At 72.7% G+C, this 113697-nt stretch carries 108 protein-coding genes and 1 riboswitch (2 of these 109 cut by a window edge); of the genes, 43 read left to right on the forward strand and 65 right to left on the reverse strand.

All coding sequences use genetic code 11. The features are described 5' to 3' along the window. From AB0N84_RS05935 to AB0N84_RS06020, 18 genes are all read right to left on the reverse strand, one after another. A protein-coding gene (locus AB0N84_RS05935; protein ID WP_069711157.1) for a DivIVA domain-containing protein crosses the window boundary here: on the reverse strand, positions 1–605 show its 5' portion. Its footprint begins 115 nt before the window's first position; 605 of the gene's 720 nt are visible here — the first part of the coding sequence; it begins with the start codon at positions 603–605; its stop codon lies off the left edge, out of view. A gap of 183 nt (positions 606–788) precedes the next feature. Then, complete coding sequence (locus tag AB0N84_RS05940; RefSeq protein WP_220456212.1) at positions 789–1085, reverse strand: YggT family protein; 297 nt, start codon at positions 1083–1085, stop codon at positions 789–791. A 74-nt stretch (positions 1086–1159) separates the two neighbouring features. Further along, positions 1160–1738, reverse strand: a complete 579-nt coding sequence (sepF, locus tag AB0N84_RS05945; protein WP_363544344.1) for a cell division protein SepF — start codon at positions 1736–1738, stop codon at positions 1160–1162. A 42-nt stretch (positions 1739–1780) separates the two neighbouring features. Further along, on the reverse strand, positions 1781–2500 hold the full coding sequence (locus AB0N84_RS05950) for a YggS family pyridoxal phosphate-dependent enzyme (protein WP_363544346.1): 720 nt from the start codon (positions 2498–2500) through the stop codon (positions 1781–1783). A 7-nt stretch (positions 2501–2507) separates the two neighbouring features. Further along, positions 2508–3674, reverse strand: coding sequence for a cell division protein FtsZ (gene ftsZ, locus AB0N84_RS05955; protein ID WP_069711161.1), 1167 nt, complete (start codon positions 3672–3674; stop codon positions 2508–2510). Between the two features lie 183 nt (positions 3675–3857). After that, positions 3858–5180: an FtsQ-type POTRA domain-containing protein gene (locus tag AB0N84_RS05960; RefSeq protein WP_363544348.1), complete on the reverse strand. Its 1323-nt coding sequence runs from the start codon at positions 5178–5180 to the stop codon at positions 3858–3860. After that, the gene (gene murC / locus AB0N84_RS05965) at positions 5177–6595 is read right to left on the reverse strand and encodes a UDP-N-acetylmuramate--L-alanine ligase (RefSeq protein ID WP_363544350.1); all 1419 of its coding nucleotides are present in this window, start codon (positions 6593–6595) and stop codon (positions 5177–5179) included. The genes AB0N84_RS05960 and murC overlap by 4 nt, the downstream gene beginning before the upstream one ends. Then, positions 6592–7788, reverse strand: coding sequence for a UDP-N-acetylglucosamine--N-acetylmuramyl-(pentapeptide) pyrophosphoryl-undecaprenol N-acetylglucosamine transferase (locus AB0N84_RS05970; protein ID WP_363544352.1), 1197 nt, complete (start codon positions 7786–7788; stop codon positions 6592–6594). The genes murC and AB0N84_RS05970 overlap by 4 nt, the downstream gene beginning before the upstream one ends. Then, positions 7785–9059 (reverse strand): putative lipid II flippase FtsW, encoded by a 1275-nt coding sequence (gene ftsW, locus AB0N84_RS05975; RefSeq protein WP_182046509.1) that lies wholly within the window; start codon positions 9057–9059, stop codon positions 7785–7787. Before ftsW ends, AB0N84_RS05970 begins: the two co-directional genes overlap by 4 nt. After that, on the reverse strand, positions 9028–10557 hold the full coding sequence (gene murD / locus AB0N84_RS05980; protein ID WP_363544355.1) for a UDP-N-acetylmuramoyl-L-alanine--D-glutamate ligase: 1530 nt from the start codon (positions 10555–10557) through the stop codon (positions 9028–9030). Before murD ends, ftsW begins: the two co-directional genes overlap by 32 nt. Then, entirely contained in the window at positions 10547–11650 is a 1104-nt protein-coding gene (mraY, locus tag AB0N84_RS05985) for a phospho-N-acetylmuramoyl-pentapeptide-transferase (RefSeq protein ID WP_182046507.1), read from the reverse strand. Before mraY ends, murD begins: the two co-directional genes overlap by 11 nt. Further along, the gene (gene murF, locus AB0N84_RS05990) at positions 11647–13143 is read right to left on the reverse strand and encodes a UDP-N-acetylmuramoyl-tripeptide--D-alanyl-D-alanine ligase (RefSeq protein ID WP_363544357.1); all 1497 of its coding nucleotides are present in this window, start codon (positions 13141–13143) and stop codon (positions 11647–11649) included. The genes mraY and murF overlap by 4 nt, the downstream gene beginning before the upstream one ends. Further along, a complete protein-coding gene (locus AB0N84_RS05995; RefSeq protein WP_363544359.1) occupies positions 13140–14765 on the reverse strand; it encodes a UDP-N-acetylmuramoyl-L-alanyl-D-glutamate--2,6-diaminopimelate ligase in 1626 nt (541 codons plus the stop codon). The genes murF and AB0N84_RS05995 overlap by 4 nt, the downstream gene beginning before the upstream one ends. A gap of 14 nt (positions 14766–14779) precedes the next feature. Continuing rightward, complete coding sequence (locus AB0N84_RS06000) at positions 14780–16549, reverse strand: penicillin-binding protein 2 (protein WP_363544361.1); 1770 nt, start codon at positions 16547–16549, stop codon at positions 14780–14782. Between the two features lie 49 nt (positions 16550–16598). Beyond that, on the reverse strand, positions 16599–17273 hold the full coding sequence (locus AB0N84_RS06005; RefSeq protein ID WP_363544363.1) for a hypothetical protein: 675 nt from the start codon (positions 17271–17273) through the stop codon (positions 16599–16601). A gap of 1 nt (position 17274) precedes the next feature. Beyond that, positions 17275–18231: a 16S rRNA (cytosine(1402)-N(4))-methyltransferase RsmH gene (gene rsmH / locus AB0N84_RS06010; protein ID WP_289458671.1), complete on the reverse strand. Its 957-nt coding sequence runs from the start codon at positions 18229–18231 to the stop codon at positions 17275–17277. 107 nt (positions 18232–18338) lie between these two features. Next, the gene (mraZ, locus tag AB0N84_RS06015; protein ID WP_069711170.1) at positions 18339–18770 is read right to left on the reverse strand and encodes a division/cell wall cluster transcriptional repressor MraZ; all 432 of its coding nucleotides are present in this window, start codon (positions 18768–18770) and stop codon (positions 18339–18341) included. Positions 18771–19171: 401 nt separating this feature from the next. After that, on the reverse strand, positions 19172–19573 hold the full coding sequence (locus tag AB0N84_RS06020) for a DUF3040 domain-containing protein (protein WP_069711171.1): 402 nt from the start codon (positions 19571–19573) through the stop codon (positions 19172–19174). 162 nt (positions 19574–19735) lie between these two features. Here AB0N84_RS06020 and AB0N84_RS06025 point away from each other — a divergent pair, with 162 nt between their 5' ends. Next, entirely contained in the window at positions 19736–20833 is a 1098-nt protein-coding gene (locus tag AB0N84_RS06025) for a polyprenyl synthetase family protein (protein WP_363544366.1), read from the forward strand. A 69-nt stretch (positions 20834–20902) separates the two neighbouring features. On the opposite strand, the gene AB0N84_RS06030 is transcribed toward AB0N84_RS06025, so the two are convergent. Then, positions 20903–21259 (reverse strand): Rv2175c family DNA-binding protein, encoded by a 357-nt coding sequence (locus tag AB0N84_RS06030; protein ID WP_069711173.1) that lies wholly within the window; start codon positions 21257–21259, stop codon positions 20903–20905. A gap of 171 nt (positions 21260–21430) precedes the next feature. On the opposite strand from AB0N84_RS06030, the gene AB0N84_RS06035 reads away from it, so the two are divergent. Both AB0N84_RS06035 and pknB read left to right on the forward strand, forming a co-directional pair. Continuing rightward, entirely contained in the window at positions 21431–22702 is a 1272-nt protein-coding gene (locus tag AB0N84_RS06035) for a LysM peptidoglycan-binding domain-containing protein (RefSeq protein ID WP_363544369.1), read from the forward strand. Positions 22703–22847: 145 nt separating this feature from the next. Beyond that, the gene (gene pknB / locus AB0N84_RS06040; RefSeq protein ID WP_363544373.1) at positions 22848–24917 is read left to right on the forward strand and encodes a Stk1 family PASTA domain-containing Ser/Thr kinase; all 2070 of its coding nucleotides are present in this window, start codon (positions 22848–22850) and stop codon (positions 24915–24917) included. Positions 24918–25027: 110 nt separating this feature from the next. On the opposite strand, the gene AB0N84_RS06045 is transcribed toward pknB, so the two are convergent. The 3 genes from AB0N84_RS06045 to AB0N84_RS06055 all read right to left on the reverse strand — a co-directional run bounded on the left by AB0N84_RS06045 (position 25028) and on the right by AB0N84_RS06055 (position 28286). After that, positions 25028–26413, reverse strand: a complete 1386-nt coding sequence (locus AB0N84_RS06045; protein WP_363544375.1) for a class II 3-deoxy-7-phosphoheptulonate synthase — start codon at positions 26411–26413, stop codon at positions 25028–25030. A 126-nt stretch (positions 26414–26539) separates the two neighbouring features. Then, positions 26540–27292, reverse strand: a complete 753-nt coding sequence (locus tag AB0N84_RS06050) for a lysophospholipid acyltransferase family protein (protein WP_289458677.1) — start codon at positions 27290–27292, stop codon at positions 26540–26542. 40 nt (positions 27293–27332) lie between these two features. Next, positions 27333–28286 (reverse strand): ROK family glucokinase, encoded by a 954-nt coding sequence (locus AB0N84_RS06055; RefSeq protein WP_182047844.1) that lies wholly within the window; start codon positions 28284–28286, stop codon positions 27333–27335. A gap of 174 nt (positions 28287–28460) precedes the next feature. Between AB0N84_RS06055 and AB0N84_RS06060 the strand changes: the two genes are divergently transcribed. After that, positions 28461–30308 carry a long-chain fatty acid--CoA ligase gene (locus tag AB0N84_RS06060; protein WP_363544378.1) on the forward strand — a complete coding sequence of 616 codons (1848 nt, stop codon included), beginning with the start codon at positions 28461–28463 and terminating at the stop codon, positions 30306–30308. 113 nt (positions 30309–30421) lie between these two features. Here AB0N84_RS06060 and AB0N84_RS06065 read toward each other — a convergent pair whose 3' ends face one another. The 4 genes from AB0N84_RS06065 to AB0N84_RS06080 form a co-directional block, all read right to left on the reverse strand. Beyond that, positions 30422–30550 carry a hypothetical protein gene (locus AB0N84_RS06065; protein WP_259346265.1) on the reverse strand — a complete coding sequence of 43 codons (129 nt, stop codon included), beginning with the start codon at positions 30548–30550 and terminating at the stop codon, positions 30422–30424. 137 nt (positions 30551–30687) lie between these two features. Further along, positions 30688–32223 carry a hypothetical protein gene (locus AB0N84_RS06070; RefSeq protein WP_363544380.1) on the reverse strand — a complete coding sequence of 512 codons (1536 nt, stop codon included), beginning with the start codon at positions 32221–32223 and terminating at the stop codon, positions 30688–30690. A 168-nt stretch (positions 32224–32391) separates the two neighbouring features. Continuing rightward, positions 32392–32895 carry a peptide deformylase gene (locus AB0N84_RS06075; protein WP_363544382.1) on the reverse strand — a complete coding sequence of 168 codons (504 nt, stop codon included), beginning with the start codon at positions 32893–32895 and terminating at the stop codon, positions 32392–32394. A 1-nt stretch (position 32896) separates the two neighbouring features. Beyond that, positions 32897–36307: a pyruvate carboxylase gene (locus AB0N84_RS06080; RefSeq protein ID WP_363544384.1), complete on the reverse strand. Its 3411-nt coding sequence runs from the start codon at positions 36305–36307 to the stop codon at positions 32897–32899. Between the two features lie 60 nt (positions 36308–36367). On the opposite strand from AB0N84_RS06080, the gene AB0N84_RS06085 reads away from it, so the two are divergent. Continuing rightward, complete coding sequence (locus tag AB0N84_RS06085) at positions 36368–37186, forward strand: ParA family protein (protein WP_069711180.1); 819 nt, start codon at positions 36368–36370, stop codon at positions 37184–37186. Between the two features lie 242 nt (positions 37187–37428). On the opposite strand, the gene AB0N84_RS06090 is transcribed toward AB0N84_RS06085, so the two are convergent. From AB0N84_RS06090 to AB0N84_RS06120, 7 genes are all read right to left on the reverse strand, one after another. Beyond that, positions 37429–37989 carry a MerR family transcriptional regulator gene (locus AB0N84_RS06090; protein WP_066658032.1) on the reverse strand — a complete coding sequence of 187 codons (561 nt, stop codon included), beginning with the start codon at positions 37987–37989 and terminating at the stop codon, positions 37429–37431. A gap of 199 nt (positions 37990–38188) precedes the next feature. Then, the gene (locus tag AB0N84_RS06095; RefSeq protein WP_363544387.1) at positions 38189–38893 is read right to left on the reverse strand and encodes a MerR family transcriptional regulator; all 705 of its coding nucleotides are present in this window, start codon (positions 38891–38893) and stop codon (positions 38189–38191) included. Continuing rightward, a complete protein-coding gene (locus AB0N84_RS06100) occupies positions 38893–39372 on the reverse strand; it encodes an FHA domain-containing protein (RefSeq protein ID WP_182047916.1) in 480 nt (159 codons plus the stop codon). Before AB0N84_RS06100 ends, AB0N84_RS06095 begins: the two co-directional genes overlap by 1 nt. 193 nt (positions 39373–39565) lie before the next feature. Then, positions 39566–41188 (reverse strand): glycosyl hydrolase family 18, encoded by a 1623-nt coding sequence (locus tag AB0N84_RS06105; RefSeq protein ID WP_363544389.1) that lies wholly within the window; start codon positions 41186–41188, stop codon positions 39566–39568. Next, positions 41188–43635, reverse strand: coding sequence for a glycosyltransferase family 2 protein (locus AB0N84_RS06110; RefSeq protein WP_363544391.1), 2448 nt, complete (start codon positions 43633–43635; stop codon positions 41188–41190). The genes AB0N84_RS06105 and AB0N84_RS06110 overlap by 1 nt, the downstream gene beginning before the upstream one ends. Before the next feature lie 414 nt (positions 43636–44049). Beyond that, on the reverse strand, positions 44050–45030 hold the full coding sequence (locus AB0N84_RS06115; RefSeq protein WP_363544393.1) for an iron chelate uptake ABC transporter family permease subunit: 981 nt from the start codon (positions 45028–45030) through the stop codon (positions 44050–44052). Beyond that, positions 45027–46079: an iron chelate uptake ABC transporter family permease subunit gene (locus tag AB0N84_RS06120; RefSeq protein ID WP_363544395.1), complete on the reverse strand. Its 1053-nt coding sequence runs from the start codon at positions 46077–46079 to the stop codon at positions 45027–45029. Before AB0N84_RS06120 ends, AB0N84_RS06115 begins: the two co-directional genes overlap by 4 nt. A 189-nt stretch (positions 46080–46268) precedes the next feature. On the opposite strand from AB0N84_RS06120, the gene AB0N84_RS06125 reads away from it, so the two are divergent. Further along, a complete protein-coding gene (locus AB0N84_RS06125; protein WP_363544397.1) occupies positions 46269–47777 on the forward strand; it encodes a trypsin-like peptidase domain-containing protein in 1509 nt (502 codons plus the stop codon). Positions 47778–47823: 46 nt separating this feature from the next. Here AB0N84_RS06125 and AB0N84_RS06130 read toward each other — a convergent pair whose 3' ends face one another. Both AB0N84_RS06130 and AB0N84_RS06135 read right to left on the reverse strand, forming a co-directional pair. After that, a complete protein-coding gene (locus AB0N84_RS06130; RefSeq protein WP_363544399.1) occupies positions 47824–48981 on the reverse strand; it encodes a hypothetical protein in 1158 nt (385 codons plus the stop codon). Between the two features lie 107 nt (positions 48982–49088). Beyond that, positions 49089–49349: a hypothetical protein gene (locus AB0N84_RS06135; protein WP_289458687.1), complete on the reverse strand. Its 261-nt coding sequence runs from the start codon at positions 49347–49349 to the stop codon at positions 49089–49091. A 44-nt stretch (positions 49350–49393) separates the two neighbouring features. Between AB0N84_RS06135 and AB0N84_RS06140 the strand changes: the two genes are divergently transcribed. After that, entirely contained in the window at positions 49394–49756 is a 363-nt protein-coding gene (locus tag AB0N84_RS06140) for an RNA-binding S4 domain-containing protein (protein WP_069711189.1), read from the forward strand. Positions 49757–49779: 23 nt separating this feature from the next. Here AB0N84_RS06140 and AB0N84_RS06145 read toward each other — a convergent pair whose 3' ends face one another. The 3 genes from AB0N84_RS06145 to AB0N84_RS06155 all read right to left on the reverse strand — a co-directional run bounded on the left by AB0N84_RS06145 (position 49780) and on the right by AB0N84_RS06155 (position 52797). Beyond that, the gene (locus AB0N84_RS06145) at positions 49780–50727 is read right to left on the reverse strand and encodes a DnaJ domain-containing protein (RefSeq protein ID WP_363544401.1); all 948 of its coding nucleotides are present in this window, start codon (positions 50725–50727) and stop codon (positions 49780–49782) included. A 209-nt stretch (positions 50728–50936) separates the two neighbouring features. Continuing rightward, positions 50937–51689 carry an aminoglycoside phosphotransferase family protein gene (locus AB0N84_RS06150; RefSeq protein WP_182046305.1) on the reverse strand — a complete coding sequence of 251 codons (753 nt, stop codon included), beginning with the start codon at positions 51687–51689 and terminating at the stop codon, positions 50937–50939. Positions 51690–51858: 169 nt separating this feature from the next. Continuing rightward, positions 51859–52797, reverse strand: coding sequence for an NUDIX domain-containing protein (locus AB0N84_RS06155; protein WP_363544403.1), 939 nt, complete (start codon positions 52795–52797; stop codon positions 51859–51861). Between the two features lie 91 nt (positions 52798–52888). Beyond that, positions 52889–52984, forward strand: a riboswitch (TPP riboswitch). Here AB0N84_RS06155 and thiM point away from each other — a divergent pair. The 3 genes from thiM to thiD all read left to right on the forward strand — a co-directional run bounded on the left by thiM (position 52973) and on the right by thiD (position 55991). Beyond that, on the forward strand, positions 52973–53830 hold the full coding sequence (thiM, locus tag AB0N84_RS06160; RefSeq protein WP_363544405.1) for a hydroxyethylthiazole kinase: 858 nt from the start codon (positions 52973–52975) through the stop codon (positions 53828–53830). It overlaps the preceding riboswitch by 12 nt. Beyond that, positions 53827–54495 carry a thiamine phosphate synthase gene (gene thiE / locus AB0N84_RS06165; protein ID WP_363544407.1) on the forward strand — a complete coding sequence of 223 codons (669 nt, stop codon included), beginning with the start codon at positions 53827–53829 and terminating at the stop codon, positions 54493–54495. The genes thiM and thiE overlap by 4 nt, the downstream gene beginning before the upstream one ends. Positions 54496–54512: 17 nt before the next feature. Further along, positions 54513–55991 (forward strand): bifunctional hydroxymethylpyrimidine kinase/phosphomethylpyrimidine kinase, encoded by a 1479-nt coding sequence (thiD, locus tag AB0N84_RS06170; RefSeq protein ID WP_363544409.1) that lies wholly within the window; start codon positions 54513–54515, stop codon positions 55989–55991. Positions 55992–56068: 77 nt separating this feature from the next. On the opposite strand, the gene AB0N84_RS06175 is transcribed toward thiD, so the two are convergent. The 4 genes from AB0N84_RS06175 to AB0N84_RS06190 form a co-directional block, all read right to left on the reverse strand. Then, on the reverse strand, positions 56069–56578 hold the full coding sequence (locus tag AB0N84_RS06175; RefSeq protein ID WP_363544411.1) for a YfcE family phosphodiesterase: 510 nt from the start codon (positions 56576–56578) through the stop codon (positions 56069–56071). After that, complete coding sequence (locus tag AB0N84_RS06180) at positions 56575–57063, reverse strand: MarR family winged helix-turn-helix transcriptional regulator (RefSeq protein ID WP_363544413.1); 489 nt, start codon at positions 57061–57063, stop codon at positions 56575–56577. The genes AB0N84_RS06175 and AB0N84_RS06180 overlap by 4 nt, the downstream gene beginning before the upstream one ends. An 88-nt stretch (positions 57064–57151) precedes the next feature. Continuing rightward, positions 57152–57613 (reverse strand): VOC family protein, encoded by a 462-nt coding sequence (locus tag AB0N84_RS06185; protein ID WP_363544415.1) that lies wholly within the window; start codon positions 57611–57613, stop codon positions 57152–57154. A 55-nt stretch (positions 57614–57668) separates the two neighbouring features. Continuing rightward, a complete protein-coding gene (locus tag AB0N84_RS06190) occupies positions 57669–57980 on the reverse strand; it encodes a GNAT family N-acetyltransferase (protein ID WP_353062841.1) in 312 nt (103 codons plus the stop codon). 41 nt (positions 57981–58021) lie between these two features. Here AB0N84_RS06190 and AB0N84_RS06195 point away from each other — a divergent pair, with 41 nt between their 5' ends. Then, on the forward strand, positions 58022–58669 hold the full coding sequence (locus tag AB0N84_RS06195; RefSeq protein WP_182046313.1) for an NAD(P)-binding domain-containing protein: 648 nt from the start codon (positions 58022–58024) through the stop codon (positions 58667–58669). Positions 58670–58832: 163 nt separating this feature from the next. After that, positions 58833–59972 (forward strand): hypothetical protein, encoded by a 1140-nt coding sequence (locus tag AB0N84_RS06200; RefSeq protein WP_363544418.1) that lies wholly within the window; start codon positions 58833–58835, stop codon positions 59970–59972. A 40-nt stretch (positions 59973–60012) separates the two neighbouring features. On the opposite strand, the gene AB0N84_RS06205 is transcribed toward AB0N84_RS06200, so the two are convergent. Next, a complete protein-coding gene (locus tag AB0N84_RS06205) occupies positions 60013–60870 on the reverse strand; it encodes a LysR substrate-binding domain-containing protein (protein WP_069711201.1) in 858 nt (285 codons plus the stop codon). Between the two features lie 148 nt (positions 60871–61018). Between AB0N84_RS06205 and AB0N84_RS06210 the strand changes: the two genes are divergently transcribed. Further along, on the forward strand, positions 61019–62344 hold the full coding sequence (locus AB0N84_RS06210; RefSeq protein WP_182046315.1) for an MFS transporter: 1326 nt from the start codon (positions 61019–61021) through the stop codon (positions 62342–62344). Between the two features lie 287 nt (positions 62345–62631). On the opposite strand, the gene AB0N84_RS06215 is transcribed toward AB0N84_RS06210, so the two are convergent. Then, positions 62632–63285, reverse strand: coding sequence for an NAD(P)H-binding protein (locus tag AB0N84_RS06215; RefSeq protein WP_363544421.1), 654 nt, complete (start codon positions 63283–63285; stop codon positions 62632–62634). A gap of 91 nt (positions 63286–63376) precedes the next feature. Here AB0N84_RS06215 and AB0N84_RS06220 point away from each other — a divergent pair, with 91 nt between their 5' ends. From AB0N84_RS06220 to AB0N84_RS06255, 8 genes are all read left to right on the forward strand, one after another. Then, positions 63377–63739: a helix-turn-helix domain-containing protein gene (locus tag AB0N84_RS06220; protein ID WP_289458696.1), complete on the forward strand. Its 363-nt coding sequence runs from the start codon at positions 63377–63379 to the stop codon at positions 63737–63739. Between the two features lie 125 nt (positions 63740–63864). Further along, a complete protein-coding gene (locus tag AB0N84_RS06225) occupies positions 63865–64893 on the forward strand; it encodes an NADPH:quinone reductase (protein WP_363544423.1) in 1029 nt (342 codons plus the stop codon). 96 nt (positions 64894–64989) lie between these two features. Further along, complete coding sequence (locus AB0N84_RS06230; RefSeq protein ID WP_182046319.1) at positions 64990–66162, forward strand: ROK family transcriptional regulator; 1173 nt, start codon at positions 64990–64992, stop codon at positions 66160–66162. Positions 66163–66317: 155 nt separating this feature from the next. Next, positions 66318–67433, forward strand: a complete 1116-nt coding sequence (locus AB0N84_RS06235; protein WP_182046320.1) for a sugar ABC transporter substrate-binding protein — start codon at positions 66318–66320, stop codon at positions 67431–67433. 160 nt (positions 67434–67593) lie between these two features. Next, positions 67594–68358, forward strand: coding sequence for an ATP-binding cassette domain-containing protein (locus AB0N84_RS06240; protein ID WP_182046384.1), 765 nt, complete (start codon positions 67594–67596; stop codon positions 68356–68358). Continuing rightward, complete coding sequence (locus tag AB0N84_RS06245; RefSeq protein ID WP_182046321.1) at positions 68355–69623, forward strand: sugar ABC transporter permease; 1269 nt, start codon at positions 68355–68357, stop codon at positions 69621–69623. Before AB0N84_RS06240 ends, AB0N84_RS06245 begins: the two co-directional genes overlap by 4 nt. Before the next feature lie 93 nt (positions 69624–69716). Then, entirely contained in the window at positions 69717–70589 is an 873-nt protein-coding gene (locus tag AB0N84_RS06250; RefSeq protein ID WP_363544426.1) for a patatin-like phospholipase family protein, read from the forward strand. A gap of 87 nt (positions 70590–70676) precedes the next feature. Then, complete coding sequence (locus AB0N84_RS06255; RefSeq protein ID WP_363544428.1) at positions 70677–72776, forward strand: prolyl oligopeptidase family serine peptidase; 2100 nt, start codon at positions 70677–70679, stop codon at positions 72774–72776. A 98-nt stretch (positions 72777–72874) separates the two neighbouring features. Here the strand turns inward: AB0N84_RS06255 and AB0N84_RS06260 are convergent, their stop codons facing one another. Then, positions 72875–74068 (reverse strand): acyl-CoA dehydrogenase family protein, encoded by a 1194-nt coding sequence (locus AB0N84_RS06260; RefSeq protein WP_069711208.1) that lies wholly within the window; start codon positions 74066–74068, stop codon positions 72875–72877. A 63-nt stretch (positions 74069–74131) separates the two neighbouring features. On the opposite strand from AB0N84_RS06260, the gene AB0N84_RS06265 reads away from it, so the two are divergent. Beyond that, positions 74132–74752, forward strand: a complete 621-nt coding sequence (locus AB0N84_RS06265) for a QsdR family transcriptional regulator (RefSeq protein ID WP_363544431.1) — start codon at positions 74132–74134, stop codon at positions 74750–74752. A gap of 47 nt (positions 74753–74799) precedes the next feature. On the opposite strand, the gene AB0N84_RS06270 is transcribed toward AB0N84_RS06265, so the two are convergent. From AB0N84_RS06270 to AB0N84_RS06285, 4 genes are all read right to left on the reverse strand, one after another. Further along, positions 74800–75237 carry a VOC family protein gene (locus tag AB0N84_RS06270; RefSeq protein WP_069711209.1) on the reverse strand — a complete coding sequence of 146 codons (438 nt, stop codon included), beginning with the start codon at positions 75235–75237 and terminating at the stop codon, positions 74800–74802. A gap of 64 nt (positions 75238–75301) precedes the next feature. Beyond that, positions 75302–75781: a VOC family protein gene (locus tag AB0N84_RS06275; protein WP_363544433.1), complete on the reverse strand. Its 480-nt coding sequence runs from the start codon at positions 75779–75781 to the stop codon at positions 75302–75304. After that, positions 75778–75933, reverse strand: a complete 156-nt coding sequence (locus AB0N84_RS06280; RefSeq protein WP_182046326.1) for a hypothetical protein — start codon at positions 75931–75933, stop codon at positions 75778–75780. Before AB0N84_RS06280 ends, AB0N84_RS06275 begins: the two co-directional genes overlap by 4 nt. A 202-nt stretch (positions 75934–76135) precedes the next feature. Next, positions 76136–79594: a bifunctional proline dehydrogenase/L-glutamate gamma-semialdehyde dehydrogenase gene (locus tag AB0N84_RS06285; protein WP_363544435.1), complete on the reverse strand. Its 3459-nt coding sequence runs from the start codon at positions 79592–79594 to the stop codon at positions 76136–76138. An 81-nt stretch (positions 79595–79675) separates the two neighbouring features. Here AB0N84_RS06285 and AB0N84_RS06290 point away from each other — a divergent pair, with 81 nt between their 5' ends. From AB0N84_RS06290 to AB0N84_RS06305, 4 genes are all read left to right on the forward strand, one after another. Further along, a complete protein-coding gene (locus AB0N84_RS06290) occupies positions 79676–80596 on the forward strand; it encodes a LysR family transcriptional regulator (protein WP_363544437.1) in 921 nt (306 codons plus the stop codon). 125 nt (positions 80597–80721) lie between these two features. After that, positions 80722–82488: a hypothetical protein gene (locus tag AB0N84_RS06295; RefSeq protein WP_363544439.1), complete on the forward strand. Its 1767-nt coding sequence runs from the start codon at positions 80722–80724 to the stop codon at positions 82486–82488. A gap of 243 nt (positions 82489–82731) precedes the next feature. Beyond that, on the forward strand, positions 82732–84273 hold the full coding sequence (locus AB0N84_RS06300) for a putative Ig domain-containing protein (RefSeq protein WP_363544441.1): 1542 nt from the start codon (positions 82732–82734) through the stop codon (positions 84271–84273). A gap of 175 nt (positions 84274–84448) precedes the next feature. After that, a complete protein-coding gene (locus AB0N84_RS06305) occupies positions 84449–85081 on the forward strand; it encodes an NAD(P)H-dependent oxidoreductase (protein ID WP_363544443.1) in 633 nt (210 codons plus the stop codon). A 24-nt stretch (positions 85082–85105) separates the two neighbouring features. On the opposite strand, the gene AB0N84_RS06310 is transcribed toward AB0N84_RS06305, so the two are convergent. Then, positions 85106–86149, reverse strand: coding sequence for an MBL fold metallo-hydrolase (locus AB0N84_RS06310; RefSeq protein WP_363544445.1), 1044 nt, complete (start codon positions 86147–86149; stop codon positions 85106–85108). Between the two features lie 91 nt (positions 86150–86240). Here AB0N84_RS06310 and AB0N84_RS06315 point away from each other — a divergent pair, with 91 nt between their 5' ends. Together AB0N84_RS06315 and AB0N84_RS06320 are read left to right on the forward strand one after the other, a co-directional pair. Beyond that, on the forward strand, positions 86241–87284 hold the full coding sequence (locus AB0N84_RS06315) for an ATP-dependent DNA ligase (protein ID WP_363544447.1): 1044 nt from the start codon (positions 86241–86243) through the stop codon (positions 87282–87284). A 28-nt stretch (positions 87285–87312) separates the two neighbouring features. Next, complete coding sequence (locus AB0N84_RS06320; RefSeq protein WP_289458714.1) at positions 87313–87528, forward strand: hypothetical protein; 216 nt, start codon at positions 87313–87315, stop codon at positions 87526–87528. A gap of 22 nt (positions 87529–87550) precedes the next feature. On the opposite strand, the gene ligD is transcribed toward AB0N84_RS06320, so the two are convergent. Continuing rightward, a complete protein-coding gene (ligD, locus tag AB0N84_RS06325) occupies positions 87551–88570 on the reverse strand; it encodes a non-homologous end-joining DNA ligase (protein ID WP_363544450.1) in 1020 nt (339 codons plus the stop codon). Positions 88571–88617: 47 nt separating this feature from the next. Between ligD and AB0N84_RS06330 the strand changes: the two genes are divergently transcribed. The 3 genes from AB0N84_RS06330 to AB0N84_RS06340 are packed head-to-tail and all read left to right on the forward strand — an operon-like array spanning position 88618 to position 91301. Then, entirely contained in the window at positions 88618–89454 is an 837-nt protein-coding gene (locus tag AB0N84_RS06330; RefSeq protein WP_363544452.1) for a DUF429 domain-containing protein, read from the forward strand. A gap of 9 nt (positions 89455–89463) precedes the next feature. Then, positions 89464–90666, forward strand: coding sequence for a glycosyltransferase (locus AB0N84_RS06335; protein WP_363544454.1), 1203 nt, complete (start codon positions 89464–89466; stop codon positions 90664–90666). Further along, positions 90666–91301, forward strand: coding sequence for a hypothetical protein (locus AB0N84_RS06340; RefSeq protein ID WP_289458718.1), 636 nt, complete (start codon positions 90666–90668; stop codon positions 91299–91301). The genes AB0N84_RS06335 and AB0N84_RS06340 overlap by 1 nt, the downstream gene beginning before the upstream one ends. Before the next feature lie 205 nt (positions 91302–91506). Here the strand turns inward: AB0N84_RS06340 and AB0N84_RS06345 are convergent, their stop codons facing one another. Beyond that, positions 91507–91935 carry a hypothetical protein gene (locus AB0N84_RS06345; RefSeq protein WP_363544455.1) on the reverse strand — a complete coding sequence of 143 codons (429 nt, stop codon included), beginning with the start codon at positions 91933–91935 and terminating at the stop codon, positions 91507–91509. 123 nt (positions 91936–92058) lie between these two features. Between AB0N84_RS06345 and AB0N84_RS06350 the strand changes: the two genes are divergently transcribed. Both AB0N84_RS06350 and AB0N84_RS06355 read left to right on the forward strand, forming a co-directional pair. Continuing rightward, a complete protein-coding gene (locus AB0N84_RS06350) occupies positions 92059–93528 on the forward strand; it encodes an APC family permease (RefSeq protein WP_363544457.1) in 1470 nt (489 codons plus the stop codon). Between the two features lie 236 nt (positions 93529–93764). Further along, positions 93765–94379 (forward strand): hypothetical protein, encoded by a 615-nt coding sequence (locus AB0N84_RS06355; RefSeq protein WP_363544459.1) that lies wholly within the window; start codon positions 93765–93767, stop codon positions 94377–94379. Here AB0N84_RS06355 and AB0N84_RS06360 read toward each other — a convergent pair. The 3 genes from AB0N84_RS06360 to AB0N84_RS06370 form a co-directional block, all read right to left on the reverse strand. Continuing rightward, entirely contained in the window at positions 94339–94815 is a 477-nt protein-coding gene (locus AB0N84_RS06360) for a hypothetical protein (RefSeq protein WP_363544461.1), read from the reverse strand. The genes AB0N84_RS06355 and AB0N84_RS06360 overlap by 41 nt on opposite strands. A 97-nt stretch (positions 94816–94912) precedes the next feature. Beyond that, entirely contained in the window at positions 94913–95380 is a 468-nt protein-coding gene (locus AB0N84_RS06365; RefSeq protein WP_220456205.1) for a DUF6264 family protein, read from the reverse strand. Further along, on the reverse strand, positions 95380–95769 hold the full coding sequence (locus AB0N84_RS06370; RefSeq protein ID WP_182046342.1) for a hypothetical protein: 390 nt from the start codon (positions 95767–95769) through the stop codon (positions 95380–95382). Before AB0N84_RS06370 ends, AB0N84_RS06365 begins: the two co-directional genes overlap by 1 nt. 117 nt (positions 95770–95886) lie before the next feature. Here AB0N84_RS06370 and AB0N84_RS06375 point away from each other — a divergent pair, with 117 nt between their 5' ends. Next, complete coding sequence (locus AB0N84_RS06375) at positions 95887–96219, forward strand: hypothetical protein (RefSeq protein ID WP_182046343.1); 333 nt, start codon at positions 95887–95889, stop codon at positions 96217–96219. A 37-nt stretch (positions 96220–96256) separates the two neighbouring features. On the opposite strand, the gene AB0N84_RS06380 is transcribed toward AB0N84_RS06375, so the two are convergent. Further along, positions 96257–96748, reverse strand: a complete 492-nt coding sequence (locus AB0N84_RS06380) for a DUF427 domain-containing protein (RefSeq protein ID WP_182046344.1) — start codon at positions 96746–96748, stop codon at positions 96257–96259. 46 nt (positions 96749–96794) lie between these two features. On the opposite strand from AB0N84_RS06380, the gene AB0N84_RS06385 reads away from it, so the two are divergent. From AB0N84_RS06385 to AB0N84_RS06395, 3 genes are all read left to right on the forward strand, one after another. Continuing rightward, positions 96795–98225 (forward strand): amino acid permease, encoded by a 1431-nt coding sequence (locus AB0N84_RS06385; protein ID WP_182046345.1) that lies wholly within the window; start codon positions 96795–96797, stop codon positions 98223–98225. A 99-nt stretch (positions 98226–98324) separates the two neighbouring features. Then, positions 98325–98651, forward strand: coding sequence for a hypothetical protein (locus AB0N84_RS06390; RefSeq protein WP_182046346.1), 327 nt, complete (start codon positions 98325–98327; stop codon positions 98649–98651). A 49-nt stretch (positions 98652–98700) separates the two neighbouring features. Further along, a complete protein-coding gene (locus tag AB0N84_RS06395; RefSeq protein ID WP_363544465.1) occupies positions 98701–98961 on the forward strand; it encodes a hypothetical protein in 261 nt (86 codons plus the stop codon). A 36-nt stretch (positions 98962–98997) separates the two neighbouring features. Here the strand turns inward: AB0N84_RS06395 and AB0N84_RS06400 are convergent, their stop codons facing one another. The 3 genes from AB0N84_RS06400 to AB0N84_RS06410 all read right to left on the reverse strand — a co-directional run bounded on the left by AB0N84_RS06400 (position 98998) and on the right by AB0N84_RS06410 (position 100669). Continuing rightward, positions 98998–99549, reverse strand: coding sequence for a hypothetical protein (locus tag AB0N84_RS06400; protein WP_363544467.1), 552 nt, complete (start codon positions 99547–99549; stop codon positions 98998–99000). A gap of 308 nt (positions 99550–99857) precedes the next feature. Beyond that, positions 99858–100163, reverse strand: coding sequence for a hypothetical protein (locus tag AB0N84_RS06405; RefSeq protein ID WP_289458728.1), 306 nt, complete (start codon positions 100161–100163; stop codon positions 99858–99860). Positions 100164–100219: 56 nt separating this feature from the next. Continuing rightward, on the reverse strand, positions 100220–100669 hold the full coding sequence (locus AB0N84_RS06410) for a BLUF domain-containing protein (RefSeq protein WP_363544469.1): 450 nt from the start codon (positions 100667–100669) through the stop codon (positions 100220–100222). A gap of 85 nt (positions 100670–100754) precedes the next feature. On the opposite strand from AB0N84_RS06410, the gene AB0N84_RS06415 reads away from it, so the two are divergent. The 3 genes from AB0N84_RS06415 (at position 100755) to AB0N84_RS06425 (ending at position 104790) form a co-directional block, all read left to right on the forward strand. Next, the gene (locus AB0N84_RS06415) at positions 100755–104057 is read left to right on the forward strand and encodes a DEAD/DEAH box helicase (RefSeq protein ID WP_363544471.1); all 3303 of its coding nucleotides are present in this window, start codon (positions 100755–100757) and stop codon (positions 104055–104057) included. A 74-nt stretch (positions 104058–104131) separates the two neighbouring features. After that, the gene (locus AB0N84_RS06420; RefSeq protein WP_289458730.1) at positions 104132–104374 is read left to right on the forward strand and encodes a hypothetical protein; all 243 of its coding nucleotides are present in this window, start codon (positions 104132–104134) and stop codon (positions 104372–104374) included. After that, the gene (locus tag AB0N84_RS06425; RefSeq protein ID WP_289458731.1) at positions 104371–104790 is read left to right on the forward strand and encodes a type II toxin-antitoxin system VapC family toxin; all 420 of its coding nucleotides are present in this window, start codon (positions 104371–104373) and stop codon (positions 104788–104790) included. The genes AB0N84_RS06420 and AB0N84_RS06425 overlap by 4 nt, the downstream gene beginning before the upstream one ends. Before the next feature lie 20 nt (positions 104791–104810). Here the strand turns inward: AB0N84_RS06425 and AB0N84_RS06430 are convergent, their stop codons facing one another. Then, positions 104811–105590, reverse strand: a complete 780-nt coding sequence (locus AB0N84_RS06430) for an aldo/keto reductase (protein ID WP_363544474.1) — start codon at positions 105588–105590, stop codon at positions 104811–104813. 171 nt (positions 105591–105761) lie between these two features. Here AB0N84_RS06430 and AB0N84_RS06435 point away from each other — a divergent pair, with 171 nt between their 5' ends. Then, positions 105762–106595, forward strand: coding sequence for an HNH endonuclease family protein (locus tag AB0N84_RS06435; protein ID WP_363544476.1), 834 nt, complete (start codon positions 105762–105764; stop codon positions 106593–106595). A 92-nt stretch (positions 106596–106687) separates the two neighbouring features. Continuing rightward, complete coding sequence (locus AB0N84_RS06440) at positions 106688–107479, forward strand: SDR family oxidoreductase (RefSeq protein WP_363544478.1); 792 nt, start codon at positions 106688–106690, stop codon at positions 107477–107479. A gap of 64 nt (positions 107480–107543) precedes the next feature. Here AB0N84_RS06440 and AB0N84_RS06445 read toward each other — a convergent pair whose 3' ends face one another. From AB0N84_RS06445 to AB0N84_RS06460, 4 genes are read right to left on the reverse strand one after another with little or no spacing between them, the layout of a single operon-like run. After that, the gene (locus tag AB0N84_RS06445) at positions 107544–108578 is read right to left on the reverse strand and encodes an aminoglycoside phosphotransferase family protein (RefSeq protein WP_363544480.1); all 1035 of its coding nucleotides are present in this window, start codon (positions 108576–108578) and stop codon (positions 107544–107546) included. Continuing rightward, the gene (locus tag AB0N84_RS06450) at positions 108575–109486 is read right to left on the reverse strand and encodes a carbohydrate ABC transporter permease (RefSeq protein WP_363544482.1); all 912 of its coding nucleotides are present in this window, start codon (positions 109484–109486) and stop codon (positions 108575–108577) included. Before AB0N84_RS06450 ends, AB0N84_RS06445 begins: the two co-directional genes overlap by 4 nt. Continuing rightward, positions 109486–110445 (reverse strand): sugar ABC transporter permease, encoded by a 960-nt coding sequence (locus tag AB0N84_RS06455; protein ID WP_363544484.1) that lies wholly within the window; start codon positions 110443–110445, stop codon positions 109486–109488. The genes AB0N84_RS06450 and AB0N84_RS06455 overlap by 1 nt, the downstream gene beginning before the upstream one ends. Continuing rightward, positions 110442–111791, reverse strand: a complete 1350-nt coding sequence (locus AB0N84_RS06460; RefSeq protein WP_363544486.1) for a sugar ABC transporter substrate-binding protein — start codon at positions 111789–111791, stop codon at positions 110442–110444. Before AB0N84_RS06460 ends, AB0N84_RS06455 begins: the two co-directional genes overlap by 4 nt. Positions 111792–111925: 134 nt before the next feature. Between AB0N84_RS06460 and AB0N84_RS06465 the strand changes: the two genes are divergently transcribed. Then, positions 111926–112348: an SseB family protein gene (locus AB0N84_RS06465; protein WP_363544488.1), complete on the forward strand. Its 423-nt coding sequence runs from the start codon at positions 111926–111928 to the stop codon at positions 112346–112348. 27 nt (positions 112349–112375) lie between these two features. Here the strand turns inward: AB0N84_RS06465 and AB0N84_RS06470 are convergent, their stop codons facing one another. Beyond that, positions 112376–113697: the final stretch of a TM0106 family RecB-like putative nuclease gene (locus AB0N84_RS06470; RefSeq protein WP_363544490.1), read on the reverse strand. It continues 2164 nt past the right edge of the window; only the last 1322 of its 3486 coding nucleotides appear in the window; the start codon falls outside the window, past its right edge; it ends in the stop codon at positions 112376–112378.

Raw genomic sequence — 113697 nt, forward strand, 5'->3', positions numbered from 1 at the left:
TAGTCGCGCTCGAACGTGCGGAGCTCGTCGATCTTGCCCTCGAGCTGGCGCTGCTCCTGCTCGAGCACCGCGACACGCTGACGGTTCGTGTTCTCGGTGTCGGCGATGATCTGGCGCTGCTTGGCCTCGGCCTCGTTCACGAGACGGGCGGCCTGCGCGGTGCCCTCGGCGATCAGCGCGTCGCGCTTCTCGATGCCCTCGCGGACGTGCTCCTCGTGGAGACGACGGGCGAGCGTGAGGAGGTTCGTGGTGCCCTCGGTGTCCTCGTCGGCGGGGACCGTCGACGGGGCGGGAGCGGCGGCGGCGACCGGCGCGGGCTCCGGAGCGGCGGCGACGGGGGCCGGCTCGGGCTCGGGCGTCGGAGCGGGCTGCTCGTCGTGCTCCGCGGTGGTCTGCGCGTCGGCGGGCTGCTCGACCGCGGCCGGCTTCGGCGCCGACTCGGCGGCCTGCAGGCGCTGCCGGAGCTCGTCGTTCTCGGCCGTCAGGCGACGGAGCTCGACGACGACCTCGTCCAGGAAGTCGTCGACCTCGTCCTGGTCGTAGCCTTCCCGGAACTTCGTCGGCTGGAACCGCTTGTTGACTACGTCTTCCGGCGTCAAAGCCATTGCCGTCACCTCGATAGAACTGCTGAACGTGTGGAACCACTTGCGTCGCGACCGAACCTACCAGTCACGTCGAGCGGTGCGGACGTCCGCCGGGGCGGACATCGATCCCGACCACCGTACACCGGAGCCGGATCGGAACCGTGACCTTCGCCTGGGCGTGGCGCGTGTCGCGGCGGAACGCGGTCAGAAACCGCGGGCGAGGCCCCCGACGATCACCCGGAGGATGATCACCACGAGCATGACGATGGTCCACCCGAAGTCGAGCGCCACCGGCCCGAGCCGCAGCGGCGGGAGGAGCCGCCGGACGAACCGGATCGGCGGGTCGGTCAGGGTGTAGACCACGTCGGCGACGACCAGCAGGGCGCCACGGGGACGCCACGACCGGCTGTAGGCCTGCACGATGTCGAACGCGAACCGACCCCACATCACGAAGAAGTAGAGGAGGAGGGCGAAGGAGAGGATCCCGAAGACCAGTGACACGATGGGGCTCGCTCGGCTCGGGTGCGTCCGTCGTCAGGACGGCCGCACGGGGCGGGCTGAACCGCGGGGACGGCTCAGGACTGGGCGAAGAAGGACGCCTCGATGTCGGACTCTACCTCAGCCGGCTCACCACTCACCGCGACGTGGGCGGGCGAGAGCAGGAAGACCTTGTTCGTGACGCGCTCGATCTTCCCGAACAGCCCGAGCGACAGGCCCGATGCGAAGTCGATCATGCGACGCGCGTCCGACTCGGTCATCTGCGAGAGGTTGATGATGACGGGGATGCCGTCGCGGAAGCTCTCGGCGATGGACTGGGCGTCCTTGTACTCGCGCGGGTGGACGGTGAGGATCTCGTTCATTTCCTGGACCGGGGTCGCCTTCTGTGCGGTCGTGTGCGAGCGGCGGAGCGGGGTGACCTGGGCGCCGCGCTGGTGGGTGTGCGTCTTGGGCTCGGCGGGTGCCGCAGCGGGTGCGGCGGCGGCCGGTGCCTCCGGTGCCGGGGTCGCGGCCGCCGTGGCGACGGGAGCCGGGGCGGCGGCGGGCTGGCGCGTCTGCGCCGGAGCCGCCTGCTGCTGCTGCTGCTGCTCGTCCTCGTACAGTTCCTCGTCGGCGAGGCCGAGGTAGACCATCGTCTTCTTGAGCGGGTTGGCCATGGTTCCTCCGGAGTTCGTGCTCGTGGATGCCCTGGGACGAGGCTAGGGCGCGACCGGCCGGTTTCCCGTGATTGCCGTGCCGATGCGGAGGTGTGTCGCGCCCTCGGCGATCGCCTCCGCGAAGTCACCGCTCATGCCGGCCGAGACGTCGGTGGCGTCGGGCGCGAGGGACACGACACGCTCGGAGGTCGCGCGGAGCCGAGCGAAGGCACGTCGGGGCTCCTCGTCGAGCGGTGCGACGGCCATCACCCCGCGCAGGCGGACCGTACCGGTCGCCAGGACCCGTTCGGCCATCGCCTCGACGTCCTCCGGCTGGACACCGCCGCGGCCGGGGTCGTCGGTGAGGTTGACCTGGACGAAGCCGTCGATCACGCGCGGGTCCGGCTCGGCGTCCGTCGGCGCGAAGGCGTCGACGACCGAGTCGCGGTCCAGCGACTGGACGACGTCGGCGTACCGCCGCGCCTGGCGTGCCTTCTTCGACTGCAGCTGTCCGACGAAGTGCCAGGTGAGGTCGAGGTCGGCCAGCTCCGCGGCCTTCGCCTGGGCCTCCTGGTGCCGGTTCTCCCCCACGTCGGTGACGCCGAGCGCGGCGAGCTCGCGGACGAGGGAGGCCGGGTGGTACTTGGTGACGACGACGAGCGTCAGCTCGTCGGCCGGGCGCCCCGCTGCGCGGGCCGCGTCGGTGATCGCGGACCGGACGGATGCGAGACGCGCCTCCAGTCCGTCACGGTCGACGGTCTGGAGGCGCGTCTCGGCAGCCACGGGAGGCTTACTTCAGGAAGTCGGGGACGTCGAGCTCGTCGTCGTCGTCGAACGCCGGGTCGGCGGCACGACGCACGGGCGCCTCGTGCTCCTGCGACGACCAGGACGGTGCGCTCGTCGCGGTGTCCTCGATCGCGCCGGTGCCGGCCGCGCCGGACGACGCACCCGCGCCGCCCTCGGGATCGACCCAGCTCGAGCGGTGCTGCTTCTGCTGCTGCGAGCTCGGCTCGCCGCCGTCGAAGCCCGCGGCGATGACGGTCACGCGGACCTCGTCGCCGAGGGTGTCGTCGATCACGGCACCGAAGATGATGTTGGCCTCGGGGTGGACGGCCTCCTGCACCAGGCGCGCGGCATCGTTGATCTCGAAGATGCCGAGGTTCGAGCCGCCCTGGATCGACAGGAGCACGCCGTGGGCACCGTCGATCGAGGCCTCGAGCAGCGGGGACGCCACGGCGAGCTCGGCGGCCTTGATGGCACGGTCGGCGCCCCGCGAGGAGCCGATGCCCATGAGCGCCGAACCGGCGCCCTGCATGACCGACTTGACGTCGGCGAAGTCGAGGTTGATGAGACCGGGCGTGGTGATGAGGTCGGTGATGCCCTGGACACCGGCGAGCAGGACCTGGTCGGCGGTCGCGAAGGCCTCGACCATGGAGATGCCGCGGTCGCTGATCTCGAGCAGGCGGTCGTTCGGCACGACGATGAGCGTGTCGACCTCGTCCTTGAGCGACGCGACGCCGTTCTCGGCCTGCGACTGACGACGCTTGCCCTCGAAGCTGAAGGGCTTCGTGACGACACCGATCGTGAGCGCGCCGATCGACTTCGCGATGCGCGCGACCACGGGCGCACCACCCGTCCCGGTGCCGCCGCCCTCGCCGGCCGTGACGAAGACCATGTCGGCACCCGCGAGGGCCTCCTCGATCTCCTCGGCGTGGTCCTCGGCGGCACGGCGGCCGACCTCGGGGTCCGCGCCGGCGCCGAGACCGCGGGTGATCTCGCGGCCGACGTCGAGCTTGACGTCGGCGTCGCTGAGCAGCAGTGCCTGTGCGTCGGTGTTGATCGCGATGAACTCGACGCCGCGGAGGCCGAGCTCGATCATGCGGTTCACGGCGTTCACGCCGCCGCCGCCGACACCGACGACCTTGATGACGGCGAGGTAGTTGTGGTTCGTGGTCACGTCAGTCGGGCCTCCGGTTGAACCCTCAACCTCTACTTGAAGTTCAGGGGCAATGCTGGTAGATGTGGTGCTCCCCCGACGCTACGGGTGTGCTCCGCAGGCTGTCGCCCCGCCACGCCGCGTGTCGCCGATCGCGGTCGTCGATTCCTGCTCACGCGGCGTCCGCCCGGCAGCGACGGTGCGTCAGTCCTTCGCGCGGACGATGCCGTTGTCCGGCGCCGACACGTCGAACTCGACCTTCGTGTCGGGGTTCCGCGCGGTGTGGTCCTTGACGAGTGCCGCGAGCAGTGCCGCCTTCGCGTCCGACGAGTCCGGGCTCCCCCACACGACGGTCGACCCGTCGCCGAGGGTCAGCGTGACGTCGTCCGCCGTGCTCGCGCGGACGTCCGTCACCTGGTTGCGGACGGTCGACGGCAGCGACAGGACGACCTCGGTCATCGTGCGGAAGACCGGGGACCCGAGCTCGGCGCGGGCGACGTCGGCGACCGGCACGCCCTCCGGGCGCTTCGGCGACGACTGCACGACGATGCCGGCCGGGTCGACGAGGTCGAAGGACTTCCCCGACGGCACGGCGACGACCGGCGTGCGCTCGGTGACGGTCACCACCAGGGTGTGCGGCGGGACCTCCTCGGTCACGTAGCTCTCGATGAGGGGGAAGCCGGCGATGTCCCGCTTGACCTCGTCGAAGTCGAGCCGGGCGAGCGGCGTGCCGACCTGGTCGGAGAGCGCCTGCCGGAGGGCGGTCGCGTCGACGCGGTCGGTACCGCGGACCTCGATCGTCCGCAGGGCCATGAGCGGCGAGGTGACGGCGACGAGGATCGAGGCACCGAAGACGACGACGACCGCCGCGACCGTGATCCACGCGGCACGACGGTGCCGGGCCCTGCGGGTGAACCGCCGGACCTCGGCGCGCTCGAGCAGCCGACGGCGGCGCTTCGCCACGCGGGCCTCGCGGGCGGTCTCGGCGGCGCGGACGCCCGCACCGATCGGGGTCGCGTGCGCGCCCGTGGCCGCAGCGCCGGAGTCGTCGGCAGCGTGGTCGGCGGCCGACGGCACGGCCACGTCGATGACGTCGGTGACGGTGGCGAGGCGTCCGGGCCCGCCGTCGTCGGTGCCGTCGTGGGTGCCGTGCACGGCAGCCGGGTGCGTCCCCGGGCGGGCGGTGTCGTGGTCGTCGTCGGCCTGGTACTCCCGCAGCCGTTCGGCGACCGAGGAGAAGCCGGCGCCGAGCCGACGGCCGGCAGCGCTGGCGATCGCGCCGGCGCGGTCCCGGTGACCGGGCGCGCCGGACGCAGCCGTGGCGGTGGGGTCGACCCGCTCGTCGCCCCGCTCGTCGACGGGGGCCGACGTACCGGGGTCCCGGTGGACCTCCCGGACGTCGGTCGCGGGCGGACGCGACGGGCGCCGTGGGACCAGCGGGCCACGACGCTGCCGTGGCGTCGACGCGCGCTCGGCGGGGGCGGCCGGTTCCTCCGGACGCCCGTCGAAGCCCTCGGGACGCTTCACTGCGTGTGCGTCCCGTCGTGCAGGGCACCGAGGACCTGCGGGATGATGCGGTAGACGTCCCCGCAGCTGAGCGTCATGACGATGTCGCCCTCGCGCGCGACGTCGGCCGCGCGTGCGGCCGCCTCGTCCCAGTCGGGCAGGAAGTCGACGCGGGACTGGTCCACGAACCGCTCCTGCACGAGGGCACCGGTCACGCCGGGCTCCGGGTCCTCCCGGGCGCCGTAGACGTCGAGGACCACGGTGTGGTCGGCGAGCTCCTCGTAGACCTTCGCGAAGTCCCCCGCCATCAGGCGGGTCCGCGAGTACAGGTGCGGCTGGTGGATCGCGATGATGCGGCCGTCGCCGACGACGTTCCGGGCGGCGCGGAGTGCGGCCGCGACCTCGGTCGGGTGGTGCGCGTAGTCGTCGTACACGGAGACACCGCGCTCGACGCCGTGCAGCTCGAAGCGCCGCTCGGTGCCGCCGAACGCCTCGATGCCGCGGATCGCGTCGGCCGGGGCGACCCCGAGACCGGTGAGCACCGCGAAGGCGCCGACGGCGTTCACGGCGTTGTGCCGTCCGGGCACGCGCAGGGTCATGTGGTGCGACTCGCCCCCGGCGCGCAGGTCGACCTCGACGCTCGCCGCCTCGACGATGCGCTCGATGCGGACGTCCGCGTCGGCGGCCTCGCCGAACGTGACGATCTCGGGTGCGCCCTCGCGTGCCCGGACGCCCGCCGTCACGCGCTTCGCGCCGGCGTCGTCGCTCGAGACGACGATGCGCTCGCGTGCCCGGCCGGCGAACTCGACGAACGCGTCGATGAAGGCGTCCTCGCTGCCGTAGTGGTCGAGGTGGTCCGCGTCGACGTTCGTGACGAGGGCCACGGCGACGTCGTAGAGCAGGAAGGAGCCGTCGGACTCGTCGGCCTCGACGACGAACAGGTCGCTCGTGCCCGGGGCCGAGCTCGTGCCGAGCGACTGGATGACGCCGCCGTTGACGAAGCTCGGGTCGAGTCCGAGCTCGACCATGGCGGTGACGATCATGCCGGTGGACGTGGTCTTGCCGTGCGCGCCGGCGACCGCGACGAGGCGGTGGTCGGCGATGAGGGCGGCGAGGGCCTGGGACCGGTGCAGGACCGGCAGGCCGCGGCGCTGCGCCTCGAGGAGCTCGGGATTGTCCGGCCAGAGGGCGCTGGTGACGACCACGGTGTCCGCGTCGCCGAGGTTCGCCGCGTCGTGCCCGACGTGCACCTCGGCGCCGAGGTCGCGCATCGTGCCGGTCGTCGCGGTCTCGCGGGAGTCGCTGCCGGTGACGCGGTGCCCGGCGGCGAGGAACATCCGGGCGATGCCGCTCATGCCGGAGCCGCCGATGCCGACGAAGTGGACCGTGCCGAGGTCGTCGGGGATCGGCTGGGTCAGGTCCGGCTTGATGGTCATCGTTCCTCCGTGGTGCTGGTGCCGGCGCTCGGGCTGGGGCTCGGGCTCGTGCTCGGGCTCGGGCTCGTCGCGTCCGTGGCGGTGCGCGTCTCCCCGCTGCCGCGTCGGGCCCGTGGGGTGGCCTCGACCGCCGCGCCCTGGACGAGCGCCGTCATCCGGTCGGCCCCGTCGCGGTGTCCCACGCTCCCCGCACGCACCGCCATGTCCGCGATGCGGGCCCGGTCGCGCAGGATGCCGAGCAGCTGGAACGAGACCCAGTCCTCGGTGAACGCGGCGTCGTCCACCAGCACCGCTCCCCCGGCGCCGACGACGTCCGCCGCGTTGTGCCGCTGCTCGCCGTTGCCGACCGGGTAGGGCACGAGCACGCTCGGCAGACCGACGGCGGTCAGCTCGCAGACCATGCCGGCACCGGAGCGCGAGACCACGAAGTCCGACGCGGCGTAGGCCAGGTCCATCCGGTCGCAGTACGGCAGCACGTGGTACCCGTCGAGGTCGCTGGGGCCGATGTCCGACTTGCCGCCGACGACGTGCAGCACCTGCCACCCGGCGTCGACGATCGCCGTCGCGGACCGGTTCACCGTCGCGTTGATGCTCCGCGCACCGGAGGAGCCGCCGGTGACGAGCAGGACGGGTCGGTCCGGGTCGAGGCCGAACTCGGCCAGCCCCTCGGCGCGCGCGGCACGGCGGTCGAGCGTCTCGATCTCCCGGCGCAGGGGCATGCCGACCACGCGGCCGTGGCGCAGGCGGGTGTTCGAGAACGTCAGCCCGACGTGCCGGGTGAGGAACGCGGCGAGCCGGTTCGCCAGCCCGGGCTTGGCGTTCTGCTCGTGCACGACGATCGGCGTACCCGTGCGCTTCGCCGCGATGTAGGCCGGCGCGGCCGCGTAGCCGCCGACCCCGAGGACCACCTCGACGTCGTGCTCGCGGATGAACCGCTCGGTGCGCCGGACCGCCGCCGCGAACCGTCCGGGAAAGCGCAGCGCGCGGGCGTCGAGCCGACGCGGGAACGGCAGGCGCGGGATCGTCAGCAGCTCGTAGCCGCGCATGGGCACGAGCCGCGACTCGAGCCCCTCGGCCGTACCGAGCACGAGCACCCGGGCCTCCGGGTCGCGCTCGGTCAGCCGGTCGGCGACGGCGAGCAGCGGGTTGACGTGTCCGGCGGTGCCGCCGCCGGCGAAGAGGTACGTGCTCACCGGAACCTTCCGTTCTGGGGTGCGAGGTCGTGCCGCGGCCCGCCGACCGCGTTCCGTCCGGGCAGGTCGCGGGCGAAGGACAGCACGACACCGATGGCCACGAGGGTCATGATGAGCGCCGAACCTCCGGCGGAGATGAGCGGGAGCGGGACGCCGAGGACGGGCAGGAGCCCGAGCACCACCGCGATGTTGACGAGCGCCTGCCCGATGATCCAGGCGAGGATCGCGCCGGTCACGGTGCGGACGAAGGGGTCGTTCGACTGGCGGATCACCTTGATCATGCTGACCGCCAGGACCACGAAGAGCGCGAGGACGACGACGGCCCCGATGAGCCCGAGCTCCTCGCCGATGATGGCGAAGATGTAGTCGTTGTCGGCCTCGGGCAGCCACGACCACTTGGCCTTGGAGTTGCCGAGCCCGACGCCGAAGACCCCGCCGGACGCCAGCGCCCACATGCCGTGGACCGGCTGCCAGCAGAGGTCCTGGTACTGGTTGGAGTCGGTGCACCCGGACAGCCACGCGCTGATGCGGACCTGCCGGGAGGACGAGGCCATCGTCACGAAGGGCAGGACCACCCCGACCGCGACGACGATCGCGAGCAGGTGGCGTGCGCGGGCGCCGCCGATGTAGAGCGCGCCGAGCACCAGGATGAGCATGATCATCGCGGTGCCCTGGTCGCCACCGAGGAGCACCATGCCGAGCGGCAGCACCGTGGCGATGCCGACCGGGACGAAGATCTCCTTCCAGTCCCGGAGCTTGTCGCGCTTGGCGTACATGATCGCGCCGATGCCGAGCGCGAGCGCGAGCTTGATCGCCTCGGACGGCTGCGCGGTGAACGACCCGAAGCCGACCCAGTTCCGGTTGCCCTGCACCTCGATGCCGAGCGGCGTGTAGACGAGCAGCTGCAGGAAGAGCGCGGCGCCGAGGATCCGCATCGCCCACTTCCGCCACACCCGCGCCGGCACGCGACTGGCGACGAGCATGAGCGGGACGCCGAGCACGGCGTACAGCCCCTGTCGCGACGCCGCCCCGAAGAAGTCGTGCGTCGCCGCGTACTGCTCGACGCTCGACGAGGACAGCACCATCACGACGCCGAAGACGACGAGGAACAGCGTCACGCCGAGGATCGTGTAGAACGTGCTCGACTCGGCGACGAAGACGTTCTTGACCGCGACGACGGCGCCGTGCGTCCGGCGTGGTCCGTCGGCACGGGGGGAACCGGCCGCCGTGCGGGTGCCGCTACGGCCGCTCGGGAGATCCGTGGTCGCCATCGGCTGTGCCTCCCAGGTGCTCGTGGACCGCCGCCGCGAATCGACGCCCCCGGTCGGCGTAGGAACCGAACTGGTCGAACGACGCAGCAGCCGGGGCGAGGAGGACCGTGTCGCCAGGTCGCGCGACCGAAGCGGCATGCCGGACCGCCTCGGGCATGACGTGTTCAGTGTCCGTCGCCTCGACCTGCAGGACCGGCACCCCGGGCGCGTGTCGCGCGAATGCCTCGAGCACGGGCGCGCGGTCGGTCCCGATCACGATCGCCGCCCGGGCGTCCGGACCGAAGCGCTCGACGAGCCCGTCGATGTCGACGCCCTTGAACTGGCCACCGACGATCCAGACGACGGTCTCGAAGGACGCCAGCGACGCCGTCGCCGCGTGCGGGTTCGTGGCCTTCGAGTCGTCGACCCAGGTGATGCCGTCCGCCGTCGCGACGTGCTCGGTGCGGTGGTGGTCGGCGCGGAACCCCTGCACGGCGCTGCGGATGTGCGCCGGTGCGACGGACGCGGCACGCGCGAGGGCGGCGGCGGCCAGGACGTTCATGGTCATGTGCGGGCTCGCGAGACCGGCCTGCTCGAGGTCGGCCAGGGTCGCGAGCTCGAGCGCGCTGTTGCGGCGGTCCTCGGTGAAGGCGCGGTCGCAGAGCACGTCGTCGACGATCCCCACGTCACCCGGCGCGGGGACCCCGGGGGTGAAGCCGACGGCACGGCAGCCCTCGACGACGTCGGCCTGCTCCACCATGCGGCGGGTGGCGTCGTCGGCGGTGTTGTAGACGCACGCCATGACGGAGCGCTCGTAGACCTTCGCCTTCGTGGCCCGGTAGGCCTCGGCGGAGCCGTGCCACTCGAGGTGGTCGTCGGCGATGTTCAGGCAGGCGCTCGCGAGCGGCACGACGGCGCCGTCGCCCGTGGTGGGCATGTAGTGCAGCTGGTGGCTGGAGAGCTCGACGACCAGGACGTCGAAGCCCTCCGGGTCGCGGACCACGTCGAGCACCGGCACGCCGATGTTCCCGCACGCGACCGCACGGAGTCCGGACGCCGCGAACATCGCGGTGGTCAGCTGCGTGGTCGTGGTCTTGCCGTTCGTGCCGGTGATCGTCACCCAGGGCGCCGCGATCGGGCCGCGCACGACCTTGTCGCGGACGCGCCACGCGAGCTCGATGTCGCCCCAGACCACGCTGTTCGCCGTGGCCCACTGCACGCTCGCGTTGTTCGGCGGCAAGCCGGGCGAGACGACCACGAGGTCCGGCGCCTGCGCGACGAGCGACTCGGGCACGGTGTCGAGCGACGTGCGCTCGAACCGGGCACCGATGACGTCGAGCAGCTCGACGGTGTCGTCGGGTCCGTCCGGGGCGTGGACGGTGACCTCGCTGCCGAGCTCGACCAGGGTGTCCGCCACCGAGAAGCCGGTGGCGCCCAGTCCGAGCACGGCGACCCGGAGCCCCTTCCACCCCTCGGCGTACCAGCTGTCGAGGCCGTCGAGGCGGGGGTCAGCCGACACGGGCGATCCATTCCAGGTAGAAGAGTCCGACACCGGCGGCGACGCAGAGTCCCGCGATGATCCAGAACCGGACGACGACGGTCACCTCGGCCCACCCCTTCAGCTCGAAGTGGTGGTGCAGCGGGCTCATCCGGAAGATGCGCTTGCCGTGGGTGATCTTGAAGTAGGCCCGCTGCAGGATGACCGAGCCGGTGACGATGAAGAACAGTCCACCGATGAGGATCAGCAGCAGCTCGGTGCGGCTCAGGATCGCGAGACCGGCCAGGGCGCCGCCGAGGCCGAGCGACCCCGTGTCGCCGAGGAAGATCTGCGCGGGCGAGGTGTTGTACCAGAGGAAGCCGATGAGGCCACCGCAGACCGCGGCCGCGACGACGGCCAGGTCGAGCGGGTCGGTCGTGCTGTAGCAGGCGTGCGCGGTGCTCTCGTCGAGCCGCACGCCGCCGCAGATCTGGTTGGACTGCCAGAACCCGATGATCACGTACGAGCCGATCGCGAGGATGCTCGACCCGGTCGCGAGACCGTCGAGGCCGTCCGCCACGTTCACGCCGTTCGACGTCGACACCGTGAGCAGCACGATCCACGCCAGGTACAGGACCGTGCCGATGACGGTCCCGAGCACCATGAAGTCGAGCCACGGGACGTCGCGGATCGCGGAGATCATCGTGGACGCCGGGGGCTTGCCGTTCCCGGTCGGCACGACGAGCGCGATCGTGGCGAAGATGACGCCGACGATGACCTGGCCGAGGACCTTGGCCCACCCGCCGAGCCCGAGGCTCCGCTGGCGTCGCACCTTCAGGAAGTCGTCGATGAAGCCGACGAACCCGAGTCCGACCATGAGGAACAGCACGAGCAGCCCGGACAGGGTGACGGAGTCACGCCCGACCAGGTGTCCGACGAAGTAGCCCAGCACCGCGCCGATGATGAGGACGATGCCGCCCATCGTGGCCGTGCCGCGCTTCGTGTGGTGCGACTGCGGGCCGTCGTCACGGATGAACTGTCCCCACCCGAGACGGTGGAACAGCTTGATGAACAGCGGCGTGAGCAGCAGTGTGAACACCAGCGACACGGCGCCGGCGACGAGGAGCGCGATCATTCGGTGACACCTCCGAGGCGATCGCCGAGGAATCGCAGTTCGGCTGACTTCGAGGACTTGACCAGGACGACGTCGCCGGGGCGGACCATCTCCTGCAGGGCACGGACGGCGTCGTCGACGTCCTCGACGTACACGGACTCCCCGTCCCACGACCCCTCGAGCGTGGCGGCCTGGTGGATGGCGGCGGCGCCGGGTCCGACGACCACGAGCTGTCCGATGCCGAGCCGGACGACGAGCCGACCGATGGTGTCGTGCTCCTCGGTCGCGTACTCGCCGAGCTCGGCCATCTCGCCGAGCACGGCGACGGAGCGCTCGCCCGGGCGCACGACCTGCGCCAGGGTGCGGAGCGCGGCCGCCATCGAGTCCGGCGAGGCGTTGTAGGCGTCGTTGATGACGGTGACGCCCTCGGGTCCGCCCTGGAGGAGCTCCATGCGCCAGCGCTCGGCCCGCGTCATCGACGCGAGCGCCTCGGCGCCGGCGGCGAGCGGGACGCCCCACAGGTGCGCGACGGTGAGCGCGGCGGACGCGTTCATCGCGTGGTGCTCACCGAGGATGGCGAGCCGGACGTCGACGGTCTCGGGACCGTGCGCCGACCCTTCGGCGTGGTCCGCCGCTGCCTCCTCGGGGACGGGAGGCGCGGTGAGCGTGAAGCGGGTGCCGCCGCGGTCCGTCTCGATGCCGCCGATGCGGTAGTCGGCACCCGCGGACGTGCCGAATCCGACGACGCTCGCGTCGGTCAGCGCCCGCATGGACGCGACGCGGTCGTCGTCGACGTTGAGCAGCGCGGTCGCGGTCGCCGGCAGGTCGGTGACCATCTCCGACTTCGCGCGCTGCGTGGCCTCGATCCCGCCGAACTCCCCCGCGTGCGCGAGTCCGACCTTGAGGACGACGCCGACGTCCGGCTCGGCGATCGAGACGAGCTTCGCGATGTGACCGATGCCGCTGGCACCCATCTCGACCACGAGGAACCGCGTGTCGTGGGTGATGCGGAGCATCGAGACCGGGGCGCCGACGTGGTTGTTGAAGGACCCCTGCGGCGCGACGGTGTCGCCGTGCTGCTCGAGGATGGTCCGGAGCATGTTCTTCGTGCTCGTCTTGCCGTTCGAGCCGGTGATGCCCACCACGCGCAGGGGGGCCGGGCGGCCCTGCTCGTCGACGCGGTCGGCGCTCGAGGCGCGGACGCGCGCGACGACCTCGTGCGCGAGCGCGGCGAGGGCGGCGTACCCGTCGGGCACGACGACCTGCGCGGTGTCGCTGCCCTCGGGCAGCTCGACCGCACGTTCGGTGACGACGAGGGCGGCACCGGCCTCGGCCGCGGCCGGCACGAAGCGGTGGCCGTCGGTCTCCTCACCGAGCAGGGCGAAGAACACGCTGCCGGCGCCGACGAGGCGCGAGTCGGTCTCGACGCTGCCGTCGACGACCCGTCCGCGGGCACCGCTGACGAGCTCGCCGCCGATCGCAGTGGCGATCTCGGCGAGGGTCAGCGCGATCATCGGATCTCCTCCGCCGGACCGGAGTTCGGCTCCCAGCCGGCCTCGCGGAGGGCCTGGCGGGCCTCGTCGCGGGCCGAGTACGGCGTGCGGACGCCCGCGATGTCGCGGTAGTCCTGGTGCCCGGGACCGGCCCAGAGGATCGAGTCCCCCTCCCCGAGCAGGCTGACCGCCTTGCGGATCGCGGCCTCGGGCGGGCTCACCTCGTACGTCTCGTGGTCCGGGTAGGCCTCGCGCGCGGCGTCGACCAGGGTCTTCCGGATCGACGCGGCGTCCTCGAAGCGGGGGTGGTGGTCGGTGACGACGAGCACGTCGCTGCCGGCCGCCGCCACGCGCGCCATGTCGCCGCGCTTGGTCGTGTCGCGGTCGCCGTCGGCGCCGAAGAGCATGAGGACCCGGCCGGTCGTGAACTGCCGGACGGCGGCCAGGGTGTTCTCGAAGGCGTCGGCGCTGTGGCCGAAGTCCACGTAGACGCTCGGGCCGCGGTCGCCGGAGACGCGCTCGGTGCGACCGGGCAGGTAGCACTCGATCGCGCTGACGCGATGCTCGTCGGTCTCGTCCGCGTAGCGGCGGTGGTTCGACCCGAGCGCGTGCGCGATGGCACCGAGCTCGAAGCCGCCCTCGACGAGCATGACGATCGCCAGCGCCGCGTTCGCCGCCATGTGCCAGCCGATCAAGGGCACACGGGTGGTGAGCTCGCGGCCCTCGGGGCCGGTCAGACGGAACTCGGTGTAGGCCGCGTGCGCCTCGACGATCTCGACGTGCCACTCGGCCTCGACGTCGGGGTGCACCGTGATGGTCGTGACCGGGATGCGGGAATCCTGCACCACGCGGTGGCCCCAGTCGGTGTCCAGCGAGACGACGCCGCGACGGCTGTGCTCGGGCTGGAACAGCGGGAGCTTCGCCTGGTAGTACTCCTCCATGTCGGCGTAGTCGTCGAGGTGGTCGTGCGACAGGTTCGTGAACCCGGCGACGTCGAACACGATCCCGTCGACGCGGTGCCGGCTGAGGGCCTGGGCACTCACCTCGACGGCGACCGCGCGCACCTCGGACTCGCGCATCCTGGCGAGGAGCGCGTGCATCTCGCTCGCCTCGGGCGTGGTCAGGCGGCTGGTGACGCTGAGCGTGCCGATGTGGCGCTCCGCGGTCGAGCTCAGGCCGGTGACGAGACCGAGCTGCTTGAGGATCCCCTCGAGGATGTACGAGGTGCTGGTCTTGCCGTTCGTGCCGGTGGTGGCGAACAGCTGCGGCAGGTCGGTCGCCTCGTCCGGGTGGGTGCGGTAGACCCAGGCGGACACGTCGCCGAGCGCGGCCCGCGGGTCCTCGACCACCAGGACCGGCAGTCCGGACGGCTCGGCGAGGGCCACGCCGTCCGCGTCGGTGAGCACGGCGACCGCGCCGCGCTCGGCGGCCTCGGCGGCGAACTGCGCTCCGTGGCGGTTCGCGCCGTGCACGCCGACGAACAGGTCACCGGGCTGCACCTCGGCAGCGCTCAGGGTGACGCCCGTCGTCTCGACGGTGTCGACCGCGCCGACGACGCGCATGCCGAACGCGTTCGCGAGTTCGGCCACGCTCCTCGGGGTCGGGTGTTCGGGTCGGAGGACCGGGGGGATCCGTGCGGACAAGTGTTCCTTCTTCCTCACCACGTGGACGGGTACAGCTGCGCCTCGGCCGTGGAGGGGGCTACTCGGTACTTCTCGAGCACCTGGGACATCAGCGTGCGGAACGCCGGAGCCGCTCCGCTGGACCACTTGTTGGTCTGCGGCTTCGTGAACGTCACCGTGACAACATACTGGGGGTCCTCGGCGGGTGCCATTCCGGCCACCGAGGTGATGCGCTGTCCGCCGTAGCCCTTCGACCCCTCGGCCACCTCGGCGGTACCGGTCTTCGCGGCGATGTTGTAGCCGGAGATCGGCTTCATGCCGACGAGCGTGCCGCCCGTGACGACGCTCTGCAGCATCTTGACGGTCTGGTCGGCCGCCGCGGTGGAGACGACGCGCGTCCCCTGCACGTCGGGCGCGTCGATGGTCCTGCCGTCGGCGGTCTGGCAGCCCTTCACCATGTGCAGCGGGATCCGGACGCCGTCGTTCGCCAGCGTCTGGAAAACGCTCGCCACCTGGACCGCGGTGGTCGAGATGCCCTGGCCGAACATCGAGTTGATGTTCGTCTGGCTGCTCCAGTCGGGCGAGGCGCCGTACTGCATGGCCGGCTGACCCGGGTAGTCGATCGCCGTCTCCGGCTCGAACAGGCCGAACTTCTTCATGTAGTCGAAGCGCTGCTGCTGCGTGAGCCGTTCGCCGAGCTCGGTGATGCCGACGTTCGACGAGTTCTGCAGGATGCCGGTCAGGGTCAGGTTCTCGGTCGGGTGGAACTCGGAGTCCTGGATCTTGCCGCCCCACGGGAACGAGCGCGAGTACGGCACGACCGCACGGTCGGTCGGGCCCGACTTCCCCTGGTCGATCAGTGCCGCTGCGATCGCCGCCTTGATCGTCGATCCGGGCTCGTACGTCGCGGTCAGGGCGCGGGAGCCGAAGGCGCCCTTGTCGGTCGTCGCGTCGACGTCGTTCGGGTCGACCGTCGGGTAGTCGGCGACGGCGAGGAGCTCACCCGTCTTGACGTCCACCACGGTCGCGGTCGCGGACTCGGCCTGCAGGGACTTCGCCGCCGACGCGATCGTCTGCTGCGCCATGTACTGCAGGTCGCTGTCGATGGTGGTCTCGAGCGTGCCGCCGTCCTTCGCCTGCTTGGTCGTCCGGGTGCTGCCGGGCAGCTGCACGCCGTCCTCGCCGCGCTCGTACGTCTCCGAGCCGTTCGTGCCCGCGAGGCACGCGTCGTACGAGTACTCCAGGCCGGCCTGCGCGCCGTCGGTGCCCATGAAGCCCGTCAGCGCCCCGGCCGTCGCGCCGCTCGGGTAGACGCGCGCCGCCTGCTGCTCGGGGTACGTCCACGGGATGGACAGGGCGCGGACGGCCTCGTAGTGCTTCACGTCGAGGCCCTTGACCAGGTACGCGAAGTCCGACCGGGGGTCCGCGGCGATGTTCCGCTGCATGGTCGCCACGTCCGCGCCGGACGCCTCCGCGACGGCACGGAGGGCCTCGTCGACCGAGACCCGCTTCACGCGGTCGCCGCCGAGCTTGCCGTCGAAGGGCTTCACGAGGCGCGGCGAGGTGGTGATGTTGTACCGGTTGACGCTGTCGGCCAGCTCGACGCCGTTGCGGTCGACGATGGCGCCGCGGGTCCCGTAGATCGTCACCGGGATGCTCCGCTTGGCCTTCGACGCATCGTTCAGCGCGGCGGCCTGCACCACCTGGATGTCGACCAGGCGGATCACGAACACGGCCACGAGGGCGATCACGGCGATGATCACCACGCTGTAGCGCAGTCGTGGGTTGCGGATCGTCTTGGTCACGCGGTGCGGTCCTTCCCGGGTGGTGCGGCAGGGTGTCCCGGCCCGCAGGTCACCGGGTGGTGGGGGCCTGGAGCGGGTTCGCGTCGGACTCTACGTCGGCCTTCGGCGCGGCCCCGTCCGACGCGCTGGCCCCGGCGCTGTTCCCAGCGTCGGTGCTCGCGGCGGCCGGCGCGGACGCGGCTGCGGACGGCGCGGTCGGTGCGGCGGGAGCGCTCGGCGCCGCCTCGGCCGGCTGCTGCTTCGTCGCGAGCGGGACCGGGTCGAGCAGGGCGTTGGGCACCTGGTTGTCGCTGCTCGCGGTCGCCTCGTCGGGAGCCGCCGGCGTCGGCGTGCCGTACACCCGCCCGGTCTCCGGGTCGAGGTAGACCGGCGTCGAGTTCGCGATCATCCCGAGCGACTGCGCGTTGCGGGCGAGGTTCTGCGGCGAGTCGAGCACGCGGAGCTCCTCGGACAGCGACTGCTGCGTCCGCGAGAGCTTCGTCTGCTCGGCGCCGAGGGAGTCGAGCGTGTAGGCGCCCTGGCTCAGCACCATGCTGATGCCGAGCTGCGCGAGCAGCAGGATGCCGAGCGCGACGACCGCGACGATGGCGTACGCCACCCTCGGACGGGCACGGCGCTGCGCACGCGTCGGTGCGACCTCGACCAGCTCGGGGCGGTCGTGGCGCGGGCGCGGGGCACGCGACGGGGCGACGACGGGGTCGACGAGTGCGAGGTTCGTGCTCATGTCAGTTCCGGATCCGCTCGGCCGCGCGCAGGCGCACGGGGATTGCTCGGGGGTTGGCGGCGCGTTCGGCGTCGTCGGCCAGTTCCGCGCCCTTGACGACCAGGGACCAGGTCGGGGCGTGCTCGGGGAGCTCGACCGGCAGGTCCGCCGGGGCGCTCGAGGTCGTGCGCTCGACGAGCGCCCGCTTGACCAGACGGTCCTCGAGGGACTGGTACGACTCGACCACGATGCGGCCGCCGACGCCGATGACGTCGAGCGCGGCGGGGACCGCCCGCTCGAGGACGGCCAGCTCGGCGTTCACCTCGATGCGGAGCGCCTGGAACACGCGCTTCGCCGGGTGTCCCTGCCGCTGGATCGCGACGGGGGTCGCGTCGTGGAGGACCTGCACCAGGTCGCCCGACATCGTGAACGGACGTTCCGCGCGCCGCTCGACGATCGCGCGGGCGTACCGGCCGGCCAGCTTCTCCTCGCCGTACCGCTGGAAGATGCGCCGGAGTTCGCCCTCGTCGTAGGTGGCGAGCACGTCCGCCGCGGTCCGGCCCTCGGTCCGGTCCATCCGCATGTCGAGCGGGGCGTCCTGGCTGTAGGCGAAGCCGCGCTCGGCGCGGTCCAGCTGGAGCGAGCTGACGCCGAGGTCGAACAGGACGCCGTCGACCTTCCGGAACCCCTCGCCCTCGACCGCCTCGACGATGTCGTCGTACACGGTGTGCACGAGCCGGACGCGGTCGCCGAAGCGGGCCAGGCGCTCCCCCGCGATGCCGAGCGCGTCGGTGTCGCGGTCGAGTCCGATCAGGGTGAGCTCCGGGAAGCGCTCGAGCAGCGCCGCGGAGTGCCCGCCCATCCCGAGGGTGGCGTCGACGACGACCTTGCCCGGCCCCTCGAGTGCGGGGACGAACAGGTCGACGATGCGCTGGAGCATCACCGGGGTGTGCGGGAACGTCGGTTGGTCTTCGGCCATGTGCAGCCCCTCGACCTCCTGGGCCACGCATCCGGATCCCCATCCATGCGACCTGACACCGGGGAAGGTGTGTCAGGGCACCACGGCTGGGAGTCCCGATCCGTGGATCAGAAGATCCCCGGGATCACCTCCTCGTCGTTGTCGGCGAAGCCCTCTTCGACCTCGGCGTAGTAGGCCTCCCACGCGGTGGTCGACCAGATCTCGGCACGGTCACCGCTGCCGATGACCGTGAGGTCCCGCTCGAGCCCCGCGTACTCGCGGAGGTTCTGCGGGATCGTCACGCGGTTCTGCTTGTCGGGCGTCTCCGCGCTCGCTCCGGAGAGGAACAGGCGCATGTAGTCCCGGGTGCGCTTCGACGTCATCGGTGCGGTGCGGATGCGCTCGTGCAGCTGCTCGAACGTGTCCGCGCTGAAGACGACGACGCAGCGCTCCTGCCCACGGGTCATGACGAGCCCGCCGGACAGTTCGTCCCGGAACTTGGCGGGGAGGATCACGCGACCCTTCTCGTCCAGCTTCGGGGCATGGGTACCGAGCAGCACGTCGGGGCCTCCCCTCCGCTCCACCGGTCCGTCGTGGTCCCCACTTTACTCCACTTCCCTCCCCACAGGGCGGTTCCCGCTCCCCGATCTGCCCGCGACCCCCGGATTGGGGCAGCTCCTCGAGGTCCAGCGGGCACGGAAGAGCCCGCCGATCCGCGGATCGACGGGCTGGTGGAGGCGAGTGGAGGAGGTGGAGCAGAGTGGAGGACTCTCACAGCCCCGGATCGGGTGGAGGGCGGGTCGGACGGGAGGCGCGTGGGGACCCCGCCCCGCGCCTCCCCTCCGACACCCGCCCGGCCTGCTCGACGCACCGGGACGATCAGCGACAGCAGCCCCCGCACACGACGAACGGGGCCGGTCCGACTGGACCGGCCCCGTTCGTGGAGGCGTGTGGAGGGCTGCTACTGCTGCCCGGGGTCGTTGCGCTTGTCCCAGCGCTCGTTCATGCGGTCCATGAACGAACCACCGGACGACGACGGCCGCGCGGGACGGCGGGGACCGGCACCACCGGCACGCGGCGCCTTCGCCCCGGCCTTCGGCATCCGCATGCCCGGGCGCAGCGCGTACAGCACGCCGGCGAGCATCACGACAAAGCCCGGCAGGCCGAGCAGCGGCTGCTTGAACACCAGCGCAAGGACGACGATCGCGATGCCGACCAGTGCACCGAGCACCCCGATCGTGATCGTGGTGTAGCTGGCGCGACCCTGGCGGCGCGTGACCCGCGCCACGAAGTCGGAGTCGTTCTGGTAGAGGCTCCGCTCCATCTCTTCGAGGAGTCGCTGCTCTTGCTCCGAGAGTGGCATCTCGTTTCCCTCTTGTTCTCGGGGATGCTGTCCTGAGGATGCTGTCCTGGGTGACGGCTGGTGGACCGCGCTGCCGCCGGGTTGTGGCAAGCGCTGAGTGGACCGATTCTATGACTCGACCGCTCCACTAGGGTAGGTACCGTGGCTGAGAGTACGCGATTAGTGGACCTCGTATCGGCGCGTCTCGACCGGGCACTCGACGAGCAGCGCGAGCGCCTCGTCGGCATCAGCCCCGACCTCGCTCCGTTCGACCGGTACGCCCGTGACCTGCTGTCCGGCGGCAAGCGCTTCCGGGCACTGTTCTGCTACTGGGGCTGGCAGTCCGTCGCCGGTCGGTCGGGCTCGTTCGACCCCCTCGCGGAGGGCTCGCGCCAGACCACCGCCGAGGCGATCGTCACGGTCGCCGCGGCGCTCGAGGTCTTCCACGCCGCCGCCCTCGTGCACGACGACATCATGGACCGCTCGGACACCCGCCGCGGTCGTCCCGCCGCGCACCGCCGCTTCGAGTCCCTGCACGAGGAGTCCGGCTGGGTCGGCGACCGCGCGCTGTACGGCACGAACTCGGCGCTGCTGCTGGGCGACCTGCTGCTCTCGCTGAGCGACGCCGTCTTCGACGAGGGCCTCGCCCTGCTCGACCCGGCCCGCGCGCGCATCGTCCGCCAGGAGTTCCACACCATGCGGCTCGACGTCACGGCGGGGCAGTACCTCGACGTGCACGAGGAGACCGCCTGGCCGTCCATCGACGAGGCCGAGCACCTCGTCCGGGCCCAGCGCGTCATCGTCTTCAAGTCGGCGAAGTACTCGATCGAGGCGCCGCTCGTGATCGGCGCGCTCGTCGCCGGTGCCTCCCCGGCGCAGCTCGAGGGTCTGCGGTCGTTCGGACTCCCCCTCGGCGTGGCGTACCAGCTGCGCGACGACCTGCTCGGCGTGTTCGGCGACCCCGAGGTGACCGGCAAGCCGGCCGGGGACGACCTGCGCGAGGGCAAGCGCACCGTCCTCATCGCCTCGGCCCGGAAGTCGCTGGCGCCCGGTCCGCGGCAGCTGCTCGACGAGCTGCTCGGCGACCCCGACCTCGACGAGGGTCAGGTCCAGATGCTCCGCGCGACGTTGACCGAGTCCGGGGCGGTCGCCGCCGTCGAGCGATCGATCGACCGGCACGTGCAGCGCGCCAAGGCCGCCCTCGAGGCCACCCCGCTCACGCCGTCGGCGCGGGAGCAGCTGATGGCGCTGGCCGACACCGTGAGCCGCCGCGTCGCGTAGACGCGACGGACGGACGGGAGGCCCGTGGCGACGTCGCCACGGGCCTCCCGTCCGTCAGGTGGGTGACGATCAGAGCAGGGACTGCGCGACGCGCCGCACCTCGGCCTTGCGGCCGGCGCGCAGCGCAGCGATCGGCGAGGTGCCGAGCGCGGGCTCGTCCGAGAGCATCCAGCGGACGGCCTCGTCGTCCGAGAACCCGTTGTCGCCGAGCACGATGAGCGTGCCGCGGAGCTCGGGCAGCGGCTCGTCACCGTCGAGGAACTCGCCGGGCACCCGCAGCACGCCGCCGACGCGGGCAGCCAGCAGGGTCTTCTGCTCGAAGAGGCGGTGGATGCGGCCCGGGCTCACCCCGAGCAGCTCCACCAGGTCGGGCACCGTCAGCCAGCGCTCGGAGAGGGTCGTGTCGTCGGTCGGTACAGCGCTCACGGCTCCATGTTGCCAGAGCGATCGCCGTCCGCGGTCCCCCACGATTGGTCACACGAGTCACACCCGCAACATCCGGCTCTCTGGTTGACTTGGGAATCACGCCATGTCAGCGTGGAGCCACCTGTGAGTGCTCGCACCCGCGCACGGCTCACCCAGGACAGGAGAAACCCCGTGGACAACGCTGCAGACGACGCCGCCCGGCGCGCCCGATCCGCCCGGTTCGCCACCATGCCCATCGTCCTCGCGGGCACGATCGCGGTGACCGCGGGCCTGACCGGGCCGGTGGCGCACGCCGAGCCGCGGCACGACGACGACGACGCGGGGAAGCGTCACGTCGACGAGGACCGGAACGTCGGCCACCGCGCCGTGTTCGACACCGCGGTCGCGCGCCCCTCGACGACCGTGGTCACGCCGGTGGTGGCGGTCTCGAAGACCCCCACGACCTACACGGTCCGCCAGGGCGACACGGTGTCCGGCATCGCCGCCCGGTTCGGCCTCTCCGCGCAGGAGGTCCTCGTGCGCAACGGCCTCGGCTGGAACACGATCATCCACCCCGGCCAGACGCTGCACCTGTCCTCGAAGCCCGCGGCACCGACGGCCGCGCCCGCGTCGACCGGCAGCACGGGCAGCTACCACGTCAAGCAGGGCGACACCGTGTCCGGCATCGCCGCCCGCGCGGGTGTGTCGACCTCGTCGATCCTGTCGGCGAACGGGCTGACCCAGCGCTCGGTGATCTACCCGGGGCAGACGCTGCAGGTCCCCCGCGCCGGTTCCGCCGCGAAGCCCGCACCCGTCGCGAGCAGCGCCCCCGCCGCCCCGGCCGCGCCGGCCCGCGCGTCGAGCGTCAAGATCGCGGCCGGCGACACCATCGGCGGCATCGCGGCGAAGCACGGCGTGTCCGTCAAGGCGCTCCTCGCCGCGAACGGCCTCAGCTACACGAGCACGATCTACGCCGGGAAGACCCTCGTGCTCCCCGCGGCGACCTCGAAGCCCACCACGACCCCGACCGGCGGCGCCGTGACCACCGCGGTCGGCAGCGTCAACGGCGTCGAGCTCACCGGCGAGCAGCGTCGGAACGCCGCGACCGTCGTCGCCGTCGGTCGCACCCTCGGTGTGCCGGACCGCGGCATCGTGATCGCCCTGGCCGCGGCCCTGCAGGAGTCGAGCCTCCGCAACCTGTCGCACGGCGACCGCGACTCGGTCGGCCTCTTCCAGCAGCGTCCGAGCCAGGGCTGGGGCACGAAGGCCGCCCTGCAGGACCCGGCGACCGCCGCCGAGCGCTTCTACGTCGGCAACCCGGGCAAGACCCGCGGGCTGCTCGGCGTCCGGGGCTGGTCCTCGATGAGCCTGACCGCCGCCGCGCAGGCCGTGCAGGTCTCGGCCTACCCGAACGAGTACGCCAAGTGGGAGCAGACGGCGCGCGCGCTCCTCGCCTCGCTCTGACGACGGCCCGCTCGCGCGTCCGGGGCTCGGCCGACCGGCGGCGCCCTGGTCGCCCGACGGAACGAGTCATCCTCGAGATCGAGATCGGGTAACGACCGGAGCGTCAGTACCGGCCCCACCAGCCCGCCTTCGTAGAATGCCGCCGATGACCACGAACGCCGCCACGGACCCGATGATCGGTCGCATGATCGACCAGCGGTACCGCGTGCGCTCGCGCATCGCCCGCGGCGGCATGGCCACGGTGTACCTGGCGACCGACGTCCGACTCGAACGCCGCGTCGCGATCAAGATCATGCACGGGCACCTGGCCGACGACCAGGCCTTCCGGGAGCGCTTCATCCAGGAGGCACGGTCGGCCGCGCGCCTGTCGCACCCGAACCTGGTCGGGGTCTACGACCAGGGCGCGGAGGACGACACCGCGTACATCGTCATGGAGTACATCCCGGGGATCACGCTCCGCGACCTGCTCCAGGAGCACCGGGCGCTGACCCCCGAGCAGGCGACCGACATCCTGCGCGCCGTCCTCGCCGGGCTGGCCTCGGCGCACCGCGCCGGCATCGTGCACCGCGACCTGAAGCCCGAGAACGTCCTGCTCGCCGACGACGGCCGGATCAAGCTCGGCGACTTCGGTCTCGCGCGTGCCACGACCGCGAACACCGCCACCGGCGCGGCCCTGCTCGGCACCATCGCGTACCTGTCCCCGGAGCTCGTCACGCGCGGGGCTGCCGACTCGCGCAGCGACATCTACGCCGTCGGCATCATGCTCTACGAGATGCTCACCGGCGAGCAGCCCTACAAGGGCGACCAGCCGATGCAGATCGCGTACCAGCACGCCAACGACACCGTGCCCGTGCCGAGCGCCGCGGAGCCCGGTGTCCCGCCGGAGCTCGACGACCTGGTCGCCTGGGCCACCGCCCGCAACCCGGACGACCGGCCGATGGACGCCCGCGAGATGCTCGACCACGTGTCCGGCGACCGGCAGCGCGCGACCGGGCAGTACCGGACCGCCGTCCTCCGCCCGGAGAACGCCACCGCGATCCTGCCGGCCGGTGACGGCCGGGCGGCCGGCGACGGCCGGGCGGCCGGCGACGGCCGGGCGGCCAGCGACGGTCGGGCGGACAGCGGCGACGCGACCGACGCCACCCGCGTGATCGCGGGGTCGACGGGCGGCGCCGCGGCCGCACCGGTCCGCCGCGGAGCGCCCGGACCGCGTCGGACGGGCTCGCAGCCCGGCGCGCTCTCCCCCGCCGGACAGCGGCTGGCCGACAAGTCCGCCAAGCGCCGGAAGCGCGGCTGGATCGCGCTCGCGGTCATCCTCGTGCTCGTGATCGCCGCCGGCGTCGTCGGTTGGGCACTCGGCCCCGGGCCCTGGGGCAACGTCCGGATCCCGGAGGTCGCCGGCAAGTCCGTCACGCAGGCACGCCAGCTGCTCCAGGCGCAGGGGCTCCAGCCCGCGGCACGGACCGGCACGCGGTTCGACGCCGTCGTGGCGAAGGGGCAGGTCTCGACGACCAAGCCCGCGGCCGCACGCGAGGTCCGCAAGGGCACCGCGGTGCAGATCGTGGTGTCGGGCGGACCACGGATGATCGCGCTGCCGGCCATCGTCGGACAGCCGCTGTCCACCGTGACCGCGGCGCTCGACGACGACTTCCAGCTGCAGGACGACCGGTACGAGTTCTCGGCCGACGCCCCGGCGGACACCGTGATCGCCGCGACCGGGGTGCTCCCCGGCGGCGACACGGTCGACCTGTCCACCGTCGACGAGTACGGCGAGCGCGGCCCGGTGACCCTGACGGTCTCCCTCGGCGCCGTACCGGACGTCACCGGCAAGACCGTGGCCGACGCCACCACGACGCTCCAGGGCGTCGGCCTGACGGTCGGCGCGCAGCAGGAGCGCTACGACGACGACGTGCCGAAGGGGCAGGTGATCTCCTCGCAGGTCGAGGGCTCCCCCGCCGTCCGTGGCTCGACGGTGGACCTCGTGGTCTCCCGTGGTCCGACGCCGATCACCCTGCCCGACGTCGCGGGCAAGACGATCGCCGACGCCACCTCGACCCTCGAGAACCTCGGGCTGCAGGTCACCGTGCCGGACTGCACGAACGTGCTGTGCCGGCTGACGGACTGGAAGGCCCTGCTCCGCGTGGACGCGACCGACCCGGTGCAGGGGTCGACGGTGTACCGCGGCGACGAGATCACGCTGTCCTACCGGCAGTAGCCTGCTCGACGACGCGCCGGTCGGCAGATCGACGGGCGCCCACGACGACGGACGGGAGGCGCGGTGCCAGCTGGCACCGCGCCTCCCGTCCATCGGTGGGGACCTGCGCGCTACGGGCGTGCGGTCGGGTGCGCCGCCAGTTCCTCCGCCACCAGGAAGGCCAGCTCGAGGGACTGCATGTGGTTGAGGCGCGGGTCGCACAGCGACTCGTACCGGGTCGCCAGCGTCGCCTCGTCGATCTGCTCGGAGCCGCCGAGGCACTCCGTGACGTCGTCACCGGTGAGCTCGACGTGCATGCCGCCCGGGTAGGTGCCGACCTCGCGGTGGGCCTCGAAGAAGCCGAGGACCTCGTCCACCACGTCGTCGAACCGACGGGTCTTGTACCCGGTCGGCGTCGTCAGGCCGTTGCCGTGCATCGGGTCCGTGACCCAGAGCGGCTTCGCGTCCATGCCCTGCACCGCCTCGAGCAGCTTCGGCAGCTCGTCACGGATCTTGCCCGCGCCCATGCGCGTGATGAAGGTCAGGCGACCGGGCTCGCGCTCGGGGTCGAGCTTCTCGATGAGCGCCCGCATGTCGTCGACGCTCGTCGTCGGGCCGAGCTTGACGCCGATCGGGTTCCGCACGCGCGACAGGAAGTCGACGTGGGCACCGTCGATGTCGCGGGTCCGCTCACCGATCCAGATGAAGTGGCCCGAGGTGTCGTAGGGCAGACCGGAGCGCGAGTCGATCCGGGTCATCGGCCGCTCGTAGTCCATCAGCAGCCCCTCGTGCGAGGCGTAGAACTCGACGTGCTTGAGCGCCTCGAAGTCGGCACCGCAGGCGCCCATGAAGCGGATCGCGCGGTCGATCTCGGCCGCGAGGTGCTCGTAGCGGGCGTTCGCCGGGTTCGACGCGAAGCCCTTGTTCCACGAGTGCACCTGGCGCAGGTCGGCGAACCCACCCTGGGTGAAGGCGCGGACGAGGTTCAGCGTCGACGCGGCCGTGTGGTACCCCTGCACCAGGCGGCGCGGGTCGGCCTGCCGGCTCTCCGGCGTGAAGTCGTAGCCGTTGACGATGTCACCGCGGTACGCCGGCAGGGTGACGTCGCCCCGGGTCTCGAGGTCGCTCGACCGCGGCTTGGCGAACTGCCCCGCCATGCGGCCCATCTTGATGACGGGCATCGAGGCGCCGTACGTCAGCACGACGGCCATCTGCAGGATCGTCTTCACGCGGTCGCGGATCGAGTCCGCGGTGGCGCCGGCGAAGGTCTCCGCGCAGTCACCGCCCTGGAGCAGGAAGGCGCCGCCCGAGGCCGCGACCGCGAGCCGGGCCCGCAGGTCGTCGACCTCGCCCGCGAAGACCAGCGGCGGGAGCGTCGCGATCTCGGCGGAGGCGGCCTCGGCGGCGGCCAGGTCCGGCCAGGTCGGCTGCTGCTTGATCGGCAGGGTGCGCCAGTGGTCGAGGCCCGCGATGACGTCCGGATCCTGCAGGGCGACGGGGTCGGTCGACTCGATCAAGGAGGTACCTCGGTGTTCTGGGTCGGTGGCCGGGGCGGCACCCGCTGGCGGGGGCCCCGGCTCGGGCTCGGAGTCCTCAGATCCTACCGTCCGCCGCGCGGCGTCCGCGTGCGTGTGACGGGTCGGCTACCGGTCCGCGGCGGTCGCCTCGGTTGCAGCGGCGGCCGGGGTGCGCCGGTCCTTCATGACCTGCTCCCGCGCGCTGGTCGCCCGCTCCTTGACGCTCGTGGCGTAGACGTCGACGTACTCCTGACGGCTCAGGCCGGCGAGCTCGTGCATGACCTCGTCGGTCACGCTGCGCAGGATGAACCGGTCGGTCTCGAAGCCCGCGAAGCGCGAGAAGTCGAGCGGCTTGCCGAAGACGACGCCGACGCGCTTGGCCTTCGGGATCTTCTGCCCGATCTGCTGCACCTCACGCGTGCCGATCATGGCGACCGGCACGACGGTGACGCGGCCCTCGAGGATCATCCGGGCGATGCCGGTGCGACCGCGGTAGAGCTTGCCGTCCGGGCTGCGGGTCCCCTCCGGGTAGATGCCGAGCTGCTCCCCGCGCGCCAGCACCTGCAGTCCGGTGCGGAGCGACGCCTCGGACGCCTTGCCGCCGGAGCGGTCGATCGGCAGCTGTCCGATGGCGTTGAAGAACGTCTTCGTCGCCCAGCCCTTCAACCCACGACCCGTGAAGTAGTCGCTCTTCGCCAGGAACGAGATGCGACGGTCGAGGACCGCCGGCAGGATGACCGAGTCGATGAACGAGATGTGGTTCGAGGCGAAGATCACCGGCCCCTTCGCGGGGACGTGCTCACGCCCGATGACCCACGGTCGGAAGAGGGTGAGGATGAGCGGGCCGAGCAGGAAGTTCTTGAGCAGCCAGTAGGTCATCGTCGACTCCAGTTCGGGACGCGGGTGCCGTCAGGTGACCCTACGCCGTGCGCGCGTGGATGCGGGCGAGGTCGGCGGCGCCGACGACACCGGCGTCGTTCACGAGCTCGGCGATGACGAAGTCGGGCTCCGGGTGGTAGCCACGGGCCGGCAGGTTGTTCAGGTACGCCTGCTTGATGGGCTCGAGCAGCCGGTCGCCCGCGCTGGCGACCCCGCCGCCGAAGACGAAGAGCTGCGGGTCGAGCACGGCGGACAGCGACGCGCAGGCCTCGCCGAGGTGCCGACCGAGGCGGCGGAGGGCCGCGAGGGCGCCCGGGTCGTCGGCCAGGATGAGGTCGCCGACGATCGCGCCGTCGAGCTGGCCGCCGTTCTGCTCGCGGGCGTCGGCCAGCGCCGACCCGATGCCGCCGGCGTCGGCGACGTCGTTCGCCATGCGCTGCAGGGCGCGTCCGGAGCCGTACTGCTCGATGCACCCGCGGGCGCCGCAGCCGCACGGGAGCCCGTTCGGCACGACGCGCAGGTGGCCGATCTCGCCGCCGGTGCCGAAGCCGCCCCGGAAAAGTCGGTCCTCGGTGACGATCGCCCCGCCGACCCCGGTGCCGATGGTGAGCATCGTCATGTCGGAGACCAGGCGGCCGGCACCGAAGCGGAACTCGGCCCAGCCGGCCGCGTTCGCGTCGTTGTCGACGGTGATGTGCAGGTCGCCGAGACGCTCCTGCAGCTTCTGGCGCAGGGGCTCGTTCCGCCACCGGATGTTGGGCGTGTAGTAGACGATCGACTGCGAGGCGTCGATGAAGCCCGGCGCGGCGACGCCCACGGCACCCACGTCGTGGGCGGCCCGGAGTCGCGACACCATGGTCACGACGTCGTCGAGCATGGCGTCCGGGTCCGCCGCGTTGGTGGCGACGCGGTCCTCGGCGAGGATCTCGCCGAGCTCCGAGACGACCGCACCAGCGATCTTGGTGCCCCCGATGTCGATTCCGATGGCATGCACGAGCATCGACCCTACCGTCTCCGGGTGGCGCCGCCGAACGCCGGACCGTGCCTGTCGAGGTGCTGCGAACCGCGGCCGTGCCCGGTCGGCGGCCCGAGTCGTCGCCGTAAGCTGGCGGTGTCGCCTCACCGTCGAGGCGTCCTCGTATCGAACCGGCCGACAAGGGAGTCCACCGTGAACGATCAGCGGCAGTCCGCACCCACCTCCGCTCCGGACCGCGGGTCCGCGGCGAGCCTGCTCGCCGACCGGGCGCGACGGACCCCGGACCGACCGATCCTGGCCCAGCGCCACGGCGACACGTGGACGACCGTCACCGCCGCGGAGACCCTCGCCCGGGTCCGCGGCATCGCGAAGGGATTCGTCGCCGCCGGGCTCGCTCCCGGTGCGCACGTGGCGATCCTCTCGCGCACCCGCCTCGAGTGGACCCTCGTCGACTTCGCCGTGTGGACCGCGGGCCTGGTCTCCGTCCCCGTGTACGAGACGAGCTCCCCGGACCAGGTGCGCTGGATCCTCTCGGACTCCGAGACGGTGGCCGTCGTGGTCGAACAGGAGGAGCACGCCCGTCGCGTCGCGTCCGTCGCCCCCGACCTGCCGCACCTCGGACAGCACTGGACGATCGACGGCGGCGGGCTCGACGACCTCGTCCGGCTCGGTGAGACCGTCACCGACGCCGAGCTCGACGCCCGGACGTCGGACGTGCACGGACACGACGACGCCACGATCATCTACACGTCGGGCACCACAGGTCGGCCGAAGGGCTGCGTGCTGCGGCACGACAACTTCACCGCGACGGTCGAGGGGGCGACGGAGGCGATGCCCGAGGTCGTCGCCGACGGTTCGTCGACGCTCCTCTTCATCCCCATGGCCCACGTGTTCGCACGCTTCATCGCCGTCATGTCGATCTCCACCGGCGTGGTCGTGGGGCACGAACCGGACACCCGAGACCTCATGCGGGCGGTGTCGACCTTCCGCCCCACGTTCCTCCTCGCCGTCCCCCGCGTCTTCGAGAAGATCTACAACTCGGCCGAGCAGAAGGCCGACCTCGGCGGGAAGGGCCGGGTCTTCCGGGCCGCGGCGGACGTCGCGGTCGCGCACTCCGAGGCCCTCGCGGCCGGTCGGGTGCCGGTCGGCCTGCGACTGCGCTTCGCGCTCTTCGACCGGCTCGTCTACGCGAAGCTGCGGAACGCGATCGGCGGCCGGGTGACGCATGCCATCAGCGGTTCCGCCCCGTTGTCGCCACGACTGTCGCACTTCTTCCGGTCGATCGGCGTGCACATCCTCGAGGGCTACGGCCTGACCGAGACCACCGCGCCGGCCACGGTGAACCGCGCGCAGGAGCTGCGGATCGGCACGGTCGGGCGCGCGCTGCCCGGTGTCGAGGTCCGGATCGCCGAGGACGGCGAGGTGCTCGTCCGCGGTGTCGACGTCTTCGACCGCTACTGGCACAACGAGGAGGCGACCGCGAAGGCCTTCGTCGACGGCTGGTTCCGCACCGGCGACCTCGGACGGCTCGACGCCGACGGGGTCCTCACGGTGACCGGCCGCGCGAAGGAGCTCATCGTCACGGCGAGCGGCAAGAACGTCGCCCCCGCCCCGATCGAGGACGGCATCCGCGAGCACCCGCTGGTCGGACAGGTCGTCGTGGTCGGCGAGGGCAAGCCGTTCGTCGCGGCGCTCGTGACCCTCGACCGCGAGATGCTGCCCGGCTGGTGCGAGGCCCGCGGGATCGTGCCCGCCCTGACCCCGACCGCGGCCGCGTACGACGAACGCGTCCACGTGGCGGTCCAGGAGGCCGTGGACGCCGCGAACCAGCGGGTGTCGCGGGCCGAGTCGGTCCGCTCGTTCACCATCGTCGACGCGGAGCTCACCGAGGCGTCCGGTCACCTGACGCCCAAGCTCACGATCAAGCGCGCCGTCGTGATGCGGGACTTCGCGGCCGACGTCGAGCACATCTACTCGGGGTCGAAGGTGCAGACCACCGCGACCCCCGTGGTCGCGTCCCGTCGCCGCGACCGCGCGTAGCACCGCGACGGACGGGAGGCCCGGTGCCGGTCCCTGGGACCGGCACCGGGCCTCCCGTGCGTCCGTCTGCGTGTGTCCGCGCCACCCGTGTCCGGGTCGCGCCACGCGCCCCCTCAGGCCTCCGGGGCCTGCTGCACCTCCGGCGCGTCGAGGACGGCGGTCGAGGCCGTCACGGGCATCGGCTCGGGGCGGCGGTTGGTGCGGGTGCGGTGCGAGCTGAGCTCGTCGTTCTGAACGGTCATGCTGGGTCCTGGGGTGTGGGAAGGGCGTCGGTGGGTGGCCGACGAGAGCACGGTACCTCCGTCCGGCGCCGGAGCGACAATCCCGCGTCCGGGTGTCACCGACTGTTCGCTCGGAGCGGTGGTCCGGACGGTGGTGGTCAGCGCGACATCACGACGGGCGCCGGCGCGAACGAGGTCGAGGTGCTGCCGTCCGGGTGGGTCAGCGTGACCCGCACCCAGTAGCGTCCCGGAGCCATCGAGCCGAGCCGGAAGGGCACGCTGTTCGCGCCCTTCGCCACGGCCGTCCCCTTGGCCGCGATGGCGACGTAGCCCCGGCTCCCCGGCGGGCGCGTCCCGACGGCGACCTCGGCGGTGGTGCCCGGCACCCAGGCCGCGTCGTGGAACTGCACCGAGGTGGAGCCCTTCGCCGCGGGGTCCGCGCGCAGGTGCAGCGAGCGGAGGTGCCAGACCGCGGCACCCGGGTCCTCGTTCGGGTCGAAGCGCAGGCTCGTGATGGTCCGACCGGCCCAGCCGAGGCGGGGGTTCAGCGCGTTCTCGTCGAGCGGGTTCCGCGCGGTCAGGTCGACGGTCACCTCGGACTGGTTGCCCGAGTCGTACGTGAGGATGTCGTTGCTGATCTGCGGGGTCCCCGAGCCGGAGGCGTTCCAGATGAGACGCGCCATCTTGCCGCCGCCCGGGTGGTCGGCCAGGTCGAACTTCCCGTCGTACGTCATGTCGAACTGCAGGTAGTGGTACGTGCTGCCGGGGAACGGCGACACCGGGAAGAGCAGCCGGGGGTCGTTCTGGGCGGGCGGCGCGTTCCGGGCGTTCAGGCCGCGGGAGTCGCGGGGCAGGCGGGTGATGTCCTGGTAGCGGACCCCGCCGGTGGCGACGGCCGACCGGAAGTCCCACGACCGACCGTGCTGGACGGCCGCGAGGTCCGCACCCTGCGACGGGTTGGGCGAGTCGACCACCGTCTGCGGACGCGGCCGGATCGTCGTCGTGCCCGTGGTCCCCGGCGGCAGCGCCGCGTTCGGGTGCTGCGCGTCCGGCGCCGCGTGGAGCCGGACCCAGTCGATCGAGGCGGTCCCGCCCTTCTCCTTCGCGCGCATGACCACGGGGTCGAGGCGGACGACGACCATCTTCGCCGACTTCCACGGGCGCTTGCCGAGCAGCGTCGACGTCTTGGCGAGGTCGATGTCGTAGGTGTGGCGCCCCGGCACGGTCGAGAACGTGGCACCGCCGCCGCAGGCCGACGTCTGCTCACGGCAGGTGAACCAGTAGACGGCACCGATGCGCTTGGCGAGCGGCTGGTCCATCGAGAACGAGAGCCGGGTGTACTTCGCCGTGTCGACGGGCTGGAGCGCCCCGTCGCGGCCGAAGGGCAGGCTGCCCGAGACCGAGTGCACGAGGAAGAGGTGGTCCTGGTCCACGAGCTCGACGCTCAGGGCGCCCCCGCCGACGGACGCCCGGGCGGACGTCGAGCTCGTGTTGATGTCGGCCGCGTTCGAGAAGTCCCACGCGTCGCCGAACACGTCGGTGGCGTAGTCGGCGGCCTCCGGCTCCGAGGTCGCCGCGACGGCCGGCGACACCGGCCCCGTGACGACGACGCCGGCTGCCAGCGCGGTGAGCACCGCGAGCAGCGTCGCGGTCATGCGCCGTGCCCGGCGCGTGGTCGTGGTCCGTCCCTGCACGGCCGTCCTCCTGGTCGGTGCGCGCCCGCCGACCCGGCTGGTGCGGGGTGCGCGTCGACGCAGAACGCTACGTCGTGCCGGTGACGTCGGCGACCCCCACGATCGGGTGTCCGCAGGTGTGCGGACCAGGACCGACCCCGGTCCGCACGTCCCGGCGCGGGGTCGGGGTCAGTGGAACCAGTCCTGCGCGCGGATGTCGCGGAGCGCCCCGCGGCGGACCTCGGGGTCGAGCGTCATGACGTAGACGGTGCCGTCGAGGTGGTCCACCTCGTGCTGCAGCGCCTCGGCCATCAGCCCGGTGCCCTCGAGCACGACCTCGACACCGTCGACGTCGACCCCGCGGACCCGGGCCCACGGGTGGCGGGGTGTCGGGTAGGACAGGCCGGGGACGGAGAGGCAGCCCTCGTCCATGTGCTCCCGTTCGCCGCGGACCTCGACGACCTCCGGGTTCAGGACGTAGCCGACCTCGCCGTCCACGTTCCAGGAAAAGGCCCGGAGCCCCACGCCGATCTGCGGGGCGGCGACGCCGGCACGGCCGGGCTCCTTGACGGTGTCGATGAGGTCCTGCACGAGGTCGCGCACACCGGGTGAGCCGAGGGCCTCCGGTGCGATCGGGTCCGCGGGGGAACGGAGGACGGGGTCGCCGAACAGGCGGATGGGACGGACGGTCACGTTACTGCAGCACCACCAGGAGGTCGCCGGCGTCCACCTGCTGGGTCGCCGGGATCGCGAGACGGCCGACGGTGCCCGCCACGGGCGCCGTGATGGCCGCTTCCATCTTCATCGCCTCGATGCTCGCCACGGCCTGACCGGCCCGGACGACGTCACCGACGGCGACCTTGAGCGTCACGACACCGGAGAACGGTGCGGCGACGTGCTTCGGGTCGGACGGGTCGGCCTGCTCGGCCACCTTCGTCTCGACCTCGACCGAACGGTCGCGGACGGTGACCGGGCGGAGCTGCCCGTTCATCGTCGTCATGACCGTGCGCATGCCCCGCTCGTCGACCTCGCCGATCGCCTCGAGCCCGACGAGCAGGTCGACGCCGCGACCGAGCGGCACGACGTGCTCCTGACCGGGGCGCAGCCCGTACAGGTAGTCCGTGGTCGGCAGGACGGAGAGGTCCCCGTACTGCTCGCGGACCTGCTCGAACTGCCGGGTCGGCTGCGGGAAGAGCAGGCGGTTGAGGACCTGCTGGCGTTCGGGACCGGAGGCGGCGAGGTGCGCACGCTCCTCGTCGGGGACCGGGGTGACCGTCAGTCGGACCTCCCGCCCCGCGAGCACCTTCGACCGGAAGGGCTCCGGCCAGCCGCCGGGCAGGTCGCCCAGCTCGCCGGCCATGAACCCGACGACCGAGTCCGGGATGTCGTACTTCTGGGGGTTCTGCTCGAAGTCCTCGGGATCGGCCCCGACCGCGGCGAGCTGCAGCGCGAGGTCGCCGACGACCTTCGACGACGGCGTCACCTTCGTCGGCCGGCCGAGGATCCGGTTGGCCGCCGCGTACCAGTCCTCGACCTGCTCGAAGCGGTCGCCGAGCCCGAGTGCGATGGCCTGCTGCCGGAGGTTCGAGAGCTGCCCACCGGGGATCTCGTGCTGGTAGACGCGACCGGTCGGCCCGGGCAGGCCGGACTCGAACGGCGCGTACGCGCGACGCACGGCCTCCCAGTAGGGCTCCAGCGCGCCGACCGCGGCGAGGTCGAGCCCGGTGTCGCGCTCGGTGTGCGCCAGCGCCGCGACGAGCGCGGACATGCTCGGCTGGCTCGTGGTGCCGGCCATCGGCGCGGCGGCGACGTCGACGGCGTCGGCGCCGGCGCGGGACGCGGCGAGGAGGGTCGCCAGCTGGCCGCCCGCGGTGTCGTGGGTGTGCACGTGCACGGGCTGGTCGAAGCGCTCACGCAGTGCCGACACGAGCCGCTCGGCGGCACCGGCGCGGAGCAGGCCGGCCATGTCCTTGATGCCGATGACGTGCGCGCCGGCCTCGACCATCTGCTCCGCGAGGCGGAGGTAGTAGTCGAGCGTGTAGAGGTCCTCGGCGGGGTCGAGGAGGTCGCCGGAGTAGCAGAGCGCCGCTTCGGCGACGGCCGTGTCGGTGGCGAGCACGGCCTCCAGGGCGGGACGCAGCTGCGAGACGTCGTTGAGCGCGTCGAACACCCGGAAGACGTCGACGCCGCTGGCGGCGGCCTCGGCCACGAACGCGTCGGTGACCTCCGTCGGGTACGGGGTGTAGCCGACGGTGTTGCGGCCGCGCAGGAGCATCTGGACGGGGATGTTCGGGATCGCCGCGCGGAGCGAGGCGAGGCGCTCCCACGGGTCCTCGCCGAGGAAGCGCAGCGCCACGTCGTAGGTGGCGCCGCCCCAGGCCTCGACACTGAGCAGCTGCGGCGTGAGCCGGGCCACGTGCGGGGCGACGGCCACCAGGTCCTTCGTGCGGACCCGGGTCGCGAGGAGGGACTGGTGCGCGTCGCGCATCGTCGTCTCGGTGACCGCGAGGGCGGTCTGCTCGCGGAGCGCCCGTGCCCACGCGGCCGGACCGACCCGGCGCAGCAGGTCGCGCTGCCCCTCCGGCGGCGCGACGGACAGGTCGACGGCCGGCAGCTTCTCGCTCGGCTCGACGGTCTGCGGGCGACGCTCGCCGTTCGGCTTGTTCACCGTGACGTCGGCGAGCCATCCGAGGACCTTCGTGCCGCGGTCCTTCGAGACGTGACCGCCGAACAGCTGCGGGCGCTCCTCGATGAACTGCGTCGAGACGTCGCCGCGGGCGAAGTCCGGGTCCTCGAGGACGGCCTGCAGGAACGGGATGTTCGTGCTCACGCCGCGGATGCGGAACTCGGCGAGGGCACGCTTGGCCCGCGCCACCGCGGCCGGGAAGTCCCGCCCGCGGCAGGTCATCTTCGCGAGCATCGAGTCGAAGTGCGGGCTGATCTGCGCGCCCGTCGCCACCGTGCCGCCGTCGAGGCGGACGCCGGCGCCGCCCGGGCTGCGGTAGGTGGTGATGCGGCCGGTGTCCGGACGGAAGCCCTGCGTCGGGTCCTCCGTCGTGATGCGGGTCTGCAGGGCGGCGCCGTGCACGCTGACGGTGTCCTGCGACAGCCCGAGGTCGGCGAGGGTCTCCCCCGCGGCGATGCGCATCTGCGACTGGACGAGGTCGACGTCGGTGACCTCCTCGGTCACGGTGTGCTCGACCTGGATGCGCGGGTTCATCTCGATGAAGACGTGCTGACCCGCGCGGGCGCCCTCGGTGTCGAGCAGGAACTCGACGGTGCCGGCGTTGACGTAGCCGATCGACCGCGCGAACGCGACGGCGTCCCGGTGCAGGGCGGCCGCGACCGACGGGTCGAGGTCCGGCGCGGGCGCGATCTCGACGACCTTCTGGTGGCGACGCTGCACGGAGCAGTCGCGCTCGAACAGGTGGATGGTGCCCGCGTCGGAGCCGGTGGCGTCCGCGAGGATCTGCACCTCGATGTGCCGCGGACGGATGACGGCCTGCTCGAGGAACATGGTCGGGTCACCGAACGCACTGTCGGCCTCGCGCATGGCGGCCTCGAGTGCCCCGCGCAGCTCGGCCTCGGTCTCGACCCGGCGCATGCCGCGACCGCCACCGCCGGCGACCGCCTTCGCGAACACCGGGAAGCCGATCGCGTCGGCCCCCGCGAGGAGCTCGTCGACGTCGCGGCTCGGCGGGGTGCTCGCGAGGACCGGGACACCGGCCGCGATCGCGTGCTCCTTCGCGGTGACCTTGTTGCCCGCCATCTCGAGGACGTGCTCGCCCGGACCGATGAACGTGATCCCCGCAGCGGCGGCAGCGGCGGCCAGCTCCGGGTTCTCGGACAGGAAGCCGTAGCCCGGGTAGATCGCGTCGGCGCCCGACTCGCGGGCGACGCGGATGATCTCGGAGACGTCCAGGTAGGCCCGGACGGGGTGACCCGGCTCGCCGATGACGTAGGCCTCGTCGGCCTTCAGCCGGTGCAGGGAGTTGCGGTCCTCGTACGGGTACACGGCGACCGTGCGGGCCCCCAGCTCGTACGCGGCACGGAACGCGCGGATGGCGATCTCGCCACGGTTCGCCACGAGGATCTTGCTGAACACGACGTCCCTTTCAGCCCGGGTTGAGGTGTCACAACCCTACTGGCGGTAACGTGGCTCACCGTGCATGTACTCAGCGTGAGCTCCCTCAAGGGTGGTGTCGGCAAGACGACGGTGACGCTCGGCCTGACATCGGCCGCGTTCGCCAAGGGACTGCGCACGCTGGTGGTGGACCTCGACCCGCAGTCCGACGTCTCCACGGGCCTCGACATCGACATCTCCGGCCACCTCAACGTCGCCGACGTCCTCGAGAACCCGAAGGAGAAGATCGTCCGCCAGGCGATCGCCCCGTCCGGGTGGACGAAGGGCTCGCAGGGCAAGGTCGACGTGCTCGTCGGCTCGCCCTCGGCGATCAACTTCGACGGGCCCCACCCCTCGATCCGTGACATCTGGAAGCTGGAAGAGGCACTGGCCAACGTCGAGCAGGACTACGAGCTGGTCCTGATCGACTGCGCGCCGTCCCTCAACGCGCTCACCCGCACCGCGTGGGCGGCCTCCGACCGCGTGACCGTCGTCACCGAGCCGGGTCTGTTCTCCGTGGCCGCCGCCGACCGTGCCCTCCGTGCGATCGAGGAGATCCGACGCGGACTCTCCCCCCGCCTGCAGCCGCTCGGGATCATCGTGAACCGCGCTCGAGTGCAGTCCCTCGAGCACCAGTTCCGCATCAAGGAGCTCCGGGACATGTTCGGCCCGCTCGTGCTCTCGCCGCAGCTGCCGGAGCGCACGTCGCTGCAGCAGGCCCAGGGTGCCGCGAAGCCCCTGCACGTGTGGCCGGGTGAGTCGGCGCAGGAGATGGCGCGGAACTTCGACCAGCTGCTCGAGCGCATCATGCGCACGGGCAAGATCGGTCCGTACGCCGAGGGCGCTGCGATCCAGGCCTGACGCCGCGGCGCCCGGCGCTGAATGCCGGTGCGGGCGGTGCGAGTGCGCACGACTCGCCGCTCACGTCCGCCGAGCGTGCACGACTCGTCGTCGGAGCACGGCGAGAGTGCCCAATTCTGCGCTCTCGGCGTCACGCACGCGGCATGTCGTGCGACCTCGGCGGCGCGGCCACGGCAGGTCGTGCGCCCGACGTCAGGCGCGGGGACGACCGCTGCCCCGGGGCAGTACCAGCGGGCCCGGCGTCAGGAAGCGCGGTTCGCCCGGCGGGCGGCGAGCTCGTCGGCCGGGTCCGCCGCGGGGGTGGCGTCGAGCTCGACGAGGGAGCTCTCCACCTCGCGCAGGACCTTGCCGACGGCGATGCCGAACACGCCCTGGCCGCGGGACACGAGGTCGATGACCTCGTCGTCGGAGGTGCAGAGGTAGACCGAGGCACCGTCCGACATCAGCGTCGTCTGGGCGAGGTCGGACACGCCCGACTCGCGGAGCTGGTTCACGGCGGTGCGGATCTGCTGCAGCGAGATGCCGGTGTCGAGCAGGCGCTTGACGAGCTTGAGGACGAGGATGTCGCGGAACCCGTACAGGCGCTGCGACCCGGAGCCGGCCGCGCCACGGATCGTGGGCTGGACGAGCTCGGTGCGGGCCCAGTAGTCGAGCTGGCGGTAGGAGATGCCTGCTGCCCGCGCGGCGACGGTGCCGCGGTAGCCGTTCTGCTCGTCGTGCTCGGGGAGGCCGTCGGTGAAGAGCAGGCCGAGGTCGTACCGAGTCATCTCGGACTCGGTACCGGGGGTGTCAGTCCCACTCATGTGCATGCCTTCCACGACGTTCGAGCTCCCACCCGAAGGTTCAACGACGGGTTGAGAGTTGTTCCGAGGTCCACGGTAGCGACTCGGACACGGTGATCGCGGCACATCCGTCCCGGCGAGTCCGGCGTGTCGAGGATACGCCCCGACCACCGACGCCCGACAGGCTCGTGCTCCCGGACGGAGGCCCCCGGAGCGACGCTCATGCGTCGAGGCGACCGATCGCCGCGCGGATCAGGTTCGACCGGACGACCTCGAGGTGCCCGGCGATCTCGCGGGCGAGCTCGTTCGCCTTGGCGCGCGAGGTCGCGTCGCCCCGGCGGGAGACCGGCATGAGCGCCGACTCGATGAGCCCGACCTCACGGTCGACGACGCCGCGCATGATGCGCAGGTGCCGCGGCTCGATGCCGGTGCGCTGCAGGTCGACGAGCGCCCGGAGCACCGCCACGGCGTCGTCGCCGTAGGTGTCGGCCGCCGGCAGCAGCGAGGCGGAGACCGCGTCGCTCAGCAGCATCGGGCTCGCGCCGGCAGCACGGACGGTCTCGTCGCGGGTGTACCGGCGCTCACGCCCGAGGATCGACGGCCTCGGAGCGTCGCCGCCGCCGGGGAGGACCGGATCGCGTCCGGCGTCGAGGTCGGCGAGGTAGTCCTTGATGACCTTGAGCGGGAGGTAGTGGTCGCGCTGCAGGCCGAGGACGATCCGGAGCCGCTCCACGTCGGCCCCCGAGAACTTCCGGTAGCCGCTGGCCGTGCGGACCGGGGTGACGAGCTCGCGTTCCTCGAGGAAGCGGAGCTTCGAGCTCGACAGGTCCGGGAACTCGGGCTTGAGCCGCGCGAGGACCTGCCCGATGGTGAGCAGGTCCGGCACCGCGGACCCGGTCCGGGCCGCGGCGGACCGCGCTGCCACTACGCGGTCGCCAGGCGCGCCAGGTCGACCCGGGATGCGTAGAAGGTCAGGCGGAACTTGCCCACCTGCACCTCGGCGCCGTCGGTGAGCAGTGCCTCGTCGATGCGGACACCGTCGAAGTACGTGCCGTTCAGCGATCCGTTGTCCCTGACGCTGAAGGCAGTGCCCTGACGGATGAACTGGGCGTGCTTCCGCGACACGGTGACGTCGTCGAGGAAGATGTCCGCGTCGGGGTGCCGACCCGCGGTGGTGACGTCGGAGTCCAGGAGGAACCGCGCACCCACGTTCGGACCGCGTCGGACCACGAGCAACGCCGACCCGGAGGGCAGGGCGTTGACCGCGTCGCGCTCCTCGGCCGAGACACCGGACTCGGCGGTGAGCGCCGCGCCCATGTCCATGCTGAAGGTCAGGGTCGTGTCGACCAGCCGCTGTTCCGGTGTCTTCTGACCACCCGGCTGCGGGACCACTGGCTCTGGCATCGTGGACCTCCTCCTCTTGGCGCACCAGCGTATCGGAAACGAGTGGTGGTGCGGGAGCCCAGAACGGGGCCTGGGGAGAACTGGACAGGACGCGCTCAGCGAACACACCGCCGCGGCCCAGCCGACGGACGGGAGGCGCGGGGCGGACCCGCACCGCGCCTCCCGTCCGACACGTGGTCGCGGCGGCGTGCGCTCAGGACGCCGGCGTCGCCGTCGCGGTCGCCGACGGGGTCGCCGACGGGGTCGCCGACGGGGCCGGTTCCCCCGAGGCGAGCGCGCCGAGGATCCTGCGCACCTCGGCGTCCTTGAGCCGCACCCAGGGCGAGCCGTCCGGATCGCTCGTCGACGCCTCGGGGCTGTCGCCGGTGTTCCACCACTTCGACTGGTACGGGATGCCGTGGAACAGGACGCGGGCGCCCGTGTCGTACTGCTTCGTCCCGGACCACGCGGCGTAGGTGCCGTCGGGCAGGGTGAGCGGTTCGACGGGCTTCTCCCCCGGCAGCACCGGTCCGATGATCTGCCACGGCGTCTCGTAGGCGCTGAGCACCGGGTCGTCGGGCAGGTCGCCGGACGTCCACCACTTCGCCTCGTAGACGTTGTGGTGCCACACCACCTTGGTGCCCTCGAGGTAGGACGCGTCCTGGTCCCAGACGGGGTAGGGACTCGTCCTCGGGTCGTCCGTGGGTTGCTCGGTGGCGGAGGGCTCCGCCTCGGTCACGTCCGATGCCGCCGCGACGATCCCGCCGCCGAAGCCCTTGCCGAGCACGTCGGCGAACAGCAGGCCGTCCTGGTCGATCCCGGAGCACGAGTTCGAGACGGTCGACAGGTTGACGTAGTTCGAGCCGCACGTCGTGTCGCGGTTCAGCGACCACATCGACATCCGTCCCACACCGCGGTCCCGCGCCCAGGCGTTGAGCTTCCGGGCGTCGCTCAGCGAGAACACCTCGTCGCGGACGTCGTTCTGCCCGATCATCGGCGTCGCCCCGACCTTGTGCCAGAGGGAGTCGTCGCCGAGGGGCGTCCCGGCGCGCTGGTAGAGGACGCCGAGCTGGCGCTGGACCTCCTGCAGCGCCTGCACGGACGCCGAGTACATGCTCTGGCTCGACCCCTTGGCCTCGCCGTAGTCCATCGTCATCGCGTTCACCCCGGCGAGGTCCACGCCGGCGGCGAGGAACTGCGCGACCGCGGTGGTGCCGTCCTCGGTGAGGCCCGTCGGCGCGGCCGGCAGCGTGAGCCACACCGCGAGCGGGTGCCCGGCGGCCCGGCGCTCCTCCTGGAGCGCCGCCACCGCCTTCGCCCGCCGCTCCCCCGCAGCGCGGTTCGTGAGGTCGTCGCCCTCGACGTCGAAGTCGACGGTGGACAGGTCGTAGCGGTCCACGACCTGCCGGTAGGCACCGAGCAGGTCGGACGCCTTCGTGCAGGTGGTGGCGAGCTCGTCGTTCGCGAGTCCACCGAACGAGACGCCGACCTCGCCGTGCTGCTGCTGCAGGCGGGCGACGCGTCGGTCGAGGTCGAGCTGGTCCGCCGCACCCTGCAGCGAGTAGTACGAGCCCCACGTCGGCGAGCAGGCGTCGTCGTGGTCGGCCACGACGAAGGACAGCATCACGTTGCGGCCCTTCGTCGACTTGACGTCCTCGAACGCGAAGACCGGCGTCGCGGTCACGTCCGTGTAGGCCGCGAACCACGCGGGCTGCCGCTCGGTCGCGCGGGCCGAGTGCCAGCGGTCGAAGCCGGCGTACCCGGCGACGGCGACCGCGGCGGCGACCACGACCGCGATGGTGACCCGGACCGGGGAGAGTCGTCTCGTCGTCGCCATCAGGCTGCGCTCCGTTCCTGGCGGGGGCCGGACGCACCGGCCGGGGTGGAGGTGGCGGGGCGTGCGCCGGCTGCCCCGACGACGTCGGCGTCGTGCCGGACCGGCATGTTGCCGCCGCCGTGTCCGAAGTACAGCACGGCGTGCCAGTCCTCGAGGACGGGCTCGGGAGCGGGACCGACACCGTCACGACGACGTCCGTGCCGACGGCCGTCACGGGCAGCCGGATGATCGGCCCGACGAGCAGCACGACGAGCGGCACGACGGGCTGCGCGCGCCGCGGGGTCGTAGTACATCCAGCGGGTGGCCCACAGCCAGATGTCCACCACGGAGTTCCACACCCCGATGTAGGCGACGATCGCGTACGTGGCGAGGAGGGCGTTGAAGGCCGCGAAGACCGCGTTCCCCCAGTTCTGCGCGCCGTAGTCACGCACGAACGTGAACACCGAGAACGCGACGATCGCGTACGGCGCGAGGACGTACAGCGCCGGCGATGCCGTGCGGTCCCGCACCTTGGGCGTACGGGCGAACGGGATCTTCTTCGCCGTCAGGGCCTGCTGGATGCTCTTCAGCACGCCGGCCACGTTCACGGGCATGAGGATCAGGTTGAAGCCGTAGATGCGGAAGACGTCCGTGCGCTTGTACCCGCAGTACTTCAGGTCGCTCGACAGCAGCCAGAAGTACGGCAGCGCGGCGAGCAGGACCATCGGGCTGAGCAGTCGCGAGTCGTACGGGTAGGCGAGCAGGAAGATGAGCCCGAAGGACGCCCACGCGATCGACGCCATGTAGTTCACGCGCAGGGACATCTCGACGATGCCGACGCGCTCCCCGCGTGCGCGGCGCTCGCGGACCTGCCGGATGTACTTCGGCAGGATCAGGAGCCCGCCGTTCGCCCAGCGGCGTCGCTGGACGACGAGCGAGCCGAAGTCCGGGGGCGTCGCGCTGTACGACAGTCGCTCCGGGTAGTTGACGAGCGTCCAGCCGTGCATGCCGAGGTCGACGCTCGACTCGGTGTCCTCGATCACGGTGCGGTCCTGGACGTAGCGCTTCACCTCGAAGCCGCCGACGGTCTCGACCTCCTCGATGTCCTGGAGGGCCCGCGTGCGGATCACGGCGTTCGCCCCGACCCAGAAGGTGGCGTCGTGGCGGGACATCCCCTGGTGGAGGATGTGCTGGATGTCGGTGGTGGCGCCCGCGAGCCGTTCGATGCGCGTGGCGGCACCGCGGAAGGACGAGTACGGGGTCTGCGTCACCGCGACCCGGGCGTTCTCCGGCTGCTCGAGGAAGTAGACCAGGCGCAGGCAGTAGTCGCGGAGCAGGACCGAGTCGGCGTCGAGCGTCAGGACGTAGTCGGACGCCGGCACCACGAGGTCGGCCGCGTCCGGGTCGTCCACGGTGCGCAGGACGGTGCCGGACGCGGTCACGTCGAACGCGTAGGCGCCGCCCATCAGGCCGATGTACGCGTTGAGGTTCATCGCCTTGTTGGCCTCGTCGGAGAGGTTCACGTACCGCTTGCGCTCGAAGGTCGTGAGCTCTGCCGTGAAGGTCCAGGCGAGCCGGCGCTGCAGCTCGAGCGCCCGGGCGGAGGTCACCTCGCTGAAGTCCTGTCCGAGTGCGACGGCGTCGGCGATCGCCGACTCCAGGGCCTGCGCGGTCAGACCGAACTCGTCGGCGAGCCCGACGAGCACCTGGTCGTGGAAGAACCGGTCGACGTGGTCGGCGACGTCGTGCCCCCGGGCCTGGCGACGGAGCCACGCGTCGGCCCACCGGTGGTGCTCGACGAGGGTCCGGAGCGCCTGCGTGCTCGCGAAGGGCGCTGCGTCCGCCTCGACCTCGGCCGAGAACAGCGCCTCGTGGAACCGGCGGGAGGGAGCTTCGAGCTGCTCCTGGATGCGGCTCGCGACGGCGCGCGTGCGCTCCAGCCGGTCGAGCGTCTCCGGGTCGGCCGGGAAGGGTGCGTCGTCGAGCAGCAGGACGATCCGCAGGGACGGGTACTCCTGCAGCGCCGCCGACCACAGGGTGGTCGCGACGACGTCCGGCTCCTCGGCGTAGCTCGGCACGAGGACGGTCATCGGTGCGTCGTGGCCGGACGCGAAGTGCCGGTCGAGCTCGGCGCGCGGGACCCGCACGTGGCTCGCGAAGCGCTCCATCGCGCCCTGGCGGGCGACCAGGTGCATGAGCGCGGAGAAGGTCAGGAAGGTGACGACCACGAGGTACGAGAGCGCCTCGGTGGTGAAGCGGAAGCTCTCGGTGCCGTAGTCGAGGAACTGGCGGATCACGGTGTAGACGACGTACGCCAGCCAGAAGGCGATGGTCAGGATGATCGCCACCCGGCCGGAGACGAGCTTCCGGTCGGAGGGACGTGCGTGCAGGGTGTCGAGCGGTCGGGTGCGGCGCTCCGCCCCCCACTGGCGTCGGCGCGTCGGTGCGCCGGCGGACGGATCGGGCATGGCAGTCCTTCGTTCCGTCCGGACCAGCGCTCCGTCGGGTCGGGCGCTGTCGGGGGTCCGGCCGGTCGGGACGAACGTACGAGAGATCCCGCCGTGCGCCGACACCCGAACGGGGGGTCTGGGCGGTCGTGTGCGGGATCGCGCAGCGCGGTGCGGCATCGCGTGACGCCGCGCGGGTCCGCGCAGGGGCGCACCGCACGCGCGTCCTGACGGGACCACCTGACGGACGGGAGGCTCGGCGCGCGCTGGTCCCGCGCCTCCCGGCCGCCGTGCGCCCGTTCATTCCCAGAACAGGTGCTGTGCAATGCGGGAACGGGCGTACCTGGTGCTCCTGAACCGCCGAGTACGCCCGGAAGCACCGGGTGCGCCCGGAAGCACCGGGCGAACGAGCGGGCGGAAGGGCCCCCGCCGCGCCTACCGACCGCGTGCCAGCAGCCAGAGCAGGTACGGCGCCCCCACGACACCCGTGACGACCCCGACCGGCAGCGCGTTGCCCGGGATCGCGAACTGCGCCAGCAGGTCGCTCGCGAGCGTGATCACCGCGCCGACCGCGGCGACGGCCCCGAGCGCGACGCGACCGTTCCCGACGAGCCGCCGGGCGACCGGGGCCGCCATCAGCGCGACGAACGCGACCGGGCCCGCGGTCGCGACCGCGCCGGCGGTCAGGCAGACGGCGGTGAGCAGCAGCAGGACCTTGGCGCGGTCGGGCCGGAGCCCGAGGGCGGCGGCGACCTCGTCCCCGAGCGCGAGGACGGTGAGGCGACGGGACTGCACGAGTGCCGCGGCGAGGAGCACGACGACGGCGACCCCGAGCACGCCGACGAGCGTGCGGTCCACGGCGTTGAGGCTGCCGGACAGCCACAGGAGCGCCGTGCCCGCCTGCTGGACGGTGCCGGACGTCAGCATCCACCCGGTGATGCTCAGGCAGATCGCCGCGACCCCGATGCCGACGAGCACCACGCGGTTGCCGGTGATGCCCCGGCGCCAGGACAGGGCTGCGATCACGACCGAGACGAGGACGGCACCGACGACCACGGACCCGAACAACGCACCGCCGCTCGCCCCGAAGAGGACGATCGCGGTCAGCCCGGAGGCGCTCGCCCCGGAGGTGATGCCGATGACGTCGGGGCTCGCGATCGGGTTCCGGACGACGCTCTGCACGATGCCGCCCGCCGCACCGAGGGCCGCGCCCACGAGCACGGCTCCTGCGACGCGGGGCCCGCGGAGCTGCCCCACGACGAAGTCAGAGACGGTGTCGCCGTGCCCGACGAGGGCACCGGCCACCTGCAGCGGCGAGAGCGGGATCTCCCCGACCCCGAGGCCGACGAGCACCAGGGCGACGAGCAGCAGGAGGACCGTGCCGAGGACGGTGACCTCGCGGCGGAGCGCGCTCACAGGCCGGTCACCGCCCGCGAGCGGACCAGCCAGATGAACACGGGTGCGCCGATGAGCGCGGTGACGATCCCGACCTGCAGCTCCCCCGGGTACGCGACGACGCGGCCGATCACGTCGGCGACGAGCAGGAGCGCGGGCGCGACGAGGGCGGACAGGAGGATCGTCCAGCGCTGGTCCGGTCCGCTCAGTCGACGGACGGCGTGCGGGACCGCGAGGCCGACGAACGCGACCGGTCCGGCCGCGGCGACGGCGGAACCGGCCAGCAGGACCGTCACGACCCCGCCGACGATCCGCACGAGCACGACGCGCTGCCCGAGGGACGCCGCGAGCTCGTCGCCGAGCGCGAGCGTGTTGAGCGAGCGGCCGAGCCCGACGGCGACCACCAGCCCGACGAGCACCGGGACGGCGATGACCCCGGCGGTGCCGAGGTCCTTCCCGGCGAGCGCCCCGACCTGCCAGAAGCGCAGCTGGTCGAGGAGGCTCTGGCTCGACACGAGGACGGCGGTCGTGACGGACGAGAGCGCCGCGGCGACGACCGCCCCGGCGAGGGCCAGCCCGACGGGCGACAACCCGCGTCGGGCCACCGCCGCGACCGCGTAGACGAGCAGCGCGGCGAGGCCGGCACCGACGAAGGCGAACGGCAGGTAGGCCGCGGTGCCGCTGATCCCGAAGACCGCGATGCCGACGACGACCGCGAGCGCCGCACCGGCGTTGATGCCGAGGATGCTCGGGTCGGCCAGCGGGTTCCTGGTGACGCCCTGCATCACCGCGCCCGCGACACCGAGGGCGGCCCCGGCGAGGAGGCCGACGACGGTCCGGGGCACGCGGTTGCCGAGGACGATGAGGCCGACGTCGTCCTGCCGGCCCGGGTGCAGCACGGCGTCGAGCACCGTCCCGAGCGGGATCGGCCGGGAGCCGAACGCGATCGACAGGGCGACGGCCACGGCCAGCGCGACGACGGCGACCACCGCGGCGCCGACGAGCCGGGAGCGGGACGCCGGCTCCGGTCGGGGTCGCAGGACGGGGGTTCGGGGGGACGACGCGCGCATGGGAGGTCAGGCAAGCCTAACCGCGACCGTCGCACGGCGGGCCCCGAGGAACCCCTGAGCACCCGCCGGGCTCGTTCATAGGGTCGTCATGGGTTCGAGTCCTGTACTGGTCTCCGTCGACGCCCGCCCGGGTCGTCGAGGAACGGATCGACACCCCACGGGTGGTCGAGGGACGACCGGAGAGCACCGATGAACGAGAACCCCGCCGACGACCAGCGCGCGACCGACGGCCCCGCCTGGGAGGCCCCGCACGCCGACCGCACGACCCTCCGGCCGGCGTACGCCTTCGACGGCAGCGGCCCGTACCTCTACGGCCCCGACGGTTCCGGCCCCTACGCCTACACCCCGGACGGCCGCGGGCCGTACCTGCTCGGCAGCAGTGCACTGGGCGGGAGTGCACTGGGCGGGACCGGCACCCCGCAGACCGCGTGGACCGCCGGTGCCGCGGCGGCGAACCACCCGGGGGCGGGGCGTCCCCGTCGCCTCGGGCTCCTGATCGGCTCCGGCGTCGCCGCCCTCGCGATCATCGGCGCCGCGGGCGGCACCGCGCTCGGGCTCTCCTCGCACGGCACGACCACGACCTCGAGCCAGTCGCAGGGCTCCACGACCCTGCCCGGCGGTGGGAGCGGGACGGGCGGCGGCACGAACGGCTTCACCGTCCCCGGGTACGGCGGCGGGACCGGCGGACTCGGGGACGGGAGCACCGGGGACGGGAGCACCGCGGACGGCAGCACCGGCAGCGGCGGCACGGGGACGGGCACCACCGAGTCCGCGGCGACCCCCGCGACGGCCGCACAGAAGCGGGGCGTCGTCACGATCGACACGGTGTTGAACTACGACACGTCGTCCCAGGCCGCGGGCACCGGGATGGTGCTGACGTCCGACGGCACCGTCCTGACGAACAACCACGTGGTGCAGGGCGCCACGAGCATCACGGTCACCGACGAGACCACGGGCAAGGAGTACCGCGCGCAGGTCGTCGGGACGGACGCGACGCACGACGTCGCGGTCCTCAAGCTCGAGGACGCCTCGGGCCTGTCGACGGTCACGCTCGACGACGACGGCGAGCCGGCGACCGGCGACGCCGTGACGGACGTCGGCAACGCGGAGGGCACCGGGAACCTCGTGGCCGCGGCGGGGACGGTGACGGCGCTCGACCAGGACATCCAGGTGCAGAGCGAGTCCGGCACCGGGACCGAGTCGCTGCAGGGCCTCATCCAGGTGGCGGCCGACATCGTGTCGGGTGACTCCGGCGGCCCGGTGCTCGACAGCGAGGGCGAGGTCGTCGGCATGGCCACGGCGGCGTCCTCGGGCTCGGCCGAGGTCACCGGGTACGCGATCCCGATCACGACCGCGAAGGCGATCGCCGACAAGATCCTGGCCGGGGAGTCCTCGGACACGATCACCATCGGCCTGCCGGCGTTCCTCGGCGTGCAGGTCGGGTCGAGCGGCACGACGCAGACCGGCGGCGGCGTGGCGGTGGCGGGCACGGTCGAGGGATCCGGCGCCGCTGCGGCCGGGCTCGTCGCCGGCGACACCATCACGAGCCTCGACGGCACGGCGATCGCCAGCAGCGACGCGCTGACCGCGGCGGTGCAGTCGCACGCGGTGGGTGACAAGGTCGTCGTCGGGTACACCGACTCCAGCGGCGCAGCGAAGACCGTGACCGTCACGCTGACCGCCGGTCCGGCGGCCTAGCCCGACAGCGGGGCGAGCCGGACAGCGGGCGAGCCCGGCAGCGGGTTCAGCCCAGCAGCGCCCGCACCACCGACCGGTACACGTTGGCCGGGGAGTCCGTCCGCAGGGACGTCTCCCCGGCCGTCGTGCGTCCGACGCGCGCGAAGCCGATGCCCTCGGCGTGCACGACGACGACGGGCTCCGGCCGCCCGGGACGCCGGAGCGACGACACCGTCCACGGAGCCACCCAGAAGCGCGCGAGCCGGGGGTCCTCCGCGGCGAGGGCCGCCGGCAGGTCGGTCCCGGTGCCGGCCGTCCCCGTCCGGCGGGCGAGCAGGTCGGACGGGACCGACCCCGTGCGGAACGGGAAGGTCCACGTCGGACGGATGCCGAGCCTCCCGGCCGCCACCGCGACCACCTGCTCGGCGGGGAGCCGGGCGACCGTCCCGCCCGTCTCGTCGGTGCCGTCCACGACGGTCTCCGACCAGGCCTGGAGGCGCGTGGTCCGTCCGTCGGGCAGGTGCTGGTCCAGCGTGACCGGCTCGACCGCGTCGGCCCAGGGGGCGAGGAGCTCCTGCGTCGGCTCGGGGAGCGTCCCGAGCCGACCGACCAGACCGGTCTGCACGAGCTCGCGGCCCGCGGGCGACCGCAGGAGCGCCGGGTTCCACCGACGTCCGGCGAGGCTCCGGAGCGTCGTGAGCGCCGCGGCGCCGAGGTGCACGCCGTCGAGCTGCGGGGCCGGCGCGGCGGCGGGCAGCGCCTCGAGCTCGCGCTGCGGCCGGACCGGGGTCGGCTCCGTCGCGCGGACGGACTCGAGGACGGCGGAGACGAGGTCGTCGGTCGCCAGCATCCGGGCGAGCGGCCGCTCGACCGTGAGGTCGACCCGGTGCCGTCCGGTGACGAACAGCAGGTGAGCGCCGGCGACGTCGCCGTCCTCGTCGGGTCGGACGTACTCGACCAGGCGCGCGGGTGCCCCGGCGGTCGTCCACGGGTCGCACCCGATGAGCCGGAGCCCGTCGACCGACCCGGGCAGCCGTTCGAGCAGCCCGGCGTGCTCCTCCGCGATCGTGCGGTCGGACGGCCGGGAGCGCACCGTCAGCACGACGTCGTCGCCGGTCAGCCGGAGGTCCGCGCGCGGGGCGTCCTCGCGGCGCCAGTGGTCCGGGCGGTGGAGCGTCAGGCGGGGGGTTCGGTCCTCGGTGCCGAGCGGGACGGGGACGGCCATGCTCCGAGGCTACGTCGGGGGCACCGCGCGGCCCGGGACGGCTCGCCGGGCGCGGTCGTCTGCGGGCCAGGGGCCGGGCGACACGTCGTCCGGGGGCGGCACGTCGTTCAGGGCCGGGGCCGGCGCGGTGCTGGTGGCGGTGGGACCGGCTTGGCGGCGACGACGTCGGCGAGCGGGACCTCGTCGGGGCCGCGGCGGGTGTCGATCGTCACCGTCGTCGCGGAGCGGGAAGCCAGCGTGCCGAGCGCGTCGCGGGCACCGTCGCCGTGGCGGGCGCGCACGACGAGCCGGTCGCCGATCGCCGCGTCGCGCAGGACCCCGAGCGCGAGGGCACGGGCGAGGGCGTCCTGCTCGAGCGGTTCCGGCACGGGGTCGAGCGTAGACGCCGAGCGGGCCCGCCTAGGGTGGGGGCATGGAGAAGGCACGCGTCGACAGCTGGATCTGGGCGGTGCGGATCACGAAGACCCGCTCCGCCGCGACCACCGCGTGCAAGGCCGGCCATGTCCGGGTCAACGGCGAGCGGGCGAAGCCGGCGCAGCCGGTCGGCCCCGGGGACGAGGTCCGGGTGCGGCAGCACGGCTTCGACCGGATCGTCGTCGTCACCGGGATCGTCGTCAAGCGCGGGAGCGCCGCCGAGGCCGCGAAGCACTTCGAGGACCGGACGCCGCCGCGCCTGCCGAAGGAGGAGGCGGGGTTCGTCCCGATGCGCGACCCGGGTGCCGGGCGCCCGAGCAAGCGGGAGCGCCGCGACCTCGAGAAGCTCCGCGGGTACTAGTCGCGGTCCGGCCCACGGTCAGCTCAGACGAACCGGACGGTCTGCTGCAGGCGGTCGCGGACGTCGAACACGTCGACCGAACCCTCGGGCGACCAGACACCGTTGAGCACCTGGCCGAGGGCGCTCCGTCGGACCACGAGCGCCGTCGGCTTCCGGGGCGAACCGACGACCTGCACGTCCTCGTCGACCGCGGCGTCCGGCACGACGAGCAGTCGGCCGGTGAACTTGACGCGGGTCTGCTTCTGCACCGCCCGTGCGGCGCGGACGAGCTCCTTCACCGGGCGCTCCCCGGGTGCCAGGGTCTCCCCCGCGATCTCCCCGTGCTCGACGCGGACCGGTGCGCCCCAGTCGATGGACTCGACGGCCCAGAGGCCGCTCGGGGTGAGGACGGCGTGGTCGAGCTTCCCCTCGGCCCCGGCGTCCAGGTCGTGCCACACCGTCACGCCGATGCCCATGTCGGCGACGATCGCCGCCGTGGCCTCCTCGGCGAGGGCCTCGCCCAGGAGTCGGCGGATGTGCCGCGGTGCCGAGCGGACGAGCGCCGGGTCGTACGGGTCCTCGATCGGGTCGCCGAGGCCGACCCACTCGCGCTCGGCCTGCAGGAAGACCTCGCGGGACCGGCCGCCGGGGTGACCGTGGGACCGGGCACGCGGGCGGGAGTCGCGACGCGCTGCCGGGGGTGCGTAGGCGTCGCGGCCGGAGTCGGGCCTCCAGGCCGCGGAACCGGACGGACCGGACGCGCCCTGCGGGGTCGACGTGCGGGAGCCCGCGTCGTAGGCGCGGCGCGCTGCGGGCGTCCCGATGCGCTCCCAGGCGACCTGCACCTGGCGGAAGCGCTGGGCGTCCCCGCCGAGGTCCGGGTGCGTCTCGCGGGCGGCCCGGCGGTACGCGCGGCGGAGTGCGTCGTCGTCGGCGGACGAGGGGACGCCGAGCACCTCGTACGGGGTGGCGTCGGCCGGGCTGTCGGTCATGGCCCGACGACACTACCCGAGGCACCTTCGGAGTCCGCCGCGTGCCCGCTGGGAGCTGGCGGGGGGCCCGGTGCGCGCCGCTCCTCCGGCGAGACGCCGCCCCCGGGTCGAGACGCCGCCGGTTCCGACGGCGTCTCGACGGCGCACAGGTGTCTCGACAGTCCGACGGCGTCTCGACGGGTCCGGAAGGAGTGCCGGACCAGCCCGGGTCAGCGGGCGGTGACCGCCGCGCGGACGTCCTCGGCGTGCGCCTCGAGCCAGGCGACGTCCGCCCGGTACAGGTCGGCGTGGCCGTGCTCGAGGTCGCTGACGAACTTGGGGTTGCCGGCTGCGGCCTCGGTCTCCATCGTCGTGACGAGGGCGACGAGCGACGCGGTCATCGTCTCGACGAGCACGCCACGCGACCGGTCGTCGAGGCCGTAGGCGCGGCAGAACTCCGCCGCCCGGTCGAGCCGTTCGTCGAGGCCCGGCGCGGTGCTGCCCTCGACGAGCCCCGTCGTGAAGGGCGCGAAGCGGTAGACGGCACTCGCGACGTCCCAGACGCGCGGTCCGGGGTGCGCCGTGTCGAAGTCGATGAGCCCCACGGCGGCGATGCCGTCGTACACGCAGTTGTACGGCGCGAAGTCCCCGTGCACGATCGTCTCGACCGGCAGGCGCTCGGCCTGCGACCACACGTCGGTGTCCCCGGACCGCGGGTAGGTCGCCGCGGCGTCGTGGTACTGCCGCAGCAGTCGTGCGCTCGTGACGAGGGCCGCCTCGCTCGCGATCTCGGTGCTCCACGGGTAGTTGCCCGCGGTGCCCGGGACGAAGGTGACCGTCTCGAGGACGTCCCCGACGGCGATGGGCTCCGGCGCCGCCACGAACCCCTGCTCGTGCAGGTGGGCGAGCAGCCGGTGCACCGTGGGCGTCCAGGGCCCCGCGGGGCGGTGGACGCGGTCGTCGGCTCTGGTGACACGCTCCATCGTGACCTCCTGATCAGTACGTCTCCGTTGACGTGGGTGCCAGCGTATCCGTCCGGCTCCCGGTCCTGTCCGGGTGGCGTGTGAACATCACGTCACACGACCGTGTGCGTCCCCGGGACGGACGGCGTCCCGCACGGGGTGGACGGCGTCGCGCGCGGTGACGTCGTGTTCAGGCCCCGACGGACGCCGTCCGGTCCCGGAACCAGCCCGGTCCGCGGACCTCGGCGCCGAGGGCCTCGACGCGCGCCCGGAGCTCGCGGTCCGCCGTCACCACGACGACCGGCGCGTTCCCGGCCTCCACCGCCGCCCGGGTGGCCGCGACGACGGCGTCGTCGCCCGATCCCGCCGCACGCACGACCTCGACCGCGGCACCCGTCGCGACGCCGCCGGCCCGGCCCGGGTCGGTGCCGACGCCCGCTGCCCGCGCCGCGCCCTCGAGCACCACGGTCCACCGGGGCCACCACCGGGCGAACGGCAGCCCCAGCCCGTCCGCGTCGGTGCCGACGGCGGCGAGCGCCGTCACGGCGGACAGCAGCCGGTCCGCGGCACCCGCTCGGTCGCGCCACCAGCCGTCGGGCACGCTGCCCACGACGTTGGCCGCGTCGACGACCACGTGCGGCACGGTCGCGATCGATGCGCGCAGCGCCGCCCAGGACGCCCCGAAGCCCGGGTGCAGGGGCAGGTCGTCCACCTCGGCGACCGGCACCCAGGACAGCGCGAGGCTCTCCCGGTCGGCGATCACCGGTTCGAACGGCTCGCGTGCCCGTCCGACGACGGTCGTGTAGGTCCAGAAGCCCAGGTCGAGCACCGCCGCGTGCCGGAGTGCGATGCCGTCCTCGGGCACCCCCGCCTCCTCGGCGGACTCGCGGAGCGCCGCCGCGACGGCGTCCTCGCCCTGGTGCCGCGCACCGCCGGGGATCCCCCACGTGCCCCCGTGGTGGCTCCACTCGACGCGGTGCTGGAGCAGCACCCGCCCGGCCCCGTCGTCGACGAGCAGCCCGGCCGCGCCGAAGCGGCCCCAGGCCTTCGTCCCGTCCGGGCCGTACGCCCAGGCGTCGCCGGGGTCGCGGGGACCGGTCGGAGGGCCGGGAGGGGTCGCAGCAGGCACCCGTCAACCCTGGCACACGGCACCCGCCCGATGTCCGGATCCGCCCCGCACGACGTCGCGCGACGTGTCACGGGACGTCGTGTACGGTGACGACCGAGACACGGGGTGCCGCACCGAGCGGCTGAGATCACACCCGTCGAACCTGCTCGAGCTCGTACTCGCGAAGGGATCGTCCATGCACACTGCTGCGCCCGTACCCCCGTCCCCGGACTGGGCCGACCGCACCGCCGCGCTGCTCGAGGGGGTGCGTGCCCGCGGCCCCCTGGTGCAGTGCATCACGAACACCGTCGTGCAGAACGTCACGGCGAACGTCCTCCTCGCGCTCGGGGCGTCCGCCGCGATGGTCGACGTCACCACCGAGGCCGGCGCGTTCGCCCGGGTCGCCGACGCCCTGCTCGTCAACACCGGGACGCCCCACCCCGAACCGCGTGCCGCGTCGCTCGAGGCCGCGCACGCGGCACACGACGCCGGCACCCCGTGGGTGCTCGACCCCGTCGCGGTCGGCTCGCTGCCGGTGCGCACGGCCCTGGCCCGCGACCTGCTCGCGCTCCGGCCGAGGGTGCTCCGCGGCAACGCGTCCGAGGTCCTCGCCCTCCTCGGCGGGTCCGCCGGCGGGCGCGGGGTCGACAGCACCGCGGGTCCGGACGACGCACGTGCGGCCGCGGTCGCGGCGACGGACGGGAGGACCGTGGGCGCCATGGCGGTGTCCGGTCCCGTCGACCTGCTGGTCGCGCCGGGCACGGGTGTGGTCCGCGTGGCGAACGGCACCCCGCTGCTGACCCGCATCACCGGCGGCGGCTGTGCCCTCGGCGCGGTGGTCGCGGCCTTCACCGCGGTCGCCCCGGAGGACCCGGGTGCCGCCGCGGTCGCCGCGACCGCGGTCCACACGATCGCGGCCGAGCTCGCCGCCCGCGACGCCGGCGGACCGGGCACCTTCCAGCCGCTGTTCCTCGACCGGCTCGCGACCCTGGCGCCCGAGGACGTGGTCCGCGAGGCCCGGATCACGACCGAGCCGACGGCGGTGTCGGCGTGAGCGCCACGACGGACGTCGGCGTCTACCTGGTGACCGACGGGCCGCTCGCCGACCGCCACGGACTCGGTGTGCTCGGCGTCGTCCGCGCCGCCGTGGCCGCCGGGGTCCGGACGGTGCAGGTCCGCGACAAGGACGCCTCCGCTCGGGACCTGCTCGCGCTCGTCGCCGCGGTCGCGGACGCCGTGGGCGACCGGGCCACGGTGGTGGTCGACGACCGCCTCGACGTCGCGCTCGCCGCACGGCACAGCGGACACCGGGTGGCCGGGGTGCACCTCGGACAGTCGGACGTCCCGGTGACGGCCGCGCGGGCGCTCCTCGGTCCGGACGCCCACGTCGGGCTGACCGCGAACGCCCCGGCGCACGTCGCCGTCGTCGCGGGGCTCCCCCGCGGCACGGTCGACCTGCTCGGGGTCGGGGTCGTCCACCCGACGACGACGAAGGCGGACCACCCGCCGGCACTCGGGCACGCGGGCTTCGCGGACATCGCCGCGCTGGCCCGCCGCTCCGGCGTGCCGTGCGTGGCCATCGGCGGGATCACGCTGGCGGACGTCGCACCCCTGCGGGCCGCGGGCGCCGCCGGGGTCGCCGTCGTGTCCGGCATCTGCGCGGCAGCGGACCCCTACGCGGCCGCGGCCGCACACGTCGACGCGTGGACGCTCCGGTGACCGGGAGCGTCCCCCGCGTGCTCAGCATCGCGGGCACCGACCCGACCGGCGGCGCGGGGCTGCAGGCCGACCTCAAGGCGATCGCCGCGCTCGACGGGTACGGCATGGGCGTCGTGACGGCACTCGTCGCGCAGAACACGCACGGTGTCCGCTCGGTGCACGTCCCCGATCCGACGTTCCTGCGGGCGCAGCTCGACGCGGTGTCGGACGACGTCGTCGTCGATGCGGTCAAGATCGGGATGCTCGGCACCGCCGAGGTCGTCCGCACCGTCACCGCGTGGCTCCGCGAGCACCGTCCGCCCGTGGTCGTCGTCGACCCGGTGATGGTCGCGACGAGCGGCGACCGGCTGCTCGACCCGTCCGCCGCGACGGCGATGGGCGACCTGTTCGCCCTGGCCGACCTGGTCACCCCGAACCGGGCCGAGCTGACCGAACTGGCCGTGCTCGCCGGAGCGTCCGGGACGATCGACCGCACGACCACCGACCGCACGCCCACCGACCGCGCACTGCTCGTCGCCCGACGGTGGGACGTCCTGGTGCTGGCGAAGGGCGGGCACGACGACGGGCCGACCGCGGACGACGTGCTCGTCGCACCCGACGGCACGACCCGGACCTTCACCGCGCCGCGCGTCGACACGACGAACACGCACGGCACCGGGTGCTCCCTGTCGAGCGCGATCGCGACGCTCGCCGCGGACGCCGGCGACTGGGAACTGGCGGTCGGCGGTGCGAAGACCTGGTTGACCGCGGCGCTCCGCGGCTCCGACGCCCTGCACGTCGGTACGGGCAACGGGCCGGTCGACCACGGGGCGGCGGCACGTGCCGCCCGGCCGCCGGTGGTCTGGACGGACCGCTGGTGGGACGACGTGGCGGCGACGCTCGACGAGGTCCTGGCGTGCGACTTCCTGGTCGCCCTGCGCGACGGCACCCTCGACGAGGACGTGTTCGCCGGGTACCTCGCGCAGGACCTCCACTACCTGCGGGCCTACGAGCGGCACCTCGCCCGGCTCGCCGACGTGTCGGCCGGGTCGGCGAGCACCTCCTGGGCGGCTGCGGCGCAGGGCTGCGCGGACGAGGCCCGCGACCTGCACCACCGCCGCCTGGCGGGTTCGCACGCGGAGGACCCGGTCCACCCGACGTGCGCCGGCTACCTCGCGCACCTGCAGGAGGCGGCCGACTCGGGTTCGGCCGCCGTCCTCGCCGCCGCCGTCCTGCCGTGCTTCCGGGTGTACGCGTGGGTCGGCACCCGACTCGGGCAGGCGCCGGAGGGACACCCCTTCGCGGACTGGCTCGGGGCGTACGGCGACCCGGGGTTCGCGGCCGCGAGCGCCGAGGCGACCGCGATCGTCGAGGAGCTCGCGGCCGCGGCGGACCCCGACGAGCGCGGCCGGATGACGCGTGCCTTCCGCCGGTCCACCGAGTGGGAGGCCGCGTTCTTCCGGATGCCCACGGAGGCCGCGGCGGCGGAGTCGGAGGCGGCGGAGGAGCCGGCCTGACCGGAGCACCCGCGCCGTGGACGCACCACGGGACGGACGGGAGGCACCCGGCGGGCCCGCCCCGCGCCTCCCGTCCGTCAGCGCGCGGCCGGCCGCAACCGGACCAGCTCGACCGTCAGGTCGCGACCGTCAACCGTGCCGCGCATCCAGGTGAAGTCGGGCTGCCGCCGTCGGTCCGTCGGCGACCCGGGGTTGAGCAGCCGCATCCCCGACGGTGCGAAGGAGTCCCACGGGATGTGCGAGTGCCCGAAGACGAGCACGTCGGTGTCCGGGTGCGCCGCGTCCGCCCGGCGCTCCCGCCCGGTCGCGGCACCGGTCTCGTGCACCAGCGACCAGCGCAGGTCCTCGACGGTGAAGCGCGCCACGAGCGGCAGGCGGTCGTCGAACGCCGGGCCGTCGTTGTTGCCGCGGACGCCCGCGAACCGGCGGGCACGGCCCTGCACCGCGTCGAGCGTGGCGAGGTCGACCCAGTCCCCCGCGTGCACGACGAGGTCCGCCGTGTCCACGTCGGCCCAGAGCGGTGCCGGCAGGTCCTTCGCGCGCTTCGGCAGGTGGGTGTCGGAGAGCAGGACGAACGAGGTCGTCACGACGCGGCGGGGTCCCGCTCGGCGGCGCGCGCGGGCATGGGCAGGCCCGCCTCGTCGGCGGCGCCGAGCCGTTCGAGCAGGCCGGCGAGGAGCGCGATGTCGTCGTCGGACCACTCGGCGAGCCGTTCCTCGAGCGCGTCGCGGTGCAACCGGACCGAGCGCTCGAGGGCAGCGCGGCCGGCGTCGGTGACCTCGAGGGGCTTCGCGTTGCCCGAGCCGCCGTCCGTCGTGCGGACCAGGCCCGCGGCGAGCAGGCCGGAGAGCTGCCGTGAGATGGTCGAGCGGTTCAGGCGGAGGTACCGCGCGATGTCGATCGCCATGCACCCGGGGTGCTCGACGACGAAGTCCACGAGCGACTGGTCGACGACGCTGAGCACCAGGTCGTCGCCGCGTGCGCGGATGCTCGCGCGTCGGGTGATGCGCGAGAGTTCCGTGTAGGCGCGTCCGATGTCGGCGTTGCGGACGTCCGGGCCCGGGCTGCTCATCGCGGTCTCCAGCCTGTCACTGCGGGCGCCGGGTCCCCGGCGCTGGTCGGGTCCCGCCACTGTACCGGCGGGCGTGCTCGGGTCGGACTCAGCGGCCCGCCGCGGCGGCCTGGAGCGCCGGGATGTCGAGCTTGACCATGTCGCGCATCGCGGCGAAGACCCGGGCGTTCGCTTCGGGGTCGCCGCCGCCGGTCATCAGGTCGCCCATCATCGACGGGGTCACCTGCCACGCCAGGCCCCAGCGATCGTGGAGCCACCCGCAGGCGAGCGGCCGACCGCCGTCGGCGAGCAGCGCGTCCCAGACCCGGTCGAGCTCGTCCTGCGTGTCGACGTCGACCTGGAACGAGACGGCGTCGGTGTGCGGGTGCCCGGGGCCGCCGTTCATCGCGCGGTACGGCTGGCCGAGCAGGGTGAACTCGACGACGAGCGCGGTGCCGTCGGGCGTGCGGGCGACGCTGTCGACCCGGCTGTCCGGGAAGAGCTCCGTGTAGTACGTCGCGGCCTGCTCGGCCTGGTCGTCGTACCAGAGGAACGGGGTGATCGTCGGCATGGTGTCTCCGAGCGGGACGGGCCGACCGCGACGCTGCGGCCGGTCGGGGTGGGTCTCAGTCCGCCGTGCCGCGGCTGAGGAGGTGGGCCTTGTCGGGGTGCTCGTCGAACCACTTGCCGACGAACCAGCACATCGGCACGATGCGCTTCGTGGTGCGGGCCTCGACGTCCGCGACGGCGTGCTCGACGAGCTGCGCCGCGTAGCCGTGGCCGCGGTGCGAGGGCACCGTGTACGTGTGCGGGAACGACACCGCGTCGTCGGTGGCCCGGCGGTCGAGGACGCTCACGAGCTCGCCGTCGACGTACATCGCGTAGCGGTCGCGGTCGGTCTCGTCGCGGAACTCGTGGGCCATGGCGCCATCATGCACCCGCGGGGAATGCGCCGCACGGAGGCGCGTTGCACGGTGCCATGACAACCATCGGCATCATCGGAGCAGGCAACATCGGATCCCAGCTCGCACGCCTCGCGGTGCAGCACGGCCACCAGGTCGTGATCGCGAACTCGCGCGGACCGGAGACGCTGCAGGACCTCGTCGCGGAGCTCGGCGACGGTGCCCGCGCGGCGACCCGTGACGAGGCGGCAGCGGCCGGCGAGATCGTCGTCGTGACCACCCCGCTCGCCGCGATCGAGACGATCCCCGTCGAGCCGCTCGTCGGCAAGGTCGTCGTGGACACGAACAACTACTACCCGCAGCGCGACGGTCACATCGCGGCGCTCGACGACGAGACCACCACGACCGCGGAGCTCCTGCAGGACCACCTGCGCGGTGCCCGGGTCGTCAAGGCGTTCAACCACATCGCCGCCCCGGCGCTCACCGACGAGGCCACCCCGGCCGGCACCGCCGACCGTCGCGCACTCGTCGTCGCCGGTGACGACGCCGACGCCAAGCGCGTCGTGTCCGACCTGATCGACGCGTTCGGCTTCGACGTCGTCGACGCCGGTCCGCTCGCCGAGGGGTGGCGCATCCAGCGCGACACCCCCGGCTACGTGACGCGCTTCACGGCTGACGAACTGCGCGCGAAGCTCGCCGAGGCGAAGCGCTACCGCGACATGTAGTCGCCGCAGCACCAGGAGCCCCGGGCGGCTCCGCACAGCCGGACGGCGCCGTGCGGGGCCGCCCGTGACGTCTCCCGGACACACCCCCGGAACTGGGGCTGCGCCCCGGTGCATGCGGACGGATAGAACTGACGATGGATCAGCAGACCGAGGGAGCACGGAAGTGGCGCTGCACCGCATGTCGGACCGGGACCGGCCGCGTCGAGCGGTCCCCGCGTGGGTCGTCGCGCCCCCGGAGGACACGACCGGGGACGTCGGCCGGGAGGCCCGTCCCACCTCCGCCGCGCACCCGTCGGCCGCCGACACGGTCGCCGACGGTCCCGCACCCGCCGCCGTCGCGACGGTCGCGCCCGCCGGCACGCTGCCCGGGGTCCTGACCGGTCCGCTGCCGGACGGCGACGTCGTCGTGCCCGACTACCCGCCGCAGGAGCACCTGCTCCCGCCGGCCCCCACGTCCCCCGCCGTGCAGGTCGCCCCGTTCGACACCGCCCCGCTGCCCGTGTCGCCCGCCGAGGCCACCAGTGCACCGCTGACGCCCCCGACCGACCCGACCCACCCCGCCGTCACGCACCCGGTCGCGGCACGACCCGCTCCGCCGGCCGCCCCGGTCGTCGGGCAGCCGCGCTTCTCGGTGCCCGGTCTCGAGCACGTCGTCGTCGAGGGCACCGAGCCGGAGCCCTCGGGGCCGATCGGCTACCGGACGCCCGCGCGCTTCGCCCGGCAGCAGGCACCGCAGCCCGTCGTGGCCGACCCCGCGACGACGCCGTTCGACGCGATCATCGCTCCGCTGGCACCGACTCCGCAGTCGCAGTCGCCGAGCACCGCGGACGGCTCCGCCGCCCCCGCGGACGCCGCCACGGCCGACGACGAGGCCGGAACACCGTCGGTGGATCCGACCGAGGCGGAGGCAAGCGGACCCGACCAGGGCGCGACGGGCCTCCCGGCCGCGGGTCGAGCGTCCCGTGACCGCAGCCGGACCGCGATCGGTGCCACCCCGGCCGCCGTCCTCGGCGCGGTGACCGGCGCGGGCGCCCTCGGGCTGGCCGCCTGGTGGTTCACCGCTCCGGCGACCCTGCACGCCACCGGGCTGGTGCTCGGTGTGCTCGCCCTCATGCTGTCGGGGACGGCGCTGCGCAGCTCCTCGGCGGCGTGGCAGCGACCGGTCGCCCTGCTCGGCGCCGTGCTCGGCGGGGTGGGCACGCTCGTGCTGCTCTGGGCGCTCGCGACGGCGCTCCTGCCGCTCGCCGGCGTGACGCTGCCGGACCTCACCGGTACCGGCGTCGTGCCGATCGTCGCGCCGTAGACGCGGGCGGGTCCGCGTCAGAGCGCCCCGGACCGCCGCGTCAGACCGCGCGGACGACCCCGCGCGACAGGATCGCGCTCGTCAGGGCGTCGATCGGCTCCCGCTGCACCGTCGGGTTGGCGATGAGCACGTAGTCGACGGCGGGCAGGTCCGGCAGCGACAGGCGCTGCGAGACCTTGACGAGGTCGGCCGGGATGAGCGAGTGCGGGAAGACCGCGACGCCGATGCCGGCCCGCACGGCGGCGAGCACCCCGTTGACGTCGCGCGTGTTGCAGGTGATCCGCCACGTGCGCCCCGCGGCCTCGAGGGCGTCGATCGCCATCTGTCGGCTGATGCTCGGCGCCTGGTAGGCGATGAGCGGGACGGGTTCGTCCCGCTCGAGGGCGATGCCGTCCTGCGCCATCCACACCATCTGGTCGGTGGCCACGCGCGTGCCCTCGGCGGACTCCCCCGCGGTCTGCTTGATGAACACCAGGTCGAGCTGACCCGCGTGCACCCGGCGGAGCAGCGGCGCGGACTGGTTCACCGTGAGCTCGAGGTTGACCTGCGGGTGCAGGCGGCGGAAGTCGCGGAGGATCCGCGGCAGCTGGGTGATCGCGAGGTCGTCCGCCGCCCCGAAACGCAGACGGCCCCGGGTCGCCGCACCCGAGAAGTAGGCGTCGGCCGTCGCGTGCGCCGCGAGGATCGACCGTGCGAAACCGGCCATCGCGTCGCCGTTGTCGGTGAGCGCGACCCCGCGGGTGTCCCGGGCGACGAGGGTGCGGGCGACCGCCGTCTCGAGCCGCCGGACGTGCTGCGAGACCGTCGGCTGGCTGATGCCGAGGCGCTGACCGGCGAGCGTGAAGCTGCCGGTCTCGGCGACCGCGAGGAACGTGCGGAGCAGGACCGGGTCGAGCACGGTGGACCTCCCGTCGGGACCGGGTCGTCCGACCGGCCATTCGACATCGCAATGGACTGATAGCCACCATAGGGGTGTCGAATGGGTCGGCACCACGTAGTTTCGCAGGGGAACGAAACCGCCCCCGACGATCCGGAGCCCCACCACCGTGAGTGCGTCATCGACGACCCTCCCCCCACCCACCGAACCGCTCCCGATCCAGGCCGACCGACCGCCGTGGCGCCACACGCTCATCGCCCTGTCCGTGCCGAACTTCCGCCTGTTCACCGCGACGAACCTCGTCGCGATGACCGCCGGGTGGATGCAGCGCATCGCCCAGGACTGGCTCGTCCTGCAGCTCACCGGGTCGGTCGCGCAGGTCGGCATCACCGTCGCCTGCCAGTTCGCGCCGATGCTGCTGTTCGGGCTCTGGGGCGGGGTGCTCGTCGACCGGTTCTCGAAGCGGGCGCTCATGATGATCACGCAGGGGGCCTTCGCCCTGCTCTCCGCGCTGCTCGCCGTGCTCACGCTCACCGGGGTGGTCGAGGCGTGGCACATCTGGGTCATCGCGTTCCTGGTCGGCGTGGTCACCGTGATCGACAACCCCGCCCGCCAGGTCTTCGTCACCGAGATCGTCGGGCACCAGCACCTGCGGAACGCGATCAGCGTGAACTCGAGCGTGTTCCAGCTCGGCGGCATGATCGGCCCGGCCCTCTCGGGTGCCCTCCTCGTCGCCGTCGGCGCCGGGTGGTCCTTCGGGGTGAACGCCGTCGCCTGCGTGGCGGTGGTCGTGACGCTCGGGTTCCTCCGCACCGCCGACCTGCACCGGACACCACCCGCGCCGCGCTCGAAGGGCCAGCTCGTCGAGGGGCTGCGCTACGCCGTGCGGAAGCCGACGATCCTGGTGCCGGTCGTCCTCATGGCGTTCTTCTCGGTCTTCGCGCTGACGATGCCGGTGCTGCTGTCCGCCTTCGCCTCCGAGGTGTACGACGTCGGCGCGGGCGGCTACGGCGTCTTCAACTCGGCGGTCGCCGTCGGTGCGCTGGCGGGGGCACTGCTGTCGACCCGGCGCGCGGTCGTCCGGCTGCGGACCATCGTCGGCGGGGTCTTCTGGACGGGCGTGCTGCTCGTGCTGTCCGGCTCGATCCCGGTGATCGCACCCTTCACGGCCGCGCTGGTGGCCGTGGGCATGTCGCAGCTGCTCTTCATGACGGCCTCGAACTCGCTCGTGCAGCTGTCGTCGAACGTGGCGATCCGCGGTCGGGTGATGTCGCTCTACGTGCTCGTGCTGCTCGGCGGCCAGGCGATCGGTGGTCCGGTCATGGGCCAGGTCGTCGACCACTTCGGGGCGCACGTCGGGATGGTCGTCGCCGGGGGCGTGCCCGCGGTGGCGGCGGTCGTCGTCGGGCTCGTGCTCGCGCGGCGCGGCGGGCTGCACCTGGCGGTCCGGATGCGGCACCACCTGCCGGTCCCCGCGATCGTCGGGCACCGGTAGCGCCGCGCGCTGCGGCGCGCGCTGCGGCGGCAGGACCAACGGGAGGCACGTCGCGCCACGGGACGACGTGGCGCGACGTGCCTGCCGTGGTGCGGGAGCACGCAGCACCACCCACCGGACGGGAGGCGCGGTGCCGGGCCGCCCCGTGCCTCCCGTCCGTCAGCGGTGCGGCCGCGACGTCGCCCTGCCCCGGACCGAACCACGGAACCGACGTCGAACCAGCCGCGGGGACTGGTTCGACGTCGGTTCCGTGGTTCGACGACGCCGCCGAGGCGGCGCCGCGAGCGTCAGTACGCGACGCCGAAGCGGGCGCGGTGGTGCGCCGGGCGCTCGACCTCGTCGACGACGGCGATCGCGTAGTCCGCGCCGGAGATGTCCGAGTTGCCCTCGGCGTCGGTGAGGAGCAGGTCGTCCGTCGTGCGGTAGGTGCCCTTCCGCTCGCCGGGGTTCCAGCTGCCGAAGGCCGCGGCCGGGCTCACGTAGAACCAGTCGACGTCGCCCGTGTGGTCGCCCGCGCGGAGCGCCTCGAGGATCTTGCCGTGGCTCTTCGCCTCGGGCTTGACCTCGTCCGGGAACTCGGCCGTGTCGACGAGCGCCGGGCCGCCCTCGGCGACGAGCAGCGAGCCCGCACCACCGACGATGCCGAGCCGCGCTCCGGCAGCGGCCGCCGCGTCGACGAAGTGCTGGAACTTGTCCTTCAGCTCACTGCCGTCCGCCTGGACCGCCGACAGCGACACGATGACGACGTCGGCGTCCTTCGTGACGTCAGCCACGAAGGAGGCGTCGAAGGCGTCGCCCTGCGCGAGGGTGAGCCCCTCGGCGGCGTCGAGCTTGGAGGTGTCGCGGGCGACGGCGGTGACGGCGATGCCGCGGGACAGGGCCTCGCGGACGATGGCGGAGCCGGCGTACCCGGTGCCGCCGAAGACGACGATGCTGGTCATGTGGGGTCCTCTCGTGACTGGTGGACCCGACCGTACTCGCGTTACTCTCTCCCGGGAAGTAGGCACCTCTCGGTGCGTAACGGAGGTCACGATGTCAGCGCTCGAGTACAGCCCCTACGCGGCGGACTGCCCCTCTCGGCAGCTGCTCGACCGCATCGGTGACCGGTGGAGCGTGCTGACGATCGGATCGCTCGTCGACGGGCCCCGGCGATACTCGGCGATCGCGGCGCGGGTGCAGGGCGTCTCGCAGAAGATGCTGACGCAGACGCTCCGTGCGCTCGAGCGCGACGGGATCGTGACGCGGACCGTCTTCCCCGAGATCCCGCCGCACGTCGAGTACGAGCTGACCGAGCGCGGCCGGTCGCTCCGCGCCGTGCTCGAGCCGCTCGAGGACTGGGCGACGTCGCACATGGCAGACGTGCAGGACAGCCGCGACGCCTACGACGCACGCTGATGCCGCCCGCTGACGCCGCCGGGCCGACGACACGCACGGCCACCGCCGGACCGACGACGCGCGCGGCCGTCGTCCGCTGACCGTCGCCCGGAAGACACGTCGACGCCCGGTGGTTGCCTGGTGGCATGCGATCGATCGTCTACACGAAGCCCGGTGACAGCAGCGTCCTCGACCTGGTCGAGCGGGAGGTCCCGCAGCCCGGTCCCGGCGAGGTCCGCGTCCGCGTCGTGGTCTCCGGCGTCAACCCCACCGACTGGAAGGCCCGCGCGGGCGGCACCTACGGCGACGGCCTGCCCTTCCCCGAGATCACGCCGAACCAGGACGGCGCCGGCGTGGTCGACGCGGTCGGCGAGGGCGTCGACACCCTGCACGAGGGCGACCGCGTCTGGCTGTACATGGCCGCCGCGAGCCGCCCGACCGGCACCGCGCAGGAGTTCACCGTCGTCCCGGCGGAGCGCGCCGTACAGCTGCCCGAGGGCACGAGCCTCGACGTCGGCGCCTCCCTCGGCGTCCCGGCGATGACCGCCCACCGCGCGCTCACCACCCACGAGGACGGCCCGAGCCGCCTGGCCCCCGGTGCGCTCGCGGGCCGGACGGTGCTCGTCGCCGGCGGCGCCGGAGCCGTCGGGCACGCCGCGATCCAGCTCGCCCGTTGGGCCGGTGCCACCGTCGTCTCGACGATCAGCTCCGACGCCAAGGCCGCCCTCGCCACCGCCGCCGGCGCGCACCACACGGTGAACTACCGCGACGAGGACGCCGCCGCCCGCATCCGCGAGATCGCCCCCGACGGCGTGGACATCGTCGTCGAGGTCTCGATCCCGCAGAACGCGCAGCTCGTCGCCGACGTCCTGGCGAACCACGGCATCGTCTCGATCTACGCGAACAACGGCGGTGACGACGCCACGCTGCCGATCCGTCCGAACATGTCGGTCAACGCGCGCTACCAGTTCCTGCTGCTCTACACGATCGGCGACCGCGCGCTGTCCGCAGCGGCCGAGGACGTCACCGCCGCGCTCCGCGACGGCGTGCTGCCCGTCGGCGAGGAGGCGGGGCTCCCCCTCGTCCGCTTCGCGCTCGAGGACACCGCCGCCGCGCACGACGCCGTCGAGGGCGACGCGGTGGGCAAGGTGCTCGTCGACGTCCAGGGCGAGTAGCGAGCCGGACGGGAGGCGCGTGGCGGGTCCGCCATGCGCCTCCCGTCCGCTCGCGGTCACGGCTGTCCGCCGTGAGCCGCCCGTTACGCTGTCCCCGTGTCAGAGCCACGCCGCAGTCCCGGGAACCAGACTTCACTGCGTGAAGCCAACCGGGGCCGGGTCATCGCCGCGGTCAAGCGGCACGGCGGACTGACCCAGGTCGAGCTGGCGGGCGTGACCGGGCTCTCCCCGGCGACGGTGTCGAACATCGTCAAGGAGCTCGTCGCCACCGGCTCCCTGCACGCCACCCCGAGCACGTCGAGCGGCCGACGGGCCCTGCGCGTCACGCTGCCGCACGGCCTCGGCCTGGTCGCCGGCGTGCACGTCTCGCCCAGACACCTCCGGGTCGCGCTCTCCGACCTCAACGCGACCGTCCTGGCCGAGCGGCACATGCCCCTCGCCCGCGACCACCGGGCGGACGCCGAGCTCGACAAGACCGCGCTGCTCGTGATGGACATGGTCGAGTCCATCGGGTCGTCGATGAGCGAGGTGCTCGCCGTCGGTCTCGCCGTGGCCGCGCCGATCGACCGACGGACCGGCATGACGGCCCGGGGCGGGATCCTCCGCGGCTGGGACGGCGTGCCGCTCGGGGCGTCCCTGGCGAGACGACTCGACAAGCCGGTGCAGGTGGACAACTCGGCCAACCTCGCGGCCCTCGCCGAGCACCGCAGCGGTGCGGCGCGCGGGCGGAGCACGGTCGTCACGCTCGACGTCGGGAACGGCATCGGCGCGGGGCTCGTGCTCGACGGGCGGCTCTTCCGCGGGCACCACGGTGTCGCGGGCGAGTTCGGGCACACGCCCGTCGTGCCGCACGGTCCCGTGTGCCGGTGCGGGAACCGCGGATGCCTCGAGGCGGTCGCCGGCGCCCCGGCGGTCCTCGCCGGCATCCGCGACGAGGTCGGCACGCTCAAGCTCGCGGACCTCGTCCTCCGTGCGATGGCCGGCGACGACGTGTGCATCCGGGCGATCGCCGATGCGGGACGCGCGATCGGCACCGCGGCCGTCGGCCTGTGCAACCTGCTCGACCCGGAGCGCCTCGTCGTCACCGGGGAGTTCGCCCGCGCCGGCGAGCTGCTGCTCGGGCCGATGCGGCACGCCCTCGAGTCGTCGCTCATCGTCGACGCGGACGGCACCCCGGACGTCGTGCAGGGGCAGCTCGGCGAACGCGCGGCGGTGACCGGGGCGCTCGCGCTGGCGATCGAGTCGGTGGACGTCACGCGGGCACGCTGACCCGGGCATCGGTCGGCGGCCGGACCGTCCGGCCTAGATAACGTTTTCGGTATCACCCGCGCATCCCTTGCGTTCAAGTCTTGCAGCCAAGGACGTCCGCTGCCACACTCAGCACACCGCCACTGTGGGCGGTCCACCTGTTGGAGGACGTTTCAATGAAGAAAGCCACCACACGCGCCATGCTGGGTGCCGGCGCCCTGCTGCTCGCGATCACCACACTCGCCGGTTGCTCGAACGGAGCGGACGCGAACAACGGCTCCGGGGGAGGCGGCGGGGACGCGTCGAACGCGAAGATCGGCCTGCTCCTGCCCGACTCCGTCACCGCCCGCTACGCCAGCGCCGACCGCCCGCTCTTCACCGCCGAGGTGAAGAAGCAGTGCCCGGACTGCTCGGTCGTCTACGCGAACGCCGACGGCGACGCGTCGAAGCAGCTCCAGCAGGCCCAGTCGATGCTCACCCAGGGCGTCAAGGTCCTCGTCCTCGACCCGTTCGACGGCGAGGCCGCCGCCTCGATCGTGCAGCAGGCGAAGGCCAAGAAGGTCCCGGTCATCTCCTACGACCGGCTCATCAACAGCCCCGACCTGAGTTACTACATCTCGTTCGACAACGAGAAGGTCGGCGAGCTGCAGGGTCAGGCGCTCGTCGACGCCCTCGAGGCGAAGAACGTGCCGTCCGGATCGGGGATCATCATGGTCAACGGCTCCCCGACCGACAACAACGCCTCGCAGTTCAAGAAGGGCGCGCACTCGGTCATCGACAAGAGCGGGTACAAGGTCCTCGCCGAGTACGACACCCCCGGATGGGACCCGGCCAAGGCCCAGGACTGGGCAGCCGGGCAGATCAGCAAGCTGGGCACCGACGAGATCGCCGGCGTGTACGCGGCGAACGACGACACCGGCGGCGGTGTCATCGCGGCCCTCAAGGCGGCCGGTGCGAAGACGCTCCCGCCGGTCACCGGTCAGGACGCCAGCCTCGCCGGCATCCAGCGCATCCTCGCGGGTGAGCAGTACATGACCGTCTACAAGGCGTTCAAGCCCGAGGCGTCGAAGGCCGCCGACCTGGCGATCCAGTTCGCCAAGGGCGAGGACCCGAAGGGCGAGACCACGGTGCAGACCGCCGGTGGTGCGTCCGTGCAGTCGACCCTGCTCGAGCCCGTCGCGGTGACGACGAAGAACGTGCAGGACACCGTCGTGAAGGACGGCCTGTACAAGGTCGACCAGATCTGCACCTCGCAGTACGCCTCGGCCTGCTCCAGCGCCGGCATCCAGTAGTCCCGACGCGGGTCCGGGACGTCCCCGAACCCGGGGCAGCCCGGACCCGCACCGACCCACCCGCCCGTCCGGTCCCGCAGGACCGGGCGGGCCCCACCTCGGAGAGGACGCTCCCGTGAGCAACGAGGCACCCGCACCACACCCATCCGCCGAACCGGTGATGTCCCTCCGCGGCATCACGAAGCGGTTCGGCGCCGTCCAGGCCCTGAGCGAGATCGACTTCGACGTGTACCCGGGTGAAGTGGTCGCCATCGTCGGCGACAACGGCGCCGGCAAGTCCACGTTCGTGAAGATCCTCGCCGGGGTCTACACGCCCGACGGCGGCACCATCACGTTCGGCGGCGACGAGGTCACCGTGCCGAACCCGGCCGCCGCGCAGAGCCTGGGCATCGCGACCGTCTTCCAGGACCTCGCCCTCGCCGACAACCTCGACGTCGTGTCGAACCTGTACCTCGGGCGCGAGATCGCGCACCCGTTCCTCGACGAGGAGGAGATGGAACGCCGCTCGTGGGAGCTCCTGCAGCAGCTCGCCGCGCGGATCCCCTCGGTCCGCATCCCGATCGCGTCGCTCTCCGGCGGGCAGCGGCAGACCGTCGCGATCGCCCGCTCGCTCATCGGGGACCCCCAGGTCGTGATCCTCGACGAGCCGACCGCCGCGCTCGGCGTCGCACAGACCGCCGAGGTCCTCAACCTCGTCGAGCGCCTCCGTGAGCGGGGCCTCGGCGTGATCCTCATCAGCCACAACCTCGCGGACGTGCAGGCCGTGGCCGACCGGGTCGCGGTGCTCCGCCTCGGCCGGAACAACGGCACCTTCCGCATCGACGACGTCTCGTACGAGGAGATCATCGCCGCCATCACCGGTGCCACCGACAACGCCGTCACGCGCCGCGCGGCCGCCCGGACCGAGCAGGAGACCCCAGCATGAGCAAGACCGACGAGACCCTCACCGCGGCGACCCCGACGGCCTCCGCGGCGGACCTGCAGGACGAGCGGCTGCTCCGCGACCAGGGGCTCGGCGGCGCCGCAAAGGCGTTCGTCCGCCGGGTCCGCGGCGGCGACATCGGATCGCTGCCGGTGGTCGTCGGCCTCATCGTCATCTGGGCGGTGTTCCAGGCCCTCTCCCCCGACTTCCTGTCGCCCGGCAACCTGGTGAACCTCGCGCTGCAGTGCGCGGCGGTCGGCACCATCGCGATCGGCATCGTCCTCGTCCTGCTGCTCGGCGAGATCGACCTCTCCGTCGGCAGTGTCAGCGGGCTCGCCGCCGCGATCCTCGGCCAGGGCCTGACGACGCTCGGCTGGCCGCTCTGGCTCGTCCTCGTCGTCGCGCTCGCGGTCGGCGCAGCGGCCGGGCTGCTCTACGGGCTGCTGTTCACCCGGTTCGGGGTCCCGAGCTTCGTGATCACCCTCGCCGGGCTGCTCGGCTTCCTCGGCCTGCAGCTGCTCATCCTCGGGCCGAACGGGTCGATCAACCTGCCGTACACCGACCCGATCGTGCAGTTCGCCTCGGCGTCGTACCTGCCGCCGTGGCTCGCGTACCTGCTCGCCGCCGTCGCGGCCGGCGGGCTCTTCGTCACCGAGGTCCGCCGCGCCGCCCGCCGCCGGAAGGCCGGGCTCTCGACGGGTGCGATGTCCCTGACGATCACGAAGTCCGTCCTGCTGTTCGTCGGGCTCGCCGTGATGGTCTGGTACCTCTCCCGCGACTTCGGCACCGGCACCTCGTTCGTGTTCTTCGTCGTCCTCGTCGTGCTCATGAACTTCCTGCTCAAGCGCACGCGCTGGGGCCGATCGGTCTACGCGGTCGGTGGCAACGTCGAGGCGGCTCGACGCTCCGGCATCCGGGTGAACCGCATCTACATCTCGGTGTTCGTGCTCACCTCGCTCTTCGCCACGGTCGGCGGGATCCTGGCGGCCGCGCGGCTCAACTCGGCCAGCCTGTCCTCGGGTGCCGGCGACACGAACCTCAACGCGATCGCCGCGGCGGTCATCGGCGGGACGAGCCTGTTCGGCGGTCGGGGCAGCGCGTGGTCGGCGCTGCTCGGCATCATCGTCATCCAGTCGATCTCGAACGGCCTGACCCTGCTGAGCCTCGACTCGTCGATCCGCTACATGATCACCGGCGCCGTGCTGCTGCTCGCCGTCATCATCGACTCGCTGTCGCGGCGGAGCCGCGCCAGCCACGGGGCCGCCTGATCCCCTGACCGGGGTGGCAGACGGACGGGAGGCGCGTGGCTGGATCGCCACGCGCCTCCCGTCCGTCTGCCGGTCACCTGGTAAGCAGGACCCATGACCGACGTCGCCACGCCCACGCCCGGAACCAGAGCACTCGTCCTCGGCGGAGGCGGCGTCGCCGGCATCGCGTGGGAGGTCGGGGTGCTCTCCGCCCTGCAGGACGCGGGCGTCGACCTCGACGCCGCCGACCTGGTCGTCGGCTCGAGCGCCGGCAGCGTCGTGGGCGCCTTCGTCCGCGGCGGCGGCATCGCCAGCGCGTACGAGCAGCAACACGCGCCCGTGCCGAGCACCTACGTCGAGCCGGAGCGGATCGGCGGCGAGGACTTCCAGCAGCGCCTGGCCGCGGTGCTCGCCGGGGCCACCTCGGAGCAGGACGCCCGGGCCCGCCTCGGCGCGGTCGCGCAGCAGGTCGTCACCGGGCAGACCGACGACGAGCGCACGGCGACGTTCAGCGAGACGCTGCCCTCGCCCGAGTGGCCGGAGAAGCCGCTCGGCGTCACGACCCTCGACGCGGTCGACGGCACGTTCAAGGTGCTCACCGCGACCACGGGCGTGCCGCTCCCCCGCGCCGTGGCCGCGAGCTGCTCGGTGCCGTTCGTGTGGTCCCCGGTCCGGATCGACGGCGTCCCGCACATCGACGGCGGCCTCCGCTCGGCCACGAACGCGGACGTCGCCGCCGGACACGAGCGGGTGCTCATCGTCGCCTGCGGCCCCGAGGGCCCGTCGCCGCTCGGTCCGTGGCTCGAGCTCGCCGTCGAGTCGCTCCGCGCGGGCGGGAGCTCGGTGGAGGTCGTCGTGGCGGACAGCGGGGCGCAGCACGCCTTCGGCGACAACTCGCTGTCGCTGTCGACGCAGGCGCCCGCGGCGACCGAGGGACGCCGGCAGGGTGAGGCCGTGGCCGAGGCGATCGCCGCGTTCTGGGCCTGAACCGCTCGCGCACCGGTGCCGGACCACTCGTCCACAGATCGGGTCCGGGGCTGTTGCAGGGTGCACGTCGCCCCGTAGCGTGAGGTCATGACGACGCCGTTCTCAGACCTGGACCAGTTCATCGCACTCCCCCGCGTGGACGGGATCGCGCTCAGTCCGGACGGGCAGCGGGTCGCGCTGACGGTGAGCACGCTCGCTCCCGACGCCACCGGGTACCGGCGCGCGGTGTGGTCCGTCGCCTCGAGCGGCGACGGCGTACCCGTCCGGCTCACGCGGAGCGCGAAGGGCGAGTCCGGCGCGTCGTTCACCCGGAACGGCGACCTGCTGTTCGTCTCCGGCCGGCCCGACGCCGACTCCGAGGACGACACCGCGCAGCTGTGGCTGCTGCCGGCCGCGGGCGGTGACGCCCGCCCGGTCACCCGCCTGGCCGGGGGCGTCGGCGGGCTTCTCGCGACCGCCGACGACGCCGACGTGGTCGCGCTCACCGCCGACCTGCTGCCCACCGCCGCCGCCGGAGAGCGCGTGGGCGTCGTCTCGCGAGACGCCGCGCTGCGGAAGCGCCGTGACGACGCGGGGGTGCACGCGATCCTCCACGAGACGTACCCGGTCCGCTTCTGGGACCACGACCTCGGGCCGGCCGAGCCGCACGTGCTCGCGCTCGACCTGGGCGACCTCACCGAACCGATCGCGGCCGAGCCCGCGACCGGTGTCACCACGGACGCCAGCGCCGGACGCCCGTCCGACGCTCCTGCGCCCTACCCGGCACACCTGCCGGAACCGCTCGACGTCACGCCGGCGCCGGGTCGCTCGCTCGACCACGTGTCCGGTGCGCTCACGCCGGACGGCCGGACGCTCCTCGCCGCCGTCGGGGTGCAGACCGAGCGCGGCCACCGGAGCGTCATCGTGTCGATCGACGTCGACACCGCGGCGCGCACCGTGCTGTTCGACGAGCCGGACACCGACCACGAACTCCCCACGCTCTCGCACGACGGCACCACGATCGCCTGGGTCCGCACGGTCCGCTCCACCCCCGCGGGCGCGAACGAGCAGGAGGTGTGGACCGCCGGGATCGACGGCTCCGGTGCCCGCCGGATCGCCGAGGGCTGGGACCGCTGGCCGTCCGAGCTGGTGTTCGCGCCCGACGACGGTGCGCTCCTGGCGGTGGCGGACCAGGACGGCCGCGCGCCGGTCTTCCGCATCCCGCTCGACGGCGGCGCCGTCGTGCAGTTGACCACCGACGACTGGGCGTACTCGGGTCTCCGCGTGTCGGCCGCGAGCGGTGTCGTGGTGGCGCTCCGGGCCTCCTGGGCGGCACCGCTGCACCCGGTCCGGATCGACGCCGACGGCACGGTGACCGCCCTGCCGACGCCGGCGCCGCTGCCCACGGTTCCCGGACGGCTGGAGGAGGTCGAGACGACCGCCGCCGACGGCGCTCGGGTCCGCGGGTGGCTCGTGCTGCCCGAGGGCGACGGTCCGCACCCGCTGCTGCTCTGGATCCACGGCGGTCCCCTCAACTCGTGGAACCAGTGGTCGTGGCGCTGGACCCCGATGCTCGCGGCGGCGCAGGGCTACGCGGTGCTCCTGCCCGACCCGGCGCTGTCGACCGGCTACGGACTCGACTTCGTGAACCGCGGGTGGAACGCCTGGGGTCAGGCGCCGTACACCGACCTGATGGCGATCACCGACGCCGTCGCCGCAAGGCCCGACGTCGACGAGACCCGGACCGCGGCGATGGGCGGATCGTTCGGCGGGTACATGGCGAACTGGATCGCCGGGCACACCGACCGCTTCCGAGCGGTCGTCACGCACGCGAGCCTGTGGGCGCTCGAGCAGTTCGTGGGCACCACGGACATGTCGCAGTACTGGCAGTCGATCTTCGACGAGCAGGGGATGCGGGACAACGACCCGCACCGGTTCGTGACGGACATCACGTCACCGATGCTCGTCATCCACGGTGACCGCGACCACCGGGTGCCGATCGGCGAGGGACTCCGGCTGTGGTCCGAGCTCGCCGAGCACCACGCGGCGGCGGACGGCACGATGCCGCACCGGTTCCTGTACTTCCCGGACGAGAACCACTGGGTCCTCAAGCCGCAGCACGCGGTGGTCTGGTACCAGACGGTGTTCGCGTTCCTCGGGCAGCACGTGCTCGGTGAGGAGTGGGAGCGGCCGGAGCTGCTCGGCTGAGCGGCGCCCGTGCCGGCGGGCCGCTGGCCTCCGCGTCCCGTTCGCGACATCGCACGTGTCGATCGACACGTGCGGTGTCGCGGGAGCGTATCTCCGCCTCAGACGAACGCGGCCTCACCCGTGATCGCGCGCCCGACGATGAGCGTGTTCACCTCGCGCGTTCCCTCGTACGAGTAGATCGCCTCGGCGTCCGAGAAGAACCGCGCGACGCCCTTGTCGAGGACGATGCCGTTGCCGCCCTGCACCTCGCGGCACCACGCGACGGTCTCGCGCATCTTCGCCGTCGCGAACGCCTTCGCCATCGCCGAGTGCTCGTCCGCGCCGACGCCCTGGTCCTGCATCGCCGAGGCCTGCGTGCACAGTGCGATCGACGCGGTGATGTTCATGAGCGACCGCACGAGCAGGTCCTGCACCATCTGGTGCGCCGCGATCGGCTTGCCGAACTGGATCCGGTTCCGCGCGTAGTCGAGCGCCGCCTCGTACGCGCCGATGGCGATGCCGATCGCCTGCCACGCGACCTCGGTCCGGGTCAGGCGGAGCACGGCGGCCGTCGTGCGGAACGAGTCGGCGCGCTGCAGCCGGCGCGACTCGGGCACGCGGACGCCGTCCAGGACGATGTCGGCGTTCTGCACGGTCCGCAGCGCGATCTTGTCCTCGATCTTCGTCGCGGTGAACCCGGGGGTGTCCGTCGTGACGAGGAAGCCCTTGACCTGCTCGTCGGCGACGTCCTTCGCCCAGATCACGACGACGTCGGCGAAGGTCGCGTTGCCGATCCAGCGCTTCTCGCCGTCGAGCACCCACGTGTCGCCGTCACGCCGAGCGGTCGTCCGGAGTCCGCGCGCCGAGTCGCTGCCGGACAGCGGCTCCGTCAGACCGAAGGCGCCGACGACCTCGCCGCGCGCCATCCGCGGCAGCCACTCCTGCTGCTGCTCGTCGCTGCCGCCCACGGCGATCGAGTTCATGGCGAGCCCCGACTGCACGCCGATGAACGTCGAGACGCCCGCGTCGATGCGGCCGAGCTCGAGTGCGGCCCACCCGCGGTACACGGCCGAGTTCTCGAACTGCCGCACGAGCGGGATGCTCGGGCCGTACATGCCGAGCTCGGCGAGCGGCGCGATCGTCTGCACCGGGAACTCGGCCCGGGCCCAGTACTGGTCGGCGATCGGACGCACCTCGGCCTCGAGGTACGCGCGCAGCTGCCCGAGCGACTCCCGCTCACGGGCCGTGAGCCCCTCCTGGAACCGGTAGAAGTCGGACTCGAGCAGGGGCGTGTCGGTGATCGACGTTGACATGGGAGCAACGATGCATCATTCTCGAAAACGTTGCAAGACCGGCAGCGGCACTCAGGGGGAACGGTGAGCAACCAGCCACTCGGCACACTCGGATCGGCGCTCGTCCCGAGCGCGCTCGCGGCCAGACTGGAGGCCCACGGCGACTCCCAGCGCGCCTTCCGGTCGGCGCGACGTGCGTTCATCGACGGGGCCAGGATCGACATGGGCTCGCTCGCGTCGTCGCTCGGCGTGGACCGCACGTCGCTGTTCCGGTGGGTCGGCAACCGCGACCAGCTCCTGTCGGAGATCCTCTGGTCGTTGGCCGTCCCCACGCTCGACGCCGCGGGTCGCGCCGCATCGCCCGCGGGCGCCGCCCGCATCGTCGACGTCCTCGACCACTTCACGGTGGACCTCATCCGGGCGCCGTACTTCCGCGCGTTCCTCACGCGGGAGCCCAGCCGCGCCCTCCGGCTCCTGACGACCACCGACAGCGACGTGCAGCGGCGGTTCGTCGCCGTGGTCGCGACCGTCATCAGCGCGGAGCAGGAGGCCGGCACCTTCGACCCGGCGCCGCTGTCCGCCGAGGAACTCGCACGGTTGCTCGTCCGGGTCTCGGAGTCCTTCACGTACGCCGACCTGATCTCGGGCGACACCCCCGACCCGGCTCGCGCGCGGGCGACCTTCGAGTACATCCTGCGGCCCTGACCGGGTCCGCAGCGCCGGGATCGACGCTGCGGACGCGATCGGGAACGTCACTTCTGCGCGGCGAGCTCCAGGTTGATGTCGTCCGGGTCCTGGACCGACAGGATGACCATGCCCGCATCGCCGAGGTCGGTGACCTCGCCGTGCTCGATGCCCGCGGCGTCGAGTCGCTCGGCGGCTGCGTGGAGCTCGTCGACGGAGCCGACCACGAAGCTCACGTGGTCGAGGCCGACCGTGTCCGGGTCGAAGCGCTGACCGCTCGGTGCGACGGGGCGCAGGCCGAACAGCTGCTCACCGACAGGGAAGATCGCACCGCCGTACAGCCGCTCGCGGTCCTCGGTGATCCCGGGCTCGTCGATGTGCTCACTGAAGTCCATCGCCGGTGCCGTGCCGAACAACTGCTCGTAGAAGGCCTTGCTGCGGTGGATGTCGGTGACGGTGACCCGCACGTGTGCGAGGCCGAGGGGCTTGACGATCTGTTCGCTCATGCCGTCGAGCCAACGCCGGGCACCTGGGCGGCGGTGGGGGTCGTGCGGCTACCGGCCAGCGTTGTCAGTCGTCCTGGCGAGCGGGGTCCGGACGGGGCGCTGCGAGTTCGAGGTTGATGTCGTCCGGGTCCTGCAGCGAGAGGATCACGAGGCCGAACGGTTCGAGGTCCGTGACCTCGCCGTGCGCGATGCCCGCAGCGTCGAGCCGTCCGACGGCCCGGTGGAGGTCGTCGACGGACGACACGCGGAGGCTCAGGTGGTCGAGGCCGACGCGGTCGGGGTCGAAGCGGTCGCCGGCCGGGGCGACCGGTCGGAGCCCGAGCGTCTGCCCGTGGAAGGTGAACGAGCAGCCGCCGTAGGTGCGCCACGGGTCGTCGCGGACCGTCGGGTCGTCGATCTGGTCGCTGAAGTCACTGCCGGGTGCCGTGCCGAACAACTGCTCGTAGAACGCCTTGCTCCGCGCGATGTCGGTCACTGTGAGTCGCACGTGCGAGAAGCCCTGCGGCTCGACGATGCCGTCACCCGTCGTCTCCGACGCGCTCACCGGAAGCCAGCGGTGTCGAACACGTGGCGCGGGAGTCCGTGGCCCGTGCAGCGGTCACGACGGCGGACGCCGCGGAGGACGTCCCGCACGTGGTCGCCGCAACCGGTCCACGAGGTCTTGCCGCACACCGGGCACTGGACGGACTCGCACATGCCCGCCACGGTACGCAGCGGCCCACCGGGGCGACCGGCGGAGGCGCCCCCTGCACCGCTGACGGTCCGGAACACGCACTCGGCGCCGCGGCCGTCGCGCACAGAACCAGGACGCCGACATCGAACCAGCGGGCGGTGCTGGTTCGACGTCGGCTCCGTGGTTCGACGCCCGGTGCGGACCGTGTCAGATGAACGGACCGGGTCAGACGAGCGCGTCGGTGAGGTGGTTCGGCGTGCCGAAGCGGTGCGCGGTGATCGACACCGCCTGCTCGCGGAGGAACGGCAGCAGCTCGATCCGCCCGGCCTCGGTGACGGGCTCGCCGTACACCGCGACGTCGGGACGCCCACCGATCGCCGTCGTCAGCGCCGCGGTGTCCCCGCCGACGAGACGCACCCGCGTGGAGTCGCCGCGCGCGATGCGGCTGGCGAACGCGTCGTCGGTCTGCCCCTCGGCGACCGAGCGGACGTTCGGCAGCGCGCGGATCGCGGACGCGACGGCCGACGGCAGCGACGCGGCCGTCGAGACGTCCACGGTCGTGCCGGCACGGAGCGCCGCGGCCACCACCCGAACGAGGTCGGCGGCCGAGGACTCCTCCGCCGACGCGAGCCGGACGTGGACGCCGGGGTACGGCAGGTACCGGGCGATGTTCCGCTCGGCGCTCAGCGCCGACACGTCGACCGCGGCGCCGAACAGCGTCGACCAGGCCTGCTCGTCGGACGCCGTGGCGCGGTCGAGCACCTCGGACGAGACGCCGGTCGCGCGGACGAAGGACCGCACCGACGACGACACCGCGGCACCGCTCGACGCCGTCGCGGACGTCCACGAACCGAGCCCGAGCAGGTAGTTGAGGCCACCGGCCTTGGTACCGGCACCGACGGCCGACTTCTTCCACCCACCGAACGGCTGGCGACGGACGATCGCGCCGGTGATGCCGCGGTTGACGTAGAGGTTGCCCGCCTGGATCCGCTCGAGCCACGTGCCGATCTCGGACGCGTCGAGCGAGTGCAGGCCCGAGGTCAGGCCGTAGTCGACCTCGTTGACGATGTCGATGGCCTCGTCGAGGGTCGACGCGGTCATGATGCCGAGGATCGGACCGAAGTACTCCGTGCGGTGGAAGGCGGACCCGCGACGCACGCCGTCGCGGACACCCGGGCTCCAGAGCTGCCCGGTCTCGTCGAGCCGCTTCGGCTGCACGGCCCAGGTCTCCCCCGTGCCGAGCGTCGTGAGCCCATCGAGCAGCTTGCCGGTCGCGGGCTCGATCACCGGGCCCATCTGCGTGGTGGGGTCGGTCGGGTACCCGACCGTGAGCGACGAGACGGCGTCGAGCAGCTGGGACCGGAAGCGGCGCGAGGTCGCGACGGACCCGACGAGCACGACGAGCGACGCCGCCGAGCACTTCTGCCCCGCGTGCCCGAACGCCGAGGCGACGACGTCCTTCACGGCGAGGTCGAGATCGGCCGACGGGGTGACGATGATCGCGTTCTTGCCCGAGGTCTCCGCGAGCAGCGGCAGGTCGGGGCGGAACGACCGGAAGAGCTCGGCGGTCTCGTACGCACCGGTCAGGATCACGCGGTCGACCTGCGGCGCGGCGATCAGCTGCTTGCCGAGGTCGTCCTCCGCCACCTGCACGAAGGCCAGGACGTCGGCAGGTGCCCCGGCAGCGTCGAGCGCGGTCTCGATGACCGACGCCAGGACGGCGCCGCAGCGCTCAGCCGGGGGCGCCGGCTTGAGCACGACGGCGGACCCGGCGGCGAGCGCGGCGAGGGTCGACCCGGCGGGGATCGCGACCGGGAAGTTCCACGGGGGCGTCACCAGGGTCAGGGCGGCGGGCGAGAAGGCGGCGCCGTCGACCTCGTCGAGCTGCCCGGCGAGCTCACCGTAGAAGTGCGCGAAGTCGATCGCCTCGGACACCTCGGGGTCGGCCTGGTCGATGGTCTTGCCCGCCTCGGCCGCCATGACCTCGACGAGTGCGGCGCGGTTCGCGTCGAGTGCGTCGCCGATCGCGTGCAGCACCGCGCCCCGCGCGCTGCCGGACCACTGCGCCCACGACGTGCCGGCGGTGCGGACGCGGTCGAGGACCGTGGTGAGCTGCGTGGCGGAGGTGAGCCGGGCCTCCCGGACGCCGCGCTCACCGAGCGTCGACGACGCGACGCGCGACGTGATCGCCGCGCCCCACTCCCGCACCTCGGCGACCGACGGGTCGCTGTCGGGGGTGTTGTCGAAGTGTCCGGGGCGCGGTCGCTCGACGGCCGCGTAGCGGTCCGCCACGCGGTGCGAGGGCGGGGCGTCGAGGCCACCCGGCTGCGCGAGCGGCGCGAGGGAGTCGCGGAAGCGCGCTTCCTCACGCGCGAAGAGCCGCGGCGAGGACGCCAGCGAGAACACCGCCGACATGAAGTTCTCCTGCGACGCCCCTTCTTCGAGGCGGCGGATCAGGTAGGCGATCGCCACGTCGAACTCGCCCGGGTGCACGACCGGCGTGTAGAGGAGCAGCGAGCCGACGGTGCGGCGGACGGCCTCGGCCTGTCCCTGCGCCATGCCGAGCAGCATCTCGAACTCGATGCCTTCGCGGACCCCGCGCTCCCCGGCGAGCAGCCAGGCGTGTGCGACGTCGAACAGGTTGTGTCCGGCGACCCCGACCCGCACGTTCGCCACGCGCTCCGGCGTGAGTGCCCAGTCGAGCACGCGCTTGTAGTTCGTGTCCGAGTCCTGCTTCGTGTGCCAGGTGGCGAGCGGCCAGCCGTGCACGGACGCCTCGACCTGTTCCATCGGCAGGTTCGCGCCCTTGACGAGCCGCACCTTGATGTCGGCACCGCCCCGTGCACGACGGGCCGCGGACCACTCCTGCAGCTGCTGCATCGCGGCGAGCGCGTCGGGCAGGTACGCCTGCAGGACGATCCCGGCCTCGAGGTCGGTGAACTCGGGCGCGTCGAGGAGCTTCGTGAAGACCGCGATCGTCAGGTCGAGGTCCTTGTACTCCTCCATGTCGAGGTTGATGAACTTGCGCGGGCTGCTCTGCACCGCACGGCGGAACAGCGGCCGGAGCTTCGCGATGATGTCCTCGACCGCGTGGTCGAACGCCCACGGCGAGTGCGGGTGCACGGTCGACGAGACCTTGATCGACACGTAGTCGACGTCGGGGCGGGCGAGCAGCCGCTCGGTGCCCTCGAGACGACGCGACGCCTCCTTCTCGCCGAGGACCGCCTCGCCGAGCAGGTTGACGTTGAGCCGGACGCCGTCGCGCTTGATCTTGGCGATCGCCGGGCCGAGCTTGGCGTCGGTGGCGTCGACGATGAGGTGTCCGACCATCTCGCGGAGGACCCGGCGTGCGATCGGCACGACGACCCCCGGCAGCACGGGAGCCATGCCGCCGCCCAGTCGGACGAGCCCGCGGAGCGCCGCCGGCAGGAAGCCGGGAGCGTCGGGCGCGATCTGCCGGAGCTTCCGGGCGGCGACCCCGAGGTCCTCCGGGCGGACGACACCGTCGACGAAGCCGACCGCGAACGCCAGGCCCTTCGGGTCGGCGAGGACCCCGGCGAGCTGCTTCGCCGAGCCGTCGACCGGGTACGTCTCGGCCTCGGCCAACCACTGCCGCACGAGGGCGACGGTGCTGTCGGCGAGCGCGTCGTGGTCGGTGGTGGTGGGCGCCTGGAGGTCGGTCATGGGATCAGTGTGGAGTTCCGGAAGCGGTAGCGGAAGCAACTCCTGCTGATGCGTACCGTTCAGTTCAGCTACAGTCTCGTCATGTTCGACGTCCGGCGTCTGGTCCTCCTCCGCGAGCTGTCGATCCGTGGCACCGTGGCCGCCGTCGCAGAGGCGATGAACTTCACCCCGTCGGCGGTCTCGCAGCAGCTCGCGGTGCTCGAGCGCGAGGCCGGCGTGCAACTCCTCCGCCGGTCCGGACGCCGACTCCAGCTCACCCCGCAGGCCGAGGTCCTCGTGACCGCTGCAGGCGAGGTGCTCGACGTCCTCGAGCGCGCGCAGTCGTCCGTCGAGTCGACGCTGACCTCGGTGCAGGGACGCGTCCGGGTCGCGGTCTTCCAGTCGGCGGCGCTCGCGCTCATGCCGTCCGCGCTGCGTGCGATGGCGCTCGAGCACCCCGACGTCCGGGTGGAGATGGTTCAGCGCGAGCCGGAGACCGCCCTCGGCGAGACGTGGGCGCGCGACTTCGACATGGTCATCGCCGAGCAGTACCCGGCGCACTCGGCTCCGCGGCTTCCCGGACTCGACCGACGTGACCTCACCACCGACGCCGTCCGCCTCGCCCTGCCGCCGGTCGACGTCTGCCTGGTGCCGCTGTCGGACGACGACCCCACGGTGGCGTTGCTCGACGCGGCCGAGATGCCGTGGGTGATGGAGCCGCGCGGGACCGCCTCACGGCACTTCGCCGAGCAGACCTGCCGCCGCGCGGGCTTCGAGCCGGACGTCCGGTACGAGACCGCGGACCTGCAGGCGCAGATCCGGCTCATCGAGTCGGGCAACGCGGTCGGACTCATGCCGGACCTGGTGTGGGCCGGGCGGTCCACGAGCTGCCGCCTGCTCGAGCTGCCGGAACCGGCGCGACGCACGATCTTCACGGCGCAGCGGATGTCGAGCGCGCACTCCCCCGCCGTGACGGCGCTCCGCGCGGCGTTGGAGCACGCGGCCACGACACAGCACGCCTGACGGCGACCACTGGCCGGCCCTGCACCGTTGCCGGATCGTGACCTCGGTGCCGTGAGGAGTGCCGTCGGTCGGACACCTCCAGGTGAGGGGCCACCGCGGCTCCACCAGATCCGAGGGGGATCCCCATGCAGCACGTCCACCGCCCAGTCGTCCGCCGCACCGCGGCGTTCGGCGCGACCATCGCCATCGTGAGCGCCGCGTCGGCGTTCGGACTGGGCGCGACGAGCGCGACGGCCGAGAGCGCCGGGCCGGACGCGACACCCACCAGCACGAGCACCGCCACGCCCACGCCCACCAGCGCGAGCACCACCGCCGCCGCCGCCACCGCCACCGCCGACCCGACCCCCGCGGCGACCCCCACCCCCGCGGCCACCCCCACCGGTACCGCGACGCCGGCCGCGCCCACGACGAGCACCCCAGCCGCCACCGCCACCCCTGCCGGCACCGTCACGGTCACCGGCACCCCGCGGGCCTGGCGCACCCTGACCGCCACGACGTCGGGGTGGCCCGCGGGCACGACCTTCACGTACGCGTGGCACTTCCGGCACCCGGTCGTCATCGACAGCCAACCCGCCACCGACCGGACGTACGTCGTCGACCCGGAACTCGCGGACGCGACGGTGACCGTGACGGTGACCGGCACCGCACCCGGCGCGACCCCGACGACCGTCACCAGTGCCCCGACCGCGCCGGTCGTCGTCGACCAGGAGGAGGACCTCCGCTTCACCTACGGGTCCCGGGTGGTCTCCGTCACGCCCGACGAACCGTTCTCCGTCTCCCTGTCGCCCGCGCCGAACCCCGACCTGCGCTTCTTCGCGAACGGCTCGATCGGCGGCGGCCCCGACCCGAGCGCGCTGCCGGCGGGCGTCACCCTGTCCGAGGACGGTGTGCTGTCGGGCACCCTGCACCGCTCGCCGTCCGAGGGCTTCTGGGTGCACGTCTCGACGCCGTTCCACCCCGGCGGCGGCCTCTCCGAGCGCATCCTCCTCAGCGCGATCCCCGAAGCGGGCGACGGCGACGGTGCGGGTGACGGCACCGGAACCGGCAGCGGCACCGGCCCCGGGACGCGCGACGTCGCGGGCTCGTCCCCCGAGTCCCCGCTCCGCCTCGAGGCGACCGCCGGCGAGGCCTTCTCCCACGACTTCGCCGTCGACACCGCGCCCGGCGAGGACGTCCGCTACACCCTCCGGTCGCCGTCCCCCGAGCTGGCGGACGACCCGCTGCGCGGCACGGACTTCCGGTTCGACCAGCGCACGGGCGTCCTGTCCGGCTCGGAAACCACGGCGGGCCTGTCCTCCCTCATCGTGGACACCACCGTCGGGGACCGGACCACGACCCGGTACGTCGAGCTCACCGTGCGGCCGGGCGCGACGACCGGTCTGCAGGCGTGGCTGACGCTCGTCGGCGATCCGCAGTTCCGGGAGTGGAAGGTGGACCAGGACGGCGCCGTGACGCAGACCGTCTTCCCGGAGGGCGGACCGGGCCGGAGCACGACCGTGTCCCGGCCGAGCGTCCCGCAGTCGTCGACCCTCGACGTCCGGGCGACGCCGGTCGACCGATGGGGCAACTTCACCGCCCGCTACGAGGACCTCGACGGCGACGGCTCGGCCATCCGCTCGGACGTCCGCAGCGACGTCGCGACGGACGTCGTGACGCCGGACGGTGCCGCCGTCCGTGTCCGGTTCCCGCACGCCTCGACGCACACGCTGACGATCAGTCGGGGCGGCGCGACCGCGGTGGTCCCGATCACCGTCGTGCCGCGGGACGGACAGCTGGCCTTCACCGGCGCGGACACGACGGCACCGCTCGCCGCCTCGGGCGGGCTCCTCGCCGTCGGCGCCGCGCTGCTGCTCCACCGGGCTCGTCGTCACCTCCGTCGTCGGCGCGCCTGAGCGACCCTGCCGACCACGCGACGGCCGGGAGGCTCCCCACCAGCCGATGGGGAGCCTCCCGACCGTCACGACGCCGTCGCCCACCCGCGCGGCGGGGCCGCGCAGACGGCCCCCAACACAGGTCACAATCCGGGCACGGAGACCCCTGCAAGTCACCTGAACCTCTACGATCCGAGAACGCCGTGGATTCACGGCAGATTCTCACGATCCGGCACCCGACCGGACCTGATCCCTGGGGGACCCGTGCACCGCAGCACCTCCAAGACCCGACGCGCCTGCGCGCTCGGCACGACCGTGGCACTCATCGGCCTGACCACCGGCCTGGGCGTATTCACCTCGACGGCCGCCTTCGCCGTCGAGGGCGACGCACCGACGCCCGTCGTCGCCTCGGCGGACCCGACGCAGCCCGCCGCGCCGACCGACGCCGCCGCCCACGCGACGGACACCGTCACGACGCCGGCCCCCACGGATGCCGCGACCGCGCCGACGGACACCGACACCGCTGCGCCGGCACCCACCGGCGAGCCGACCGCTCCGGCGACCACGGCCCCCGCGAAGTCCGTCGCCCCCGCCGGCGGTTCGGCCACGACGAAAGCCGCCCCGAGCGCCGTCGCCGCCACCGTGACGATCGTCGGCGACGCGAAGGTCGGCACGACTCTCCACTACGACACCACCGGCATCGAAGGCCCGTCGAAGGCCGTCTGGACCGTCGACGGTGCCGACGTCGTCGAGGGCTCCTCGTACCAGATCCTGAAGGAGATCGTCGGCAAGACGATCACCCTGACGGTGACGGGCGCGACCCCCGACCAGACCGCGACCGCCACCACGAAGGCCGTCACCGAGGACGTCGCGTTCGCCGACGAGACCACCGCGGACGCACCGCTCACGCTGTCCCTCACGGCCGGCCAGGACCTCTCGCGCTCGTTCGCCGTCACCGCCGGCAGCGGCGACGTCACGTACTCGGTCGGGTACACCGACCCGTCGTACGCCGACCCGGACGACCCGGAGATGACGCCGGAGTACTTCCTGCCGGACGGCGTCACGCTCGACCCGACCACCGGTCTGCTCAGCGGCACGCCGTACTCCGCCACCGACTCCGACTTCACGATCATCGCCTCGAACGGGACGTCGACCGCGACCGAGTACGTCCAGATCACGGTCGAGCCGGCTGAGGCCGTCGGTGTCCTCGCCTGGGCCACCGACACCTCGAGCTCGGAGTTCTTCGACGCGATCGACGACGAGGGCAACGTCAAGCTCGACCACCCGATCCACTCGTGGATCGTCATGCCCGACGGCAGCATCACCACGATCACCCAGCCCGGCGACATCGACGCGGAGCCCACCTTCACCGACGGCGGCACCCCGACCGTGAAGCAGGGCGGGTCGCTCTGGATCGACGGTTCGCCCGTCGATGAGTTCGGCAACGCGACGGTGCAGCCCGACGAGGACGGCAACACCCCCGCGCCGACCGTCACGAGCGACGTCGCGAGCGACCAGATCGCCTTCGACGAGGACGAGTTCTCCACGCGCGTCACGTTCCCGCACGCCTCGACCCACCACCTGACGGTGGCGCAGTCCGGCCTGTCGGTCTCCTTCCCCGTGACGGTCGTCCCGACCGCCGCGACCGTCGGCACCACGCCGACCGTGGTGACCCCCACCACGGGCCAGCTCGCCTTCACGGGTACCGACGCGACCGGCGCCCTCCCCTGGGCCCTCGGCTTCGTCGCCGCCGGTGCCGGCCTGCTCGGCGCGGGCGTCCTGCGTCGCCGCCGCGCCCAGCGCTGATCCACCCGCTCCCGTCCGGTCCGTCCCTCGGCGCCGGACGGGAGGCTCCCCCCGCGGCCCCGTAGCGTCCCTCCCGGACGCGGCGGGGCCGTTCCACGTCCGTGCGGACACGGCCGGTCGGCCGCACGTCCGGCACGCCGGTCGCGCCCCCGGTCCAGATCGGTAGCGTTGGCGCATGCCCTCCCTGCTGCACATCGACTCCTCCGCCGACCTCACCCACTCGCGCTCCCGCGCGCTGACCGCCGCGTTCGCCGACGCGTGGCGCGCCCGCGGTCCGGAGTACACGGTGGTGCGCCGCGACCTGCACGTCGACCAGCTCCCGCACCTCGAGAGCTCGGCGCTGCACTGGGCGGTCGCCGACCGGACCGCCGATGAACCCGTCGACCCGCAGGCCGACGCACTCCGGCAGGAGGTCATCGACGAGCTCCTCGCCGCCGACGTCGTCGTGGTCGGCGCGCCGCTGTACAACTACACGGTGCCCTCGACCCTCAAGGCCTGGATCGACCGCGTGCACGTGCCGGGGGTGCTCGCCGGTGGCGTCCAGCCCCTCGCCGGCCGTCCGGTCGTCACCGTGGTCAGCCGCGGCGCGACCTACGACGCCGGCACCCCGACGGAGACGTGGGACCACGGCTCCCCCGTGCTGCACCTCATCCTCGGCACCGCGCTCGGCATGAAGCTGTACCCGGTCACCGTCAGCGCCACCCTGGCCGACCGGATCGCGGACCTCGCGGCCCTCGCCGAGCACGCCTCGGCCGAGTTCGCCGACGCCCGCACGACGCTCGAGCGCCTCGCGACCACGGTCGTCTGACCCGACGAGCGGCACCGCCCGGCGTCAGGCCGGGCGGACCTCGTCGCCGCGGCCGAGCAGGTCCACGTGGAAGGCCGTCTGCGTGAGCGCGCTCGCGAGCAGGAAGCCCGACATCGAGTCGATCCCGCCGCTGAACGGCACGCGGGACGCCACCTCGAACAACGTCGGCGACGACAGGTCGTCGAGCGCACCGGCCACGTGACAGGTCCGCTCCTCACGGTGCCGGACGAGTGCACGCACCCGGGTCACGACGTCGCGGAACCGGTACTCGTGTCCCGGGCAGACCTCGAGGTCGCCGTAGCCCTCGAGCCGCACGAGCGAGTCGAGGTACTGCCCGAGCGGGTTCGCACCGGTCCGGCCGCCCAGACCGATCCCGGAGTTGATCCGCGGCAGCACGTGGTCGCCGGTGAAGAGCAGGCCGTCCTCCACGTCGACGAAGCACAGGTGGCCGGCGGTGTGCCCGGGGGTCCAGAGCGCCCGGAGCCCGCGGCCCGCGACCGGCAGGAGGTCGCCGTCCTCGACGAGCAGGTCGGCGAGGGGTTCCTCCGTCCGGCCGAGCCCGATGCGCCGCCCGCTCCCCCAAGCGGCGACCACGCCCGCGCGCAGGTCGTCCGGCAGGCCCCAGGTCGCGATGTCCGCGTCGTTCGCGACGGCGTCGTCGTGCTCGCGGCGCAGGGCCTCGACCTCGAGCCGGTGCATCGCGACCCGGGCTCCACTGGCACGCCGGATCGCCGCTGCCGCCCCGAGGTGGTCGGCGTGCAGGTGCGTCACGACCACGAGTCCGATGTCGTCGACCGACCGGCCGATGTCGCGCAGGCCGGCCCGGAGCACCTCCGGTCCGTCATGGGACGCCCACCCGGGGTCGATCACCGTGAGCACGCCGTCCGCGCCCTCGACCACGTACGCCAGGGTCGCGTCCGCGACGCCGGAGCGGAAGGGCACCGCGATCGTCCAGATGCCGGGCCGGACCTCCTCGACGGGCGGCAGGACGCCGTCGCGGAGCGCGGCGGCCTGCACCGGACTGATGGGGTCCGGAGCCGGCGCTGCCGGAGGGGGCACGGTCGTCACGGCACCACCGTAGCGACCGCCGGTGACGCTGCGCAGGCCGCACCGCGCCTCCCGGCCCGACCCGGTGGGCTCGGCCGAGTAGACAGGTCCCATGGAGATCGCACCGATGCTCGCCAAGGCCGTCGCCACCGTCCCCGATCCCGACAGCGTGCGGGGCGGCCTGCGGTACGAGCCGAAGTGGGACGGCTTCCGCGGCATCGTCACCGTCGACGGCGACGACGTCGAGATCGGCAGCCGCGGCGCGAAGCCCCTCACCCGGTACTTCCCGGAGCTCGTCGACGCGTTCCGCGAGCAGTTCGGCGGACGCGACCACCCGGTCGTGCTCGACGGCGAGGTCGTCCTCCGTTCCGGCGAGCGCGGCGCCGAGCACCTCGACTGGGAGGCCCTGTCACAGCGCATCCACCCCGCCGAGTCCCGCATCCGCACGCTCAGCGTCGAGACGCCCGCGCAGTTCGTCGCGTTCGACCTGCTCGCCGTCGACGGATCGGAGCTGGTCGACCTGCCCTTCGACGAGCGGCGGCAGCGGCTCGAGACCCTCGACGAGGGCATGCGCGACCCGCTCTTCGTGACGCAGACCACCCTCGACGTCGACCTCGCACGCGAGTGGCTCACCACCTTCGAGGGCGCCGGCCTGGACGGCGTCGTCGCGAAGCCACGCGCGAAGCCCTACGAGCCGAACAAGCGCACGATGCTCAAGGTGAAGCACCACCGCACCGCGGACGTCGTCGCGATCGGGTACCGCGTGCACAAGAGCGGCTCCGGCGTCGGGTCCCTGCTCGTGGGGCTGTACGACGACGAGGGCGAGCTCCGCCAGGTCGGCGGGGTCTCGGCCTTCACGGACAAGCGACGGCGCGAGCTGGTCGAGGAGCTCGACCCCGTCGTGCTCCGGGATGCGGACGGGAGGCCCGTCACCGGTGACGGGGAACGCTCACGGTTCTCGTCGGGTCGCGACACGTCGTTCGTCCGGCTGGCGCCGGAGCGGGTCCTCGAGGTGCGGTACGACCAGATGGAGGGCGACCGGTTCCGGCACACCGTGCAGTTCGAGCGCTGGCGGCCCGACCGGGACGCCCGGTCGTGCGGGTTCGAGCAGCTCGATGTCCCATCTGCGTACGACCTGCGCGACGTGCTCCGCTGACGGTTGCACCGTTCACCTGCCGACCAATATGATCACAGTAGTTAGGCTAACTAGCGACATCGAGGACGCGGCCTTCGGGTGCGGGGAACGGGAGCGGGACATGATCATCGACGGCATCAGCGACGCACACCGCGGCACCTGGTCCCGCCTCACCCGCCTGCACACGGCGAGCGTGACCCTCCCGATGCACACCTCGCGCGTGGCCGAGACCGACCGGCGCAGCGAGGACCTCACCGCGGCCTGACGCCGTAGCGGTCCGGGCGGGCTCAGGCCTTCTTCGCCCGCGACGGCTGTACGCGGGGCGGCTCCCCCGGCATCTTCGGGAAGTCGGGCGGGAACGGCAGCTCACCGAGGCCGTCGCCGAGGTCGCGCTCCCACCACGCGAGCAGCGGCGCGATGTCCCCGGGCTCGTCGTGCATCGCTTCCCAGGGGTCGCCGACCGCTGCGAGGCGCTCCGGGACCGACCGGACCGTGAAGGTCGTCGGGTCAGCGGTGTCCAGTTCGTCCCACGTGATCGGCGTCGAGACGTTGGCGTGGGCGAGCGCACGCGGGCTGTACGCACCCGCCATCGTCCGGTCGCGGTTCGCCTGGTTGAAGTCGACGAAGACCCGCTGCCCGCGCTCCTCCTTCCACCAAGCCGTCGTCACCCGGTCGGGCATCCGCCGCTCGAGCTCCCGGGCGGCGGCGATCACGGCGTGCCGGACGTCGAGGAACTCGTGCTCCGGCCGGATCGGCGCGAACACGTGCAGCCCGCGGTTGCCGCTCGTCTTGATCCACGCCGACAGGCCGACGTCGGCGAGGACCCGGCGGAGCTCGTGCGCGACCGGCACCGTGTCGTGGAAGTCGGTGCCCGGCTGCGGGTCGAGGTCGATGCGGAGCTGGTCCGGGTGGTCGGGGTCACCGGCACGGCTGGCCCACGGGTGGAAGACGACGGTGTTCATCTGCGCCGCCCACACGGCGACCGCGGGCTCGTCGATCACGAGCTGCGGGTGCGAACGGGCGCTCGGGTACGTCACCACGACGTCGCGGACGTAGTCCGGGGCACCCTTCGGCGGGTTCTTCGAGAAGAACGAGTCGCCGTCGATCCCGGCGCCGTAGCGCTGCAGGGAGATCGGGCGGTCGCCGTTGGCCCGGACGAACGCGTCCCCGACGGTCACGAGGTACTGCGCGAGTTCGAGCTTGGTGATCCCGGGCTCCGGGAAGAGCACCCGCGACGGACTGCTGATCCGGACCTCCCGGTCGCCGTGCGGCCCCGGGACCGTCAGCGTCGTCGCCTCGCTCGCCATGCAGCGGACGGTACACGGGCCCGACCCGTGGCGTGCACGATGGAGGGGTGACGGCGTACCTCGGGGTGGACCTGGCGTGGGGCCTCGGCTCCGGACGGAAGCCCGCGAACGAGACCGGTCTCGTCGCGATGGACGCCGACGGGGCGATCACGGACGCCGGGTGGGCCCGCGGGGTCGACGCCGTCACCGACTGGATCACGGAGCACCTCGGGCCGCGCACCCTGGTCGCCGTCGACGCATCCCTCGTGGTGACGAACCCCACCGGGATCCGCGAGGCCGAGCGACAGGTGGGGCAGCGCTACGGCCGGTGGAAGGTCGCGGCGAACCCGACGAACCTCGCGTCCGCGGCGAGCGCCGGCGCCCGGCTGCTCGACCAGCTGACGGACCGCGGCGTCGGGTACGTGTCGGACACCGCGGGGATGCACGCGCGGACCGGCCCCGCCGCGTTCGAGTGCTACCCGTACACGACGCTCGTCGGCGTCGAGGAGCTCGGCTACGACGTGGAGCGGCCACGCTACAAGCGCCTCGACCTGAAGCTGCCCGCCGCGGAGGCCCGTGCAGCGCGGGCCGCGGCCTTCGACGACCTCGTGCACCGGCTCCGGACGACACCGCTCGACCCGCCGCTGCTCCTCGACTCCCACCCGCTCACCGCCGGGTTCGCCGACCCCTCGGTGCTGCACGGGCCGACGCACAAGCACCGGGAGGACCTGCTCGACGGCGCCCTGTGCGCGTGGACCGCCGCGTTCTGGGAGCGGCACGGCGACCGACGGGTGCAGGTGCTGGGAGGTGATCCGGCCCTCCCGTCCGACCGGCCGGACGACGCGGGCCGGAAGCCCGTCGTGGTGGCACCCGCCCGCCCGTCCCAGCGGCGACCCGCTGAGTAGGCTGCAGTCGTGAGCACCACCCCTGAACCCCTGCGCATCGGGCTGGTGTCGCTGCACACCTCCCCCGGCGACGAACCCGGCTCCGGCGAGGTCGGCGGCATGAACGTCGTCGTCCGTCACCAGGCCGAGGCACTCGCGGACCGCGGACACCACGTCGAGATCATCACGCGGCGCTCCGACCCGACGCAGCCGGACAGCGTGTCGCTCGTGCCCGGCGTCTGCCTGCGGTTCCTGTCCGCCGGCCCCGCGCAGCCCGTGCCGAAGGGCGAGCACGACGCGTTCATCGAGCCGTTCCGCCGCGGGCTCGAGGCACTCGGCCCCTACGACGTGCTGCACTCGCACCACTGGTTCTCCGGCGCGGCCGCACTGCCGGTCGCCCGCGAGCGCGACATCCCGCACGTGCAGTCCTTCCACTCGATCGCCGCCGACTCGGACACCCCGCTGTCCGAGGGCGAGCGCCCCGAGTCGGCCGGCCGGCCCGCCGGGGAGCGGCTACTGGCGCAGGAGTCCGACGCGGTCGTCGTGGTCTCGGCGGCCGAGGCGTCGACCGTCCGGGACCGTCTCGGTGGCCGTGACGACCGGGTCTGGATCGTCCCGCCGGGCGTCGACGGGTCCGTCTTCCGACCGGCCGCCGTCGGCGCGCGTCGCGCCGCCTCGCCGTACGTCGTCGCCGCGGCGCGCGTGCAGCCGCTGAAGGGCCTGGACCTCGCCATCGAGGCGGTCGCGGGCATCAGCCGGGAGGCACGCCCCACCCTCGTCATCGCGGGCGACGCCTCGAGCGAGGCGGGCGACCACGTGGCGGAGCTGCGTCGGCTCGCCGCCGCGCACGGCATCGCCGACCGCGTCACCTTCATCGGTCCGCAGTCGCGGGCCGACCTGGCGTTCCTGTTCCGGGGCGCGGCAGCCGTGCTCGTGCCGTCGCACTCCGAGACGTACGGCCTCGTGGCGCTGGAGGGGTCCGCGTCCGGCGTGCCCGTCGTCGCCGCGGCCGCCGGCGGGCTGCGCGAGGCCGTGGTCGACGGCGAGACCGGGGTGGTGCTCGAGTCGCGCGACCCGGCCGTGTGGGCGGCGGAGATCGAGCGCATCCTGACGGACACCGACTACGCCGCCGGCCTGGCCGCGGCCGGGCGGGAGCACGCCGAGCGCCTGAGCTGGGAGCAGTCGGCGGCCGGGCTCGAGGACGTCTACCGCCGGGTGCTCGGGCGGGCCTGATGGCCGACGGGACCCCGACGACGGCGAGCGGCCGGTTCGACGGGTTCTGGGCCGCGCTCGACGCGGTGCCGGTGGCCGACGACGCCGAGGCGCTCTACGACCCCGGCACCCCGGACGGACGGCTCCGTCGCGCGAACCTCGCGGCCTACCTCGAGCACGTCGGGACCTCGGCGGACACGCTGCTCGTCGCCGAGGCCCCCGGCTGGCGCGGCATGACGAACACGGGCGTCCCGTTCACGAGCATGCGAGAGCTCGACGCGCTCGGGTTCCCGGTGCAGGCCCCGCCCGCGCCGACGGCTCCGTGGGAGGCGTCCTCGCGCGTCGTGCACGCCGCACTGTCGGGCTGGTCGGGGCCGCTCCCCCTGGCGTGGGCGATCTTCCCGCACCACCCGTTCGTCGCGCCGGACCGGCTGACGAACCGGACGCCGCGACCGGCCGAGGTCCGCGACGGCGCCCCGGTCGCGCTCGCGCTGCTGCGCGCGCTCGAGGTCGACCGGGCGGTCCGCGTGGTCGCCGTCGGGCGGAAGGCGCAGGGGGCGCTCGCGCTGGCCGGCATCGAGGCCGAGGCCGTGCGGCACCCGGCGCAGGGCGGCGCCGCGCAGTTCACCGAGCAGGTGCGGGCGCTGCGGCGGTAGCGGGCGCGGGCGCGGGCGTCGGTTGCGCCGGCCGTTCCGCGGCTCGGTCGCACACGATCTGCGACATCGCACGCGTCGTTCGACGAGCGCGATGTCGGACGATGCGCCCGCATCCGGTGCGGACGCACGGAGCGACATCACACGTGTCGATCGACGCGTGGAACGTCGCAAACTCGCCGCCGACGACGAGCGGGACACGGGCCGGTCAGGCGGACTGGACCTCGACGCCCTTCGCGGCGAGTCGGTCGGCCACGTGCGCGGGCAGCGGTGCCGCAGCGTAGACGGTGGCCAGGGCCGGGAGGTCGAGCAGGTCGTCCCAGTTCTGCGGGTCGTACCGGTCGTCGGAGCCGTCCCAGCCGGGGTGCACGTCCTGCAGGACCTCGAGGTCGGTGTCGACGGTCAGCTCGGTCACCAGGGCCAGGTGCGACGGCAGGAGGTCGAGCTCGTCGTAGTACTGGCGCGCGCGGTCGTCCTGGCCCTCGACGTCCAGGTCCTCGCCGGTGTCCTCGTCCTCGTCGGGGGCGTACGGCTCGAGCGCGTCGAGGTCGTAGCAGAGGACGTCGAGCACCAGCAGCTTCGCGTTGAAGTCGGCGAACTCGACGGGTTCCTCGGTGGTGTCGGAATCGTCGTACATGGCTCGGAGCGTAGCCACCGCCCCCTCGGAAGCGCTCGGCGGCCGCGCTACGGGCGTGTTGCGGCACCCCGGGAGGAGTCTGAGGAAGTTGACAGCGAGCCTCGAACCGGGAAAGGGTGACGCATGGCCACCACCAACACGGACCGCCAGCAGCAGGAACAGCCGACGCTCAAGCGCGTGCTCGGCCCCAAGCTGCTGCTGCTCTTCATCGTCGGCGACATCCTCGGCACCGGCGTCTACGCCCTGACCGGGCAGGTCGCGGCCGAGGTCGGCGGAGCAGCGTGGCTCCCCTTCCTCATCGCGTTCGCGGTCGCACTGCTCACCGCGTTCTCGTACCTGGAGCTCGTCACCAAGTACCCGCAGACGGCCGGTGCCGCGCTGTACGTGCACAAGGCGTTCGGCATCCACTTCGTCACGTTCATCGTGACCTTCATCGTGATGTGCTCCGGCATCACGTCGGCGTCCACGGCGTCGCGTGCGTTCGCCGCGAACCTCGGCATCGGGTTCGGGCTCGAACTGCCGAACGCGGTCGTGATGCTCATCGCGATGGGCTTCATGCTCGCGGTGATGGCGGTGAACTTCCGCGGTGTCAGCGAGAGCGTGAAGACGAACGTCGTGCTCACCCTCGTGGAGCTGTCCGGGCTCGTGATGGTCATCCTCATCGGCTTCTGGGCGATCGCGGGCGGCAACGCGGACTTCTCGCGGGTCGTGATGTTCGACACCCCCGAGGACAAGTCGCTGCTGCTGTCGGTGTCCACGGCGACGTCGCTGGCGTTCTTCGCGATGGTCGGCTTCGAGGACTCGGTGAACATGGCCGAGGAGACCAAGGACCCGTCGCGGATCTTCCCGAAGGTGATGCTGACCGGCCTGGGCATCACCGCGGTCATCTACGTGCTCGTGTCGATCTGCGCCGTCGCGATCGTGCCCATCGGCGAGCTCGCGGGCAACGAGACGCCGCTCGTGACCACCGTGCAGACCGCCGCCCCGGACTTCCCGATCGCCGACCTGCTGCCCTTCATCTCGATGTTCGCCGTCGCCAACACCGCGCTGATCAACATGATGATGGCGTCGCGCCTGCTGTACGGCATGAGCAAGCAGGGTGTCCTGCCCGGCTTCCTGTCGCGGGTGTCGCCGACCCGTCGCACCCCGTCGACGGCCATCGTCTTCACGACGGCCATCTCGCTGGTGCTCATCGGCTGGGTCTCGCTCGACCCCGACTCCCCCATCGTCGTCGTCCTCGGCGGCACGACGTCGCTGCTCCTGCTGTCGGTGTTCGCGGTCGTCAACGCCGCGGTGCTCGTGCTCCGTCGCGACCGCGTGGAGCACAAGCACTTCCGCGCCGGGGTCGTGATCCCCGTCATCGGTATCGTGACCTGCGTGTGGCTCGTGGTGCCGTTCTCGTCCGGACGCGACCCGCAGCAGTACCAGATCGCGGGAGCGCTCCTGGCCCTCGGCGTGCTGCTCTGGGTCGTCACGTGGTTCACGCACGGCCGGAAGCAGGCCGAGAAGGCCCCGACCGGGTTGGTCACGGAGCCCACCGCGGTCGTGCACCGGGGCGACGACCGCGAGCCCGGCGACGACCGGACGGTGTGATGGACGCGGTCGACGTCATCTTCGCGATCTCGATCGGGTCGATCGTCGTGATCGCACTGTCGGCGACCGGCCTGTTCCGCCGCCGTCGCGACTGACCGGCGGCGCGACCGCCCGAGGGCGCGACACCCCCGATCGGGCGGGTGCGGTTCCCAGCCGGTGCACCTACGCTCGTCGTGCTCTGCACTCGACGGGCCGCGGCACCACCGCCGGTCCGCCCCGCCCGGAAGGACCCCCGAATGCGCCGCGTCGGCATCACGATCGCCTCGGTGTTCGGCGCCGGCGTGGTCGCGGCCGTCATCGGCGTGGTCGTGGTGGTCGTCATCGCGGTGCACTCGCTCACCGGCGCCGCCCGCGAGGTCACGGCGGCCCCGGCGTGCCCCGAGAAGCCGTCGGTCACGGTCGGCGGCATCGTGGTCCCCGCCGGTCCGGTCGGCGGCTTCTGCCAGGACCGCCTGGTGAACGCCGCCCACATCATCGACGCCGCGCAGGCACTCGGCATCGGCCCGCACACCCAGGCGGTCGGGGTGATGACCGCGATCGGCGAGTCGAGCCTCGTGAACCTCGACCACGGCGACGCCGCCGGACCCGACAGCCGCGGGCTGTTCCAGCAGCGCGACAACGGCGCGTGGGGCACCTACGAGCAGCGGATGGACCCGTACACCGCGGCGACGATGTTCTACACGAAGCTCGTGAAGACCCCGGGCTGGAAGACGATGTCGCCGACCGAGATGGCGCACGCGGTGCAGATCAACGCAGACCCCGACCACTACGCGAAGTTCTGGCCGGAGGCGAAGGCCGTCGTCGAGGGCCTCACCGGGCAGACCGTCCCGGACACGGCACCGCAGGGCTGAGCTCGAGGTCGTCAGGCTCGTCGGGCTCGTCGGCGTCGATCACGCGCGCGCCCCCGGCGTACACGACGACCTGCGCACGCAGCCGCACGGCACGTTCCGCGAAGGCGCGGTCGCACGCCGCGACCCACTCCCGGTCGACGGGGAAGAGCCGGGTGGCGCCGGGGCGTTCCCAGACGAGCACGACCTCCGTCGCCGACTCGTCCACGCAGACCTCGGCCACGAGCGTCGCGAAGTCCTCGACGTGGTCGTCCGGCTGCAGCGGCAGGTCGGACACCGGCAGCAGGAACGGCACCGGGAGCGCCCGTTCGTCGAGGAACAGCACCCAGCACTGCCGTCGGAGCGGCTTCCCGACGACGCCCGTCACGAGGGCGACGACGTCGGCATCGGTGCGGGCGGGTGTGGTGAACAGGTGGTCGAGCACGTCGGTTCCGGTCATGCTCCGAGCTTCGCGCCGAGGCGACGCCCACACAGCACAGCGGCACCCGGTTGTGGACCGACGCCCTCAGAAGGAGAGCTGTGCAGGAGTACGCACGTCAGACACCGTGCTGCACGGCGCTGTCGACGAGCAGCAGGGCACCCGAGAACACGACGACCTGCGCCGCGATGCCGACGAGCGCGACGGGCCACGCCCACCGACGCCGCACCAGTCGCAGCACGCACGCGACCGTCACCGTCACGAAGACGAGGGCCACGACGACCGGCCCCGCGTACACCACGGCACCGCCCAGCCCGACGTCGCAGGCATTGCCCGGGGCCGAGCACGAGTGGAAGGCCATCGACAGGAAGACGATGCCGCCCGCGGCGGCCACCGACTCGACCGCCGACAGCACCAGCAGGACGACCGTCGTGACCACGTCGACGACGTGCCGGCGCCCCTGGAGGGTGTGCCGAGCCTCCCGTCCGATCGTCGGCGACCCCGGGTCGTCCCGCACGGCCGTCCCGACCGCGGTCCGCCGCCCGGACGCGACGTCCGGGTCGTGCGGCGCGGCCGGCCGGACCATCAGCGACGGGCGCCGGCGGAGCCGCGCGTCGACCAGAGGGCGGCCCAGATGAGGAGGGGCTGTCCGAACAGCCGGGCGACGCGCTTCTCGTCAGTGTCGAGGCCGAACGCGCTGCGGCGGTTGACCCACTGCGAGAGGTTGCCCGGGAAGATCACCGTGAAGAACAGCGCCGCGATGCTGCCGACGACCTTCCGCCGGCGGCGCGGCGCGAGCAGGATCGCGCTCCCGAGACCGATCTCCGCCACCCCGGAGGCGAGCACGGTCGTGTCCGTGTCGAGCGGCACGAAGTCCGGGACCTGAGCCCGGAAGTCGCGGCGGGCGAAGGTGAGGTGGCTCGTGCCGGCGAAGACGAGCGCGAGGCCGAGGAGGACACGGACGAAGGTACGCATGCGTCCATCGTGCTCGCTCGCACCGCCGCCGTCCGGCGTGGCGGGTGCCCCGGCTCCCCCGGCAGTCCCCCACGCTGGGACGCGCAGGTGCGCCCGCAGGTCGGTACATTCGGACGCATGGGAACCGTCGCTCGGGACCACGAGCCACCCGCCGCGCTGGCGACGGTCGCCGTCCTGCTCGCCCCGCTGTCGCTCTGGATGGGCATCATCGTCCCCGCCGCGGGCATGGCCCGGCACGTGTTCCTCGGTGCGGTCTTCGGCATCGTCGGCGTGCTGTGCGGCCTGCGGGCGGCCCGCATCGCCGGCCGGCGTCGGGCCGTGCGGGTGTGGGCCTGGGTGGGTCTGGTGCTCGCCGCGATCGGCCTGGTGATGATGGCCTGGCAGCTGCTCACCTTCGCCACCGGCGGCGGCTTCCCGCCGCCGTTCTGGTCGCCCTACGCGCGACGCTGAGCCGGACGGGAGGCGCGGGTCGTGCCCGCCACGGCCCTCACCACCCGAGAGTGCCCGGGCCGCCCTTGAACGGTCCGACCACGCGTGACGTGATCCACCCGCCGTAGAAGTCGCCCTCCTGCGCCTGCACCACCTCGCCGCCGACCTCGCACGAGTCCATCGCCGACGGGTAGATCGCCACCTTGTCGCGGAGGTCCTCGTACCCTGGCTCCGGGGTCGGGTAGTTCCACGCGGCACGGGGTGCGACGACGCCGTCCCCGCCGACGACGTCGAAGTACCGTGCTCGGCCCTTGAACTCGCACATGCTCGACCCGTCCGCCGGTCGGAGCTCGACGCCCGCCATCGGCACGTAGTACACCGGCGGGTGGGAGGTCTCGAGCACGCGGACGGCGTCGGTGGTGTCGACCACGACCGATCCGCCGAGGCGGACGACGACCCGCTCGGGCACGGTCTCGACGGCGGGCGGGCGGGGGTAGTCCCAGACGGACTCCTGGCCGGGTCCGGGTTCGGTCCTCGATGTGGGGCGCATGGGGTCGGGTCTACCACCGCCGCCGCAGGAGGAGCAGAGTGGGCGCGTGACGACGACGACACAGGGCATCTTCCGACGGAAGCCGATCGACACGATCGACGACGGCGCCGAGGGCGAGGGCGGCGAGGGCGGCCTGAAACGGCACCTCGGCCTCTGGCAGCTCACCGCGATCGGCATCGGCGGCATCATCGGCGCCGGCATCTTCACGCTCGCGGGCACCGTGGCGAACGGGGTCGCCGGCCCGGCGGTCCTCATCAGCTTCCTGGTCGCCGGCGTCGCCAGTGCTGCTGCAGCCCTGTCGTACGCCGAGTTCGCCGGGCTCATCCCGAAGGCCGGCAGCGCCTACACGTACGGGTACGCCGTGCTCGGCGAGGTCGTCGGCTGGTTCATCGGCTGGGACCTGCTGCTCGAGTACACCGCGATCGTGGCCGTCGTCGCGATCGGCATCTCCGGGTACGTCGGCTTCCTCGTCGGCCAGTTCGGCATCGACCTGCCCGCCTGGATGCTCGGCGCGCCCGGCACCGGTGACGGTCACGTGGTCGACGTCTTCGCGATCGTGCTCTGCCTGCTCACGGCCTTCGTGCTCACCCGGGGCATCCGCAGCGCCGCCCGTTTCGAACTCGTCGCGGTGGCGATCAAGGTCGCGCTCGTGGTGCTCATCGTCGTGCTCGGGGTGTTCCACATCAACAGCGCCAACTACTCGCCGTACTTCCCGTTCGGGTTCGGCGGCGTGATGACCGGCGCCGCGACCGTGTTCTTCGCCGTGTTCGGCTACGACGCCATGTCCACCGCCGCCGAGGAGTCCACCGACGCCCGGAAGCACATGCCGAAGGCGATCCTGCTGTCGCTCGGCATCGCGATGGTCCTCTACGTGCTGGCAACCCTGGTGCTGACGGGGATGCAGAAGTACACCGACATCGACCCGGCCTCGGGCTTCTCGTCGGCGTTCGCGTCGGTCGGGCTCGGCGGCGTCGCGAACGTCATCGCGATCGGGGCCATCGTCGGCATCGTGACCGTCCTCGTGACCTTCATGCTCGGAGCGTCGCGCGTCTGGTTCTCGATGAGCCGCGACGGCCTCATGCCGGCGTGGTTCGCGAAGACCGACCCGAAGCGCCACGTGCCGACCCGGGTCACGTGGATCCTCGGCATCGCGTCGGCGGTGCTCGCCGGCCTGCTGCCGATCGGCATCGTCGCCGAGCTGACGAACATCGGCATCCTGCTCGCGTTCGTGGTGGTCTGCTCGGCGGTGATCGTGCTGCGCTACCGCCAGCCCGACCTCGACCGGCAGTTCCGGCTGCCCTTCATGCCGGTGGTGCCGATCATCGGGGTGGTCGCGTCGCTGTGGCTCGTGACGTTCCTGCAGTGGGAGACGTGGGTGCGCTTCGCGATCTGGTTCGCGATCGGGCTCGGCGTGTACTTCGGGTACTCGCGGAAGCACAGCAAGCTGGCGACATCCGACGCGTCTCAATCTCGATAGTCCGCAGATCGTCCGCAGGATCAGCGGTCGGCGTGGACCCCGACCTGTGTCCCCCCGCCTGTGCCCCGTATGCGGCGAACCGTCAGTGAGTGTCCAGTGGTGCTCGGAGCAGCTGAAGCATCCACGCTCGTGTGCTCCGCCTGCGGCCTCGAGGGCGACACTGCCGCGCTGTTGCAGGAGCGAGACCTCGCCGACCTCCTGCAGGACTTGCGCTCCGAGGAAGTCGCGGAGCCGGCCAAGGGCAGACGAAGAAGCAGGCCGCCCGGAATGATGCAGATCACCCCGCAGACCCTGAACCGCTCCATCCAGCAGGTCGGGCTGAAGACCCACACGGCCGATGGAGCGGTGTACGTGAACGCTGACCAGCGGCGGAACATCTGGCGTAGGAAGTGGATGAGGAACGCGAACCAGCAGCGCGGCACGTGAGCGCTCAACACGCATCGTAGGCTGCCTTCAGTCGCTGAAGGAGGGCTTGATGGACCACAAGACGGTCGACGAGCGAGACACGGAATGGGAAACGGCCACCCCACGCTTGCGAGCGTTCTTCTGGACCAAGGGGCGAACCCACTTGGACTGCGAGGAGATCTCCGGCGCGACCATCAGCGAAGCGTCGTCATGGGCGCGCGGGGAAGCAGCACGCCGGGGCGCCGCTCTGGACCTCGCCATCCTGTCCACCGACAAGGCAGGCGCTCCCGGGCTCATCTGGCTGACAGACGACGGCGGTGCGGACGCTTAGGAGCATCCGCACCGCTGTCGCGACCAGTCGCTCTGATCAGGGTACGTCGGTGACGTGCCGCGGCCCGTTCGTCGACGAGACAGCAGGTGCGTCAGCCGGATCGAGCGTCCCAGTTGCGATGTACCAACCGTTCGCCCGGTAGCCGTCCTGGCCCAGCTGCGGAATGTAGGTCGTCACCTGCGTTCCGTCCGTCTTGAACGTCTTGGTCGTGTCGGTGGTGCGGACCTTCTTGTACTTCGTGTACGGCGACTCCGTGGATGACCACGAAAGGAGCCCCTGCACGCGAACAGACACAGTCGGCTCACAGCCGCAGGTCCCCTTGCACGAGGCCCTGATCTTGGCAATGACTCCGTTTGAACCGTCCGAGTAGTGGGCGCTGTTGGTCTGCACCGTACAGGTGATCTTCGACGCTGCAGCGGCCCGGGCGGTCGACGAACTACCGGCAGAAGATGCCGGCGCATCGAACGTCACGGACTGCGGCTCACTCCAGGTGTCCTCAGGACTCGCTGCATTCGCGACCGTGGTTCCGCCCATCAGCAGAACGGCGGTCATCGCGATGGCGAGCGCCATCGACTGCTTGAGCTTCATGTTGCCCCCTTCTCGCTTGGCCCCTCCAAGCAAGACGCAGTCAAGCGGAGAACGGGCCACAAGAGTCGAGGTCGGTACTCGACCGTGACCTCCTGTGCCCCTACACAGGAGACATTCGATCTCTGGGGTAGTGAAAAGGTGTTGCACCTCAAGCGAAGACGTTCGTGGCACCGCATGCCGACCTGAGGTGGCGGACCTGCGTGTGCTGCGCCGAGTCGCGAGGACCCCTCAGGCCGAGACGCCCATGCGCGTGTACTACGGGTACTCCCACAAGGGCAGCAAGCTGGCGGCGCCGCAGGGCTGGGCGGCTACTCCGCGACGACCCACACGTGCTGCGCCTCCCACCCGTCGGGCACGGAGTCGCGGTAGGCCGCGAGCGCCGCCGTGTAGTTCGGGCCGGACGCCTCGTGCTCCCGCGTGGCCGTCGACCGCGCCGTGGCCCGGATCGTGGTCTCCCCCGTGGCCTTGCTCTCGACGGCGTTCGTCTGCGTCAGCGCGAACCCGTCGAGGTCGAGCGCGGCGACCGCCGCCTCCTTCGCCGCGACCACCGAGGTGGCGTACCCCTCGGCCTCGCGCGTCTCGGTCGAGCGGATCGTGCCTCGCAGTGTCGTCACCGGACCAGTATGACCGGCCCGGGTCTCCAGGCAGGGCCCGTCCGCACCGGACCCGCTCAGGCGTCGCGCCGGTGCTTGCCCTTCGACGCCGTCGGGTCCGCCATCGGGTGGTTCCGGAACCAGCGGAGCAACTCCCGCGGACGGCTGGCGTCGGCGCTGTGGTCACCATGGTCGAGGAACGTGCTGAAGCCCTCCGGCACCGCGACGCCGTCCGACTCACGGTCGTACGCCATCGACCACTCCGGGAATCGCCGCGTGTGGATCGACTCCTCGACGAGCAGTCGGACCTCGTCGTGCCGGGGGTCCTCGACGATCCGTGAGTAGGTCGCCATCACCGCGTCGTACGGGCCCTCGAGCAGCTGCATGAAGCGGCCGCCGCGGTGCACGAGCATCCCGGACAGGCCGTCCTCGGTGTTCCGGACGCGCGCGTGCTCGAGCACCGCCTCGAGTGCGTCCTCGTCGAACGGCTCGGTGGCGGAACTCATGTACACCAGTGACTGCAGCACGTTACGATCCTGCCCCTTCCCGGCCGTGCGCGACGCCCCCAGATGACGGGCCGTGCCTGTCGGTCCCACCTGGCACGATGGGTCCGTGCCCGCCGCCCCGATGATCGACGCCGTCGACGTCATCCGCTTCGTCGGCCCGCAGACCTTCGGTCGGGCCCGTGACGTCGTCCGCGCGGGTCTGGTCGAGGACGCCACATGGCACGACGACGACGGGACGGTCACGGCGTCCGTGTCCGGTTCCGCCGACGAGCCGTACGAGCTCCGCGTCGAGACGACGGCCGCCCGCGGCGAGTTCGTCCGCCCGGTCCGCAGCACCTGCTCCTGTCCCCTCGGGGGCGACTGCAAGCACGTCGCCGCCGCGCTCCTCACCGTCAACGCCCGCGCCCTCGCGGCCGCTGCCGGTCCCCGCACGAGCGCCCCGGTGAGCGCACCGGCAGCCCCGGACTGGAGGCACGACCTCGCCCGCCTCGCCGGTGACGACGACCGGGTGGTCACCCCGCAGGGCACCCCCATCGGCCTCCAGTTCGAGTTGCGGGACGCGGTCCCCGCCGCGCTCGCCTCGCGCGCACGGGCGGCCGGCCGCACGCTGCCGACCCGCTCGCGGAGCGTCCGGCTCGGCGTCCGCCCCGTCACGCGCAGCGCCGCCGGCAACTGGGTGCGCGGGCAGCTCACCTGGGGCACGCTCCCCTACTCGATGAACCGGCTCGGCATCGCGCCGGAGCAGCACGCCTGGTTCCTGCAGTTCTCGGCGCTGCACCGGGCCGGACAGCTCGCCGGGCTGCCGGGCGAGAGCGACTGGGTGCACCTCGACGACTTCGGCAGTCCGCTGCTCTGGCCGCTGCTGCAGCAGGCACCGGGGCTCGGCATCGCGTTCGTCACGGGCAAGCGTGACGGCGGGGCCGTCCTCGGCGCCGAGGCCCGCGTGCTCCTCGACGCTGCCCGCCACGACGGTGCGCTCGTCATCGGTGCGAGCGCGGTCGTCGACGGCCGCCCCGTCCCCGAGGGCGCCGCTCGGACGATCGGAGACCACGGGGTCTACGCCTTCCGCGAGAGCCCCGAGTTCCACGTCACGCTGGCCCCGACGCCGTCGCCCGTCCCCGAGGACCAGCGTCGGATGCTCGTCGAGGGCTCCCGCATCACCGTCCCGAGCGAGGCCGTCGACGAGTTCCTGGCGGACTGGTCGCCGCGCCTCCGCGGGGCGCTGGGGCTGGTCAGCTCCGACGGGTCGGTCGAGCTGCCCGAGCGCACCCCGCCCGAGCTCGTGCTCACGGTGACGTTCGAGCCCGCACGGGCCCCGCGCACCGACGACCGCGTGCACCTGCAGTGGCGCTGGCACGTCGACGGCCGGAAGGACCCGGTCGCCCTGCACGGTCCGCTGCCCGACCTGTCCGCGCTGCACGCCGCCGACGAGACCGAGTCGTCCGGGCCCGGCGGCGGCCTGGCCTGGTTCGAGGACGGCACCGTCGAGGACGCCGACGCCGCCGTCTTCGTGAACGAGCTCCTGCCGGCCCTGCCCGGACTCGGTGTCCGCACCGTCGTGCAGGGTGAGCCGACCGAACACGAACGGCTCAGCGGTCGACCGCACATCCGCGTCACGACGATGCCGTCCACCAAGCACGACTGGTTCGACCTCGGCATCTTCGTCACGGTCAATGGTCGGCAGCTCCCCTTCACGCCGCTGCTCCGGGCGCTCGCGAAGCGCGACCGGCGGATGAAGCTCGTCGACGGCTCCTACCTGTCGCTCGCCGACCCGGCGTTCGACCGGCTCAAGGAGGTCATCGAGGAGGCCCGCGAGCTCGACGAGTGGGAGCCCGACCAGCCGCTCACCGTGACCCCGCTGCAGGCCGGCATCTGGTCGGAGTTCGACCAGCTCGCCGACGAGTCCGAGCACGACGACCGGTGGCAGCGGATCGCGGCTGGCCTGCTCGACGCCACGCCCCCCGGCGACGTCCCCGTTCCCGACACCGTGCACGCGGAGCTGCGGCCGTACCAGCACGCCGGGTACGCGTGGCTGCGGTTCCTGCGCGAGCACGGCATCGGTGGGGTGCTCGCCGACGACATGGGCCTCGGCAAGACGCTGCAGGTGCTCGCGATGGTCGCCGCCGCCCGCGCCTCCGAACCGGACGGCGCACCGTTCCTCGTGGTCGCCCCGACCTCGGTCGTCGGCAACTGGGCGGACGAGGCGGCACGCTTCACCCCGTCGCTGCGCGTGACGACGATCACGGCGACCTCGCTGAAGGACCACGCCCGGATCGCCCGCGCGGCCGCGGCCTCGGACGTCGTCGTGACGTCGTACGCACTCCTCCGGCTCGACGCGACCGAGTACTCCGAGCTGCCGTGGTCGGCCCTCGTGCTCGACGAGGCGCAGTTCGTGAAGAACCCGCAGTCGCAGACGCACCGGGCCGCGGTCGACCTGCCCGCGCCGGTGAAGTTCGCGATCACCGGCACCCCGCTCGAGAACGGCCTCACCGACCTCTGGGCGCTGTTCCACGTCGTCGCTCCCGGGCTGCTGTCCTCGTGGTCGCGGTTCGGCGACGACTACGTCAAGCCGCTCGGCTCGCCGGACCTGCGGGGCCAGGCCCGCGCGGAGCTCACCGCCCGGCTCCGTCGGCGGATCCGACCGCTCATGCTCCGGCGGACGAAGGAGAGCGTCGCCGCGGACCTCCCGCCGAAGCAGGAGCAGGTCGTCCGCGTGACGCTCGACCCGGCGCACCGCGCGCTGTACGAGCGGACGCTGAACCGGGAGCGCCTCAAGGTCCTCGACCTCATCGACGACCTCGCCCGGAACCGGATGATCGTCTTCCGGTCGCTCACCCTGCTGCGCATGCTCGCCCTGTCCCCGGCACTCGTGCAGGACGCCACCGAGCCCGGCGACCCGGTCCCCTCGGCCAAGCTCGACCTGCTGCTCGACGAACTCGAGCAGCTCGCCGCCGAGGGCCGACGGGCGCTCGTCTTCAGCCAGTTCACGACGTTCCTGCGCATGGTCGCCGACGCCCTCGACGCCCGCGGGATCGGCTACGAGTACCTCGACGGGTCGACCCGGAAGCGCCCGCAGGTCATCGACCGCTTCCGCACCGGCACGGCGCCGGCGTTCCTCATCTCGCTCAAGGCCGGCGGCTTCGGCCTGACCCTCACCGAGGCCGACACCGTGTTCGTGCTCGACCCGTGGTGGAACCCCGCCGCCGAGTCCCAGGCGGTGGACCGGACGCACCGCATCGGCCAGACCCGCTCCGTGAACGTGCAGCGCTTCATCGCGGAGGACACGATCGAGGAGAAGGTCCTGGCCCTGGCCGCGAAGAAGGCCGAGCTGTTCGCCACGATGATCGACGACGACGCCCTGTTCGCCGACGACCTGACCGCCGAGGACATCCGCTCCCTGCTCGCCTGACGCCCGGTCCGGCTCTGCGCATGCGACATACGAACGCCTTGGTCGCCGGCCGCGGACCTCGGTACCGTCGCGCCATGCTCGTCGAACCGATCCTGAACGTCGTCACGCCGCCCGTCGACCCGCGCCACGGCCTGAGCGCGGACCCGCCGATCGCCCTCCGCCGGTCGGGCGTCATCGGACACGACCCAGCTCGTGGCGTCTCCGTCTTCCGACTCCCCAACGGCAACGAAGTCCTGCTCGGCGGTTCCTCCGGTGGGAGCCGTGGCACCTGGTCCCACGGGCCGGAGGGCGATCGCACCGACGAGCCGGCGGCGTGATCGTCCTCGACGCGAACGTCGTCATCGCCCTCCTCGACGAGGACGACGGTTCGCACGAGCGGGCTCGCGACCTGATCGACGACCACGAGTGGGACGAGTTCTGCACCTCCGCTCTGACGCTCGGCGAGATGCTCGTGCGGCCCGCCGAGCGCGGCCACGCAGACCGTGAGCACGGGGCCGTCGAACGGCTCGGCGTCACCGTCCTCCCGGTCACGAGCAGTACCGCCGTCGCGGCTGCACGGGTTCGAGCCGGGCGGCGGCTGCAGATGCCCGACGCGATCATCCTCGCGACGGCACGCGCCGCGGGCGGGCAGCTCGCGACGTTCGACCGGAAGCTGCGTCGCATCGCCCGGTCCGAGGGGGTCGTCATCGCCGAGCTGTACGACGACGGCGGGCCCGGACCGTTCCCGGTCTGAGCCCGCCGTCGTTCGGATCGTCAGCCGGCGAGGCCGTCGATGCGCGTCACATCGTCGCTCGAGAGCTCGAGGTGTGCGCCCGCGGCGTTCGACCGGATGCGCTCCGGGTTCGACGACTTCGGGATCACGACGAACTCGTGCGCCACGTGCCATGCCACGATGACCTGCGCCGTGTCGGCGTCGTGCGCCCGGGCGATCTCGACGAGCGTCGGGTCCTGCAAGTTGCTCGCCTTGAACGGGCTGTAGCCCTCGAGCACCACACCGCGTTGCTGCAGCCCCGCGGCGACCCCGGCGTCGTACTCGGCCGGGCTCCAGCGGATCTGGTTCACGGCCGGGGTGGTCCCGGTGGCCTCGGTCAGCTCGTCGATCTGCGCCAGCGAGTAGTTGCTCACGCCGACAGCGCGGGTGAGCCCGTCGGCCTGCGCCTGCACGACCTGCTCCCAGACGTCCGGACGGGCCTCGCCGTTCGGCGGCCAGTGCACGAGCCACAGGTCCAGGTGGTCCAGCCCGAGCTGGTCGAGGCTCTCCTCGATGGTCTCGCGCACGCGCTCGGCGTTGTCCGGCGGCAGCTTCGTCGTGACGAAGACGTCGTCGCGCGCCAGGCCGGACGCGGCGAGCGCCTTGCCCACGCCGCGCTGGTTCGAGTAGCCCGTGGCGGTGTCGATGTGCCGGTAGCCGGCCTCGAGCGCGGCACCCACGGCGGCGGGCGCATCGGCGTCGGGGATCTGCCAGGTGCCGAAGCCCAGGAGCGGCATCGACCCACCGGTGACGGACACGGAGGGGTTCGCATGATCGGTCATGCCCCGTGTCTACGCCGCATGGTCGTCAGTGCTCGGAGGCACGTCCCGGAGCGGACAACCGGCTCCGGTACGCCGTGTCCCGCCCGGCTGCGTCGGTGCTCGACGGCAGGATCGAGGGCGGTCCACCCGGACCGGTCCCACCGCACCACCGCATCAACGAAGGCTCCATCCATGACGTCGAACCGCACCCGCACCCGCACCCGCACCACCCTCGGCACGCTCGGCGTCGTCGTGGCCGTCGTCGTCCTCGGCGCGGTCCTCCACGCCGCTAGTCCGGTCGACGCCGACGCCGACGCCGCGCAGGAGGCGACCCGCACACCGACGGCCGCGCCGACGAGCAGCGGCGACCCGTCGGTCGGCGCGGGCGGCGGGGCGGGGGCGAGCAGCGCCTCCCGGCCGGCGACCGACGCGCCACGTACGACCGACGCGACCGGCACCACCGCCGCTGCCGCGGCAGCCGACGCCGCTCGACGACAGCTCGCGCTCCTGCCCGTCAAGGGGAAGGCGCCCGCGACCGGCTACGACCGCGAGGAACGCTTCGGCACCGCGTGGCTCGACGTCGACCGCAACGGGTGCGACACCCGCAACGACGTCCTCGCCCGCGACCTGAGCGACGTCGAGCGGCAGGGGCCGTGCAAGGTCCTGCGCGGGACGCTCGTGTCGCCGTACACCGGCGAACGGGTGGACTTCGTCCGCGGCGACCGCACCTCGACCCTCGTGCAGATCGACCACGTCGTCGCGCTCGAGAACGCCTGGCGCACCGGCGCGCAGCAGCTGTCCCAGGCCGAGCGCGAGGCCCTGGCGAACGACCCCGCGAACCTGTTCGCCGTCGACGGCCACTCGAACGCGCAGAAGCGCTCGGGCGACGCCGCGACCTGGCTCCCCGCAGCCACCGCGTTCCGCTGCACCTACGTCGAGCACCAGGTCGCCGTGAAGACCACCTACCGGCTCTGGGTCGCACCGGCGGAGCGGGACGCGATGGAGCGGGTCCTCGCGCGCTGCTGACACCGGGCCTGCTGGACGACAGGTGTAGCGTAGGCGGCAAGCTGATGCAGACGCATCGACTTCACCGTCGAAGACCGCAGGAGGCCATCACCATGCCCGACACCACCCGCTTCACCGACCGCGTCGTCCTCATCACCGGCGGCGGCTCCGGCCTCGGCCGCGCGACCGCCGTCCGCCTCGCCGCCGAGGGCGCGGCACTCTCCCTGGTCGACGTCTCCGCCGACGGGCTCGCGGCCAGCGAGGCCGCCGTCCGCGAGGCGACGCCCGACGCGCAGGTCCTCACCACCGTCGCCGACGTCTCCGACGAGGCCCAGGTCGACGCCTACGTCACCGCGACCACCGAGCGCTTCGGCCGCATCGACGGCTTCTTCAACAACGCCGGCATCGAGGGCAAGCAGAACCCCACCGAGGACTTCACCGCCGCCGAGTTCGACCGCGTCGTGTCGATCAACCTGCGCGGGGTGTTCCTCGGCCTCGAGAAGGTCCTCAAGGTCATGCGCGAGCAGGGCTCCGGCATGGTCGTCAACACCGCCAGCGTCGGCGGCATCCGCGGCATCGGCAACCAGTCCGGGTACGCCGCCGCCAAGCACGGCGTGGTCGGCCTCACCCGCAACTCCGCCGTCGAGTACGGCCGGTACGGCATCCGCATCAACGCCATCGCCCCCGGTGCGATCTGGACGCCGATGGTCGAGAACTCGATGAAGCAGATCGACGCGGAGAACCCGCGGAAGGCCGCCGAGGAGTTCATCCAGGTGAACCCGACGAAGCGCTACGGCGAGGCGCCCGAGATCGCTGCGGTCGTCGCCTTCCTGCTGTCCGACGACGCCTCGTACGTCAACGCGACGGTCGTCCCGATCGACGGCGGGCAGTCCGCCGCCTACTGAGCGGACTCGGTCCGGCGGCGGACACGGACGTCAGGCCGCCTCGATCGTCGCGCCGGCTCGGAGGTCAGGCCGCCTCGGCTGCCAGGGCGCTCCGCAGCCGGTCCTCGACGAGCGATGCGGATCCGGTCGGTGCGAGGATCCCGGTGAAGACCCGGAGTTCCTCGTCCCGCTCGGCCCCGCTGCTCGCGAGCGCCGCGGTCATCGTCGCCGTCAGGTCCTCGAGCGCCCGGATGCAGGCGTAGCGGACCATTCGGCACTCGTCGAGCTCCACCGGCCCGTACCCACGACGGAAGGCGGCGAGCTGCGCCGCGGTCGCCGGCTGGAACAGCACGCTGAACTCCACCAGGTGCAGATCGATCTCCCGCGGGCCGACGACCGCCTCGTCCCAGTCGACCAGCCGCAGCGAGCCGTCCGGCTCGACGAGCACGTTCCCGAGGTGCGGGTCGCCGTGGCACGGCACGGGCTCCCCGGGCGTCCTCGATGCGAGGTCGGTGCCGCGCAGCAGCAGGTCGATCCGGGGGCGAGCCGCACGCCAGAGGTCGAGCACCGGGTCGGTCCCGCCGACGGCTGCGGCGTCGAGCGCACGGATCTCCGCGCGGTAGCGACGCCGGCGACGGCGGATGCCCCGACGCGCGCCCTGTCGACGCGGCGGCACGGGGAAGGCGTGTGCGTGCACGTCGGCGAGCAGCGCGCCGTAGGCGACCCATGCCTCCAGGCCGAGCCCGACGGTGGCGGCGTCCTCGCCCTCCGACCAGCGGGTCAGTGCGAGCTTCCCTCCGGCCCGACGGCTGCGTGAGCGCCCGTCGGTCGTCGGCAGGACGGTCGGGGTGCCCTCGATGCCCGCGGTGGCCATCGACGTGACGAGTCGCGTGCCGGTCCCCGTGCGGCGGGTGGTCCACTTCGCCGCCCAGGCCGTCCCGGCGTCGTCGACCACGCGCCACACGACGGCCGAGGTGTCGGTGCCGCCGGTGACCTCCTCGATGTCGGCGACCTGCACGGCGAAGTCCGCGGCGAGCCAGTGCCGGGCGTCCTCGACCGACGGGCGCAAGCCGGACGGACCCGCGCCGAGCGGGCCCTGCCGGGTGGAGCCCGAGCTCACCGGAGGCCGCTCCGCGACAGGCCCTCGACGAAGTAGCGCTGGAAGGCGAGGAAGAGCGCGACGATCGGCAGGATCATGAGCAGGTTGACCGCCATGATCGCACCGTAGTCCGACGTGTACTGCCCCTGCAGCGTGCCGACGATGCCGATCGGCACCGTGAACAGGTCCTGGTTGCCGGAGAGCGCGACGAGCGGCCAGCCGAAGGCGTTCCACTCCCCCATGAACGTCAGCAGCACGAGGACCGCGAGCAGCGGGCGGCAGAGCGGCAGCACCACCGACACGAACGTGCGGAAGCGACCGGCGCCGTCGAGCTGTGCCGCCTCGATGAGCTCGTCGGGCACGGCGAGGAAGAACTGCCGCGCCAGGAACACCCCGAAGATCGCCGCGGCCTCGGGCAGGATGACCGCCCACAGTCCGCCGTACAGGTGCAGGCCGATCGAGATGAAGAACTGCGGCACGATGATCGCCTGCGGCGGGATCATCAGCGTCGACAGCAGCACGAGGAACAGCGCGTTCCGACCGCGGAACTTGAGCTTGGCGAAGGCGTACCCGGCGAGCAGGTTGCACACCACCGTGATGACGGTGACGACGACCGACACGAGCAACGAGTTCGCGAACCATCGCCAGACCGGGAACTCGGCGAACGGGCGCACGAAGTTCTGCAGCGTGAAGTGCTGCGGCCACAGGTGCAGCCCCGGTGCGTAGAGGTCCGCCCGCGTCGAGAACGCGGTGAGCAGCATCCAGTACAGCGGGAAGGCCATCACCACGGTGACGATCACCGCGACGGTCAGGCGCAGCCAGAGCAGGCGGCCGCGACGCTTCCGCGGGGATCGGGTCGCGGTCGTGGTGGCCGCGGCGGCGGACCGGCCGGAGGCTGCGGCGCCGGTGTTCCAGGTCGAGGAGGTCATCAGTCCGTCTGGTCCCGTCCGGCGTTGAAGCGCCACTGCAGTCCGGTGATGAGGAGCGTCACGAGGTAGATCACGATGCCGACAGCGGCCCCGTAGCCGAGCAGCTGCGGGCCGTGCTCGTCGAACGCCACCCGGTAGGCGTACGACACCACCGTGGTCGTGCCGTACCCGGGGCCACCGCGGGTCATCGCCCACACGGTGTCGAACACCTGGAACGAGTAGATGAGGTTCATCACGAGCAGGAAGAACGTCGACGGACCGAGCAGCGGGAAGGTGATGAGACGGAACCGCTGCCAGCCGCTCGCGCCGTCGGTCGTCGCGGCCTCCTGCACGGCCGGGTCGATGCCCTGCAGCCCCGCCAGGTAGATGAGCATGTCGAAACCGATGCGCTGCCAGAGCGTCATGAGGATGACCGCGGTCATCGCCCACCCGCCGCTCGACTGCCAGTCGATCTGCGGCAGCCCGAGCGTCGCGAGGAACTTGTCGATGAACCCGTTGTTCTGGTCGAACATCCACGCGCCGAGCACGCCCGTCGCGACACCGGACACGACGAGCGGCAGGAAGATGATCGTCCGGAACACGGCCCGACCGGGCAGCACCCCGTTGAGCAGCACCGCGATGCCGAGCCCGATCGCCATGCCGACCGGGACGGTGAAGAGCGTGAAGACACCGGTGTTCCACACCGACTGCCAGAACACCGGGTCGGTGATGAGCTTGGCGTAGTTGCCGAGACCGGCCCAGCTCGTCCCGCCCAGCGAGTCGAGGTCCTGGAAGCTGATCACCAGCGCGTAGACGAGCGGCAACAGCGTGAAGATCACGATGAGCACGACGTTCGGCAGCAGGAACGCCGACGCGGCGGCCGTACTGGAGGCACGGAACCGTCCGGCGGACAGCCGCGGTCCGCGCCGCACGGCTCCGCCCGCCGTGGCACCGCCGATGCGCTCGGCCGCGCCCGTCATGCGGCCACCGCCTCGTCGATCGCGGCGCTGATCGAGCGGATCGCCTGGTCGGTGCTCCGTCCGTGGAAGGCGAGCTCCAGCTGGTCCTGCAGCGCGGTGTTGACGCTCGCGAAGCCCGGCACCACCGTCTCCCGCACCGCCGTCTCGGTGATGGTCGTCGCCTGCTGCGTGAAGACGCCCATGACGTCGGGGCGCACCGCGTAGTCGAGCGGGGTGTCCGCCAGGCTCAGCAGCGTCGGCAGCTCGTTCGCCCGCTGGCAGAAGTCACGCATCTGGTCCTCCTCGACGAGGAACTTGAGGAAGGCCGCGGCGAGCTCCGGGTTCTCGGTGTCCCGGGTCGCGACGATCGCGTTGCCGCCGAGGTCGGACGCCGCCGCCCGGTCCTGCGGCATGTACGTGGTGGTCCACTCGCCGCCCTGGTACCCGTTCGTGCCGTCGGCCAGCTCGGGCACCAGGAAGTCGCCGACGAAGGTCATGGCGACCGTCTGGTTGAGGAAGAAGTTGTCCGAGTAGACCGTCGTCTTGATCGTGTTGTTCGCCGGCACCCAGCGCTCGTCGAAGAACCGCTGCGTGAACGCCATCGCCTTCTTGCCGGCATCGCTGTCCACCGCCGAGCGGGTGAGCTCGGGCGTCAGGAGCGACCCGCCCGCCTGGTACAGGAAGCTCGCCCAGCGGTAGGCGCCGGCCGCCGTCCAGTCGTAGGCGAAGGGGTACTTGTCGTCGGGCAGGCTCTTCCGGAGCTTCGTGCTCACGTCGGCGAACTCCTCCCACGTCCAGGCGTCCTCGAGCCGGTTCGGCACGGCGCCGATGCCCGCTTCGTCGAGGGCCTTGCGGCTGAACGCGATCGCCGACGTGTCAGTCTGGTGCGGGACGCCGTAGGTGCGGCCCTCGAACCGGACCGCATCGTAGAGCGCCGGCAGGAACGCCTTCGACTCCGCGGCGCTGAGGTACGGCGTCATGTCGAGGAGCACCCCGTGCGAGGTGTACTTGCCGATGCTCGTGTAGTCGACCCGGAACACGTCCGGTGCCGTGCGCGACAGGATGCCCCGGTCGATGCCGGAGAAGAACCCGTCGTACGGCAGCGTCTGCAGCTCGATCGTCGCCTTCGGGTGCCGCTTCTCGAAGCCCGCCTTTGCCCGGGCAAACCCGGTGTTCTCGCCGTCGCTGCCGCCCCAGAACGCGAAGCGCAGCGTGCCCTCGACCTCGCCGATGTCGGCCTTCGACCCCGGCGCCGCACTGCTCGGCATCGGACCGTTGTTCGCGACGCACCCGCTCAGGACGGAGGCGGCACCGAGCCCGAGTGCTCCTGCGAGGAGTGATCGTCGGGTCAGCTGGGATGGTGACACGGTGCTCCTGACTCGGGGCGTGGACACTTGCTCGGACTGTAGACGCCCGCACCGACACCGGTGCCGCCAGTGCGCATTCGGCCTGCGCGCCGGTGCGTGGGAGCATGGCGGGACACCACCTCGGAGGGAACGCGATGAGCAGCAACGAGACGACCGGGTCGGCCTTCGGGCGCGGCGTCGACAACACCGCGTCCACCGCGGCCGGCGAGCTGCGGAAGCGCATGGCCGCTTCGGCCGAGGGCTTCCTGTCGAGTGCGGCCTGGGTGCCGTGGAAGTCGGCGGACGACCCCGAGGGCGGGAGCATCGCGCACGTGATGATCCGCGAGCTGCCGTTCGTGCCGGTCTTCACCGACCCCGCCGAGCTCACCGAGGGCGTCCCCGGTACCGAGGCACGTCCGGTGCGGATGGCGGAGCTCGTGACGGCGGTGCCGGAGGAGTTCGGCATCGTGGTGGACCCGACGAGTGCGGAGGCGGCGAACTTCCTGCACGCGGACGTGCTGGCGGGGATCCGGGCGCAGCTGCGCGGGGAGATCCCGGTCGACGACGAAGGGAACTAGCTTCCGGGCCGGTCTCGCCGACCGCCGTCAGACGCGCGGCTCGACCAGCTCGATGAACCGCGACAGCAACGACAGCCCGCTGATCGACGGCGGCAACCCCGTGGTGAGCGCCGGCGAGTACACGAGGTACGCCGCCCACTGCGCCCGCGACAGCGCCACGTTCAACCGGTTCGGCATGAGCAGGAAGTCGAGCCCGCGCGGGATGTCCGCCGCACTCGACGCCGCGAGCGACGTGATCGACACCACGGCCTCCCGTCCCTGGAACATGTCGACCGTGCCGACCTGCGTCCCGCGGAGGCCGGCGCGGTCGAGGGCCTCGCGGATGAGGGCCCCTTGCGCGTTGTACGGCGCGACGACGATGACGTCCTCGTCCGTCAGCGGTCGCGACACCTCGCCGTCGACCCACCGGCGGCCGATCAGGTCCCGCGCGAGATCCACGACCCGTGCTGCCTCTTCCTCCGATGACGTCGTGTTGCCGCTGTGCACCACGGGCACCGGGTGGACGCCCGGCTCGAGGTCGTCGAGGTGCCGCCCGCTGACGATCGATGTCAGCTGCCCGTCGTAGGACAACCCCGAGACCGACGCCGTCAGCGCGGGCTCCATGCGCCGAGTGTGCGCCAGGAAGTAGCCGAACTCGGGCGGGAGCACGTGCTCCCCGTCCGCCAACCACCCGAGCGCGGATTGGTCGACCGGCTCCGGGTGCGACCCCTGCGACACCTGCGGGAGCTGCTGCGGGTCACCGAGCAGCAGCAGGCGCTGCGCGGCGATCGAGGACGCGATGGTCGGCGCGAGCGAGAACTGCCCGGCCTCGTCGACCACGAGCAGGTCGAGGGAGCGTCGCGGGATCGTGCCCTCGTTCGCGAAGGTCCACGCGGTCCCGCCGACGACTCCCCCGGTGCCGGTCTCGGCGCACGACGACAGGAAGGCCGAGACGGCGGCGTTGTTCTTGACCGGCGTCCATGCGGCGGCCTCGAGCTCGTCCTCGGTCGCACCGGACTTCGGTACCTTCACGACGCGGTCGGCGGGCACACCCGCGCGGACCACCGACGACAGGAAGTTCTCCGATGTCGCGTGGGACTGGCCGACGACCCCGACGCGCCAGCCGTGCTCCCGGACGAGCCGAGCGACGACGTTCGACCCGACGTAGGTCTTGCCCGTGCCGGGAGGGCCCTGGATCGCCAGGTACGACCGGTCGAGGCCGAGCAGCGTCGTGACGACCGCGGAGACGGTGTCGTCCCCGGCGACCGGGGCGAGTGCGCCGCGCGGCGGGACCCGGCGGAGCAGGTCGAGCGCCGGGTCGGGCAGCATCGACGGCAGGGCGTCGAGGACCTCCTGACCCCACTCGGCGA

It is taken from the genome of Curtobacterium sp. NPDC089185 (assembly GCF_040685235.1).
Taxonomy (GTDB): domain Bacteria; phylum Actinomycetota; class Actinomycetes; order Actinomycetales; family Microbacteriaceae; genus Curtobacterium; species Curtobacterium citri.

Excerpts from the sequence above, each read along its gene's own strand:
- AB0N84_RS06050 (WP_289458677.1), bottom strand. The coding sequence starts at position 27,292 with ATGACCTACTGGCTGCTCAAGAACTTCCTGCTCGGCCCGCTCATCCTC.
- AB0N84_RS06245 (WP_182046321.1), top strand. The coding sequence starts at position 68,355 with ATGAGCAAGACCGACGAGACCCTCACCGCGGCGACCCCGACGGCCTCC.
- AB0N84_RS06370 (WP_182046342.1), bottom strand. The coding sequence starts at position 95,769 with ATGCGTACCTTCGTCCGTGTCCTCCTCGGCCTCGCGCTCGTCTTCGCC.
- AB0N84_RS06130 (WP_363544399.1), bottom strand. The coding sequence starts at position 48,981 with ATGGCCGTCCCCGTCCCGCTCGGCACCGAGGACCGAACCCCCCGCCTG.
- AB0N84_RS06400 (WP_363544467.1), bottom strand. The coding sequence starts at position 99,549 with ATGAAGCTCAAGCAGTCGATGGCGCTCGCCATCGCGATGACCGCCGTT.
- AB0N84_RS06150 (WP_182046305.1), bottom strand. The coding sequence starts at position 51,689 with ATGGAGCGTGTCACCAGAGCCGACGACCGCGTCCACCGCCCCGCGGGG.
- AB0N84_RS06220 (WP_289458696.1), top strand. The coding sequence starts at position 63,377 with ATGTCAGCGCTCGAGTACAGCCCCTACGCGGCGGACTGCCCCTCTCGG.
- AB0N84_RS06420 (WP_289458730.1), top strand. The coding sequence starts at position 104,132 with ATGCTCGTCGAACCGATCCTGAACGTCGTCACGCCGCCCGTCGACCCG.
- murC (WP_363544350.1), bottom strand. The coding sequence starts at position 6,595 with ATGACCATCAAGCCGGACCTGACCCAGCCGATCCCCGACGACCTCGGC.
- AB0N84_RS06240 (WP_182046384.1), top strand. The coding sequence starts at position 67,594 with ATGTCCCTCCGCGGCATCACGAAGCGGTTCGGCGCCGTCCAGGCCCTG.
- AB0N84_RS06375 (WP_182046343.1), top strand. The coding sequence starts at position 95,887 with ATGGGAACCGTCGCTCGGGACCACGAGCCACCCGCCGCGCTGGCGACG.
- AB0N84_RS06090 (WP_066658032.1), bottom strand. The coding sequence starts at position 37,989 with ATGAGTGGGACTGACACCCCCGGTACCGAGTCCGAGATGACTCGGTAC.
- AB0N84_RS06285 (WP_363544435.1), bottom strand. The coding sequence starts at position 79,594 with ATGACCGACCTCCAGGCGCCCACCACCACCGACCACGACGCGCTCGCC.
- AB0N84_RS06225 (WP_363544423.1), top strand. The coding sequence starts at position 63,865 with ATGCGATCGATCGTCTACACGAAGCCCGGTGACAGCAGCGTCCTCGAC.
- rsmH (WP_289458671.1), bottom strand. The coding sequence starts at position 18,231 with ATGGCCGAAGACCAACCGACGTTCCCGCACACCCCGGTGATGCTCCAG.
- AB0N84_RS06105 (WP_363544389.1), bottom strand. The coding sequence starts at position 41,188 with ATGGCGACGACGAGACGACTCTCCCCGGTCCGGGTCACCATCGCGGTC.
- AB0N84_RS06110 (WP_363544391.1), bottom strand. The coding sequence starts at position 43,635 with ATGCCCGATCCGTCCGCCGGCGCACCGACGCGCCGACGCCAGTGGGGG.
- AB0N84_RS06450 (WP_363544482.1), bottom strand. The coding sequence starts at position 109,486 with ATGACCTCCTCGACCTGGAACACCGGCGCCGCAGCCTCCGGCCGGTCC.
- AB0N84_RS06440 (WP_363544478.1), top strand. The coding sequence starts at position 106,688 with ATGCCCGACACCACCCGCTTCACCGACCGCGTCGTCCTCATCACCGGC.
- AB0N84_RS06005 (WP_363544363.1), bottom strand. The coding sequence starts at position 17,273 with ATGAGCACGAACCTCGCACTCGTCGACCCCGTCGTCGCCCCGTCGCGT.
- AB0N84_RS06065 (WP_259346265.1), bottom strand. The coding sequence starts at position 30,550 with ATGACCGTTCAGAACGACGAGCTCAGCTCGCACCGCACCCGCACCAAC.
- AB0N84_RS06270 (WP_069711209.1), bottom strand. The coding sequence starts at position 75,237 with ATGAGCGAACAGATCGTCAAGCCCCTCGGCCTCGCACACGTGCGGGTC.
- AB0N84_RS06120 (WP_363544395.1), bottom strand. The coding sequence starts at position 46,079 with ATGCGCGCGTCGTCCCCCCGAACCCCCGTCCTGCGACCCCGACCGGAG.
- AB0N84_RS06360 (WP_363544461.1), bottom strand. The coding sequence starts at position 94,815 with ATGACCGGAACCGACGTGCTCGACCACCTGTTCACCACACCCGCCCGC.
- pknB (WP_363544373.1), top strand. The coding sequence starts at position 22,848 with ATGACCACGAACGCCGCCACGGACCCGATGATCGGTCGCATGATCGAC.
- AB0N84_RS06355 (WP_363544459.1), top strand. The coding sequence starts at position 93,765 with ATGCGCCGCGTCGGCATCACGATCGCCTCGGTGTTCGGCGCCGGCGTG.
- thiM (WP_363544405.1), top strand. The coding sequence starts at position 52,973 with ATGCACACTGCTGCGCCCGTACCCCCGTCCCCGGACTGGGCCGACCGC.
- AB0N84_RS06235 (WP_182046320.1), top strand. The coding sequence starts at position 66,318 with ATGAAGAAAGCCACCACACGCGCCATGCTGGGTGCCGGCGCCCTGCTG.
- AB0N84_RS06395 (WP_363544465.1), top strand. The coding sequence starts at position 98,701 with ATGGACCACAAGACGGTCGACGAGCGAGACACGGAATGGGAAACGGCC.
- AB0N84_RS06215 (WP_363544421.1), bottom strand. The coding sequence starts at position 63,285 with ATGACCAGCATCGTCGTCTTCGGCGGCACCGGGTACGCCGGCTCCGCC.
- AB0N84_RS06140 (WP_069711189.1), top strand. The coding sequence starts at position 49,394 with ATGGAGAAGGCACGCGTCGACAGCTGGATCTGGGCGGTGCGGATCACG.
- AB0N84_RS06345 (WP_363544455.1), bottom strand. The coding sequence starts at position 91,935 with ATGTACGACGATTCCGACACCACCGAGGAACCCGTCGAGTTCGCCGAC.
- AB0N84_RS06125 (WP_363544397.1), top strand. The coding sequence starts at position 46,269 with ATGAACGAGAACCCCGCCGACGACCAGCGCGCGACCGACGGCCCCGCC.
- AB0N84_RS06305 (WP_363544443.1), top strand. The coding sequence starts at position 84,449 with ATGCCCTCCCTGCTGCACATCGACTCCTCCGCCGACCTCACCCACTCG.
- AB0N84_RS06465 (WP_363544488.1), top strand. The coding sequence starts at position 111,926 with ATGAGCAGCAACGAGACGACCGGGTCGGCCTTCGGGCGCGGCGTCGAC.
- AB0N84_RS06430 (WP_363544474.1), bottom strand. The coding sequence starts at position 105,590 with ATGACCGATCATGCGAACCCCTCCGTGTCCGTCACCGGTGGGTCGATG.
- AB0N84_RS06365 (WP_220456205.1), bottom strand. The coding sequence starts at position 95,380 with ATGGTCCGGCCGGCCGCGCCGCACGACCCGGACGTCGCGTCCGGGCGG.
- AB0N84_RS06295 (WP_363544439.1), top strand. The coding sequence starts at position 80,722 with ATGCAGCACGTCCACCGCCCAGTCGTCCGCCGCACCGCGGCGTTCGGC.
- AB0N84_RS06290 (WP_363544437.1), top strand. The coding sequence starts at position 79,676 with ATGTTCGACGTCCGGCGTCTGGTCCTCCTCCGCGAGCTGTCGATCCGT.
- AB0N84_RS06255 (WP_363544428.1), top strand. The coding sequence starts at position 70,677 with ATGACGACGCCGTTCTCAGACCTGGACCAGTTCATCGCACTCCCCCGC.
- murF (WP_363544357.1), bottom strand. The coding sequence starts at position 13,143 with ATGATCGCGCTGACCCTCGCCGAGATCGCCACTGCGATCGGCGGCGAG.
- AB0N84_RS06180 (WP_363544413.1), bottom strand. The coding sequence starts at position 57,063 with ATGAGCAGCCCGGGCCCGGACGTCCGCAACGCCGACATCGGACGCGCC.
- AB0N84_RS06315 (WP_363544447.1), top strand. The coding sequence starts at position 86,241 with ATGGAGATCGCACCGATGCTCGCCAAGGCCGTCGCCACCGTCCCCGAT.
- AB0N84_RS06340 (WP_289458718.1), top strand. The coding sequence starts at position 90,666 with ATGGCCGACGGGACCCCGACGACGGCGAGCGGCCGGTTCGACGGGTTC.
- AB0N84_RS06280 (WP_182046326.1), bottom strand. The coding sequence starts at position 75,933 with ATGTGCGAGTCCGTCCAGTGCCCGGTGTGCGGCAAGACCTCGTGGACC.
- AB0N84_RS06100 (WP_182047916.1), bottom strand. The coding sequence starts at position 39,372 with ATGCCAGAGCCAGTGGTCCCGCAGCCGGGTGGTCAGAAGACACCGGAA.
- ftsW (WP_182046509.1), bottom strand. The coding sequence starts at position 9,059 with ATGGCGACCACGGATCTCCCGAGCGGCCGTAGCGGCACCCGCACGGCG.
- AB0N84_RS06195 (WP_182046313.1), top strand. The coding sequence starts at position 58,022 with ATGACAACCATCGGCATCATCGGAGCAGGCAACATCGGATCCCAGCTC.
- AB0N84_RS06260 (WP_069711208.1), bottom strand. The coding sequence starts at position 74,068 with ATGTCAACGTCGATCACCGACACGCCCCTGCTCGAGTCCGACTTCTAC.
- AB0N84_RS06185 (WP_363544415.1), bottom strand. The coding sequence starts at position 57,613 with ATGCCGACGATCACCCCGTTCCTCTGGTACGACGACCAGGCCGAGCAG.
- AB0N84_RS06320 (WP_289458714.1), top strand. The coding sequence starts at position 87,313 with ATGATCACAGTAGTTAGGCTAACTAGCGACATCGAGGACGCGGCCTTC.
- AB0N84_RS06380 (WP_182046344.1), bottom strand. The coding sequence starts at position 96,748 with ATGCGCCCCACATCGAGGACCGAACCCGGACCCGGCCAGGAGTCCGTC.
- AB0N84_RS06350 (WP_363544457.1), top strand. The coding sequence starts at position 92,059 with ATGGCCACCACCAACACGGACCGCCAGCAGCAGGAACAGCCGACGCTC.
- ligD (WP_363544450.1), bottom strand. The coding sequence starts at position 88,570 with ATGGCGAGCGAGGCGACGACGCTGACGGTCCCGGGGCCGCACGGCGAC.
- mraY (WP_182046507.1), bottom strand. The coding sequence starts at position 11,650 with ATGATCGCGCTCCTCGTCGCCGGCGCCGTGTCGCTGGTGTTCACACTG.
- sepF (WP_363544344.1), bottom strand. The coding sequence starts at position 1,738 with ATGGCCAACCCGCTCAAGAAGACGATGGTCTACCTCGGCCTCGCCGAC.
- AB0N84_RS06250 (WP_363544426.1), top strand. The coding sequence starts at position 69,717 with ATGACCGACGTCGCCACGCCCACGCCCGGAACCAGAGCACTCGTCCTC.
- AB0N84_RS06020 (WP_069711171.1), bottom strand. The coding sequence starts at position 19,573 with ATGCCACTCTCGGAGCAAGAGCAGCGACTCCTCGAAGAGATGGAGCGG.
- AB0N84_RS06435 (WP_363544476.1), top strand. The coding sequence starts at position 105,762 with ATGACGTCGAACCGCACCCGCACCCGCACCCGCACCACCCTCGGCACG.
- AB0N84_RS06145 (WP_363544401.1), bottom strand. The coding sequence starts at position 50,727 with ATGACCGACAGCCCGGCCGACGCCACCCCGTACGAGGTGCTCGGCGTC.
- AB0N84_RS06455 (WP_363544484.1), bottom strand. The coding sequence starts at position 110,445 with ATGACGGGCGCGGCCGAGCGCATCGGCGGTGCCACGGCGGGCGGAGCC.